Origin of the sequence: Pseudarthrobacter sp. NCCP-2145 (genome assembly GCF_023708005.1) — a bacterium.
GTDB lineage: Bacteria > Actinomycetota > Actinomycetes > Actinomycetales > Micrococcaceae > Arthrobacter > Arthrobacter oxydans.
Genome location: NZ_BRCG01000007.1, coordinates 56,290 through 167,367, shown reverse-complemented (window position 1 = coordinate 167,367; position 111,078 = coordinate 56,290). Strand labels below are relative to the sequence as shown.

At 64.5% G+C, this 111,078-nt stretch carries 120 protein-coding genes, 3 tRNA genes and 1 pseudogene (1 of these 124 only partly in view); 49 read left to right on the top strand and 75 right to left on the bottom strand.

The genetic code is table 11. The features are described from left to right. Window positions 1-326 precede the first annotated feature (326 nt). The 19 genes from NFU08_RS08495 (at window position 327) to NFU08_RS08405 (ending at window position 16,064) form a co-directional block, all read left to right on the top strand. Complete coding sequence (locus tag NFU08_RS08495) at window positions 327-788, top strand: prepilin peptidase (RefSeq protein WP_309296835.1); 462 nt, start codon at window positions 327-329, stop codon at window positions 786-788. A gap of 280 nt (window positions 789-1,068) precedes the next feature. Beyond that, window positions 1,069-1,269, top strand: coding sequence for a Flp family type IVb pilin (locus NFU08_RS08490; protein WP_174176660.1), 201 nt, complete (start codon window positions 1,069-1,071; stop codon window positions 1,267-1,269). 80 nt (window positions 1,270-1,349) lie between these two features. Beyond that, the gene (locus NFU08_RS08485; protein ID WP_174176662.1) at window positions 1,350-1,748 is read left to right on the top strand and encodes a TadE/TadG family type IV pilus assembly protein; all 399 of its coding nucleotides are present in this window, start codon (window positions 1,350-1,352) and stop codon (window positions 1,746-1,748) included. After that, entirely contained in the window at window positions 1,736-2,704 is a 969-nt protein-coding gene (locus NFU08_RS08480) for a Tad domain-containing protein (RefSeq protein ID WP_174176664.1), read from the top strand. The genes NFU08_RS08485 and NFU08_RS08480 overlap by 13 nt, the downstream gene beginning before the upstream one ends. A gap of 22 nt (window positions 2,705-2,726) precedes the next feature. Next, window positions 2,727-3,509 (top strand): Flp pilus assembly protein CpaB, encoded by a 783-nt coding sequence (locus tag NFU08_RS08475; RefSeq protein WP_174176666.1) that lies wholly within the window; start codon window positions 2,727-2,729, stop codon window positions 3,507-3,509. Next, a complete protein-coding gene (locus NFU08_RS08470) occupies window positions 3,506-4,705 on the top strand; it encodes an AAA family ATPase (RefSeq protein ID WP_174176669.1) in 1,200 nt (399 codons plus the stop codon). The genes NFU08_RS08475 and NFU08_RS08470 overlap by 4 nt, the downstream gene beginning before the upstream one ends. After that, window positions 4,702-6,159 (top strand): CpaF family protein, encoded by a 1,458-nt coding sequence (locus NFU08_RS08465; protein ID WP_251422195.1) that lies wholly within the window; start codon window positions 4,702-4,704, stop codon window positions 6,157-6,159. The genes NFU08_RS08470 and NFU08_RS08465 overlap by 4 nt, the downstream gene beginning before the upstream one ends. Then, window positions 6,159-7,112 carry a type II secretion system F family protein gene (locus NFU08_RS08460; RefSeq protein ID WP_251422192.1) on the top strand — a complete coding sequence of 318 codons (954 nt, stop codon included), beginning with the start codon at window positions 6,159-6,161 and terminating at the stop codon, window positions 7,110-7,112. Before NFU08_RS08465 ends, NFU08_RS08460 begins: the two co-directional genes overlap by 1 nt. A gap of 10 nt (window positions 7,113-7,122) precedes the next feature. Then, window positions 7,123-7,995, top strand: a complete 873-nt coding sequence (locus tag NFU08_RS08455; RefSeq protein WP_174176683.1) for a type II secretion system F family protein — start codon at window positions 7,123-7,125, stop codon at window positions 7,993-7,995. A gap of 8 nt (window positions 7,996-8,003) precedes the next feature. After that, the gene (locus NFU08_RS08450) at window positions 8,004-8,216 is read left to right on the top strand and encodes a Flp family type IVb pilin (RefSeq protein WP_174176685.1); all 213 of its coding nucleotides are present in this window, start codon (window positions 8,004-8,006) and stop codon (window positions 8,214-8,216) included. A gap of 262 nt (window positions 8,217-8,478) precedes the next feature. Further along, window positions 8,479-8,697, top strand: coding sequence for a Flp family type IVb pilin (locus NFU08_RS08445; RefSeq protein WP_174176687.1), 219 nt, complete (start codon window positions 8,479-8,481; stop codon window positions 8,695-8,697). 95 nt (window positions 8,698-8,792) lie between these two features. Beyond that, complete coding sequence (locus NFU08_RS08440; RefSeq protein WP_251422189.1) at window positions 8,793-9,167, top strand: TadE/TadG family type IV pilus assembly protein; 375 nt, start codon at window positions 8,793-8,795, stop codon at window positions 9,165-9,167. Continuing rightward, window positions 9,155-10,192 carry a TadE/TadG family type IV pilus assembly protein gene (locus tag NFU08_RS08435; RefSeq protein WP_251422186.1) on the top strand — a complete coding sequence of 346 codons (1,038 nt, stop codon included), beginning with the start codon at window positions 9,155-9,157 and terminating at the stop codon, window positions 10,190-10,192. The genes NFU08_RS08440 and NFU08_RS08435 overlap by 13 nt, the downstream gene beginning before the upstream one ends. Before the next feature lie 29 nt (window positions 10,193-10,221). After that, entirely contained in the window at window positions 10,222-10,959 is a 738-nt protein-coding gene (locus tag NFU08_RS08430; protein ID WP_251422183.1) for a Flp pilus assembly protein CpaB, read from the top strand. Beyond that, window positions 10,956-12,152: an AAA family ATPase gene (locus NFU08_RS08425; RefSeq protein ID WP_251422180.1), complete on the top strand. Its 1,197-nt coding sequence runs from the start codon at window positions 10,956-10,958 to the stop codon at window positions 12,150-12,152. Before NFU08_RS08430 ends, NFU08_RS08425 begins: the two co-directional genes overlap by 4 nt. Continuing rightward, window positions 12,152-13,672: a CpaF family protein gene (locus tag NFU08_RS08420; RefSeq protein WP_251422177.1), complete on the top strand. Its 1,521-nt coding sequence runs from the start codon at window positions 12,152-12,154 to the stop codon at window positions 13,670-13,672. The genes NFU08_RS08425 and NFU08_RS08420 overlap by 1 nt, the downstream gene beginning before the upstream one ends. A gap of 8 nt (window positions 13,673-13,680) precedes the next feature. Further along, window positions 13,681-14,613 (top strand): type II secretion system F family protein, encoded by a 933-nt coding sequence (locus tag NFU08_RS08415; RefSeq protein ID WP_251422253.1) that lies wholly within the window; start codon window positions 13,681-13,683, stop codon window positions 14,611-14,613. Between the two features lie 7 nt (window positions 14,614-14,620). After that, window positions 14,621-15,505, top strand: a complete 885-nt coding sequence (locus tag NFU08_RS08410) for a type II secretion system F family protein (RefSeq protein WP_251422174.1) — start codon at window positions 14,621-14,623, stop codon at window positions 15,503-15,505. 94 nt (window positions 15,506-15,599) lie between these two features. Further along, window positions 15,600-16,064, top strand: a complete 465-nt coding sequence (locus NFU08_RS08405) for an Hpt domain-containing protein (RefSeq protein WP_251422171.1) — start codon at window positions 15,600-15,602, stop codon at window positions 16,062-16,064. Window positions 16,065-16,070: 6 nt separating this feature from the next. Here the strand turns inward: NFU08_RS08405 and NFU08_RS08400 are convergent, their stop codons facing one another. Next, complete coding sequence (locus NFU08_RS08400; protein ID WP_251422167.1) at window positions 16,071-16,859, bottom strand: response regulator transcription factor; 789 nt, start codon at window positions 16,857-16,859, stop codon at window positions 16,071-16,073. Between the two features lie 253 nt (window positions 16,860-17,112). On the opposite strand from NFU08_RS08400, the gene NFU08_RS08395 reads away from it, so the two are divergent. Then, on the top strand, window positions 17,113-18,780 hold the full coding sequence (locus NFU08_RS08395; protein ID WP_251422164.1) for a cell wall metabolism sensor histidine kinase WalK: 1,668 nt from the start codon (window positions 17,113-17,115) through the stop codon (window positions 18,778-18,780). Here NFU08_RS08395 and NFU08_RS08390 read toward each other — a convergent pair. The 8 genes from NFU08_RS08390 to NFU08_RS08355 all read right to left on the bottom strand — a co-directional run bounded on the left by NFU08_RS08390 (window position 18,777) and on the right by NFU08_RS08355 (window position 24,153). Next, window positions 18,777-19,670, bottom strand: a complete 894-nt coding sequence (locus NFU08_RS08390) for a tRNA pseudouridine(38-40) synthase TruA (RefSeq protein WP_251422161.1) — start codon at window positions 19,668-19,670, stop codon at window positions 18,777-18,779. The two genes, NFU08_RS08395 and NFU08_RS08390, sit on opposite strands and share 4 nt — an antisense overlap. 32 nt (window positions 19,671-19,702) lie before the next feature. Beyond that, window positions 19,703-20,299: a 50S ribosomal protein L17 gene (gene rplQ, locus NFU08_RS08385; protein ID WP_251422158.1), complete on the bottom strand. Its 597-nt coding sequence runs from the start codon at window positions 20,297-20,299 to the stop codon at window positions 19,703-19,705. Window positions 20,300-20,370: 71 nt separating this feature from the next. Further along, entirely contained in the window at window positions 20,371-21,381 is a 1,011-nt protein-coding gene (locus NFU08_RS08380) for a DNA-directed RNA polymerase subunit alpha (RefSeq protein WP_013601812.1), read from the bottom strand. Between the two features lie 131 nt (window positions 21,382-21,512). Next, the gene (gene rpsK, locus NFU08_RS08375) at window positions 21,513-21,914 is read right to left on the bottom strand and encodes a 30S ribosomal protein S11 (RefSeq protein ID WP_018760435.1); all 402 of its coding nucleotides are present in this window, start codon (window positions 21,912-21,914) and stop codon (window positions 21,513-21,515) included. 54 nt (window positions 21,915-21,968) lie between these two features. After that, window positions 21,969-22,343 (bottom strand): 30S ribosomal protein S13, encoded by a 375-nt coding sequence (rpsM, locus tag NFU08_RS08370; RefSeq protein WP_003803743.1) that lies wholly within the window; start codon window positions 22,341-22,343, stop codon window positions 21,969-21,971. Window positions 22,344-22,526: 183 nt separating this feature from the next. After that, the gene (gene rpmJ / locus NFU08_RS08365; protein WP_009358722.1) at window positions 22,527-22,640 is read right to left on the bottom strand and encodes a 50S ribosomal protein L36; all 114 of its coding nucleotides are present in this window, start codon (window positions 22,638-22,640) and stop codon (window positions 22,527-22,529) included. 70 nt (window positions 22,641-22,710) lie between these two features. Beyond that, entirely contained in the window at window positions 22,711-22,932 is a 222-nt protein-coding gene (gene infA / locus NFU08_RS08360) for a translation initiation factor IF-1 (protein ID WP_009358723.1), read from the bottom strand. Between the two features lie 171 nt (window positions 22,933-23,103). Then, window positions 23,104-24,153, bottom strand: coding sequence for a P1 family peptidase (locus tag NFU08_RS08355; RefSeq protein ID WP_251422156.1), 1,050 nt, complete (start codon window positions 24,151-24,153; stop codon window positions 23,104-23,106). 239 nt (window positions 24,154-24,392) lie between these two features. On the opposite strand from NFU08_RS08355, the gene NFU08_RS08350 reads away from it, so the two are divergent. From NFU08_RS08350 to NFU08_RS08340, 3 genes are all read left to right on the top strand, one after another. Further along, window positions 24,393-25,349: a carbohydrate ABC transporter permease gene (locus NFU08_RS08350; protein WP_251422152.1), complete on the top strand. Its 957-nt coding sequence runs from the start codon at window positions 24,393-24,395 to the stop codon at window positions 25,347-25,349. Next, window positions 25,346-26,266 carry a carbohydrate ABC transporter permease gene (locus NFU08_RS08345; protein ID WP_174176720.1) on the top strand — a complete coding sequence of 307 codons (921 nt, stop codon included), beginning with the start codon at window positions 25,346-25,348 and terminating at the stop codon, window positions 26,264-26,266. Before NFU08_RS08350 ends, NFU08_RS08345 begins: the two co-directional genes overlap by 4 nt. A gap of 73 nt (window positions 26,267-26,339) precedes the next feature. Further along, on the top strand, window positions 26,340-27,683 hold the full coding sequence (locus NFU08_RS08340; protein WP_251422149.1) for an ABC transporter substrate-binding protein: 1,344 nt from the start codon (window positions 26,340-26,342) through the stop codon (window positions 27,681-27,683). Window positions 27,684-27,791: 108 nt separating this feature from the next. On the opposite strand, the gene map is transcribed toward NFU08_RS08340, so the two are convergent. From map to rpsJ, 23 genes are all read right to left on the bottom strand, one after another. Next, window positions 27,792-28,619, bottom strand: a complete 828-nt coding sequence (map, locus tag NFU08_RS08335) for a type I methionyl aminopeptidase (RefSeq protein ID WP_251422146.1) — start codon at window positions 28,617-28,619, stop codon at window positions 27,792-27,794. A 70-nt stretch (window positions 28,620-28,689) separates the two neighbouring features. Beyond that, window positions 28,690-29,259: an adenylate kinase gene (locus NFU08_RS08330; RefSeq protein WP_251422250.1), complete on the bottom strand. Its 570-nt coding sequence runs from the start codon at window positions 29,257-29,259 to the stop codon at window positions 28,690-28,692. 5 nt (window positions 29,260-29,264) lie between these two features. Further along, window positions 29,265-30,575: a preprotein translocase subunit SecY gene (gene secY / locus NFU08_RS08325; protein ID WP_174176726.1), complete on the bottom strand. Its 1,311-nt coding sequence runs from the start codon at window positions 30,573-30,575 to the stop codon at window positions 29,265-29,267. A 214-nt stretch (window positions 30,576-30,789) separates the two neighbouring features. Next, window positions 30,790-31,278 carry a 50S ribosomal protein L15 gene (rplO, locus tag NFU08_RS08320; RefSeq protein ID WP_174176728.1) on the bottom strand — a complete coding sequence of 163 codons (489 nt, stop codon included), beginning with the start codon at window positions 31,276-31,278 and terminating at the stop codon, window positions 30,790-30,792. Beyond that, window positions 31,279-31,485: a 50S ribosomal protein L30 gene (gene rpmD / locus NFU08_RS08315; RefSeq protein ID WP_174176730.1), complete on the bottom strand. Its 207-nt coding sequence runs from the start codon at window positions 31,483-31,485 to the stop codon at window positions 31,279-31,281. A gap of 2 nt (window positions 31,486-31,487) precedes the next feature. After that, window positions 31,488-32,210, bottom strand: coding sequence for a 30S ribosomal protein S5 (rpsE, locus tag NFU08_RS08310; RefSeq protein ID WP_174176732.1), 723 nt, complete (start codon window positions 32,208-32,210; stop codon window positions 31,488-31,490). Then, window positions 32,207-32,590 carry a 50S ribosomal protein L18 gene (rplR, locus tag NFU08_RS08305; protein ID WP_079596676.1) on the bottom strand — a complete coding sequence of 128 codons (384 nt, stop codon included), beginning with the start codon at window positions 32,588-32,590 and terminating at the stop codon, window positions 32,207-32,209. The genes rpsE and rplR overlap by 4 nt, the downstream gene beginning before the upstream one ends. A gap of 2 nt (window positions 32,591-32,592) precedes the next feature. Beyond that, the gene (gene rplF, locus NFU08_RS08300) at window positions 32,593-33,129 is read right to left on the bottom strand and encodes a 50S ribosomal protein L6 (RefSeq protein ID WP_104184331.1); all 537 of its coding nucleotides are present in this window, start codon (window positions 33,127-33,129) and stop codon (window positions 32,593-32,595) included. 18 nt (window positions 33,130-33,147) lie between these two features. Continuing rightward, window positions 33,148-33,546, bottom strand: coding sequence for a 30S ribosomal protein S8 (gene rpsH, locus NFU08_RS08295; protein ID WP_041652213.1), 399 nt, complete (start codon window positions 33,544-33,546; stop codon window positions 33,148-33,150). 94 nt (window positions 33,547-33,640) lie between these two features. Next, window positions 33,641-34,222: a 50S ribosomal protein L5 gene (rplE, locus tag NFU08_RS08290; protein ID WP_102975105.1), complete on the bottom strand. Its 582-nt coding sequence runs from the start codon at window positions 34,220-34,222 to the stop codon at window positions 33,641-33,643. Continuing rightward, a complete protein-coding gene (gene rplX / locus NFU08_RS08285) occupies window positions 34,222-34,584 on the bottom strand; it encodes a 50S ribosomal protein L24 (protein ID WP_102975106.1) in 363 nt (120 codons plus the stop codon). The genes rplE and rplX overlap by 1 nt, the downstream gene beginning before the upstream one ends. Before the next feature lie 3 nt (window positions 34,585-34,587). Beyond that, window positions 34,588-34,956, bottom strand: coding sequence for a 50S ribosomal protein L14 (gene rplN, locus NFU08_RS08280; protein ID WP_009358299.1), 369 nt, complete (start codon window positions 34,954-34,956; stop codon window positions 34,588-34,590). A gap of 667 nt (window positions 34,957-35,623) precedes the next feature. After that, window positions 35,624-35,929: a 30S ribosomal protein S17 gene (rpsQ, locus tag NFU08_RS08275; RefSeq protein ID WP_013601827.1), complete on the bottom strand. Its 306-nt coding sequence runs from the start codon at window positions 35,927-35,929 to the stop codon at window positions 35,624-35,626. Then, a complete protein-coding gene (gene rpmC, locus NFU08_RS20835; protein WP_066277868.1) occupies window positions 35,926-36,270 on the bottom strand; it encodes a 50S ribosomal protein L29 in 345 nt (114 codons plus the stop codon). The genes rpsQ and rpmC overlap by 4 nt, the downstream gene beginning before the upstream one ends. A 2-nt stretch (window positions 36,271-36,272) precedes the next feature. Beyond that, on the bottom strand, window positions 36,273-36,689 hold the full coding sequence (gene rplP, locus NFU08_RS08265) for a 50S ribosomal protein L16 (protein ID WP_013601829.1): 417 nt from the start codon (window positions 36,687-36,689) through the stop codon (window positions 36,273-36,275). Beyond that, window positions 36,690-37,523, bottom strand: coding sequence for a 30S ribosomal protein S3 (gene rpsC, locus NFU08_RS08260; RefSeq protein ID WP_013601830.1), 834 nt, complete (start codon window positions 37,521-37,523; stop codon window positions 36,690-36,692). It abuts the gene before it with no gap. Beyond that, a complete protein-coding gene (gene rplV / locus NFU08_RS08255) occupies window positions 37,524-37,889 on the bottom strand; it encodes a 50S ribosomal protein L22 (RefSeq protein WP_009358304.1) in 366 nt (121 codons plus the stop codon). 38 nt (window positions 37,890-37,927) lie between these two features. Next, window positions 37,928-38,209 (bottom strand): 30S ribosomal protein S19, encoded by a 282-nt coding sequence (rpsS, locus tag NFU08_RS08250; RefSeq protein WP_003803803.1) that lies wholly within the window; start codon window positions 38,207-38,209, stop codon window positions 37,928-37,930. 12 nt (window positions 38,210-38,221) lie between these two features. Next, complete coding sequence (rplB, locus tag NFU08_RS08245; RefSeq protein WP_066277871.1) at window positions 38,222-39,061, bottom strand: 50S ribosomal protein L2; 840 nt, start codon at window positions 39,059-39,061, stop codon at window positions 38,222-38,224. 29 nt (window positions 39,062-39,090) lie between these two features. Beyond that, entirely contained in the window at window positions 39,091-39,396 is a 306-nt protein-coding gene (gene rplW / locus NFU08_RS08240) for a 50S ribosomal protein L23 (protein ID WP_102975110.1), read from the bottom strand. Further along, complete coding sequence (gene rplD / locus NFU08_RS08235) at window positions 39,393-40,016, bottom strand: 50S ribosomal protein L4 (RefSeq protein ID WP_174176734.1); 624 nt, start codon at window positions 40,014-40,016, stop codon at window positions 39,393-39,395. Before rplD ends, rplW begins: the two co-directional genes overlap by 4 nt. A gap of 4 nt (window positions 40,017-40,020) precedes the next feature. Continuing rightward, window positions 40,021-40,671, bottom strand: coding sequence for a 50S ribosomal protein L3 (gene rplC, locus NFU08_RS08230; RefSeq protein ID WP_251422143.1), 651 nt, complete (start codon window positions 40,669-40,671; stop codon window positions 40,021-40,023). A 17-nt stretch (window positions 40,672-40,688) separates the two neighbouring features. After that, window positions 40,689-40,997 carry a 30S ribosomal protein S10 gene (rpsJ, locus tag NFU08_RS08225; RefSeq protein ID WP_003803825.1) on the bottom strand — a complete coding sequence of 103 codons (309 nt, stop codon included), beginning with the start codon at window positions 40,995-40,997 and terminating at the stop codon, window positions 40,689-40,691. Window positions 40,998-41,408: 411 nt separating this feature from the next. Between rpsJ and NFU08_RS08220 the strand changes: the two genes are divergently transcribed. After that, window positions 41,409-42,845, top strand: a complete 1,437-nt coding sequence (locus NFU08_RS08220) for a GH1 family beta-glucosidase (protein WP_174176736.1) — start codon at window positions 41,409-41,411, stop codon at window positions 42,843-42,845. Window positions 42,846-42,875: 30 nt separating this feature from the next. Here the strand turns inward: NFU08_RS08220 and NFU08_RS20830 are convergent, their stop codons facing one another. From NFU08_RS20830 to NFU08_RS08185, 8 genes are all read right to left on the bottom strand, one after another. After that, the gene (locus NFU08_RS20830) at window positions 42,876-43,001 is read right to left on the bottom strand and encodes a protein BatD (RefSeq protein WP_146072886.1); all 126 of its coding nucleotides are present in this window, start codon (window positions 42,999-43,001) and stop codon (window positions 42,876-42,878) included. A gap of 101 nt (window positions 43,002-43,102) precedes the next feature. Beyond that, entirely contained in the window at window positions 43,103-44,293 is a 1,191-nt protein-coding gene (gene tuf / locus NFU08_RS08215) for an elongation factor Tu (protein WP_056334246.1), read from the bottom strand. Between the two features lie 261 nt (window positions 44,294-44,554). Continuing rightward, on the bottom strand, window positions 44,555-46,669 hold the full coding sequence (gene fusA, locus NFU08_RS08210) for an elongation factor G (RefSeq protein ID WP_174176738.1): 2,115 nt from the start codon (window positions 46,667-46,669) through the stop codon (window positions 44,555-44,557). A gap of 68 nt (window positions 46,670-46,737) precedes the next feature. Continuing rightward, window positions 46,738-47,208 carry a 30S ribosomal protein S7 gene (rpsG, locus tag NFU08_RS08205; protein WP_026531948.1) on the bottom strand — a complete coding sequence of 157 codons (471 nt, stop codon included), beginning with the start codon at window positions 47,206-47,208 and terminating at the stop codon, window positions 46,738-46,740. 1 nt (window position 47,209) lies between these two features. Further along, window positions 47,210-47,584, bottom strand: coding sequence for a 30S ribosomal protein S12 (rpsL, locus tag NFU08_RS08200; RefSeq protein ID WP_009358312.1), 375 nt, complete (start codon window positions 47,582-47,584; stop codon window positions 47,210-47,212). A gap of 383 nt (window positions 47,585-47,967) precedes the next feature. After that, entirely contained in the window at window positions 47,968-51,867 is a 3,900-nt protein-coding gene (locus NFU08_RS08195; protein WP_174176741.1) for a DNA-directed RNA polymerase subunit beta', read from the bottom strand. A gap of 117 nt (window positions 51,868-51,984) precedes the next feature. Further along, window positions 51,985-55,494 carry a DNA-directed RNA polymerase subunit beta gene (rpoB, locus tag NFU08_RS08190; RefSeq protein WP_079596667.1) on the bottom strand — a complete coding sequence of 1,170 codons (3,510 nt, stop codon included), beginning with the start codon at window positions 55,492-55,494 and terminating at the stop codon, window positions 51,985-51,987. A gap of 293 nt (window positions 55,495-55,787) precedes the next feature. Continuing rightward, complete coding sequence (locus NFU08_RS08185; RefSeq protein WP_251422140.1) at window positions 55,788-56,261, bottom strand: hypothetical protein; 474 nt, start codon at window positions 56,259-56,261, stop codon at window positions 55,788-55,790. 263 nt (window positions 56,262-56,524) lie between these two features. On the opposite strand from NFU08_RS08185, the gene NFU08_RS08180 reads away from it, so the two are divergent. Then, window positions 56,525-57,724 carry an acetyl-CoA C-acetyltransferase gene (locus tag NFU08_RS08180; protein WP_251422137.1) on the top strand — a complete coding sequence of 400 codons (1,200 nt, stop codon included), beginning with the start codon at window positions 56,525-56,527 and terminating at the stop codon, window positions 57,722-57,724. Beyond that, entirely contained in the window at window positions 57,724-58,221 is a 498-nt protein-coding gene (locus NFU08_RS08175) for an aminoacyl-tRNA deacylase (RefSeq protein ID WP_251422134.1), read from the top strand. The genes NFU08_RS08180 and NFU08_RS08175 overlap by 1 nt, the downstream gene beginning before the upstream one ends. Before the next feature lie 76 nt (window positions 58,222-58,297). On the opposite strand, the gene rplL is transcribed toward NFU08_RS08175, so the two are convergent. The 9 genes from rplL to NFU08_RS08130 all read right to left on the bottom strand — a co-directional run bounded on the left by rplL (window position 58,298) and on the right by NFU08_RS08130 (window position 64,826). Continuing rightward, complete coding sequence (gene rplL, locus NFU08_RS08170; RefSeq protein ID WP_066277893.1) at window positions 58,298-58,672, bottom strand: 50S ribosomal protein L7/L12; 375 nt, start codon at window positions 58,670-58,672, stop codon at window positions 58,298-58,300. A 77-nt stretch (window positions 58,673-58,749) separates the two neighbouring features. Beyond that, complete coding sequence (gene rplJ, locus NFU08_RS08165) at window positions 58,750-59,334, bottom strand: 50S ribosomal protein L10 (protein ID WP_104184342.1); 585 nt, start codon at window positions 59,332-59,334, stop codon at window positions 58,750-58,752. Window positions 59,335-59,630: 296 nt separating this feature from the next. Then, entirely contained in the window at window positions 59,631-60,749 is a 1,119-nt protein-coding gene (locus tag NFU08_RS08160) for a GNAT family N-acetyltransferase (RefSeq protein WP_251422131.1), read from the bottom strand. Window positions 60,750-60,756: 7 nt separating this feature from the next. Next, window positions 60,757-61,890, bottom strand: a complete 1,134-nt coding sequence (locus NFU08_RS08155) for a GNAT family N-acetyltransferase (protein WP_251422129.1) — start codon at window positions 61,888-61,890, stop codon at window positions 60,757-60,759. Between the two features lie 127 nt (window positions 61,891-62,017). Continuing rightward, window positions 62,018-62,725 (bottom strand): 50S ribosomal protein L1, encoded by a 708-nt coding sequence (gene rplA / locus NFU08_RS08150; RefSeq protein WP_066277900.1) that lies wholly within the window; start codon window positions 62,723-62,725, stop codon window positions 62,018-62,020. 185 nt (window positions 62,726-62,910) lie between these two features. Beyond that, complete coding sequence (gene rplK / locus NFU08_RS08145; protein WP_251422127.1) at window positions 62,911-63,342, bottom strand: 50S ribosomal protein L11; 432 nt, start codon at window positions 63,340-63,342, stop codon at window positions 62,911-62,913. A 128-nt stretch (window positions 63,343-63,470) separates the two neighbouring features. Continuing rightward, window positions 63,471-64,274 (bottom strand): transcription termination/antitermination protein NusG, encoded by an 804-nt coding sequence (nusG, locus tag NFU08_RS08140; protein ID WP_174176753.1) that lies wholly within the window; start codon window positions 64,272-64,274, stop codon window positions 63,471-63,473. A 113-nt stretch (window positions 64,275-64,387) separates the two neighbouring features. Then, a complete protein-coding gene (secE, locus tag NFU08_RS08135; RefSeq protein ID WP_104184345.1) occupies window positions 64,388-64,672 on the bottom strand; it encodes a preprotein translocase subunit SecE in 285 nt (94 codons plus the stop codon). An 81-nt stretch (window positions 64,673-64,753) separates the two neighbouring features. Beyond that, window positions 64,754-64,826 (bottom strand) — tRNA-Trp (locus NFU08_RS08130). Between the two features lie 278 nt (window positions 64,827-65,104). Here NFU08_RS08130 and NFU08_RS08125 point away from each other — a divergent pair. Then, the gene (locus tag NFU08_RS08125; protein ID WP_174176755.1) at window positions 65,105-66,322 is read left to right on the top strand and encodes a pyridoxal phosphate-dependent aminotransferase; all 1,218 of its coding nucleotides are present in this window, start codon (window positions 65,105-65,107) and stop codon (window positions 66,320-66,322) included. 151 nt (window positions 66,323-66,473) lie between these two features. Here NFU08_RS08125 and NFU08_RS08120 read toward each other — a convergent pair whose 3' ends face one another. Together NFU08_RS08120 and NFU08_RS08115 are read right to left on the bottom strand one after the other, a co-directional pair. Beyond that, complete coding sequence (locus tag NFU08_RS08120) at window positions 66,474-67,157, bottom strand: response regulator transcription factor (RefSeq protein ID WP_174176757.1); 684 nt, start codon at window positions 67,155-67,157, stop codon at window positions 66,474-66,476. Further along, a complete protein-coding gene (locus tag NFU08_RS08115; RefSeq protein ID WP_174176759.1) occupies window positions 67,154-68,584 on the bottom strand; it encodes an ATP-binding protein in 1,431 nt (476 codons plus the stop codon). Before NFU08_RS08115 ends, NFU08_RS08120 begins: the two co-directional genes overlap by 4 nt. 124 nt (window positions 68,585-68,708) lie before the next feature. On the opposite strand from NFU08_RS08115, the gene NFU08_RS08110 reads away from it, so the two are divergent. The 5 genes from NFU08_RS08110 to NFU08_RS08090 all read left to right on the top strand — a co-directional run bounded on the left by NFU08_RS08110 (window position 68,709) and on the right by NFU08_RS08090 (window position 72,870). After that, the gene (locus tag NFU08_RS08110) at window positions 68,709-70,349 is read left to right on the top strand and encodes a PspC domain-containing protein (RefSeq protein ID WP_251422124.1); all 1,641 of its coding nucleotides are present in this window, start codon (window positions 68,709-68,711) and stop codon (window positions 70,347-70,349) included. A 1-nt stretch (window position 70,350) separates the two neighbouring features. After that, window positions 70,351-70,635, top strand: coding sequence for a hypothetical protein (locus NFU08_RS08105; RefSeq protein ID WP_217432282.1), 285 nt, complete (start codon window positions 70,351-70,353; stop codon window positions 70,633-70,635). 3 nt (window positions 70,636-70,638) lie between these two features. After that, on the top strand, window positions 70,639-70,896 hold the full coding sequence (locus tag NFU08_RS08100) for a PspC domain-containing protein (RefSeq protein WP_174176763.1): 258 nt from the start codon (window positions 70,639-70,641) through the stop codon (window positions 70,894-70,896). 151 nt (window positions 70,897-71,047) lie between these two features. After that, window positions 71,048-72,073 (top strand): ATP-dependent 6-phosphofructokinase, encoded by a 1,026-nt coding sequence (locus NFU08_RS08095; RefSeq protein WP_104184350.1) that lies wholly within the window; start codon window positions 71,048-71,050, stop codon window positions 72,071-72,073. An 80-nt stretch (window positions 72,074-72,153) separates the two neighbouring features. Beyond that, on the top strand, window positions 72,154-72,870 hold the full coding sequence (locus NFU08_RS08090) for a GNAT family N-acetyltransferase (protein WP_251422121.1): 717 nt from the start codon (window positions 72,154-72,156) through the stop codon (window positions 72,868-72,870). Here NFU08_RS08090 and NFU08_RS08085 read toward each other — a convergent pair. The 5 genes and pseudogenes from NFU08_RS08085 to NFU08_RS08065 form a co-directional block, all read right to left on the bottom strand. Beyond that, window positions 72,832-74,343 carry a DHA2 family efflux MFS transporter permease subunit gene (locus NFU08_RS08085; protein WP_251422118.1) on the bottom strand — a complete coding sequence of 504 codons (1,512 nt, stop codon included), beginning with the start codon at window positions 74,341-74,343 and terminating at the stop codon, window positions 72,832-72,834. The two genes, NFU08_RS08090 and NFU08_RS08085, sit on opposite strands and share 39 nt — an antisense overlap. Window positions 74,344-74,403: 60 nt before the next feature. Next, window positions 74,404-74,807 (bottom strand): annotated as a pseudogene (locus NFU08_RS08080) (ankyrin repeat domain-containing protein). Further along, a complete protein-coding gene (locus NFU08_RS08075) occupies window positions 74,804-75,889 on the bottom strand; it encodes a folate-binding protein YgfZ (RefSeq protein WP_251422115.1) in 1,086 nt (361 codons plus the stop codon). The pseudogene NFU08_RS08080 and the gene NFU08_RS08075 overlap by 4 nt, the downstream one beginning before the upstream one ends. 98 nt (window positions 75,890-75,987) lie before the next feature. After that, window positions 75,988-76,596 (bottom strand): FABP family protein, encoded by a 609-nt coding sequence (locus tag NFU08_RS08070; RefSeq protein ID WP_104998656.1) that lies wholly within the window; start codon window positions 76,594-76,596, stop codon window positions 75,988-75,990. 173 nt (window positions 76,597-76,769) lie between these two features. Then, window positions 76,770-77,537: a permease gene (locus NFU08_RS08065; protein WP_174176773.1), complete on the bottom strand. Its 768-nt coding sequence runs from the start codon at window positions 77,535-77,537 to the stop codon at window positions 76,770-76,772. A gap of 339 nt (window positions 77,538-77,876) precedes the next feature. On the opposite strand from NFU08_RS08065, the gene NFU08_RS08060 reads away from it, so the two are divergent. The 13 genes from NFU08_RS08060 to asd all read left to right on the top strand — a co-directional run bounded on the left by NFU08_RS08060 (window position 77,877) and on the right by asd (window position 90,197). Next, entirely contained in the window at window positions 77,877-78,575 is a 699-nt protein-coding gene (locus NFU08_RS08060) for a response regulator transcription factor (protein ID WP_066277942.1), read from the top strand. Window positions 78,576-78,608: 33 nt separating this feature from the next. Continuing rightward, complete coding sequence (gene mshD, locus NFU08_RS08055; RefSeq protein ID WP_251422113.1) at window positions 78,609-79,580, top strand: mycothiol synthase; 972 nt, start codon at window positions 78,609-78,611, stop codon at window positions 79,578-79,580. Between the two features lie 131 nt (window positions 79,581-79,711). Then, complete coding sequence (locus tag NFU08_RS08050; RefSeq protein WP_251422110.1) at window positions 79,712-81,961, top strand: RNA degradosome polyphosphate kinase; 2,250 nt, start codon at window positions 79,712-79,714, stop codon at window positions 81,959-81,961. An 11-nt stretch (window positions 81,962-81,972) separates the two neighbouring features. Next, a complete protein-coding gene (locus NFU08_RS08045) occupies window positions 81,973-82,941 on the top strand; it encodes an NUDIX hydrolase (protein ID WP_251422107.1) in 969 nt (322 codons plus the stop codon). Between the two features lie 96 nt (window positions 82,942-83,037). Continuing rightward, a complete protein-coding gene (locus NFU08_RS08040) occupies window positions 83,038-84,669 on the top strand; it encodes a hypothetical protein (protein ID WP_251422104.1) in 1,632 nt (543 codons plus the stop codon). Next, window positions 84,666-85,064 (top strand): GntR family transcriptional regulator, encoded by a 399-nt coding sequence (locus tag NFU08_RS08035; protein ID WP_251422101.1) that lies wholly within the window; start codon window positions 84,666-84,668, stop codon window positions 85,062-85,064. The genes NFU08_RS08040 and NFU08_RS08035 overlap by 4 nt, the downstream gene beginning before the upstream one ends. 44 nt (window positions 85,065-85,108) lie before the next feature. After that, window positions 85,109-85,912, top strand: a complete 804-nt coding sequence (locus tag NFU08_RS08030; RefSeq protein WP_251422098.1) for a thymidylate synthase — start codon at window positions 85,109-85,111, stop codon at window positions 85,910-85,912. Then, window positions 85,909-86,493, top strand: coding sequence for a dihydrofolate reductase (locus NFU08_RS08025; RefSeq protein WP_251422096.1), 585 nt, complete (start codon window positions 85,909-85,911; stop codon window positions 86,491-86,493). The genes NFU08_RS08030 and NFU08_RS08025 overlap by 4 nt, the downstream gene beginning before the upstream one ends. A gap of 2 nt (window positions 86,494-86,495) precedes the next feature. Continuing rightward, window positions 86,496-86,714 (top strand): NF038396 family protein, encoded by a 219-nt coding sequence (locus NFU08_RS08020; RefSeq protein ID WP_174176788.1) that lies wholly within the window; start codon window positions 86,496-86,498, stop codon window positions 86,712-86,714. Between the two features lie 106 nt (window positions 86,715-86,820). Beyond that, window positions 86,821-87,801, top strand: a complete 981-nt coding sequence (locus NFU08_RS08015; RefSeq protein ID WP_174176790.1) for a WXG100 family type VII secretion target — start codon at window positions 86,821-86,823, stop codon at window positions 87,799-87,801. Between the two features lie 19 nt (window positions 87,802-87,820). Further along, window positions 87,821-88,483 carry a hypothetical protein gene (locus NFU08_RS08010; protein ID WP_251422093.1) on the top strand — a complete coding sequence of 221 codons (663 nt, stop codon included), beginning with the start codon at window positions 87,821-87,823 and terminating at the stop codon, window positions 88,481-88,483. A 34-nt stretch (window positions 88,484-88,517) separates the two neighbouring features. Beyond that, a complete protein-coding gene (locus tag NFU08_RS08005; protein WP_251422090.1) occupies window positions 88,518-88,919 on the top strand; it encodes a hypothetical protein in 402 nt (133 codons plus the stop codon). Between the two features lie 135 nt (window positions 88,920-89,054). Next, window positions 89,055-90,197 (top strand): aspartate-semialdehyde dehydrogenase, encoded by a 1,143-nt coding sequence (gene asd / locus NFU08_RS08000; protein ID WP_251422087.1) that lies wholly within the window; start codon window positions 89,055-89,057, stop codon window positions 90,195-90,197. A 196-nt stretch (window positions 90,198-90,393) separates the two neighbouring features. Here the strand turns inward: asd and NFU08_RS07995 are convergent, their stop codons facing one another. Next, on the bottom strand, window positions 90,394-91,503 hold the full coding sequence (locus NFU08_RS07995; protein ID WP_251422084.1) for a winged helix DNA-binding domain-containing protein: 1,110 nt from the start codon (window positions 91,501-91,503) through the stop codon (window positions 90,394-90,396). Between the two features lie 56 nt (window positions 91,504-91,559). Here NFU08_RS07995 and NFU08_RS07990 point away from each other — a divergent pair, with 56 nt between their 5' ends. Further along, on the top strand, window positions 91,560-92,057 hold the full coding sequence (locus tag NFU08_RS07990; protein WP_251422081.1) for a hypothetical protein: 498 nt from the start codon (window positions 91,560-91,562) through the stop codon (window positions 92,055-92,057). Here NFU08_RS07990 and NFU08_RS07985 read toward each other — a convergent pair. From NFU08_RS07985 to NFU08_RS07975, 3 genes are read right to left on the bottom strand one after another with little or no spacing between them, the layout of a single operon-like run. Next, window positions 92,038-93,105, bottom strand: a complete 1,068-nt coding sequence (locus NFU08_RS07985; RefSeq protein ID WP_251422078.1) for a UDP-N-acetylmuramate dehydrogenase — start codon at window positions 93,103-93,105, stop codon at window positions 92,038-92,040. The genes NFU08_RS07990 and NFU08_RS07985 overlap by 20 nt on opposite strands. A gap of 40 nt (window positions 93,106-93,145) precedes the next feature. Beyond that, window positions 93,146-93,583, bottom strand: coding sequence for a MaoC family dehydratase (locus NFU08_RS07980; RefSeq protein WP_251422076.1), 438 nt, complete (start codon window positions 93,581-93,583; stop codon window positions 93,146-93,148). A 2-nt stretch (window positions 93,584-93,585) separates the two neighbouring features. Further along, window positions 93,586-94,047, bottom strand: coding sequence for a MaoC family dehydratase N-terminal domain-containing protein (locus tag NFU08_RS07975; RefSeq protein ID WP_174176802.1), 462 nt, complete (start codon window positions 94,045-94,047; stop codon window positions 93,586-93,588). 139 nt (window positions 94,048-94,186) lie between these two features. Here NFU08_RS07975 and NFU08_RS07970 point away from each other — a divergent pair, with 139 nt between their 5' ends. Both NFU08_RS07970 and NFU08_RS07965 read left to right on the top strand, forming a co-directional pair. Then, window positions 94,187-94,567, top strand: coding sequence for a metalloregulator ArsR/SmtB family transcription factor (locus NFU08_RS07970; protein ID WP_251422073.1), 381 nt, complete (start codon window positions 94,187-94,189; stop codon window positions 94,565-94,567). A gap of 8 nt (window positions 94,568-94,575) precedes the next feature. Then, window positions 94,576-96,237, top strand: a complete 1,662-nt coding sequence (locus NFU08_RS07965) for a SulP family inorganic anion transporter (RefSeq protein WP_251422070.1) — start codon at window positions 94,576-94,578, stop codon at window positions 96,235-96,237. Here NFU08_RS07965 and NFU08_RS07960 read toward each other — a convergent pair. From NFU08_RS07960 to NFU08_RS07920, 9 genes are all read right to left on the bottom strand, one after another. Then, window positions 96,225-96,449, bottom strand: coding sequence for a DUF3188 domain-containing protein (locus NFU08_RS07960; RefSeq protein WP_174176805.1), 225 nt, complete (start codon window positions 96,447-96,449; stop codon window positions 96,225-96,227). The genes NFU08_RS07965 and NFU08_RS07960 overlap by 13 nt on opposite strands. 47 nt (window positions 96,450-96,496) lie before the next feature. After that, window positions 96,497-97,441 (bottom strand): DUF2797 domain-containing protein, encoded by a 945-nt coding sequence (locus tag NFU08_RS07955; protein WP_174176806.1) that lies wholly within the window; start codon window positions 97,439-97,441, stop codon window positions 96,497-96,499. Window positions 97,442-97,469: 28 nt separating this feature from the next. Further along, a complete protein-coding gene (locus tag NFU08_RS07950) occupies window positions 97,470-98,333 on the bottom strand; it encodes a CoA ester lyase (RefSeq protein ID WP_066278004.1) in 864 nt (287 codons plus the stop codon). Window positions 98,334-98,500: 167 nt separating this feature from the next. Next, window positions 98,501-99,442, bottom strand: coding sequence for an aldo/keto reductase family oxidoreductase (locus NFU08_RS07945; protein WP_174176808.1), 942 nt, complete (start codon window positions 99,440-99,442; stop codon window positions 98,501-98,503). A gap of 34 nt (window positions 99,443-99,476) precedes the next feature. Then, window positions 99,477-101,189 (bottom strand): glycoside hydrolase family 13 protein, encoded by a 1,713-nt coding sequence (locus NFU08_RS07940; protein ID WP_174176809.1) that lies wholly within the window; start codon window positions 101,187-101,189, stop codon window positions 99,477-99,479. A gap of 101 nt (window positions 101,190-101,290) precedes the next feature. Beyond that, window positions 101,291-102,970 carry a glycoside hydrolase family 13 protein gene (locus NFU08_RS07935; RefSeq protein WP_251422067.1) on the bottom strand — a complete coding sequence of 560 codons (1,680 nt, stop codon included), beginning with the start codon at window positions 102,968-102,970 and terminating at the stop codon, window positions 101,291-101,293. 50 nt (window positions 102,971-103,020) lie between these two features. Further along, window positions 103,021-103,932, bottom strand: a complete 912-nt coding sequence (locus tag NFU08_RS07930; RefSeq protein WP_174176813.1) for a carbohydrate ABC transporter permease — start codon at window positions 103,930-103,932, stop codon at window positions 103,021-103,023. Next, window positions 103,932-104,843 (bottom strand): carbohydrate ABC transporter permease, encoded by a 912-nt coding sequence (locus NFU08_RS07925; protein ID WP_251422064.1) that lies wholly within the window; start codon window positions 104,841-104,843, stop codon window positions 103,932-103,934. The genes NFU08_RS07930 and NFU08_RS07925 overlap by 1 nt, the downstream gene beginning before the upstream one ends. A 23-nt stretch (window positions 104,844-104,866) precedes the next feature. After that, window positions 104,867-106,138 carry an ABC transporter substrate-binding protein gene (locus NFU08_RS07920; protein ID WP_251422061.1) on the bottom strand — a complete coding sequence of 424 codons (1,272 nt, stop codon included), beginning with the start codon at window positions 106,136-106,138 and terminating at the stop codon, window positions 104,867-104,869. A gap of 220 nt (window positions 106,139-106,358) precedes the next feature. On the opposite strand from NFU08_RS07920, the gene NFU08_RS07915 reads away from it, so the two are divergent. Then, complete coding sequence (locus NFU08_RS07915; RefSeq protein ID WP_251422058.1) at window positions 106,359-107,585, top strand: ROK family protein; 1,227 nt, start codon at window positions 106,359-106,361, stop codon at window positions 107,583-107,585. A gap of 11 nt (window positions 107,586-107,596) precedes the next feature. Here NFU08_RS07915 and NFU08_RS07910 read toward each other — a convergent pair whose 3' ends face one another. From NFU08_RS07910 to NFU08_RS07885, 6 genes are all read right to left on the bottom strand, one after another. Beyond that, window positions 107,597-108,253, bottom strand: a complete 657-nt coding sequence (locus NFU08_RS07910; protein WP_251422054.1) for an SDR family oxidoreductase — start codon at window positions 108,251-108,253, stop codon at window positions 107,597-107,599. Window positions 108,254-108,326: 73 nt separating this feature from the next. Next, window positions 108,327-108,884 (bottom strand): dihydrofolate reductase family protein, encoded by a 558-nt coding sequence (locus tag NFU08_RS07905; RefSeq protein ID WP_174176828.1) that lies wholly within the window; start codon window positions 108,882-108,884, stop codon window positions 108,327-108,329. Window positions 108,885-108,913: 29 nt separating this feature from the next. Further along, the gene (locus tag NFU08_RS07900) at window positions 108,914-110,194 is read right to left on the bottom strand and encodes a YjiH family protein (protein ID WP_251422050.1); all 1,281 of its coding nucleotides are present in this window, start codon (window positions 110,192-110,194) and stop codon (window positions 108,914-108,916) included. A gap of 234 nt (window positions 110,195-110,428) precedes the next feature. Continuing rightward, a tRNA-Met gene (locus tag NFU08_RS07895) sits at window positions 110,429-110,502 on the bottom strand. Between the two features lie 61 nt (window positions 110,503-110,563). Beyond that, window positions 110,564-110,635: transfer RNA gene (locus tag NFU08_RS07890), tRNA-Thr, on the bottom strand. A 314-nt stretch (window positions 110,636-110,949) separates the two neighbouring features. Beyond that, window positions 110,950-111,078: the 3' portion of a DEAD/DEAH box helicase gene (locus NFU08_RS07885; RefSeq protein ID WP_174176833.1), read on the bottom strand. Its footprint extends 2,019 nt past the window's final position; the window shows 129 of its 2,148 coding nt (coding positions 2,020-2,148); its start codon lies beyond the right edge, outside the window; it ends in the stop codon at window positions 110,950-110,952.

Sequence of the window (111,078 nt, the reverse complement as noted above, 5' to 3'; positions counted from 1 at the left end):
CACCATCGGAATAGGACACGCACAACGACTCCCAAGATTAGCGTGTTAAGGGCTTCAGGGTCAAAATGGGGGAGCCGGAGGTTGCCCAAGTGCCTGCCGGCCTGACGGACGCAGGGGGTCGCGTGGTTGCATCAGGAATGGACGGTTCCGCCGGGTTGCTCCTGGTCGTCTCAGCCACCCTCTTAGGTCTGGCCTTATCTCCTCTTACCGAAAGCGCTATTGCACGGCGGCTTCCGCGGCTGGGCTGTCGTAATACCGCACCCATAAGGATTACGACGGCGGTACTTACCGGCATTCTGTGCGGCGCCTTTACTTGGCGGCTAGGAATGGATCTTTCTCTCCCCGCATTTATTTTTCTGGCGGTCATCGGCGTTCAGCTGTCGCGGATCGATATCGCGCTGCATCTGCTGCCCAACCCGCTCGTACTCATACTTCTCGCCGGCGGCTTCTTTCTCTTGCTAATGCCAGGGCTGCTTAACCTGCAGGCCGATAACCTGCTTCGCTCGGTACTAGGAGCCCTGATTTTGTTTGCCGGTTACCTTATCCTGGGCCTTATCTCCCCCGGCGCCATCGGAATGGGCGACGTAAAGCTCGCTGCACCAGTGGGCCTGTACCTCGGGTACCTAGGCTGGGGCCAACTGCTGTACGGCGGTCTCCTCTGCTTCATCTTTAACGGCCTTGTTACAGTCGCAGTCCTGAGCAAAAAAGGCCGGAAAGAAGCCACGGAAGTAGCTCACGGGCCCTCCATGCTCGGCGCCTTGGCGGGCACCTTGCTCTTCCTCCGGTAACCGGGCTCTGGGAACCTTTAGGCTTTGCCCCTCCTCACAAACACCGCCCTCCAAGTAGCGGACCCATGTACTCGCATACCTGCCTGAGTACTGTCGCCCACTTTCGAGTACGTACTTTTGGCGCACCTTGAAAAAGTCGAGTACCACTACGCATTGTTGCCCTCACCCCCCGAATGACAATCTCTTATTAGCGAAGTCCAGCCGCTAGGGAATTATGGGGGCAGCTGGAAATTCGTTGAAATCAAACAAATCCAATTTCACCGAATTTAAGGAAATTACAATGACTTCTCTCATGGTCTCAATGACTGCTTTCATCGCCGGTATCAAGGAGCGCTTCGAATCCGAGAAGGGCGCAACTGCGACGGAGTACTCACTGCTGGTAGGACTTATTGCCCTTGTCCTTGTCGCCGGCGTCGGATTCTTCGGCGGAGAGCTGGACAAGTGGTTCAGCACCCTGGGCACCACGGTCGGCACCTGGTAGTCCAAAAGTTCACGGTGTGCCGCGCCATATTGCGCGGCACACCGTACTCATCTCAGCCGAAATTAGTCCAAGGGGTTCCTTTGAAACGCAGGCACAGCAGTCCGCCGGATGAAGAACGAGGTGCGGTGGCCGTCGAATTCGCTCTCATTGCTCCGATCCTCCTCGCTTTGATCATCGCCATCGTTGAGTTCGCAAACGCCTACAACATTCAAGTGTCGGTGACGCAAGCGTCTCGCGAGGCAGCCAGGACTATGGCCATCACGAAGGACTCAGCGCAAGCAACGGCTGCCGGCAAAGCCGGTGCTCCTTCGATTAACACCGGCCTGCTGACGTTCGACTATTCCGCGGCAGGTTGCCCTGCCACCACGCCCGCTCCAAACGCGACTGTCACCGTGACTTACACCGGTACCTCGCTCACGGGGTTTTTCGGGTCCTCATTGACCCTGACAGGTAAAGGAGCCATGCAATGCGGTGGCTAACTTCAAAATATAAGTTTCCTGAGCCAGATGAACAGGGCGCCGCGGGAGTGACAGTTGCTGTCATGATGGTGGTGCTCATTGGAGTTGGTGCCGTAGCCGTCGATGTTGGCCAGATATATGCGGAACGGGCGCAACTTCAGAATGGCGCCGACGCCGGGGCGCTGGCTGTCGCAGAGAGTTGTGACCCCGGGCCTTGCACAACTTCGCTGGCTGGCCCTTTGGCCAACGCCAACTCCAACGACGGTCTAAGTGATGCCACAGTCGACCTTAGTGTCGCCGGGCAGGTGACTGTAACTACGTCAACCAAAAGCGGGTCCTCTAGCTTCCTGACAAAGATGTTTGCCAGTGCCCTCAACGCGGGGCCCGTGACGGTCGGAGCGACCTCAACGGCTGCTTGGGGTTCGCCAGGATCCGGTCCCGCAGCTCTGCCGCTGACCTTCGCGCCGTGTCAGTTCGACGTAGACGGAGCCATCCACACAATCCTCACGCACGGCAGCGAAAGCTGTGTGAGCGACAGTCCTTCGGGAGCGCCAATCCCGGGCGGCTTCGAATGGCTCATCCCGGATTCCGGCGAATGCGAGGCAACCGTGCATCCGGATGACACGACGACAGCCGGTGTTGTAGATCCGTACGCAATATCAAAAACGGGCCTAAGTTTCCCATCGGAATGCAAGGACCTCATACCTACGTACCTGAACCAGGTAATCCTGTTTCCTGTCTTCTCATCCGTCGTAGGAACGGGCGCTAACGCGAAGTATTACATCAAAGGCTATGCAGCCTTCCTGCTCTTGGGCTACAGCTTTCCTGGATCAACTGGGGGCGATCAAACGGGCCTCGGGGGAACGAACCGCGGAGTTCGGGGAAAGTTTGTCAGCTGGGTCGCCGATCCGGCGTTATACGGCGGTGGCGGTTATTCCGGCGGAGGCGCCGAACTGCCACCACACCTCGTGAAGTAGAAATCCACAAAAGGGGAAAGTTATGAAAGCACGCCTACTGGGAGGCATCGCCGCATTGGTTGTCGCAATCATAGGCACTGTCCTTCTCTTCAACTACGTGCAAGGGGCCGATCGCCGGGCTCTTGCCAACACAGAAACGGACGACGTCCTAGTGGTAAAGCAGGAGGTGGCGGCTGGCACTCCGGCCAGCCAACTCGGCCAGTACCTCATCACGAAGACTGTTCCGCGGACAGCGGTGGCCGAAGGCGTTGTTGACGACCTGGGATCTCTTGGCTCGAAAGTAACGGCCGTTGCCCTGCAGCCTGGAGAACAACTGCTCAACAGCCGCATGGTGGACGCAAACGCGTTCCTGGGACCCGCCCGGGTGGAGGTTCCCGAAGGACTACAGGAAATCACAGTTCGCCTCAGCATCGACCGGGTCGTTGGCGGCAAGATACAAGCCGGCGACACAGTGGGGGTCTTCATTTCGCTCGGCGACGCTGGCGGAGCTGAAGCGGAGGGTGGCAGCGGGACTCAGCTGACTTTCCACAAAGTCCTTGTGACGGCGGTCCAGTTCAGCTCAGGCCAGGCAGCGCAGACCCAGGGGGAGGCGACGCAAGCCAGCTCGCAGGGCGCCCTCAATGCAGACAGCCAGGCTAAGCAGACTTCAAGCGACTCCTACCTGATCACATTCGCCAGGAACGCCGTTGATGCTGAAAAACTGGTGTACGCCGCGGAATTCGGGAAGATCTACCTCTCGAAAGAGCCGGCGAGCGCCACCGAGGGCACCAGCGGAGTCGTCAACCAGACAAAGGTATTCCGATGAGCCGCTTCATTTTGATCTCACCCTCCGTAGATTATGAACGCAAAGTTCGGGCTTCCGTAGCCCCCTTGAGTGGATCGCTTCAGTACTTCCAGGCGGCTTACCTGCCCGAATCCCCGGAGGACATCCTTCGGCAGCAAGCCGGCGAACCGCCCGAGGTCCTGATCCTTGGCCCCGGGCTGCCCCAGGATGAGGCACTGAAGTTCGCAGCCATCTTGGACCTGCAGTACCCCGAAATTAGCATTGTTTTGGCTGCGGACGACGACGGCGAGCTGGCACTGAACGCCATGCGTTCCGGCATCCGGGATCTCCTTCCGCCCTCGGCCGACATGGACCAGGTGAGGGCGTTGGTGGAACGCGCAAGCCTTGCTGCGGCTGGTCGTCGACGCGGACTGAGTCCCAACACGGCGGAACGTCCCACTACCGAGGGAGGCCGGGTTATCGCCGTCATGTCGCCCAAGGGTGGCGTTGGCAAAACAACGATCGCCAGCAACCTTGCCATCGGTCTGGGACAAATCGCTCCCATGAGCGTCGTTGTGGTGGATCTGGATCTCCAGTTCGGTGACATCGGCAGTGGTCTCATGTTGGAGCCCGACTTCACTATTACGGACGCAGTTGTTGGCGCGGCGAGCCAAGATGCCATGGTCCTCAAGACTTACCTGACGCTGCACGCCGGCAACATCTACGTCCTCTGTGCCCCCCGCAACCCCATTGATATGGACAGGATTAGCGGCGAACACATCAGTCACCTCTTGCGCCAGCTCCGCGCCGAATTCCAGTACGTAGTGGTGGATACGGCTCCAGGGCTTGGTGAACACGTCCTCGCAACCCTGGAACAAGCAACAGATGCTGTTTGGGTTTGCGGCATGGACATTCCGAGCATTCGGGGTTTGCGAACGGGGTTCCAGATTCTTTCGGAGCTTGACCTGCTCCCAGATCACCGACACGTGATCCTCAACATGGCCGATCGCAAGACCGGCCTCACGGTTCAGGACGTAGAAGCGACAATCGGTGCTCCGGTAGACATAGTCCTTCCCCGTTCCAGGAATGTCCCCTTCTCCACTAACAAAGGCGTTCCCCTACTGCAGGACGGGAGTAGGGACCCGGCAGCGAAAGGCCTCAGGCAGCTGGTGGAGCGCTTCAAACCGAACTGGGAGGCTCCACGCAAGAAGCTGCACAGAAGGGCGGTAGTCCAGTGACTCTCTCACATCGATTCGCGAAGTTGCGCGGCGACGAAGTCGGCGGCCTTGAGGTGCCGGCCTCTTCCCCATCACAGCCACAGCCAGCTACACTCGGCGCCATCCAGCAGGCGCAGGCGACGCAGCAGGCTCAGGCCCCCGCTGTGATGGAGGTGACCACCGGAAACGCCAGCGAAGCCTTGTCGGGTTTGAAAGAGCGTGCCAGCCAAGCACTGTACGAACGGCTGGGATCGCGAATCACCGACTCCTCCTTGGACGAAACAGAGCTTCACCAGTTCGTCAAAGACGAACTGAAAGCCGTCGTCGATGAAGAGCAGGTCCCCCTGTCACAGGGCGAGCGCCAGCGGCTAACCCGGGAAATCATCGACGATGTCTTGGGCCATGGGCCGATGCAGCGTTATCTGGACGACCCTACAGTCACGGAAATCATGGTCAATCGGGCTGACCAAATCTATGTGGAGCGTAACGGCCACTTGTTCCTCACGGATACCAAGTTCAGTTCCGAAGAGGCGCTGCGGCGAGTGATCGAACGCATCGTGACGCGCATCGGCCGGCGGATCGACGAGTCGTCGCCGCTCGTGGACGCCCGCCTGCCAGATGGTTCACGCGTGAACGCCATCATTCCGCCCCTGGCCGTCAATGGCGCGTCCCTCACCATCCGAAAATTTGGCAGGGAGGCGCTGACTGTTCAAAAGCTGATCAGCTTTGGCAGCTTGTCCCCTGAGATGGCAGAGCTCTTGCAGGCATGCGTCCTCGCCAAGATGAACATCATCGTGTCAGGCGGTACGGGTACCGGAAAGACGACGATGCTGAACGTTCTCTCATCCTTCATTCCGGCCACGGACCGCATCGTCACCATTGAGGACGCGGTTGAACTGCAACTCCAACAGGACCACGTCGTCAGGTTGGAGAGCCGGCCGGCAAACATCGAAGGCAAGGGCGAAGTTTCCATCCGTGATTTGGTGCGCAACTCTCTTCGCATGAGGCCAGACCGGATCGTTGTTGGTGAAGTCCGCGGTGGTGAGTCTTTGGACATGCTCCAGGCAATGAATACGGGCCACGATGGCTCGATCTCAACCGTCCACGCGAACTCCCCCAGGGATGCAGTGGCCCGGTTGGAGACCTTGGTCCTCATGGCGGGTATGGACCTTCCGCTTCGAGCCATCCGGGAGCAGATCGCATCAGCCGTAAACCTCATCGTGCATATTTCGCGGCTTCGTGACGGATCCCGGCGGGTAACGCACATCACGGAGGTCCAGGGAATGGAGGGAGACATCGTCACGCTTCAGGACGCCTTTGTCTTCGACTACTCGGCCGGCATAGATGCCAACGGACGTTTCCTGGGGAAGCCGATTCCCACGGGGGTGCGGCCACGCTTCACGGACCGTTTTGAGGAGCTCGGCATTAAGATCTCTCCCGCTGTATTCGGCGCTCAAGCGGTCAGGGGACGGTGATGGAAGCTCCCGAAGCCCCAATGCTGATGTTCTTAGTGGGCGTGCTGATGATCCTTACTGCGATGACAGTTCTGTTCGTCGTCGTCCTCAAGCCCGGAAACGCGATCCCCCTCTCGCGGCGTCGGCCGGACGTCGTCTCCGCCAGCTCAAGGCTGACCGTCCTAACCGATTCGGCGGTGGGGGCAATTAACAAGCAGCTGAAGGGAAAAAACGACTTCCTGGTAAGCCGGGAGAAACTCGAGCGGGCAGGCCTCAAAACCCAACCCGCCGACTTCCTGCTCATGATGGGTGCAGGCACGGTCGCTGGCAGCGTCTTCGGATTCCTTTTGGGTGGGCTGTTCTTCGCGATTCTGATGATCGCAGTCGTACCTGCCGGCATGATGGCTTACCTTTCCGTATTGACCTCGCGCCGCAAGAGCAAGTTCGACGAGCAACTCCCCGACACACTGCAAATGCTGACGGGGAGCATGCGGGCAGGGCACAGCCTCATGCGGGCAATTGATGCTTCGGCTCGGGAGACGGATGCTCCAATGTCCGAGGAGCTTAGCCGAATCGTCAACGAAACCAGGATCGGGCGGGACCTTCGGGAGTCCATGATCGACGTCTCCGCACGTACGGGCAGTGAGGACTTTGCATGGATCTCCCAGGCCATCGAGATACATCGGGAAGTGGGCGGTGACCTTGCTGAAGTGCTTGACCACGTGGGTGAGACCATCCGGGATCGGAATCAGATCAGACGCCAGGTCAAAGCCCTCAGCGCAGAAGGAAAGATGTCGGCGGCGGTTCTCATGGGACTCCCGGTGGTGCTTTTCTTCGCTCTGATCCTGATCAACGCGCAGTACGCCAAGACGTTCACTAGCACGGTCCCAGGATTCCTCATGCTTGGCGCCGCAGCTGTGATGCTTACAGCCGGCGGCCTCTGGCTCAGCCGCTTGATCAAACCGAAGTACTAGGAGGGTCGACATGTCACCCATGGCGCTTGGGGCAATTCTGGCCATAATTCTGCCCATCACGTACCTGGTATGGTCCGTCGCGGCAACTGACAGGGTTGCCTTGCGAAACATCCAAGCCAATCTTGGTCAGCGCGCAAGGAATGCGGCGCCGCAGAACCTCGCGGCAGAGTTCGGCGCTATTGCACGCAAAGCCACGCCAGTAGGCTACGTTGCCTGGCTCGACAAGCAGCTGGCGGCCGTAGGCCGACCAAAAGATTGGCCGCTGGAGCGGCTACTGATTGTGAAGCCAACGCTGGCGCTCGGCGCCGGCGTCCTTGGGCTCCTCAACTTCCTCGCCTCACCGGCACCCGCACGCTTTGCAGTTCTTGTCGCGGCGCTGGCGTTCGGGTACTTCGCACCGGACCTACTGGTACGCACCAATGCTGAGAAGCGGAGGGCGAAAATTCGCCAGGAGCTGCCGAATACCCTGGACCAGATGCTGATCTCGGTGCAGGCGGGCCTGGGATTCGAGGCTGCGATGGCCCGCACCGCCCAAAATGGCAGCGGACCGCTGGCGGATGAGATGACCCGCACTTTGCAGGATATGCAGGTGGGACGTTCCCGCAAGGAGGCCTACCTGGCAATGTCTGATCGCGTCGACGTACCCGACCTTCGTTCCTTCATTCGGGCCATTGTCCAAGCCGATGCGTACGGCATTGCCATCGCAAAGGTATTGAAGGTTCAGGCCCACGAGATGAGGCTTAAGCGCCGGCAACGGGCCGAGGAACACGCGATGAAGATTCCAGTGAAGATCCTCTTTCCTCTTATCTTCTTTATTTTTCCGACCCTCTTCATCATCCTGCTGGGGCCGGCCGTCATGAACATCGTCGCCGCCTTTTCCTAGGAGGAATTATGAATCGTCTGACTGTGATCGTGCTCCGGGTGGCCGCGTGGTTCACCCGCCTGAGCGACCAGGAACGCGGCGCCACCGCGACGGAGTACAGCATCCTCACTGGGTTCATAGCAATGGTGATTGTCGCCGGTGTGGGTCTGTTCGGGACCTCACTCAACTTGTTTTTCGGCTTCCTCACCACTGGCGTGAAGACTGCTCTCGGTATCCCATAGTCTTCCCGCCGCAGCGCCGCCAGGCGCCCCACATACCGGACCCCCTCGGCACCCAGAACCGAGGGGGTCCGCTTGTGTGTTCACGGACTTGAGAAATCCAGCGTTAGCGCAGCAAGGACCCAGCAAAAACGCAGGAGAAATACACCGTGTAAAGCCTTTGCGCAGGATGCTTCAAGATCCGGGATTAGTGGCAGATCTGCTTGCTAACTTCGTTTCAGTGCTGGTGCAGGGCCAGCCATCCCCGTCTCGCTCAGGAGTACAAATGCTTTCTCTCATCGCTACCCTTCAGACCCTCGGTTTCAACCTCAAGAACCGACTCAACGAAGAAAAGGGTGCCACCGCCGTTGAATACGGCATCATGGTCGGCCTCATCGCAGTCGTCATCATCGTTGCTGTCAGCACCCTGGGCGGCACCCTCGACGGCTTCTTCGACTCCGTCAACAATGAGCTCGCCCCTGCCGCCCCGGTTGTAGGCGGCTAAATCTTTCGACCCCGGTTCCGGCCCCCCATATCGGAACCGCACCGCCTCAAAGAAGCAGGCACAGAACACGAGTCATCCTAGAGGAGGTGCAGCAGGTGTCACACGATTCGGAACGCGGTGCAGCCGCCGTCGAATTCGCGATCCTGCTGCCCCTCCTCTTGATGCTTGTCCTGGGCACCATCGAATTCGGCCGCGCCTACAACGCCCAGATCACCCTCACCAACGCAGCCCGCGACGGCGTCCGGGTCATGGCCATTGGCAACGATCCGGCTGGAGCCAAGACCGCCGCCCAGAACGCGGCAGCATCCGTCAGCAGCACCATCCCCACCTCGGACATCACGCTCAGCACCAGCGCGTGCAGCACGGGCGCCCAGGTGACCCTCACCATCAAGTACAAACTCTCCACCATCACCGGCATTGCCGGCCCCTTCCCGATGACCGGCAAAGGGGTCATGCTGTGCGGCGGCTGACCCAGGACAAAGCGAACGAAAATGGCGCCATCAGCGTCATCGTCGCCATCCTCATGGTGACCCTCCTCGGCTTCGTGGCCATCGCCGTGGACGTCGGGGTGATCTACTCGGAGCGTGCACAGCTCCAGAATGGGGCCGACGCCTCCGCTATTGCCCTGGCGCAGAAGTGCGCACGGAATGCAGCGGATCCGGTGTGTTCCACGACGTCCACCCTCGCCACCAGCCTGGCCAACCAGAACGCGCTGGACGGCATGAGCAAAGTGCACACCATCGAGCTCGACACAACCGCACGGAAAGTCAGCGTCACCACCTCCGCCAAGGAACCAGGCGGCACTGACAACTCCGTCTCCCTCTTCTTCGCGGACGTCCTCGGCGTTCCCACCAAAGAAGTGGGTGCCCGGGCATCGGCCATCTGGGGAAGCCCCAAGGCCGGCCGCACCGCTTTCCCCCTGGCATTCTCCATCTGCCAGGTCAAGGACAACATCGGCGGCAGCCTCCAGCTCCTCCAGGAACACGGAAAGAACGCCAACGCCGACTGCAACTACGGCCCGTCCGGGGCGGCAGTGCAGGGCGGCTTCGGCTGGCTGGTCCAGGACGCCGGAAAGTGCGGCGGCACCATCGACCTCGCCGTCAGCGAGGGCGGCAGCGACCCCGGCAACAATGCGCCGGGCAACTGCGCTACCGAACTCAACCGCTGGGCCAGTGACATCACCGCCGGCCGGGACGTCATCGTGCTCCTACCGGTGTTCAACAAGGTCACCGGGACCGGCGCCGGCGCCATCTACGGGCTTGTCTCCTTCGCCGCTTTCAAAGTCACCGGCTGGAAATTCAGCGGCGGCACCGGCCTACCGTACGAATTCCGAAGTGAAAGATCCACGACGACGGGCGTCACCACCGCCACCGAATGTAAAGGTGAGTGCCGCGGCGTCATCGGCAGCTTCGTCAAGTACGTCTCCCTCGCCGACGGCTACACCCTAGGACCCGTGGACGAATACGGCGCCACCATCGCCCGCCCCACCCTCTAGCCACCACCCCAAATATTCAGGAGCTGAAAGTGAAGTCTCGCCTGCTCGCCGGAACGGCCGCGGTTGCCCTGGCGCTCGTGGGAGCCCTCCTCATCATCTTCTACGCGAACGGCGCCGACCAGCGCGCCCTCGCCTCCACCGAACCCGTGGACGTCCTGGTGGTCAAGACCGCCATTCCGGCAGGCACCCCGGTCAACGACATGGCCGCTTCCCTGGTCATCGAGAAGGTCCCGGCAGCAGGAAAATCCGACAGCGCCCTCAGCACCCTGGACGGAAAAGCCAACACCGTCAGCGCAGTGGACCTCGTCCCAGGCGAACAGCTCCTGGACGAGCGGCTCGTTGCCCCGGCCGACCTCAAAGAACAGGGCGCTGTTGAGGTCCCCGCCGGACTTCAGGAAGTCTCCTTCCAGCTGGAGCCGCAGCGGGTCGTCGGCGGACGGATCAACGTCGGAGACCATGTAGGCATCTCGTTGAACTTCGACAACGGCGCCTACAAAGCCAGAGCGGAGGACGCCACCACGCAGCTCACCCTCCGCAAAGTCCTCGTCACCGGTGTCCAAGGGGCGGCGAGCGCCGAGACTGCCGAAGGCGAAGAGAACACAGCCCTCCCCGAAGGCTCCCTCATGCTGACCGTGGCCGTCAGCGACGTCGACGCCGCCAAGATCATCTTCACGTCAATCAACGGCAGCCTCTGGCTCACCAAGGAACCCCTGGACGCCCAGGACAACGGACCCCGGATCGAACGCAAGGAAGTGGTATACAAGTGAGCCGGTTCGTCCTCCTCTCCCCCAGCGGCGAGTTCGACCAGAAGCTGCGCGCCGCCGTCGCCCATGGCCTCCGCGGCTCCGTCCAGACCATCGCCTCGGACATCCTCCCCGCGGGCCCCGCCGAACTGTTCGCGCTCCTCAACCAGGAGCAGCCCGAAGTCCTGATCATCGGCCCGGATGTCCCCTACGAGGAGGCCCTGCGGTTCGCCAAGGTCTTCGACGTCCAGCTCCCCGGCCTCAGCCTGGTGCTGGTCAGCGACATCGACCCGTCGTTCCTGGTCCACGCCATGCGCGCCGGCATCAGGGACATCCTCAGCCCGCAGGCGGACGCCGCCGAGATCCGTGTGCTGCTGGAGCGCGCCTGCCAGTCGTTCGCCACCCGGCACCGGAGCCCCGAAACACAGGCGGCGGACAACGGCGGCAAGGGCCTGGTCATCGGCGTCTTCTCGCCCAAGGGCGGCGTCGGCAAAACCACACTCGCCACGAACATCGCCATCGGCCTGGGCCAGATCGCCCCCATGAGCGTGGTCATCGTGGACCTGGACCTGCAGTTCGGCGACGTCGCCTCCGGCCTCTACCTCAACCCCGAACACACGGTCACGGACGCCGTCACCCCCGCCGCAGCCCAGGACTCCCTGGTCCTCAAGGCCTTCCTCACGGTGCACCCCGCCGGGATCTACGCCCTGTGCGCGCCGCCGAACCCGGTGGACGCGGACCACATCACGCCGGAGCAGGTCACCCGACTGCTGGAACAGCTTGCCCAGGAATTCCAGTACGTCGTCCTGGACACGGCCCCCGGCATGCCCGAAATCGGCCTCGCCGCCATGGAACAGTGCACCGACGTCGTGTGGGTCAGCGCCATGGACATCCCCAGCCTCCGCGGCCTGCGTTCGGGCCTCGAGGTGCTCCGCCAGCTGGAGATCATGCCCGAATCCCGGCACGTGGTCCTGAACATGGCCGACGCCAAGGCCGGCCTCAACGTCCGGGATGTCGAGTCCACCATCGGCGCCCCGGTGGACGTCAGCGTTCCCCGGTCCCGCGCCGTGGCCCTGTCCACCAACCGTGGCATCCCCGTCCTCCAGGAATCCAAAAAGGACCCCGCCGTCAAAAGTCTCCGCCAGCTGGTGGAGCGCTTTAACCCGGCGTGGCGTACCCAGACCCAGCGGAAGCTGCACCGAAGGGTGGTCATCTGATGAAACTCTCCGAACGGATCAGCGCGGTCCAGGACCGCAACCAGTCCGCCGGCAGCAGCGTTGCCGTGCTCGAGCCCCCGCGTCCCGCGGCTGCCCCGGCCAGAACCCGGGAGGGCGAGCCGCGGCACCTGCCCGCCGCTCCCGCCGTCGTGGTTCCAACGTCCGACGCCGGTGCCTCCCCTGTGCCTTCAGTTCCCTCAGTGCCCAAGGCACAGTCCGTGGATGTGTTCGCCGCCATGAAGCACCGGGCGGCTACCGCGCTTTTTGAGCGGATGGGCGCGCGCTTCAACGACGCAACGGCCACAGAGCACGAGCTGCGGAGCACGGCCAAGGAGGAACTGAGCCGGATCATCGACGCCGAACAGGTTCCGCTGACGCCCGAGGAACGCACCCGGCTTGTCCAGGATATTTCGGACGACGTCCTGGGCTTCGGGCCCCTCCAACGCCTGCTGGACGATCCCGCCGTCACCGAGATCATGGTCAACCGGATGGACCAGATCTACGTTGAACGCAAGGGCAAGCTGACCCTGACGGAGTCCCGCTTCAGCTCGGAGGACCACCTGCGCAAGGTCATCGAGCGGATCGTCTCCAAGGTGGGCCGCCGCATCGACGAGTCCTCCCCGCTGGTGGACGCCCGCCTCGAGGACGGCTCACGCGTCAACGCGGTCATCCCTCCGCTGGCCGTGGGCGGCTCCTCACTGACCATCCGTAAATTCAGCAAGGTCCCCCTCACTGTCCGCAACCTGATCGACTTCGGCACCCTCACCCCCGAGATGGCCGAGTTGCTCAACGCCTGCGTCAAGGCCAAGCTCAACATCATCGTTTCGGGCGGTACCGGCACCGGCAAGACCACCCTCCTGAACGTCCTGTCCTCCTTCCTGCCCGCGGACGAACGGATCGTGACCATCGAGGACGCCGTGGAACTGCAGATCCAGCAGCAGCACGTGGTCCGGCTCGAAAGCCGCCCGCCGAACACCGAGGGCAAGGGCGAAGTGACCATCCGCGAACTGCTGCGGAACTCGCTGCGCATGCGCCCGGACCGGATTGTGGTGGGCGAGGTCCGCGGCGGGGAATCGCTGGACATGCTCCAGGCCATGAACACCGGCCACGACGGCTCCCTCTCAACGGTCCACTCCAACTCGCCCCGGGACGCGGTGGCCAGGCTCGAAACCCTGGTGCTGATGGCCGGCATGGACCTGCCGCTGCGCGCCATCCGCGAACAGATCGCCTCCGCCGTCAACCTCATCGTCCAGATCTCCCGGCTCCGTGACGGCTCCCGTCGCATCACCCACGTCACCGAAGTCCAGGGCATGGAAGGGGACATCGTCACCCTCCAGGACGCCTTCGTCTTCGACTACTCCGCCGGAGTGGACGCCCACGGCCGCTTCCTCGGCAAGCCCGTGGCCACCGGCATCCGGCCCCGGTTCATCGACCGGTTCGAGGACCTGGGCATCCACGTCTCCCCCGGCGTCTTCGCCGGACCCCAGGCGGCGGCGGGCCAGAACCACGGCGGACGGTGACGGACGCCATGATCCTTGCTGCCGGAACCGCCGTCCTCCTCACAGCCGTGGCCCTGTTCGGCGCCGCGGTGCTGCTGCCAAGCGCGCCGGACGTGCCGCTGGACCGCCGTCGTCCCTTTGATCCCGAACCTCCCTCTTCCCTGACGCGTTTGGCGCTCTCCGCCGTCCGGTCCTTCGAGCGGCTCCTCGCCGGCCGGAACATCCCCCTCTTTGCACGGCCCGAGCTTGAAAACGCCGGGCTCCGGCTCAGCCAGGCCGAGTTCTTCCTGCTGGTGGGAATCGGCGCAGGCGTAGGGATGCTGGTGGGCACCGTCGCCGTGGGACCCCTGGTGGGGCTCCTCCTGGCACTGCTGGCACCGATGGCCGGCAAACTCGTCCTGGGATTCCTTGCCGGAAAAAGGCGGGCCACCTTCGACGGCCAGCTGGGCGACACCCTCCAGCTGCTGTCCGGCGGCCTCCGCGCCGGGCACAGCATCCTGCGCGCCATCGATGCTGCGGCGGCAGAATCACAGAAGCCAACGTCGGAGGAAATGCGGCGCGTGATCACGGAGACCAGCCTGGGCAGGGACCTGCTGGCCGCCCTCAACGACACCGCGGACCGGATGAAGAACGAGGATTTCGTCTGGATCTCCCAGGCCATCCAGATCAACCGCGAGGTGGGCGGCAACCTGGCCGACGTCCTGGACCAGGTTAACGAAACCATCCGGGAGCGCGCCGAAATCAAGGGCCACATCAAAGCCCTGGCGGCCGAGGGCAAGTTCTCCGCCTACATCCTCATCGCCATGCCGTTCGGCATTGTGGCCATGCTGCTTGCTGTGAGCCCGAACTACATGAACTCCATGTTCACCCATCCCCTGGGCTGGGCCATGATCGGGGCTTCGTTTGTGCTCATGACCATCGGTGCGCTGTGGATGCGCAAGATCATCGACCTGAAGTTCTGAGGACGCCATGAACCTGACAGTTCTCCTCTCCATCCTGCTGGTCTGCGTCCCCCTGGCCGGGCTGGCATGGTCCGTCCTGACGGTGGACAAGCAGGGCCGCCTGGCAGCCACCGAGCTCCTGGCCCGCGGCGCCGCGCCGGTCACGGTCGCAGCCACCGGCAAACCCGGAATGCTTGAAGGCGTCGGCCGGCTCCTCACTCCCCCCGCGTATGTCGCCTTCCTTGACCGGCTGCTTGCCCTCGCCGGCCGGCCGGCCTCGATGCCGCTGGGCAAGGTCCTCGGCTCCAAGCTGGCGATAGGCCTGGCGGGCATCACGGTGGGCATCTACCTGACGGCTATCGGGAGCACACCGCTGATGAAGCTCTGCGGCCTCTTTGTCCTGTTCCTGGGCTACTTCATCCCGGACCTCCTGCTCTACAGCAAGGGGCAGGAACGCCAGAAGGTCATGCAGCTGGAACTGGCCAACACCCTGGACCAGATGCTGATTTCCGTGGAAGCGGGACTCGGCTTCGAAGGCGCCATGGCCCGTGCAGGGGAAAACGGCAAGGGGCCGCTGGCTGAAGAACTGGTCCGGACCCTGCAGGACATGCAGGTGGGCCGCAGCCGGCGTGAGTCCTATACCGCCCTGGCCGAACGGACCAGCATTCCGGAGCTGCGCAGCTTTGTGCAGGCCGTGGTCCAGGCGGACACCTACGGCATTGCCATCAGCCGGGTGCTGCGGGTGCAGGCCAAGGTGATGCGGGTAAAGCGGCGCCAGCGGGCCGAGGAGAAGGCGATGAAACTCCCGGTGATGATCCTGTTTCCGCTGCTTTTCTTCATATTCCCGGTTCTCTTTATCGCCATTCTTGGACCGGCCGTCATTAATACCGTGGTGACTTTCAGCGGACAGTAAAGCCAACGCAGTCCCGGCTGAAAGATCGCTCAAGGTTTCCACAGGATCCCCCGAAATAGGACAACGGAAGAATTTCAGGAAGTAGCCTTGAACAATGCACAGTCAAGATCCCGGCACCAGCCGCGAGGCCGCCGCTGCGGGCTCCCTGCAGCCAGGGATCTCTTCAGCCGCCGGGACTGCACGGCCACAGGAAGCGGCCGGTCTCTTGCCGCTCGTTGACGCAGCCGTCCTTGAAGAGCTGGAGGACGAGCTGGCCGGCTCCGGCCTCGCCCAGCGGTTCGCCCGCGACTACGCCGCCATGTGGGACCAGCGCTACGCCCGGCTGGCTGCGGCGGTGGACGGACAGGACAGAGCCTCCGCCCTGGACGCCGTCATCAGCCTCAAGATCACGTCCGCCATGGTGGGCGGCCTGCGGCTGGCGAAACTCGCGGAACTGCTGGAGTCCGTGATCCGCCTGGGCGACTTCGGCCAGGGCCGGGCGCTCATGGAACGCGTGGCCCAGGACGGCGGGCAGACGGTCACCGAACTCCAGGCCACCTACATCCTGGAAAACGACTGACCCCGCCTAGTCCTCGAACGGCCTGCTGGGGGCCAGCCGGTAGCCCACGCCGCGGACCGTCTGGAGCCAGCGCGGGGACAGCTGGTCCTCCTTGAGCTTGCGCCGCAGGTTGCCCACATGGACTTCGACGGCGCGCTCGTCCGCTTCGCTGATGTACGTGTCATGCTCGTAGAACTCGCCGCGCACAGCCCGCACCAGGTCAGCCCGGGTGCACACCGCCCCGCCGCCCCTTAGCAGCACGTGGAGCAGGTCGAATTCGCTGCGGGTCAGCCCGAGCGGTTCGCCTTTGATCTCCACTGTCCGGGTGCGGTGGTTCAGAGTCAGGCCGTTATGCTGCAGGACGGCCGAATCGTGGCTGCCCGGCGCTGCGGCCGCCGTGGCAGGCGCTCCCCATGCCGGCGCGGGCCTCTGGCCGTTGATCTCATGCCTCGGCCGCCGCATCATGGCGGCCACCCGCGCCCGCAGCTCCCTGGGCCGGAAGGGTTTGGCGATGTAGTCGTCAGCTCCGGCGTTAAGCGCAGACAAGAGGTCCGGCTCCTCTGTCCGGCCGGTCAGCATCACCACGTAGGCGTTGCTGAAGTGGCGGATCCGCCGCAACACTTCAAACCCGTCAATGTCCGGAAGCCCGATATCCAGCGTGACGACATTGGCCTGCTTGCTGCGGACCACTTCCACGCCGGCACGTCCGTCCACCGCTGTATGCACTTCGAATCCTGCCTGGGTCAGCACTCCCTCAAGGAGGTTGCGTACGTCGGCATCGTCTTCAATTACTACAGCCACACCAAGTTCATCCATTGATATCCCTGTGCCAGGCGGACATGGCCCCCCATCAGCCCAGCGCCAATGCCATACCCGCTCCAACCATTTATACGCTACTAGTAAGCCCAGCTGATCACATCCTTTTCAGCAGTCAATCTGGAAAGTCAATTACTATGACAAGACATGTGGATTATGCGACGAAAGGACGTGCCAAAGAGTGGCCAGCAGGAATTCGAGCGCACGCGCGGACCGGCTGACCGGTCCAGGCCGCGGGACCCGAATCCAACCAGTGGCTGAGCACCTGTTCCAGCGCGGATCTGCCCGCTTCTTCCGTGGCCTCGGACCAAGGGCGCAGGTGGCCCTGTGCCAACTGCCGCTGACGTTGATCGTGGCGGCGCTGGCCGTGGCCACTCCCTTCGCCTGGCCAACCCTGCTGCACAGCCCCGTCTACCTGTCCGGCATCCTCCTTCACGGCGCCCTGTTCCTCGGCTGCCTCCTGGTGCCCTGGGAGCGCCTGGCCCACCGGCCCTACCTGCTGGTCCCGATCCTGGATTTCCTGGCCATCGGGCTGCTCCGGAACGGAGCCGCTCCCCTGCTCCCGGGACTGGCAGTCCTGGCGGTCTTCCCGGTGATCTGGCTCTCGGCCTCGGGCATGCTGGCCCGGAGCAGCCTGGTCCTGAGTTTCTTCGGCACCATGCTCATCATGGTCCCGTCACTGGCCGGCCGTTTCCCCGCTCTGACCGCCTCAGACATCACCACCGTGATCCTCTTCCCCCTCATGATGCTGTCCGTCTCCCTCGCCATCCGCTTCGCCAGCGTGCACCTTCGGCTCCAGCAGCAGGAACTGGCGCAGAAGGACAGGGAACTGCGGACGCTGCTGCACGAAAGCCGGGAGCGGGAAAAGCTTCTCCAGACGGTCCTGGACGCCACAGACGTGGGCATTGCCGCCGTCGACCGTTCCGGGCAGCTGCTGGTATCCAACAACCGGCAGCGGCATTTCCGCCAGGCAACGGGCGCGGACGACGCCCTGCCGGGACAGGGCCACCAACTGATCTTCGGGCAGGACCGGCGCACCCTGCTGCCGCCCGGGAAACGCCCGATCAGCCGGGCCATCGCCGGGGAGTCCTTCGCGGACTACCTGGTCTGGGCCGGAGAGGGAGCGGACCAGCGCGCCGTGTCCACGGCCGCCAGGCCCCTGGTGGGCGAGGACGGCAGCTTCAACGGCGCGGTAGTGGTGTACACCGACGTCACCGGCTGGGTGGAGGCGCTGGCCGCCAACCAGGAGCTCGTCTCGAATGTGTCCCACGAGTTCAAGACGCCACTCAACTCCATCATCGGCAACATAGACCTCGTGCTGGACGACGACGGCGCCCTGCCGACGCAGGTGGCCCACCGCCTGCGGGTGGTCCAGCGGAACGCGGAACGGCTGCTGGCCCTCGTGGCGGACCTGACGGCGTCGGCGTCGACTGCCCTGAATGTGCATCCGAAAAGGACGGACCTCGCCAGCCTGGTGGAGACGAGCCTGGGGTCGGCGCAGGCGCAGGCAGAGCGGGCCCACATCCGGCTCAGCGCGGACGTGCCCTCGCCCCTGTGGGCCTACGCGGATCCGCTCCGGATAGGCCAGGCGCTGGACAACCTGGTGTCCAACGCCATCAAGTACTCCCCCGACGGCGGCACGGTGAGCATCAGCGCCCGCGCGGGCAAGGACTGGGTCCAGCTCAGCGTCAGCGATACCGGAATGGGAATGTCCCGGGAGGACAGCGCCAGGGTGTTCAAACGCTTCTTCCGCACGGAATCCGCCCAGCGCGCTTCAATCTCGGGGGCCGGGCTGGGACTTTCCATCACCAAGATGATCGTGGAGGGGCACGGCGGCACCATCAGCTGCGAGAGCGGCCAGGGAAAGGGCAGCACGTTCACGGTCACCCTGCCCGCGGACGGCCCTCCGCCGTCGTTCTAGTGTTCGCGCAGCGCCCTGGTCAGCTCTGCCCGGGCCAGCAATTCGTCGTCGGACGGGTAGGCGACCTCCTCCAGCACCAGCGGGTGCGGCGCGGCGAGGACCGACTTAGCGTCCCGCTTTTTCGCCAGGAGCCGCTCGTGCAGCCAGCAGGGTTCCTCGACGCCCTCCCCCACGTACAGCGCAGACCCGATCAGGGCCCGGACCATGTTGTGGCAGAACGCGTCGGCCTGCACCGTGGCAACAATGACGCCGTCCTCCCCCCGCGCAAACTCAAAACGCTGCAGCTCACGGATGGTGGTGGCGCCCTCCCGGGGCTTGCAGAAGGACAGGAAGTTCTGGAGCCCCAGCAGCTTGGACGCGCCCTCGTTGAGCAGCACAACGTCCAGCGGGTTCTTGTGCCAAAGGGTGAAGTAGCGTTCCAGCGGATCCCACAGGGCGGGCCCGTCCGCAATGCGGTAGCTGTACCGGCGCCAGAGGGCGGAGAAGCGGGCGTCAAAGCCCGCGGGCGCCAGCGAAATCCGGTGCACCTCAACGGCGCCTGTCAGGTCGCCGAGGATCCGGCTCAAGGCACCCCGGACACGGCGCAGCATGGCGACGGCGGGATCGAGTTCGTGCCCCCGCGGCAGTCCCTGCCACTCGGCTTCCGTCAGGTCCAGGTGGACCACCTGCCCGCGGGCGTGAACGCCGGCGTCCGTGCGCCCGGCCACGGTCACGCGGACAGGGCGCCGGACCAGCAGGTGCAGGGCTTCCTCCAGGACGCCCTGGACGGTCCTCCGGCCCGGCTGCAGCGCCCACCCGCTGAAGGGGCCGCCGTCGTACGACACATCAAGCCGGACACGCAAAAACCCGCCGCCCCCCAATACGGGGGCCGCGGGTTTTTGGTCGTTCATAGACCCAAGTCTATGCGAAGAACATCAGCGAATTACTTCGCGTCCTTTTCCTCGGCTGCGGGAGCCTCGGGTGCTTCCTCGGCGGCCGGAGCCTCTTCGGTTGCAGCTTCTTCAGCGGCAGGTGCCTCAGCAGCTTCTTCAGCGGCGGGAGCCTCAGCGGCCTCAGCCTCGGGAGCCTCTTCTGCAACGGGAGCAGCAGCGGCTTCCTTCTTGTCGGCGTCGCGCTTCGCAGCGGAAGTAGCCTCGGCTACAACGGCCTGCTTGGCGGAAACCGGCTCAAGAACCAGCTCGATGACAGCCATGGGAGCGCTGTCGCCCTTGCGGTTGCCGATCTTGGTGATGCGGGTGTAGCCGCCGTCGCGGTTCTCCACTGCCTGGGCGATGTCGGTGAACAGCTCGTGGACGACGCCCTTGTTGCTGATCAGGCCGAGGACCCGGCGGCGGGAAGCGAGGTCGCCACGCTTGGCGAAGGTGACCAGGCGCTCTGCGTACGGCTTCAGGCGCTTGGCCTTGGTCACCGTGGTGGTGATCCGCTTGTGCTCGAACAGGGATGCTGCCAGGTTCGCGAGCATGAGGCGCTCGTGAGCCGGGCCGCCTCCGAGGCGCGGACCCTTAGTGGGGGTAGGCATAATTGTTTCTCCTCAAATGGAAGCCGTGGGCTGTGCACACCATGGTGCCTGCCCGCCGGCCAAGGTCTGGTTTAGAGTTCGTCGTCGCCGAAGGCGGCGTCGTCCTCTTCGATTGCTGCGGCGCGTGCTGCGAGGTCAAAACCGGGAGGCGAGTCCTTGAGGGACAGGCCCAGTTCAACCAGCTTTGCCTTGACCTCGTCAATGGACTTGGCACCGAAGTTGCGGATGTCCATCAGGTCAGCCTCGGAGCGGGCAACGAGTTCACCCACGGTGTGGATGCCCTCACGCTTGAGGCAGTTGTAGGAACGGACGGTGAGGTCCAGATCCTCGATCGGCAGTGCCATGTCGGCTGCCAGGGCAGCGTCGGTGGGCGACGGGCCGATCTCGATACCTTCAGCTGCGGTGTTCAGCTCACGGGCCAGACCGAACAGTTCCACCAGGGTGGTGCCTGCGGAAGCGACGGCATCGCGCGGGGCGATGGCCTGCTTGGTCTCGACGTCGACAATCAGCTTGTCGAAGTCGGTGCGCTGCTCAACACGGGTTGCTTCCACGCGGAAAGTAACCTTCAGCACCGGCGAGTAGATGGAGTCGACCGGGATACGGCCGATCTCTGCGTCGCCGGACTTGTTCTGAGCTGCCGAAACGTAGCCGCGGCCGCGCTCGATGGTCAGTTCGAGTTCGAACTTGCCCTTCGAGTTCAGCGTGGCGATGTGCAGATCCGGGTTGTGGAATTCGACGCCGGCCGGCGGAGCGATGTCCGCGGCGGTGACGACTCCGGGTCCCTGCTTGCGCAGGTACGCAACAACCGGCTCATCGTGCTCGGAGGAAACCGAGAGGCTCTTGATGTTCAGGATGATCTCAGTGACATCTTCCTTGACACCCGGAACCGTGGTGAACTCGTGCAGCACGCCATCGATCCGGATGCTGGTTACAGCAGCACCGGGGATGGAGGAGAGCAGGGTACGGCGGAGGGAGTTTCCGAGGGTGTAGCCGAAGCCCGGTTCCAGCGGTTCAATGATGAAACGCGAACGGTTTTCGGAGACTACCTCTTCGGAGAGGGTGGGGCGCTGTGCAATGAGCACTTAGGTTTCCTTTCGGCGAGCATCCGCTATATGACGCAACACAGGTGGTGGAAATTCGGTCTGAAGACTTAACGCGCTGGGCTTGCCCGGACCATCAGCGGTCCGGGCAAGCTCATGCGGCGTCGGAAGCCTTAGACGCGGCGGCGCTTCGGCGGGCGGCAGCCGTTGTGCGCAGCGGGGGTGACGTCCTGGATGGAGCCAACCTCGAGGCCTGCGGCCTGCAGCGAACGGATCGCGGTCTCGCGTCCGGAACCCGGTCCCTTGACGAAAACGTCAACCTTGCGCATGCCGTGCTCCTGGGCACGCTTGGCAGCAGCTTCGGCAGCCATCTGGGCTGCGAACGGGGTGGACTTACGCGAGCCCTTGAAGCCAACCTCACCTGAGGAAGCCCAAGAGATAACAGCGCCGCTCGGATCCGTGATGGAAACGATGGTGTTGTTGAACGTGCTCTTGATGTGCGCCTGGCCAAGCGCGATATTCTTCTTGTCCTTCTTACGCGGCTTGCGAACCGCGCCACGAGTCTTCGGGGGCATTATTTCTCCTACAGAAAGTTATTGGGGAAAAGTCCGTTAATCCCGAGCGGGATTTTAACGGGCCTTCTTCTTGCCGGCGACGGTGCGCTTCGGGCCCTTGCGGGTACGGGCGTTGGTCTTCGTACGCTGTCCGCGTACGGGCAGGCCCTTGCGGTGGCGCAGGCCTTCGTAGCTGCCGATTTCAACCTTGCGGCGGATATCTGCTGCTACTTCGCGGCGAAGGTCACCCTCAACCTTGTAGTTGCCTTCAATGTAGTCACGCAGCTCAACCAGCTGTGCATCAGTCAGGTCCTTGACGCGAACGTCGGCGCTGATGCCAGTGGCAGCCAGGGTTTCGTGTGCACGGGTCTTGCCCACGCCGTAGATGTAAGTAAGCGCAATTTCCAGCCGCTTTTCGCGGGGAATGTCTACGCCAGCGAGACGAGCCATAGTGGCAGTACTCCTTGAATAAACCGGAGGTCGTAGGCAGTACACCCGCACGTTCCGTGCGGCCCCAGCCTCCGACCGGGGGTTAGCTGTCCGGACTCTTTCGAGCTAAATGTTCCAGATCAGCTTGTGCTGCCTTTATTTACTTGCGTGGGTTAGCAACCCAGGATTTCCCGATGAAGGGAATTAGCCCTGGCGCTGCTTGTGGCGCGGGTTCTCGCAGATCACCATGACCCGGCCATTACGGCGGATCACTTTGCACTTTTCGCAGATCTGCTTGACGCTCGGCTTGACCTTCATGGCATTCCTTTGCGTGTAACAGTTGGTCAACTGGAGCGGCAGCCAGCTCGCACTGGAGCCGCCCAGCAATTTACTTGTAGCGGTAGACGATACGACCACGGGTGAGGTCGTACGGGCTCAGCTCCACCACTACGCGGTCCTCAGGGAGGATTCGGATGTAGTGCTGACGCATCTTTCCAGAGATGTGTGCCAGAACGATGTGCTTGTTGGTGAGCTCAACGCGAAACATCGCGTTAGGCAGCGCCTCGGTCACAACGCCTTCGATCTCAATGACCCCGTCCTTCTTGGCCATACCCTCCGCTAACTGTTGTTGCCGCAGCCCCGCCGGATTGCACCGGACATGGCCACGAACGTTTTGGTTGGATCGATTGCCGGTTCCAGACCCAAAAGGGCGTGGCAGTCCAGACAACCAACAAGCAACACTACTCTGTATCGCTGAAAAAGTTAAATCGGCAATGGTAACCTACCGGGCGCCAAACACACCATAATCACCGGCCGGAGTGCTGACGGCTTCCGCGCTGGCCACGCCGTCAAGGATGGCCGAACGTACGACGTCGGCTGCCGCACTCTGGAGGGTAATAAGGCTGACCTGCCGGGCGGCTTCGTCCGAGCGGTCGAGTGCCACGGCTCCGGTTGCAAGGCAAAATACGGTGTCCCCGTCAGCCAGGGTGTGGCTGGGATTCAGGGCCCTCGCAATACCAGCATGTGATGCAGCTGCAGTCCGCTTGCACTCGGCCACATCAAGGACAGCATTGGTAGCCACCACAACAAGGGTGGTATTGAGGGGTGGCGGGGCCGCACCCCCTGAAGGGGAATCGGGAACCCGGAAGCGCGCGTCTAAGGTGGGCCCACGCGAGCCGGGTTCCCTGGCCGAGCTTGCGAGGTTAGGGGGCTCGTGGGGCGGAACGACCGAGCGCGCGGAGGGTTCGCGATTTCCCGGCGGAGTCAATGGCAGTCCGAGAGCATTGACGACTGCGATCGCCCCTACCACCACGCCGTTCTCCAGCGTCACAGAGGCAGTCCCGACGCCGCCCTTGTACGTGCGGGCCATGACGGCGCCGGTGCCGGCACCCACGTTGCCGCGTCCGACGTCGTGCCCTTCCGTTTGCGCCGCAGCGGCGGCGGTTGCCGCGTACCCCATGTCCGCCGTCGGACGTGCCGAGAAGTCCCCGCCCCTGCCGAGGTCGAAGATTGCGGCTGCCGGCACGATAGGAACCACTCCCCCGGGCACGGCGAACCCGCGGCCGTTCTCCTCGCACCAGCGCTGGGCACCGGCGGCGGAGGCAAGGCCGTAGGCGCTGCCCCCGGTGAGGACAACGGCGTCCACGGCGCTCACGAGCGTGGTGGGATCCAAGGCATCTGTTTCATGGGTGGCAGGTCCGCCGCCCTGGACATCCACGGACCCGCAGGTCCCCGGTGGCGGCAGGACAACCGTGACGCCAGTCAGCCAGCCGTCACCGGACTTCTGCTGGTGCCCCACCCGGACTCCCGGCACGTCAGTGATTGCTCCCATGGCACCCATTCTGCCCTTTTGACCAGCAAACGGATGAATACGGGCGGGTCCCTGCCTTTCAAACAAACTTTGTGCAAGACTGCAGGCAACACAGCGTTAACGGGCAACGAAGCCTCGGATAACAGTCCTTTGGCGAGGACACTTGCGGCTTTCTGCCTACTGACCATGTGGTGAAGTAATGGCTAGACTCCCCCGACCACGGCCGGCCACGAGCAGGCACGAATCCCGTGAGAGACCGCATGACCCGTCAACTCGCACCCCATCCGTCCACCAAGCCCACGAAGCCCGGACCGGCCGCCGCCCCAAAACGCCGGCGCTGGACGCAGAGAACCCGGCGGGACTTCTTCGTGTTCCTTGCCCTCGCTCTGCCCAACCTGGTGCTGATCGCCGTCTTCACGTACCGGCCACTGGTCAGCAACATCTACTACTCCACGCTGGACTGGACCCTGGGGTCACCGTCAGCCACGGTGGTGGGCATCAACAACTACGTCACCTTCTTCACCAGCGACGACGCCTCCAAGGTACTGGGCACCACGGCGATCTTCACGGTGGTCACCGTGGGTGGATCCATGATTTTGGGACTGCTCATCGCCCTGGCGCTGAATGCGAAAGTCCGGGGAACCACGTTCGCCCGCTCGGCGGTGTTCGCCCCCTACGTCCTGTCCGGCGTCGGCGTGGGCCTGGTGTGGCTCTTCATCTTCGATCCCGGCTACGGCGTCCTGGCCTGGCTGCTCCGGGGCTTCGGCCAGCAGAGCCCGCAGTGGATCAACGACCCCCAGCTTTCCCTGGTCATGGTCATCCTGGTGTACGTCTGGAAAAACCTGGGGTACTGCGCAGTGGTGTACCTGGCAGGGCTCCAGTCCCTGCCGCAGGATGTCATGGAGGCAGCCTCCCTTGACGGCGCCAACGGATTCCGGCGGTTCATCACCATGTCCCTGCCGCTCCTGTCCCCCACCACGTTCTTCCTGCTGATCACCAGCTTGCTCAGTTCACTGCAGGCCTTTGACCTGATCAGGATCATGACGCCGCTGGGAACCGGCACCAGCACCCTGATCTACGAGGCCTACCTCCAGGCCTTCGGCGCCTTCAACCGGGCCGGCTATTCCGCGGCCATCTCGGTGATCCTGTTCGCGATCCTCCTGGTGATCACCGTGTTCCAACTGCGGTTTGTGGAACGGAAGGTGCACTACTCGTGAGCTCCCTGTCACCGGTCAACCCGGACCCCACGGCCCCGCCCACGCAGGCCCCGGACCCCGTGATCCCGCGGGACCGTCCATTCTCCCGGCGGAACCTGGTGCAGGCCGTCCTGGGCGGGTACGTCCCCCTGATCCTGGCAACCCTGGTGGTGTTCCTGCCGCTGCTGTGGATGGTGCTCAGCTCGTTCAAGCAGCCCGGTGAAATCATCACCATGGATCTGGAGATCCTGCCGGAAGGCCTCAACCTGCAGAACTACCAGATCGCCATGACAACCGTGCCCTTCGGCCAGTTCTTCCTTAACAGCGCCATCGTCACGGCCGCGGGCGCCAGCGTCAAGGTGGTCCTTGCCATCCTTACGGCCTATGCCCTGGTGTTCGTCCGGTTCCCGTTCAAGAACGTCATTTTCATGCTCATCCTGGTGGCTCTGATGGTGCCGCCCCAGGTGTCCATCCTGCCCAACTACATCCTGATTTCGGGGATGGGCGGGAAAAACACCCTGTGGGGCATCATCCTCCCGGGCCTCGGAACGGCCTTCGGCACCTTCCTCCTGCGGCAGCACTTCCTCACCCTGCCCAACTCCATCCTCGAGTCCGCGGAAATCGATGGCGCAGGCCACTGGCGACGGCTGTGGCGCATCGTGGTTCCCATCTCCGTTCCCTCTATCGCCACGGTGGCGCTGGTGACCATCGTCAGCGAGTGGAACGAGTACATCTGGCCGCTGATCATCACGGACCGTCCCGACACCATGACCCTGCCGGTGGGCCTGACGCTGCTCCAGAATTCCGAGAGCAACGCCTCCGGTTGGGGCATCCTCATGGCCGGCGCCGTCCTGGTGATCGTCCCCATCCTGATCGTCTTCGCAGCCCTCCAGCGTTACATCGTCGCCGGGCTCACCCAGGGCAGCGTCACCGGGTAAGCCCGTGCCGCCGTCGTTCATCACAGAAGAAGCACCCAACTCCTCAATGTGGTATCCAACGAAAGGACCTGCAATGACACAGCACCTCGATCGGAGGCACTTCCTGGGACTCGCCGGGGTCACGGCGTCGGCCGCTGCCCTGGCAGCCTGCGGCGGCCCGTCAACGAGCGGCACCCCCGTGGCGAGCGAAGCGGCGGAACTCGACTTCAGTGGAGTGAAGCCGGCCGCGAAAATCGACTTCTGGTCCAACCACCCCGGCAAGTCGCAGGACGTCGAAAAGGCCATTATCGAAAAGTTCCACGCCAAGTTCCCGGACATCCGGGTCAACCTGGTGACGGCCGGCGCGAACTACGAGGAAATCGCGCAGAAGTTCCAGACCTCGCAGGCGGCCAAATCAGGCCTCCCGGGCGTTGTGGTCCTCTCCGATGTGTGGTGGTTCCGCTACTTCACCAACGGCAGCATCATCCCGGTGGACGCCCTCGTGAAGCAGCTGGACATCAAGCTGGACGATTTCCGGAAGTCACTCGTGGACGACTACAAGTACAACGACAAGCAATGGGCCCTGCCCTACGGGCGCTCAACTCCCCTGTTCTACTACAACAAGGACCACTTCCAGGCCGCCGGGTTGCCGGACCGGGCACCCAAGACCTGGCAGGAGTTTGGCGAATGGGCGCCCAAGCTGAAGGCCAGCTCAGGCGCGCAGTACGCCTATATCTACCCGGCGTTGGCGGGCTACGCGGGCTGGACCCTGCAAAACAACCTGTGGGGCTGGGGCGGCTCCTGGTCCAAGGAGTGGGAGATCACCTGCGATTCGCCCGAATCCATTGAGGCGCTGCAGTGGGCCCAGGACTCGATCTACAAGAACGGCTGGGCCGGCGTCTCCTCCAAGGAAGCTGCCGACGACTTCTCCGCCGGGCTGACCTCGTCCACGATCTCCTCCACCGGGTCCCTCCTGGGCGTGCTGAAGTCCGCACCGTTCAACGTGGGTGTGGGCTTCCTGCCCGGCGGACCGAAGGCCGAGACCAACGTCTGCCCCACCGGCGGCGCCGGCCTGGGCATCCCCAGCGGCATCACCAAGGAGGAGCAGCTGGCGGCCGGCACGTTCCTGAAGTTCATGACCGAGCCGGAAAACAGCGCAGCCTTCTCGGCTGCCACCGGCTACATGCCCACCCGCGAGTCGGCGGACATGAAAGCGGTCCTGGCCCAGACCCCACAGATCCAGACCGCCGTGGACCAGCTGGCCGTGACGCGGGTCCAGGACAATGCCCGGGTGTTCCTCCCGGGCGCCGACCAGGAACTGGCCAAGGCCGCCGCGGCCATCCTCACCCAGCAGGCGGACGTGAAGTCCACCATGACCAGCCTGAAGAAAACGCTGGAGGGCATCTACGAAAAGGACGTCAAGCCGAAGCTCGGCTGAGTGTCTCCTTAAGGAAGAAGCGCCGGCTGCCGTTGTGGGGATGACAACGGCAGCCGGCGCTTCTGCGTGGGCTGGCAGTCCACGGACTGGAGGTCCGTGGGCCCGGGGCTACGGGACGGGTACGGGCGTCACGCCCAGCGGCACCAGGTGCTCCGCGCCGCCGTCGGGCGCTGACAGCACCCAGATGCCCTTCTCGTGGACCGCAACGGAGTGCTCCCACTGGCAGGACCGCTTGCCGTCGGTGGTGACCACGGTCCAGTCGTCTTCCAGGACCGCGGTTTCGATGCCCCCGCGGACCAGCATGGGCTCGATCGCCAAGCACAGTCCCGGCTTGATCTTGGGGCCGCGGTGGGTGGTGCGGTAGTTCAGCACGTCGGGGGCCATATGCATTTCGGAACCGATGCCGTGGCCCACATAGTCCTCGAGGATCCCGAGCGGTTTGCCGGGAACGGACGAGACGTAGTCGTCGATTGCAGCCCCGATGTCGCCCACGTGCTTTCCGGTGGCCAGCGCGGCAATGCCGTGCCACATCGCCGCGCGCGTCACGTCCGAGAGGCGCTGGTCCTCCGGGTCGGCCGTGCCTACGATGACGGTCCTCGCTGAATCGGAGTGCCAGCCGTCCACGATCGCGCCGCCGTCAATCGAGATGATGTCCCCGTCGTTGAGGACCCGGCTGCCCGGGATGCCGTGGACCACTTCCTCGTTGACCGAGGTGCAGATGGTGGCCGGAAAGCCGTGGTAGCCAAGGAAGTTGGACTTTGCGCCCGCTTCGTTCAGGACAGCGGCGAAGACGTCGTCGAGGTGCTTGGTGGTGGCTCCGGGCACTGCGGCGGCGACGGCTGCGTCCAGTGCACGGCTCAGGACCAGTCCTGCCTCGTGCATGGTGCGCATCTGGGCGTTGGTCTTGTATTCGATACGGGGCTGGCCAAAGGCCATGGTGTTTCCTTTCAAATGGCTGAGGCTCCTCCCGTCTACCGGGAGGAGCCTCGGAAAAGCTGTGCCTGGGTCAGGCTGCCTGGGCAGCCTTGATGGCTTCCATGACGCGGTCGGTGACCTCGTCGATGGGGCCGATGCCATCCACCTGGGTGAGGATGCCGCGTTCGGCGTACTTCGCCACCACGGCTTCGGTCTGCTCGTGGTAGAGGTCAAGGCGGTGGCGGATGACGGCTTCGTTGTCGTCGCTCCGGCCCGTTTCCTTGGCCCGGCCGAGCAGGCGGTGGACCAGTTCCTCATCGTCGGCAGTGAGCTGCAGGACGACGTCGAGCTTTTCCTCACCCTTGGCGAGGATCTCGTCCAGGTAGTCCACCTGGGCGGTGGTGCGGGGGTAGCCGTCCAGCAGGAAGCCGGTTTCGACGTCGGACTCGCTGAGCCGGTCCCGCACCATCTTGTTGGTGACGCTGTCCGGAACGAAGTCGCCGTTGTCCATGTACTTCTTGGCCTCGATGCCAAGCGGCGTCTCGCCCTTCACGTTGGCGCGGAAGATGTCGCCGGTGGAGATCGCCACAACGCCGAGGCGCTCTGAAATCCGCTCCGCCTGCGTTCCTTTTCCGGAACCGGGAGGTCCAATAATCAGCATTCTCGTCATCGCAAAAGCCCTTCGTAGTGACGTTGTTGTAGCTGCGCATCAATCTGCTTGACGGTCTCCAGGCCAACGCCCACCATGATCAGGATCGAGGTGCCACCGAACGGGAAGTTCTGGTTTGCGTTGATCAGCACCAGTGCAACCAGCGGGATCAGCGCCACGAAGCCCAGGTACAGGGCTCCGGGGAGGGTGATCCTGGAGAGCACGTACTGCAGATAGTCAGCGGTCGGCTTGCCCGCGCGGATACCCGGGATGAAGCCGCCGTACTTCTTCATGTTGTCCGAGACCTCTTCAGGGTTGAAGGTGATCGCGACATAGAAGTAGGTAAAGAACACGATCATGGCAAAGTACAGCACCATATAGATCGGCTGGTCGCCGCGGACCAGGTTGTTGTTGATCCATTCGACCCACGGCTGGAGCTGCTCGCCCTGCCTGGGCTGGTTGAACTGCGCAATCAGGCCCGGGAGGTAGAGCATTGAGGAAGCGAAGATCACCGGGATAACACCGGCCATGTTCACCTTGATGGGGATGTAGGTGCTGGTGCCGCCCACGGTGCGGCGGCCAATCATCCGCTTGGCGTACTGCACCGGAACCCTGCGCTGCGACTGCTCAACGAAGACAACCAGTGCCACGGTGAGCAGGCCGACCGCGAGGACAATGAAGAAGGTTCCGGGACCCTGCGAGCTCCAGATGGCGCCCAGGGAGGTGGGGAACGTGGCGGCGATGGACGTGAAGATGAGCAGGGACATACCGTTGCCCACGCCCTTCTCCGTCACGAGCTCGCCCATCCACATGATCAAGCCGGTGCCGGCCGTCAGGGTGATGATGAGCAGGATGGTGGTGATAACGCTGCTGTCAGGAATGATCGGCAGGTTACAGCCCGGCAGCAGCTGCCCGGAACGGGCAAGCGATACCAGGGTGGTGGCGTTGAGCAGGCCCAGTGCAATGGTGAGGTAGCGGGTGTACTGGGTCAGTTTGGACTGCCCCGAAGCGCCCTCTTCGTAGAGCTGCTGGAACCGGGGAATGACCACCCGGAGCAGCTGGACGATGATGCTGGCCGTGATGTACGGCATGATGCCCAGCGCGAAGATGGACACCTGGAGCAACGCGCCGCCGCTGAACAGGTTAACGAGCTGGTACAGCCCCTCTGCCGTCTGACCGTTCTGCAAGCATTGCTGGACATTCTGGTAGTTCACACCAGGCGAGGGAATGAAAGCACCCAAGCGGAAAATGGTGATGATTCCCAGCGTGAACAACAACTTGCGTCGCAGATCAGGCGTGCGAAAGGCCCGGCCAAATGCGCTAAGCAAGCGTCCTCCTGTGGTGTGAATAAGAGTGGTGTGATGGGGATCTATAAATCCCGACAACCGAGTCTAACGGGTGTATGCGCCCTGCGAACAATCCGCGGTGGCGCCGCTGCGCCGGATGGCGGCGAAAAAACGGCGGGCGGATGGAAAAACTCCCGGTCCCGGGGCGGTAGCCCCAGGACCGGGAGTTCAACAACGGGCTTGGCGCCCACCGGCTCTAGAGAGCGGTGGTGCTTCCGCCTGCTGCGGCAATCTTCTCAGCGGCGCTGGCCGAGAATGCGTGGGCGGTGACGTCTACCTTGACGGTGATGTCGCCGGTGCCCAGCACCTTGACGGGCTGGTTCTTGCGAACGGCACCCTTTTCGACCAGGTTCTCCACGGTGACTGCGCCACCTTCGGGGAACAGCTCGTTGAGCTTGTCCAGGTTTACAACCTGGAACTCAACCCGGAACGGGTTCTTGAAGCCGCGCAGCTTCGGCAGGCGCATGTGCAGCGGCAGCTGGCCGCCGGCAAAGCCAGCCTTGATCTGGTAGCGGGCTGCAGTACCCTTCGTGCCACGGCCAGCGGTCTTACCCTTGGATGCTTCACCACGACCAACACGGGTCTTGGCGGTCTTGGCACCCGGGGCGGGACGCAGGTGGTGAACCTTCAGGGCGTTCTGCTTCTCAGCAGCCTGTGCCTTGTCAGCAGTTTTCTTCTCTGCCATTTACTTCGCCTCCTCTACCTTTACCAGGTGCGGAACCGTGTTGAGCATTCCCACGGTCACGGCATCAGCGGTGCGGACAACGGTCTGTCCGATACGCTTCAGGCCGAGGGACCGCAGGGTGTCGCGCTGGTTCTGCTTGCCGCCAATGGCGGACTTGATCTGAGTGATCTCCAACTGGACGTCGGAGGGAACCAGGTTCTTAGCCATAACTAGGCACCTGCCTTCGGGTTCAGGAGTGCCTTCACCAGAGCCGCCGGAGCGATCTCGTCGAGGGGCAGGCCGCGGCGTGCTGCCACTGCTGCCGGCTCTTCGAGGCGCTTCAGGGCATCAACGGTCGCGTGAACGATGTTGATGGCGTTCGAGGAACCGAGCGACTTGGAGAGGATGTCGTGGATGCCCACGCACTCCAGTACTGCACGGACCGGGCCACCGGCGATAACACCGGTACCGGCGGATGCCGGACGCAGCATTACGACGCCGGCAGCAGCCTCACCCTGAACGCGGTGCGGGATGGTGCTGCCAACGCGGGGAACGCGGAAGAAGGACTTCTTAGCTTCTTCAACGCCCTTCGCGATTGCGGCAGGAACTTCCTTAGCCTTGCCGTAGCCAACGCCGACCATGCCGTTACCGTCACCGACGACGACCAGGGCGGTGAAGCTGAAGCGACGACCACCCTTGACCACCTTGGAAACGCGGTTGATGGTGACGACGCGCTCTACGAACTGGCTCTTCTCGGCTTCACGGCCGCCGTCGCGGCCGCCACGGCCACCACGGTCGCCGCGGCCCTGGCCACGGTCGCCACGCTCGCCGCGACGAGCGCCGCCACGGCGGTCGTCGGCAGCTGCGGGGGCAGTGGTCTCAGCGGCAGCTGTGGCTTCAGTAGCCTTCTGATCTGCAGACACAGTGTCCTTTTCCTTGTTTGCTTCCGTCACAGTGACAGCCCACCTTCACGTGCACCGTCAGCGACGGCGGCGATCCGGCCGTGGTACTTGTTACCACCGCGGTCGAAGACAACGGCTTCGATACCGGCAGCCTTGGCACGCTCGGCAACCAGTTCGCCAACGCGCTTGGCCTTGGCGGTCTTGTCACCGTCGAATGCACGAAGGTCGGCTTCCAGAGTGGAGGCGCTCGCTACGGTCAGGCCCTTGGTGTCATCGACAACCTGGACGAATACGTGGCGTGCGGAACGGTTGACGACCAGACGCGGACGTACAGCCGTACCGGAGATGCGCTTACGGATACGAAGCTGGCGGCGGCTGCGCGAAGCAGACTTGCTCTTGTTCGTACGCTTCTTGTTAATTGAGATGGCCATGGTTACTTACCAGCCTTTCCGACCTTGCGGCGGATGACTTCGCCGGCGTAACGGATGCCCTTGCCCTTGTAGGGGTCCGGCTTCCGCAGCTTGCGAATGTTGGCAGCAACCTCGCCGACCTGCTGCTTGTTGATACCTGAAACAGAGAGCTTGGTCGGGGTCTCAACTGCAAAGGTGATGCCGTCCGGGGCGGTGACGCTGACCGGGTGGCTGTAACCAAGAGCGAACTCCAGGTCGGATCCCTTGGCCTGAACGCGGTAACCGGTACCGACGATTTCAAGCTTCTTCTCGTAGCCCTTGGTGACGCCCTCGATCATGTTGGAGATCAGGGTGCGGGTCAGGCCGTGGAGTGAACGGGAGGCGCGCTCGTCGTTCGGGCGGGCGACAGTCAGGGTGTCTGCATCCAGGGTGACCTCGATCGGGCTGGCCACAGTGTGGTTCAGCTCGCCCTTGGTGCCCTTGACGCTGACGACAGAGCCGTCAACCTTGACCTCAACGCCGGCAGGAACGGTGATGGGGAGACGTCCAATACGTGACATTATTCTCTTCCTTTCCCGTTACCAGACGTACGCGAGGACTTCGCCGCCCACGCCCTTCTTGCCGGCCTGCTTATCAGTCAGGAGGCCGGAAGAGGTGGACAGGATTGCGACACCCAGGCCACCGAGCACGTGCGGCAGGTTGGTGGACTTTGCGTAAACACGCAGGCCCGGCTTGGAGATACGGCGAACACCAGCGATTGAACGCTCGCGGTTCGGTCCGAACTTGAGCTCGATGGTCAGCTTCTTGCCAACCTCAGCGTCCTCTTCCTTCCAGCCGGCAATGAAGCCTTCAGCCTTGAGGATGTCGGCAACGCGTGCCTTGAGCTTGCTGTACGGCATGGTCACGGTGTCGTGGTATGCCGAGTTTGCATTGCGCAGACGCGTAAGCATGTCTGCGACAGGATCTGTCATTGTCATGGTGGGCTCGTGCCCTTCCTCGTAACGGTTTCCGCGGTGCTGCTTTCCTGACCGGAGTCAGAAGCCATGCCGCCGGACCTTTTACGTAGTTAGATTAGTCTTCGGCCTTGAACGGGAAACCAAGCGCCTTGAGCAGCGCGCGGCCTTCGTCATCGGTCTTGGCAGTGGTAACAACCGTGATGTCCATACCGCGGACGCGGTCGATCTTGTCCTGGTCGATTTCGTGGAACATAACCTGCTCGGTCAGACCGAAGGTGTAGTTGCCGTTGCCATCGAACTGCTTGCCGGAGAGTCCGCGGAAGTCGCGGATACGGGGCAGTGCCAGGGTGACAAGACGATCCAGGAATTCCCACATGCGGTCGCCACGCAGGGTAGCGTGTGCACCGATGGGCATGCCTTCGCGCAGCTTGAACTGTGCGATCGACTTGCGGGCCTTGGTTACCTGCGGCTTCTGGCCGGTGATCTGGGTGAGGTCGCGGACAGCGCCGTCGATCAGCTTGGAGTCCTTGGCGGCGTCTCCAACACCCATGTTCACAACGACCTTCACGAGGCGGGGAACCTGGTTGACGTTCTGGTACTTGAATTCCTCAATGAGCGTGCTCTTGATGGATTCTGCGTACTTGGTCTTCAGACGAGGAACGATCTTCGTTGCCGGAGTCTCGAGAGTCTCAGTCATTAGATGTCCTTCCCTGAGCTCTTGGCCACGCGGATGCGGACTTCGCGCTGCTTGCCGTTACGCTCAACGGTTTCAGTGCGGAAGCCAACGCGGGTGGGCTTCTTGGTGGACGGGTCAACCAGGGCCACGTTGGAGATGTGGATCGGGGCTTCAACAACCTCGATGCCACCGGTCTTGGTGCCGCGCTGCGACTGACCGACCTTCGTGTGCTTGGTTACGCGGTTGACGCCTTCAACCAACACGCGGTTGGTGTCGGTGAACACGCGCAGGACCTTGCCCTGCTTGCCGCGGTCGCCGCCGCGCTCAGCCTTGGCACCAGTGATGACCTGAACGAGGTCACCCTTCTTGATCTTAGAAGCCATGGACTAGAGCACCTCCGGAGCCAGAGAAACGATCTTCATGAACTTCTTGTCACGGAGTTCACGACCAACCGGTCCGAAGATACGGGTACCGCGGGGGTCACCGTCGCCCTTCAGGATCACAGCTGCGTTCTCGTCAAACTTGATGTAGGAACCATCCGCACGGCGGCGTTCCTTCTTGGTACGGACGATGACTGCCTTGACAACATCGCCCTTCTTTACGTTGCCGCCCGGGATTGCATCCTTGACGGTGGCGACAATGACGTCACCGATGCCTGCGTAGCGACGGCCAGATCCACCGAGAACGCGAATGGTAAGGATTTCCTTAGCACCCGTGTTGTCGGCGACCTTGAGTCGCGACTCCTGCTGAATCACTATTTACTCCTTGCGTCGCGCCGGTTCTCAGACCGAAAATCTTCCTACGGAATGAGCCTTGCGGAACGGTTGATCGGGGTGTCTCTTGACCTGCCTGGATTTTGCCAGACCAGGCCTAAACTCCCGTGCCAGAAGCAGTTGCTCCCATCCGGTCCAGGACCAGTCCTGGGCGCAAGGGGGCACTATGCCGGGGCACGCTTGTTTACGAGGTTGATGACGGCGCACGAAAGGCGCCATACAAACTCAATATCCTAGCACAGTTCGGGCCAGTCCCCATATCACCGGCGGCGCTCCCCCGCAACACCGCCAGCCCCCTCTCACTCCCTGCACCTTTTGGGCAAACCATCTCTCACTCCCGCTGGCCGCTCGCAGGAGAGTGAAAGAGCGTTCAGGAAAAGCCGACGGTAGGTGAGAGAGCGATCGGGAAATGCCGACGTTAAGTGAGAGAGCGTCGGGGGGCGGACGACGGCGTCACGCACGGCAGCCTTTCGGCGCACCACAGGGGACGCTCCCCCGCAAAGAAGCGGCGCCGCCGTCGTGCGCTCCCCGGAAAAGTGCCCGGCGTGACGGCCCCAGGACGGCACCCCGACGAAGCACTCCCCCGGTTAACGCGGAAACCCCCGCTCCCAAAGGGAACAGGGGTTTCCGGATACCGAAGCAGCAGGTGCTACTTGGCCTTCTCGAGGATTTCCACGAGCCGCCAGTTCTTGGTGGCGGACAGCGGGCGGGTCTCAGCGATGACAACCAGGTCGCCGATGCCGGCGGTGTTGTTCTCATCGTGTGCCTTGACCTTGGAGGTACGGCGGATGACCTTGCCGTACAGGGCGTGCTTCACGCGGTCCTCAACCTGGACAACGATGGTCTTTTCCATCTTGTCAGAGACCACGTAGCCGCGACGCGTCTTGCGGTAACCGCGCTGCTCAGCCGTGGCTGCGGTAGCAGTTTCCGTCACGTTCTCGTCCTTTTCACTCACTTGGCATCCTCCTCGGTCTCAACCGTTTCAGCCTTGGGGGCCTCAGCCTTGGGGGCCTTCTTGGTTGCTGCCTTCTTGGACTTCTTTTCTTCCTTGGCTTCCACAACCGGTGCGGCAACCTCGGCACGAATGCCCAGCTCGCGCTCACGGAGAACGGTGTAGATGCGGGCGATGTCCTTCTTTACCGCGCGCAGCCGACCGTGGTTCTCCAGCTGTCCGGTGGCGGACTGGAAACGCAGGTTGAACAGCTCTTCCTTGGCCTTGCGGAGTTCTTCAACGAGACGCTCGTTGTCGAAACCGTCCAGCTGTGCGGGAGCCAGATCCTTGGATCCTACTGCCATTTCTATTCACCACCTTCGCGACGCAGAATGCGTGCCTTCAACGGGAGCTTGTGGATTGCCAGGCGCAGTGCCTCGCGGGCTACCGATTCCTCGACACCGGAGATCTCGAAGAGAACCCGGCCCGGCTTGACGTTTGCGACCCACCATTCCGGTGAACCCTTACCGGAACCCATGCGGGTTTCGGCAGGCTTCTTGGTCAGGGGACGGTCCGGGTAGATGTTGATCCAGACCTTACCGCCACGCTTGATGTGGCGGGTCATCGCAATACGGGCAGACTCGATCTGACGGTTGGTGACGTATGCCGGGCTCAGGGCCTGGATGCCGTACTCACCGAAGGAGACCTTGGTGCCGCCCGTAGCAGCGCCGGAACGACCCGGGTGGTGCTGCTTACGGTGCTTGACTCGACGTGGGATAAGCATTTAAGCCTGTCCTCCTTCTACAGCTGCAGCAGGTGCAGCCTCAGCTGCCGGAGCCTCTGCAGCAGGAGCTGCGTCGGCGGCCGGGCGGTCGTTACGACGGCGGCGGTCACCACGGTCAGCGCCACCCGGGCGGCCCGGACGGTCGCCGGAGCGTCCGCGGGACGGGGCGGAAGCGGCCTGCTGGGCCAGTTCCTTGGCGGTGACGTCACCCTTGTAGATCCAGACCTTCACACCGATGCGGCCGAAGGTGGTCTTGGCTTCGTAGAAGCCGTAGTCGATGTTCGCACGGAGGGTGTGCAGGGGCACACGGCCTTCGCGGTAGAACTCCGAGCGGGACATTTCAGCGCCACCCAGTCGACCCGAGCAGGCGATACGGATGCCCTTGGCACCTGCACGCTGCGCGGACTGCATGGCCTTCTTCATCGCACGGCGGAATGCCACACGTGAAGTCAGCTGCTCAGCAACGCCCTGGGCAACAAGCTGTGCCTCCATCTCGGGGTTCTTGACCTCGAGGATGTTCAGCTGGACCTGCTTGCCGGTGAGCTTTTCGAGCTCGCCGCGGATGCGGTCTGCTTCTGCTCCGCGGCGGCCGATGACGATGCCGGGACGGGCCGTGTGGATGTCCACGCGGACGCGGTCACGGGTGCGCTCGATCTCAACCTTGGCGATACCGGCGCGCTCCATGCCCGTGGACATGAGCTGGCGGATGCGGATGTCTTCGCGAACGAAGTCCTTGTACCGCTGGCCGGCCTTGGTGCTGTCAGCGAACCAGTGCGATACGTGATCGGTGGTGATGCCGAGTCGGAACCCGTGCGGGTTTACTTTCTGTCCCACTTAGCGAGCCTCCTCTTTCTCCGGGGTAGCGACTACCACGGTGATGTGGCTGGTGCGCTTCTTGATCTGAAATGCGCGACCCTGGGCACGCGGCTGGAACCGCTTCATGGTCGGGCCTTCATCAACAAACGCTTCGCTGATGATGAGGTCACCTTCGTCAAACGCAACGCCGTCACGGTCCGCGAGGACCCGGGCGTTGGAGATTGCCGACTGTACTACCTTGAATACCGGCTCTGAAGCTGCCTGGGGGGCAAACTTCAGAATTGCCAGAGCCTCATTCGCTTGCAATCCACGAACAAGGTTGACGACGCGCCGGGCCTTCATAGGCGTTACGCGGATGTGGCGCGCAATTGCCTTGGCTTCCATTGCTTTCCTTCTCTCGTCTTTGACGTAAGTGCAGGCGCCTAGCGGCGCTTGCCCTTACGGTCGTCCTTGACATGGCCGCGGAATGTCCGCGTGGGAGCGAATTCGCCGAGCTTGTGCCCGACCATCGACTCAGTGACAAACACCGGGATGTGCTTGCGTCCGTCGTGTACGGCGATCGTGTGTCCGAGCATGTCGGGGATGATCATCGAACGGCGGGACCAGGTCTTGATGACGTTCTTGGTGCCCTTTTCGTTTTCCCTGGCTACCTTCACAAAGAGGTGCTGGTCGACGAAAGGACCTTTTTTCAGGCTGCGTGGCATGTGTCCAGGCTCCTATCGCTTGTTCTTGCCAGTACGACGGCGACGAACAATAAGCTTGTCGCTCTCTTTGTTGGGGCGGCGGGTGCGGCCTTCCCGCTGACCGTTGGGGTTGACGGGGTTACGTCCACCGGACGTCTTACCCTCACCACCACCGTGCGGGTGGTCAACCGGGTTCATGGCGACACCACGGACGGTCGGGCGGACGCCCTTCCAGCGCATGCGGCCGGCCTTGCCCCAGTTGATGTTCGACTGCTCGGCGTTGCCGACCTCGCCGACGGTTGCGCGGCAGCGCACGTCAACGTTGCGGATTTCGCCGGAAGGCAGACGCAGCTGGGCGAAACGGCCTTCCTTTGCAACGAGCTGGATCGATGCGCCGGCGGAGCGGCCCATCTTGGCGCCGCCACCCGGACGCAGTTCAACTGCGTGGATAACGGTACCCACGGGGATGTTACGCAGGGGCAGGTTGTTGCCAGGCTTGATGTCAGCGTTGGCGCCGGCCTCTACGAAGTCACCCTGGGACAGCTTGTTCGGGGCGATGATGTAACGCTTGGTGCCATCAACGTAGTGCAGGAGGGCGATGCGAGCCGTACGGTTCGGATCGTACTCAATTTCAGCAACGCGGGCGTCCACGCCGTCCTTGTCGTGACGACGGAAGTCGATCAGACGGTACTGGCGCTTGTGTCCGCCACCCTTGTGACGGGTGGTGATCTTACCGGTGTTGTTACGGCCGCCCTTTTTGGGCAGCGGACGTACCAACGACTTTTCCGGCGTCGACCGCGTGATTTCGGTGAAGTCCGCTACGCTCGAGCCACGACGGCCCGGGGTAGTCGGCTTGTATTTACGGATTCCCATAATTTATTTCCTCGTTAAAGTGGTCTCCGCTACGAGAGCGGACCGCCGAAGATGTCGATGGTGCCTTCTTTGAGGGTGACAATCGCACGCTTGGTGTTCTTGCGGGTACCCCATCCGAATTTGGTGCGCTTGCGCTTACCGGCACGGTTGATGGTGTTGATCGAGTCGACCTTGACGGAGAAGATTTTCTCCACGGCCAGCTTGATCTCGGTCTTGTTCGAACGGGGGTCCACCAGGAAGGTGTACTTGCCCTCGTCGATCAGGCCGTAGCTCTTTTCCGACACGACGGGTGCAAGCACGACGTCGCGGGGATCCTTGATGGTGGCTGCACTCACTTGGCATCCTCCTCATTCTTTGCCACTGCCTTGCCGGCAACGAATGCGTCGTAGGCAGCCTTGGTGAAGACAACGTCATCGGAGACGAGAACGTCGTAGGTGTTCAGCTGGTCTGCGTACAGAACGTGAACACCGGCGAGGTTGCGCACGGACAGTGCGGCAACATCGTTGGCGCGCTCGATGACGACCAGCAGGTTCTTGCGGTCGGAAACACCGCGCAGCGCTGCAAGTGCAGCCTTGGCGGAGGGCTTGGTGCCTTCTACCAGCTCGGCGACGACGTGGATACGGCCGTTGCGTGCCCGGTCAGACAGTGCACCGCGGAGGGCGGCAGCAATCATCTTCTTGGGGGTGCGCTGGCTGTAGTCACGCGGGGTGGGACCGTGGACAATGCCACCGCCGGTCATGTGCGGAGCACGGATGGAACCCTGACGGGCGCGGCCGGTGCCCTTCTGCTTGAACGGCTTGCGTCCTGCACCGGAAACTTCAGCGCGGGTCTTGGTCTTGTGGGTACCCTGGCGAGCAGCAGCGAGCTGGGCAACGACAACCTGGTGCAGCAGCGGCACGTTGGTCTGAACGTCGAAGATCTCTGCAGGCAGGTCAACCTGGACAGTGTTAGCCATTGAACTAGGCTCCCTTCACGGCGGTGCGTACGAGGACGACCTGGCCGCGGGCGCCGGGGACGGCACCCTTGATAAGGAGCAGCGACTTCTCGACGTCAACCCCGTGGACCGTGAGGTTCAGCGTGGTGTGACGAACGGCGCCCATGCGGCCGGCCATTTTCATGCCCTTGAAGACGCGGCTCGGGGTGGATGCGCCACCGATTGAACCGGGCTTACGGTGGTTCTTGTGGGCACCGTGGGAAGCTCCAACGCCGTGGAAGCCGTGACGCTTCATAACACCGGCGAAGCCCTTACCCTTGGTGGTGCCGATGACGTCGATCTTCTGGCCGGCTTCGAAGACCTCTACGGAGAGCTCCTGGCCCAGCTCGTACTCAGCAGCATCTGCGGTACGGAGTTCGACGACGTGGCGGCGAGGCGTGACGCCTGCCTTTTCAAAGTGACCAGCCAACGGCTTGGTGACCTTGCGGGGATCGATCTGGCCGTAGCCGATCTGAACGGCGACGTAGCCATCAGCTTCTGCGTTGCGCAGCTGGGTGATGACGTTCGAATCTGCCTGGACCACAGTGACGGGGATGAGCTTGTTGTTCTCGTCCCAGACCTGGGTCATGCCGAGCTTCGTGCCCAGCAGGCCCTTTACGTTACGGGTTGCGGTCATAGTCTCTCAGCACCTCCCTACAGCTTGATTTCGATGTTCACGTCAGCCGGCAGGTCGAGACGCATGAGCGAGTCAACAGCCTTCGGCGTGGGATCGATGATGTCGATAAGACGCTTGTGCGTGCGCATTTCAAAGTGCTCGCGGCTGTCCTTGTACTTGTGCGGAGAGCGGATCACGCAGTACACGTTCTTCTCCGTCGGCAGCGGCACGGGGCCCACTACCGTTGCGCCTGCGCGCGTGACCGTCTCAACGATCTTCCGTGCTGAAACGTCAATGACCTCGTGGTCGTATGACTTCAGCCGGATGCGGATTTTTTGTCCCGCCATGTCGCCTGACTCTCTTTCAGTCTGTGCTTCCCCTGGTTAGGGCTGCCCTGTTCATTTCTCGTTGTATGGCTGCCGAAGCATTTGAAGTCGTAACTACCACCCGCCGCACAAACTGAATCCGGATGAATCCGGGTTCCTCACCTTGCCGGCGCAACCGACCCCCGCGGTCGGGCGTGTCGCGCTTTTCACGCATACAAATCCGCTATCCATGGGGAGTGGGTTATGTTTGGTCTTCCACTTGGACCCTGACACCCGGCATTATCCGGATCGGGACACGAAGAAGCGCTTGAACAACTCATCTAGTATGCCGGAATTTATGACCAGAAGCGAATCCGTCCCGTCAGGAGCGTCCTGCCCGGTGCCCCTGGCAGGAACATTGCCCACGGACATTTCCGAATGGATGATAGGGGAATGACTCTGGAAAGCACTGAATCGGCGACCCAACTGGCGAACCGCATGCCGCCGTCGTTCACCCTGGGGGTTGCGGCAGCGGCCTTCCAGATTGAGGGTGCACTGACCGACGGCGGCCGCGGCCCCTCTGGCTGGGACGCCTTCGCCGAGAAGCCCGGGGCCATTATGGACGGTCACTCCCCCGCCGTGGCGTGCGACCACTACAACAGGTTGCCGGAGGACGTTGCGCTGCTCCAGGACCTTGGCGTGGACTCCTACCGGTTTTCGCTGTCCTGGCCGCGGATCCAGCCCGACGGGCGGGGGGCGTTCAACAAGGAGGGCCTGGACTTTTACGACCGGCTGCTCGATCAGCTCCTCGCTGCCGGGGTCTCCCCCATGGCCACTCTCTACCATTGGGACACGCCGCTGCCGCTGGAACACCGCGGCGGCTGGCTGAACCGCGAGACCGCCGAACGCTTTGGGGACTACGCCAGTGCGGCCGGCGAGCGTTTCGGGGACCGCGTGGCGCAGTGGGTCACGCTGAATGAACCGGTATCCGTGACACTGAACGGCTATGCCCTCGGCGTCCACGCCCCCGGCCATGCGCTGATGTTCGATGCCCTCCCCTCCATCCACCACCAGTTGCTGGCCCACGGGCTGGGTGCGCAGGCCCTGCGCGCTGCCGGGGTGTCAGGCGGCATCGGCGTCACCAACCTCCATGCCCCCGTCCGGCCGGCAAGCCGAAAGATCGGCGACCGGCTGGTGGCGCACCTCTACGACCTGCTCATGAACAGGATCTACGCGGATCCAGTGCTCCTGGGCCGCTACCCTTCGCTCCCCCTGTACGCCAAACCCTGGCTTCGGTCCATCGGGAAAATTTCCGACGCCGACCTGCGCACCATCCACCAGCCCCTGGACTTCTACGGCCTCAACTACTACTTCCCGGTGAAGGTGGCGCTCGGCAAGGGGTCGGCGTCCATACCCGCGGACGTGCATAAAGCGGTGGCAAGGCTGCCGTTCCATGAGGTGGGCTATCCGGAATACAGCAGCACCGGGTTCGGGTGGCCGGTGGCCCCGGACCATCTGGGCGTCCTGCTGAAGGAACTTCACGACCGCTACGGCGATGCCCTCCCCCCGGTATACATCACCGAGGGCGGTGCCAGCTTCCCGGAACCGGACACCGTCTCGGGAACTTTGGCGGACGAGGAACGGGTAACGTACCTGGCGACGCACCTGGGCGCTGCCCTCGACGCAACAGCCCCCGGCGGGATCGCCGCCGGCGTGGACCTGCGCGGCTACTATGTGTGGACCCTGATGGACAACTTCGAATGGGCGGCAGGCTACTCCCAAAGATTCGGGTTGGTCCATGTCGACTTTGAGACGCAGGAAAGAACCCCAAAAAAGTCCTTCTACTGGTACCAGGCACTCAGCCGGGCACGGAAAGCCAAGGGCGCGTAGCCGAGGTGTCCCTGCCTGCCGCGGTAGCGGCTAAAGGTTCTTGTTTGCCCGGTTGATCCGCTTGGCGCGGTCAATTTCGTTGCGGAAGTGCTTCTTGGCCCAGAACACGCCGGCGACGACGGCAACTGCGATGATCAGAAAAATAAGCCAGCCCATGATGAACTCCTTTCGGTCCAGCAACAGTATCAGGGACGCGTTAACCAAAAAGAACAGCCCCGCTGCAATAGCAGCGGGGCTGTTCTTCAGTTCACCAATAATTACTTGATGATCTTGGTAACGCGTCCTGAACCAACGGTGCGGCCGCCTTCGCGGATTGCGAAGCCGAGGCCCTCTTCCATTGCGATCGGCTGGATGAGCGCAACGGTCATCTCAGTGTTGTCGCCAGGCATAACCATTTCCGTGCCCTCGGGCAGGGTGATAACGCCGGTTACGTCCGTGGTACGGAAGTAGAACTGCGGGCGGTAGTTGGAGTAGAACGGGTTGTGACGTCCGCCTTCGTCCTTGGAGAGGATGTAGACGTTGGCCTCGAAGTCGGTGTGCGGGGTGATGGAACCCGGCTTGACGACAACCTGGCCACGCTCGACATCGTCGCGCTTCAGACCGCGGAGCAGGAGGCCACAGTTCTCGCCGGCCCATGCTTCGTCGAGCTGCTTGTGGAACATCTCGATACCGGTAACCGTGGTCTTCTGGACCGGGCGGATGCCGACGATCTCGACCTCGGAGTTGATGGCGAGGGTTCCACGCTCGGCGCGGCCCGTAACAACGGTGCCACGGCCGGTGATGGTGAAGACGTCCTCGATCGGCATCAGGAACGGCTTGTCGCGGTCGCGTACGGGGTCCGGAACGGACTCGTCAACAGCGGCCATCAGGTCCTCAACGGACTTGACCCACTCGGGGTCGCCTTCCAGGGCCTTGAGGCCGGAAACGCGAACCACGGGTGCTTCGTCACCATCGAAGCCCTGCGAGCTCAGGAGCTCACGAACTTCCATTTCAACGAGGTCCAGCAGTTCCTCATCGTCAACCATGTCGGCCTTGTTCAGCGCGACCAGCAGGTAGGGAACACCAACCTGGCGGGCGAGCAGAACGTGCTCGCGGGTCTGAGCCATGGGGCCGTCAGTAGCGGCGACCACGAGGATAGCGCCGTCCATCTGGGCAGCACCGGTGATCATGTTCTTGATGTAGTCAGCGTGACCCGGGGCGTCTACGTGTGCGTAGTGGCGCTTTTCGGTCTGGTACTCCACGTGGGAGATGTTGATGGTAATGCCACGCTGACGCTCTTCGGGAGCAGAGTCGATCGACGCGAAGTCGCGCTTCTCGTTGAGATCCGGGTACTTGTCGTACAGCACCTTGGAAATGGCGGCCGTCAACGTCGTCTTACCGTGGTCAACGTGACCAATGGTGCCGATGTTAACGTGCGGCTTAGTCCGCTCGAACTTTGCCTTTGCCACAGGTTCCTCCTAGAACGTTTTCAAATGACATACCCTTCAGCCGCGCTTGTCGCGGCGGAAACTCAGGTAAGTCTACTTGGGGGGCTTTGGATTGGTGAAATTGCAGATTCAGGAACTAATACTAGTCCCTCGAGCCTGTTCGTGCAGATGGCCGGAACCGGCTTGGCCGGACGAATCCGACCGGCCCCGGCCACCTGCACCGGCTGTGCTTTCCTGGATCGAAAAGCGCACCCGAGGTTGTTCGCTGCGAAAGTCCGGGGACTATTCGCCGCGGGTCTTCTGGATGATCTCGTCGGCAACTGCCTTCGGGACCTCGGCGTAGCTGTTGAACGTCATGGAGTACACAGCGCGGCCCTGGGTCTTGGAGCGCAGGTCACCGATGTAGCCGAACATGCCGGACAGCGGAACGTGCGCACGGATGACCTTGACGCCCTGTGCATCTTCCATGGACTGCATCTGGCCACGGCGGGAGTTGAGGTCACCGATAACTTCACCCATGTATTCCTCAGGGGTGCGGACCTCGACATCCATCAGCGGTTCGAGCAGAACCGGGTTCGCCTTGCGTGCGGCTTCCTTGAAAGCCATACGGCCGGCGATCTTGAACGCCATTTCCGAGGAGTCAACATCGTGGTAGGCGCCGTCAACCAGCGTCGCCTTGATGCCGACAACCGGGTAACCGGCCAGGACGCCGTCGTTCAGCGCATCCTGGATACCAGCGTCAACCGACGGGATGTACTCGCGGGGAACGCGGCCACCGGTGACCTTGTTCTCGAACTCGTACAGCTCGCCATCGGCCGTGTCCAGCGGCTCGATCGCAATCTGGATCTTTGCGAACTGGCCCGAACCACCGGTCTGCTTCTTGTGCGTGTAGTCGTGGCGTTCGACGGCGCGCTTGATGGTTTCGCGGTAAGCAACCTGGGGCTTGCCCACGTTTGCTTCGACCTTGAATTCGCGGCGCATGCGGTCCACCAGGATGTCCAGGTGGAGCTCGCCCATGCCGGCGATGATGGTCTGGCCGGTGTCTTCGTTGAGGGACACCTGGAAGGTGGGGTCCTCAGCGGAGAGCTTCTGGATGGCGGTGGAGAGCTTCTCCTGGTCACCCTTGGTGTTCGGCTCGATGGCAACCGAGATCACGGGCTCCGGGAAGCTCATGGACTCGAGGACGATCTGGTTGGCTGAGTCGCACAGGGTGTCGCCCGTGGTGGTGTCCTTCAGTCCGATGGCTGCGTAGATGTGGCCGGCGGTAGCGCCTTCAACAGGCATTTCCTTGTTGGCGTGCATCTGGAACAGCTTGCCGATGCGCTCCTTCTTGCCCTTGGTGGAGTTGACCACCTGGGCGCCTGCTTCCACGTGACCGGAGTACACGCGGATGAAGGTGAGCTGGCCGAAGAACGGGTGCGCAGCAATCTTGAAGGCCAGTGCGGAGAACGGCTCTTCGGAGGACGGCTTGCGGGTCAGTTCCTTCTCTTCGTCGCGAGGATCGTGGCCGACCATCGGGGGGACGTCGAGCGGGTTCGGCAGGTAGTCGACGACTGCATCGAGCATCGGCTGAACGCCACGGTTCTTGAACGCGGAGCCGCAGAAGATCGGGTAGAGCTCGGAGTTGATCGTCATCTTGCGGATGCCGGCCTTGAGCTCGTCGATCGAGATCTCTTCGCCTTCGAGGTACTTCTCCATGAGTTCCTCGGAGGACTCTGCAACGGTCTCAACGAGCGTTGCGCGGTACTCCTCGGCCTTTTCCTGGAGGTCGGCCGGGATCTCGCGGATCTCGTACTTGGCACCCATGGTCACGTCGCCCTTGGCGTCGCCGGGCCATACGAGGGCACGCATGTAGAGCAGGTCCACGACGCCGATGAAGTCGTTCTCGGCACCGATCGGCAGCTGCATGACGAGCGGCTTGGCGCCCAGGCGGCTGATGATGGTGTCTACGGTGAAGTAGAAGTCAGCGCCCAGCTTGTCCATCTTGTTGACGAAGCAGATACGCGGGACGTTGTACTTGTCAGCCTGGCGCCAGACGGTCTCGGACTGAGGCTCAACGCCTTCCTTGCCATCGAAGACGGCGACGGCACCGTCGAGGACGCGCAGGGAGCGCTCAACCTCAACGGTGAAGTCAACGTGGCCGGGGGTGTCGATGATGTTGATCTGGTTGTTTTCCCAGAAGCAGGTCACGGCGGCAGACGTGATGGTGATGCCGCGTTCCTTTTCCTGTTCCATCCAGTCAGTGGTCGAAGCGCCGTCGTGCGTTTCGCCGATCTTGTGGTTCACACCCGTGTAGAAGAGGATGCGCTCGGTGGTGGTGGTCTTGCCGGCATCAATGTGGGCCATGATGCCGATGTTGCGGACCTTACTAAGGTCGGTAAGCACGTCCTGTGCCACGGGGTCTCCTTTTGGGATTGACTACGCGTTCGCCGCCGGCTCGGTTGAGCCGGCGGCGCCCGGGAGTATTACCAGCGGTAGTGTGCGAAGGCCTTGTTGGACTCGGCCATCTTGTGGGTGTCTTCGCGACGCTTCACAGCGGCACCGAGACCGTTGGATGCATCCAGGATTTCGTTCTGGAGGCGCTCGGTCATCGTCTTCTCGCGGCGGGCCTTTGAGTAGCCAACCAGCCAGCGCAGTGCGAGGGCGGTGGAGCGGCCCGGCTTGACCTCAACCGGAACCTGGTAGGTGGCGCCACCGACGCGGCGTGAGCGGACCTCAAGGGAAGGCTTGACGTTGTCCATGGCCTTCTTGAGGGCTGCTACGGGGTCGCCGCCGGACTTGGCGCGGGCGCCTTCGAGGGCACCGTAGACGATGCGCTCTGCCGTGGACTTCTTGCCGTCAACGAGCACCTTGTTGATGAGCTGGGTAACCAGCGGGGAGCCGTAAACGGGATCTAGTACGAGCGGCCGCTTGGGGGCCGGACCCTTGCGAGGCATATTACTTCTTCTCCATCTTTGCGCCGTAGCGGCTGCGTGCCTGCTTACGGTTCTTGACACCCTGGGTATCGAGGGCGCCACGGACGATCTTGTAGCGGACACCCGGAAGGTCCTTCACACGACCACCGCGGACGAGCACAATGGAGTGCTCCTGCAGGTTGTGGCCAACACCGGGGATGTAGGCGGTTACTTCCACGCCGCCGTTGAGGCGTACACGTGCCACCTTACGCAGAGCCGAGTTCGGCTTCTTCGGGGTGGTGGTGTAGACGCGGGTGCAAACACCGCGGCGCATGGGGCTGCCCTTAAGCGCGGGAGCCTTGGTCTTTGAGACCTTAGGCGTGCGGCCCTTGCGGACCAGCTGGTTAATCGTAGGCACTCTCGTGTTCTCCGTTTTATCCGGAGTGGCCGCTTCCGGCCACTCTCCTTTGCGTTGCCCCGCCGCCTGGGCCTTGAAGAAGATCTCCAAGGCGGCGAAGGCGAAGCCTTAATAGTCGGATCGCATACGCAGGGAATGACCTGACTTGCGTCTTCAACGGTCCCTAGGCATGCAAAAATGTGGCATACGTTGCACAAGAACCCTGCAAACCGGAAACGTCGCTCTGGTTCAGCCCTAAGGCTGGTACCGGCGCACTCATCCACTGCCACAATAACAATTGGTAACAAGTCTAGCATGGACGGGCTCCACGCCTTAATCGGCGGTTTAAACGGGGATGGTCCCCCACCTTGCGGTGAAGGACCATCCCATGGCTGCAACTGCCTTTAGCGGAAGTCGTTGCCCAGGTCGTAGTCATCCAGCGGGATGGCGTGGAACTCGGGAGCTCCATCCCCACCCAGGGTGTCGTACGAGAAGTCACTGAACGCGCTGGGGCCGGTGAACAGGTTGGCCTTTGCTTCCTCAGTGGGCTCGACGGTGACCTCGGTGTAGCGCGGGAGGCCCGTGCCGGCCGGGATCAGCTTACCGATGATGACGTTCTCCTTGAGGCCGAGCAGCGGGTCGCTCTTGCCTTCCATGGCCGCCTGCGTCAGGACGCGGGTGGTCTCCTGGAAGGAAGCTGCGGACAGCCAGGACTCGGTTGCCAGGGACGCCTTGGTGATGCCCATGAGCTCGGGACGTCCGGAAGCCGGAGTCTTGCCCTCGGACACAACGCGGCGGTTGGCATCCTCGAAACGGCTGCGCTCGGCGAGCTCGCCGGGCAGCAGGTCCGATTCACCGGACTCGATGACCGTGACACGGCGCAGCATCTGGCGGACGATAACCTCGACGTGCTTGTCGTGGATACCGATGCCCTGGCTGCGGTACACGCCCTGGACTTCGTCCACCAGGAACTTCTGTGCCGCACGCGGACCCATGATGCGCAGGACCTGCTTGGGATCCACCGGGCCGTTGATCAGCTTCTGGCCGACGGTGACGTGGTCGCCATCCTCGATCAGCAGGCGTGAACGGCGCAGCACCGGGTAGGCGATCTCTTCGGTTCCGTCATCGGGAGTGATGACCAGGCGCATCTGGCGCTCGGACTCTTCGATGGTGATGCGGCCGGCTGCTTCAGCAATCGGTGCGACACCCTTCGGAGTACGGGCTTCGAAGAGCTCCTGGATACGGGGCAGACCCTGGGTGATGTCGTCGCCACCGCTGGCGGAGACGGCACCACCGGTGTGGAACGTACGCATGGTCAGCTGGGTACCGGGCTCACCGATGGACTGTGCGGCGATGATGCCGACGGCCTCGCCGATGTCCACGGTCTTGCCGGTGGCCAGTGAACGGCCGTAGCACAGTGCGCAGGTTCCAACGCTGGACTCACAAGTGAGTACGGAGCGGACCTTGACCTCGGTGATGCCTGCCTTGAACAGCTCATCGATCACCACGTCACCGCAGTCAGTGCCGGCGGCTGCGAGGACCTTGCCCTCGGAGTCCACGACGTCGACGGCGAGCGTACGTGCGTAGGCACTGTTCTCGACGTTCTCGTCCAGAACCAGCTCACCGTTGGAGTCGGCGACGGCGATGGGCGTGACCAGGCCACGCTCGGTGCCGCAGTCCTCTTCGCGGACGATGACATCCTGGGAGACGTCCACCAGGCGGCGGGTCAGGTAACCCGAGTTGGCGGTACGCAGTGCGGTGTCAGCCAGACCCTTACGGGCACCGTGCGTGGCGATGAAGTATTCCAGAACCGACAGGCCCTCGCGGTAGGAGGACTTGATGGGACGGGGAATAATTTCACCCTTCGGGTTGGCCACCAGGCCACGGATACCCGCGATCTGGCGGACCTGCATCCAGTTACCACGTGCACCGGAGGACACCATGCGGTTGATGGTGTTCATCGGGGACAGGCTGTCGCGCATTGCCTGGGCGATCTCGTTGGTTGCCTTGTTCCAGATCTCGATCAGTTCCTGGCGGCGCTCGTCGTCGTCGATCAGGCCCTTGTCGTACTGGCCCTGGATCTTGGCGGCGCGCTCCTCGTAGCCGGCGAGGATCTCCGGCTTGGCGGCCGGCACCTCGATGTCCGAGATAGCAACGGTGACGCCTGAACGGGTGGCCCAGTAGAAACCGGCATCCTTCAGGTTGTCCAGAGTTGCCGCGGTGACCACCTTCGGGTAGCGCTCGGCGAGGTCGTTGACGATGCGGGACAGTTCGCCCTTGTCGGCAACGGCTTCAACCCAGGGGTAGTCCTCAGGCAGGGTCTCGTTGAAGAGGACCTGGCCCAGGGAGGTCTGGACAAGTGCGGGCTGGCCCTGCTCCCAGCCTTCCGGAGCTTCCCAGCCTGCGTACGGCACGAAGCCTTCGAGGCGGATCTTGACCTGCGAGTTCAGGTGCAGCTCGCGGGCATCGAACGCCATGATGGCTTCCGACACAGAACCGAAGATGCGGCCTTCGCCAGCCGAACCCTTGCGCTTGGTGGTCAGGTGGTAGAGGCCGATGATCATATCCTGCGAGGGCAGGGTGACCGGACGTCCGTCAGAGGGCTTCAGGATGTTGTTGGAGGACAGCATCAGGATGCGGGCTTCAGCCTGGGCCTCGGGGCTCAGCGGCAGGTGGACTGCCATCTGGTCGCCGTCGAAGTCAGCGTTGAAGGCGCCACAAACCAGCGGGTGGAGCTGGATGGCCTTGCCTTCAACAAGCTGCGGCTCGAACGCCTGGATGCCGAGGCGGTGCAGGGTAGGTGCACGGTTGAGCAGCACCGGGTGTTCGGTGATGATCTCTTCCAGCACGTCCCAGACCTGCGGACGGTAGCGCTCGACCATGCGCTTGGCCGACTTGATGTTCTGGGCATGGTTGAGGTCAACCAGGCGCTTCATCACGAACGGCTTGAAGAGCTCCAGGGCCATCTGCTTGGGCAGGCCGCACTGGTGCAGCTTCAGCTGCGGGCCGACGACAATGACCGAACGGCCGGAGTAGTCGACGCGCTTGCCGAGGAGGTTCTGGCGGAAACGGCCCTGCTTGCCCTTGAGCATGTCGCTCAGGGACTTCAGCGGACGGTTGCCCGGTCCGGTGACCGGACGGCCGCGGCGGCCGTTGTCGAAGAGGCTGTCAACAGCTTCCTGAAGCATGCGCTTCTCGTTGTTGACGATGATCTCCGGAGCACCCAGGTCAAGCAGGCGCTTGAGGCGGTTGTTGCGGTTGATCACGCGGCGGTACAGGTCGTTGAGGTCGGAGGTCGCGAAGCGGCCACCGTCCAGCTGGACCATGGGGCGCAGTTCCGGCGGGATCACCGGGACGGCGTCGAGGACCATGCCAAGCGGGCTGTTGTTGGTGGTCAGGAACGCGTTGACCACCTTGAGGCGCTTGAGGGCGCGGGTCTTGCGCTGGCCCTTGCCGTTGGCAATGATGTCGCGCAGCAGGTCGGACTCGGCCTGCATGTCGAAGCTTTCAAGGCGCTTCTTGATGGCTTCGGCACCCATGGAGCCTTCGAAGTACATGCCGTAGCGGTCGCGCAGCTCGCGGTACAGTCCTTCGTCACCTTCGAGGTCGGCGACCTTCAGGTTCTTGAAGCGGTCCCAGACCTGCTCGAGGCGCTCGATGTCGGCATCGGCGCGCTTGCGCACGTTGGCCATCTGGCGGTCGGCGGAGTCGCGTGCCTTCTTCTTGTCGGCAGCCTTGGCGCCTTCGCCCTCGAGGCGGGCAATCTCGCCTTCGAGGTCGCGGGCGATCGCCGCGATGTCGGAGTCGCGGTTGTCGATCAGCTGCTTCTTCTCGATGTCGTGCTCAACCTGCAGGTTGGGCAGTTCCTCGTGGCGGGCGGCTTCGTCAACGCTGGTGATCATGTAGGCAGCGAAGTAGATGACCTTTTCGAGGTCCTTCGGTGCCAGGTCGAGGAGGTAGCCCAGACGGGAGGGAACACCCTTGAAGTACCAGATGTGCGTGACGGGTGCGGCCAGCTCGATGTGGCCCATGCGTTCGCGGCGGACCTTTGCGCGGGTGACTTCGACGCCACAACGCTCACAGATGATGCCCTTGAAGCGCACGCGCTTGTACTTGCCGCAGTAGCATTCCCAGTCCCGGGACGGGCCGAAGATCTTCTCGCAGAAGAGTCCGTCCTTCTCGGGCTTGAGTGTGCGGTAGTTGATGGTTTCCGGCTTCTTAACCTCGCCGTAAGACCAGCCACGGATGTCTTCCGCGGTGGCGAGGCCGATCTGCATGAGGCCGAAGGAGGATTCGCTGGACATATGGTCCCTGTTCTCTCTTGTTCTCTAAATTCTGAAGTCTTGGGTGCGGGATGAGGGAAGGGGCTACCGGGAAAGGACAGCGCGGCGGGCCGCTTGCCTCTCCCGGTAAACCTCCTTCTAGACCTCTTCTACGGAACTGGGCTCTGCACGAGACAGATCGATGCCCAGTTCTTCCGCAGCCGTGAAGACTGCGTCATCAGAGTCACGCATTTCAATTGTGGTTCCGTCCGTGGAAAGAACTTCCACGTTCAGGCACAGCGACTGCATTTCCTTGATCAAGACCTTGAAGGACTCGGGAACGCCCGGCTCCGGGATGTTCTCGCCCTTGACGATGGCTTCGTAGACCTTCACGCGGCCATGGATGTCATCAGACTTGATGGTGAGGAGTTCCTGGAGCGTGTAGGCGGCGCCGTAGGCTTCGAGCGCCCACACTTCCATTTCACCGAAGCGCTGGCCACCGAACTGGGCCTTACCACCCAGCGGCTGCTGCGTGATCATGGAGTACGGGCCGGTGGAGCGGGCGTGGATCTTGTCGTCCACCAGGTGGTGGAGCTTCAGGATGTACATGTAGCCGACCGAGATCGGATCCGGGAACGGCTCGCCGGAGCGGCCGTCGAACAGGCGGGTCTTGCCGGAGGAGTTGATTAGGCGTTCGCCGTCGCGGGTCACGTTGGTGGAGTCCAGCAGGCCCGTGATTTCCTCTTCGCGGGCACCATCGAACACCGGCGTTGCAACAGTGGTCTGGCCACTTTCGCGCGGCAGGTTCGGCAGCTGCTTGACCCACTCGGGCTCGCCTTCGATCTTCCAGCCGGTCTTGGCCACCCAGCCGAGGTGCGTTTCGAGCACCTGGCCCACGTTCATGCGGCCCGGGACACCCAGCGGGTTCAGGACGATATCAACGGGGGTGCCGTCGGCAAGGAAGGGCATGTCCTCAACGGGGAGGATCTTGGAGATAACACCCTTGTTGCCGTGGCGGCCGGCGAGCTTGTCGCCGTCGGTGATCTTGCGCTTGGCAGCGACGTAGACGCGGACCAGCTGGTTCACGCCCGGGGGCAGTTCGTCGTCGTTGTCGCGGTCGAAGACGCGCACGCCGATGACGGTACCGGACTCGCCGTGGGGAACCTTCAGTGAGGTGTCGCGGACTTCGCGGGACTTCTCACCGAAGATGGCGCGCAGCAGGCGCTCTTCCGGGGTCAGCTCGGTTTCACCCTTCGGGGTGACCTTTCCGACCAGGATGTCCCCTGCTTCAACCTCGGCACCGATGTGGATGATGCCGCGCTCGTCCAGGCCTGCCAGGACTTCCTCGGACACGTTGGGGATGTCACGGGTGATTTCCTCGGCACCAAGCTTGGTGTCGCGGGCATCGATCTCGTGCTCCTCGATGTGGATGGAGGAAAGAACGTCCTCGGCAACGATGCGCTGCGAGAGGATGATGGCGTCCTCGAAGTTGTGGCCTTCCCATGACATGAATGCCACGAGCAGGTTCTTGCCGAGGGCGAGCTCGCCCTGGTCCGTTGCCGGGCCGTCGGCGATGATGCCGCCAACTTCCAGGCGCTGGCCTTCGTTCACCAGGACACGGTGGTTGTAGCAGTTGCCCTGGTTGGAGCGGGCGAACTTGTTGATGCGGTAGTTGGTCTCCGTGCCGTCGTCGTTGAGCATGATGACGAGCTCGGCGGAAACCTCGGTGACCACACCGGCCTTCTTGGCGATGACAACGTCACCGGCGTCGACGGCTGCGGCGCGCTCCATGCCGGTGCCCACGAAGGGGGCCTCGGAACGGACCAGCGGCACGGCCTGGCGCTGCATGTTGGCACCCATGAGTGCGCGGTTTGCGTCGTCGTGCTCCAGGAACGGGATCAGGGCGGTGGCCACGGACACCATCTGGCGCGGGGAAACGTCCATGAACTCGACGTCCTCGGCGGGAACGAGGACGGGCTCGCCTCCACCACCGCGGGCACGGACCAGGACGGTCTCTTCGGCGAACTTCTTGTTCTCGTCCAGCGGCGCGTTGGCCTGGGCGATCAGGACCTCAGCCTCGTCGTCGGCCGTCAGGTACTGGACGTCGTCGGAAACGACGCCGTTCTTGACCAGGCGGTACGGCGTCTCGATGAAGCCGAACGGGTTGATGCGTCCGTAGGATGCCAGCGAACCGATCAGGCCAATGTTCGGGCCTTCAGGGGTTTCGATGGGGCACATACGTCCGTAGTGGGACGGGTGCACGTCACGGACTTCCATGCCGGCGCGGTCACGGGACAGACCACCCGGGCCAAGGGCCGACAGGCGGCGCTTGTGGGTCAAACCCGAGAGCGGGTTGTTCTGGTCCATGAACTGGGACAGCTGGGACGTTCCGAAGAACTCCTTGATGGCCGCAACCACGGGGCGGATGTTGATCAGGGTCTGCGGCGTGATGGCCTCGACGTCCTGGGTGGTCATACGCTCGCGGACAACGCGCTCCATGCGGGACAGGCCGGTGCGGACCTGGTTCTCGATGAGCTCGCCGACGGCGCGGATCCGGCGGTTGCCGAAGTGGTCGATGTCGTCGATTTCGACGCGCAGGTCCACTTCCTGGCCGTCACGGGTGCCCTTGATGGTCTTCTCGCCGGCGTGCAGCGCAACGAGGAACTTGATCATGGCAACGATGTCTTCAACATGCAGGACCGATGCTTCCTTGTCGCCAAGGGAGCGGTCGATGCCAAGCTTGCGGTTGATCTTGTAGCGGCCAACCTTGGCCAGATCGTAGCGCTTGGAGTTGAAGTACAGGTTGTCCAGCAGGGACTGGGCAGCCTCGACGGTGGGCGGCTCGCCCGGGCGCAGCTTCCGGTAGATGTCCAGCAACGCGTCTTCGCGCGTCTCGGTGGCGTCCTTCTCCAGCGTTGCGCGCATGGAGTCGTACTGGCCGAACTCTTCGAGAATCTGGCCTTCGGTCCAGCCGAGGGCCTTCAGGAGGACCGTGACGGACTGCTTGCGCTTGCGGTCGAGGCGGACGCCGACCTGGTCGCGCTTGTCGATTTCGAGTTCGAACCAGGCACCGCGGGACGGGATGATCTTCGCGGTGAAGATGTCCTTGTCGCTGGTCTTGTCGGCGGCACGCTCAAAGTAGGCGCCCGGGGAGCGGACCAGTTGGGAGACGACGACACGCTCGGTGCCGTTGACCACGAAGGTGCCCTTCTCGGTCATCAGCGGGAAGTCGCCCATGAACACGGTCTGCTGCTTGATTTCGCCCGTGTTGTTGTTCATGAACTCGGCCTTGACGTACAGCGGAGCGGAGTACGTAGCGTCCCGGTCCTTGCACTCGGCCATGGTGTACTTGGGGTCAGCGAACTCCGGATCAGAGAAGCTCAGGGACATGGTGCCCTGGAAGTCCTCGATCGGGGAGATCTCTTCGAAGATGTCCGACAGGCCGGACGTGGTGGCGACGCTGAGATCGTTTTCTTCGACAGCCTTCGCTACGCGTGCCTGCCAGCGTTCGTTGCCGACCAGCCAGTCAAAGCTGTCCGTCTGCAGGGCAAGCAGATTCGGAACGTCAAGAGGTTCGTGAATCTTTGCGAATGAGAGCCGGCGAGTGGCACCATCAGTGCTGTCGGCAGTGTTAGCGGTTTCGTTATTAGAGGTGCTCGAGGCGACCAAGAGGGATCCTTCCACAGACCTTCAGGCGTTTTCAGATCTCCCCCGCTGTGCACCCTGCGGAATGCTCCGCAGTGCTACCATCCGGTTCCGCTATATGACCCGGGGCCCGCGCTGACCATGCTGTGACGCGGTTGACGGCACGTTGATTGTCAGCTGCCAGGCAAAGCCCACCGCTATATGAAGGCTGAAGGTAAACAGGGAAGACGCAAATATCTACGATACGGCAAAACAGCCTACGTGTCTACCCCATGTCCGGCCGGAATGCAAGCACCGGTTTTCGCGCCTCCTCGGTACTACAGCCGCAGCGTGACCCCCGCGTCCGTGCAGGTCCCGGCGTTGGCGAAGACGGCGTCCCGGACAGCGTCCTCTGACTCCTGCGCCGCCCCACTGCCGGATCCGGCGGAACCCGAGCGGTCAATCGCCAGCAGGCTCAGCGACGCGAACAGGCCGCGAAGATCGCCGGACACCGTGCCCTTCGCTTCTTCGGCCTGCAGGTAGACGTCCTCATAGCCCTCGGAATCGTCCGAAGGAACGGCCGCGTAGCGTTCAAAGAGGGAGTTGAAGAGCTCGCATGCCGCCTTGGTGCCCTGTGCAGGGGACGACGACGGCGTCCCGGCGCTGCCGCCGACGGCGGCGCTGGTACGGGCGGGGCCTGGCTCCGGCTGGGATGCGGGCGCGGAGGCGGCGTCGTTGTCGGGCACCGACACGGAACAGGCGGTGAGCGCCGCGAGGGACGCTGCTGCCGCCGTGGCGAGTAGTTTTTTCACGCTGCTGCTCCAACCGTCCCGGGGCAGGGACCCGCTGTTTCCCCTGCACAAGTGTCCGCGGTCCACCCTACGCACGCCGCCGCCGTCGTGCACGTTCAAGGGATGGGGACCTCTCCCCGCCCGGAAGCTGCAGTGGACCGTGGCCGCAGCGCGCTGCCCAGGGACGGAATGCCCATGCGGTACCGGGCGTTTGAATACTTAGGTGACCAGGGTCACGATAGCCTTGGTGGCTTACACCGGAAAACGGATCGGAAGAGATAACCATGGGCAACTCCCTTGACAACACTGACGTTGTCATCCTCGCAGCAGCGCGCACCCCGCAGGGCCGGATCAATGGGCAGCTGGCAAGCTTCACCGCCGTGGAACTGGGTTCCCGCGCCATCAAGGCCGCGCTGGACGCAAGCGGCGTGGATGCCGGCGACGTGGAAGCCGTCATGATGGGCCAGGTGCTGCAGGCCGGTGCCGGCCAGAACCCCGCCCGGCAAAGTTCAATCGGTGCCGGCATCGGCTGGGACGTCCCTGCCGTGACAATCAACAAAGTATGCCTGTCAGGACTGACCGCGGTGATCGACGCCGCCCGGATGATCAGGAGCGGCGAGGCGGCAGTGGTGGTGGCCGGCGGCCAGGAATCCATGACCCGGGCCCCGCACCTGCTGCCCGGCTCGAGGCAGGGCTGGACCTACGGTTCAATCCAGGCCCTGGACGCTGCCGCGCATGATGGCCTGACAGACGCTTTCGACGGGCAGTCCATGGGTTTGTCCACCGAGACCCGCAACCTTGCCCTGGGCATTGACCGCACATCGCAGGACAACGTGGCCGCCCAGTCCCACCAGCGGGCCGCGCTGGCCGCCAAGAATGGAACGTTCGACGACGAAATCGTTCCGGTCAGCGTCAAGCAGCGCAAGGGCGATCCGCTCGTGGTCTCCGTTGACGAGGGCGTCCGACCCAACACCTCCGTGGATTCGCTCGCCGGGCTGCGCGCAGCTTTCGTGACCGACGGGACCATCACCGCCGGTAACTCCTCTCCCCTGTCGGACGGGGCCGCAGCCCTGGTGCTGGCCTCCCGCGGCTATGCCGAGGAACACGGCCTGGAATACCTGGCCGTCGTCGGGAAACCCGGGCAGGTTGCCGGACCGGACAACTCGTTGCACTCCCAGCCATCCAATGCCATCCGGAATGCCCTGGGACGGGCAGGCTGGACCACAGCCGACCTGGACTTCATTGAGATCAACGAAGCCTTCGGGTCCGTGGCCGTCCAGTCGCTCAAGGACCTGGACTACCCGCTTGAGAAGTGCAATATCCACGGCGGCGCCATTGCCCTGGGCCACCCCATCGGGGCCTCGGGCGCACGGCTGGCCGTCCATGCTGCGCATGAGCTGAAGCGCCGCGGAACGGGTAAAGCCGCCGTGTCGCTGTGCGGCGGCGGCGGGCAGGGCGAAGCGCTCCTGCTCTACCGCGACTGATGGCCGGCCCGGTCATGAACGGGGCGGACGGCGCCGGACACGGACGGTTCCTGGCCGACGCCTCCGCCCGCGGGCTGGCGGTGGACATCGTGGAAAGGCCGGCCGCCAGGAGCCTCGAAGAGGCAGCCGGCATTCTGGGAATCAGCCCCGCTGACATCGTCAAATCGCTGGTGGTCAAGCACAAAAACGGTACCTTCCTGTTTGCGCTGATCCCCGGCGACCGCCAGATCTCCTGGCCCAAGCTGCGGGCCCTGGTGGGCGTCAACAAGCTGTCGCTGCCGCCCGCGGACACGGCCCTGGAGGCGACCGGGTACGAGCGCGGCACCATTACGCCGCTGGGCAGCTCCACCAGCTGGCCGGTCTACGCGGACGCCACTATCACCGGGCGCCGGATCTCGATGGGTGCGGGCGCCCACGGCTACAGCGCCTTCGTGGACGCGGACGCCCTGACCGCAGCACTGGACGCTGTTGTAGCCGATATCTCCGACCCCGTTTAAAGCAGGAAGCACCGCATTAAAGCAGGAAGCCCCGCCCACAAACGTGGACGGGGCTTCCTGAGGAAAAAGCGCGTTACTACTTGAGGGTAACGGTTGCGCCTGCAGCCTCGAGCTGCTCCTTGGCCTTCTCGGCAGCTTCCTTGGTTGCACCTTCGAGGACAGCCTTGGGAGCGCTGTCAACCAGGTCCTTGGCTTCCTTGAGGCCCAGGGAAGTGATGGCGCGAACTTCCTTGATCACTGCGATCTTCTTGTCGCCGGCAGCTTCGAGGACGACGTCGAAGTCGGTCTTCTCTTCAACCTCTTCAGCAGCAGCGCCGGCGGGGCCAGCAACAGCAACAGCAGCAGCGGTAACTTCGAAGGTCTCTTCGAAGAGCTTGACGAACTCGGAGAGCTCGATGATGGTCAGTTCCTTGAAAGCTTCAATGAGCTCTTCGTTGGTGAGCTTCGCCATGGTAGGCGTCCTTCCTGTTGTGGTGTTCAGCGGCACGCAGCCGTGCTTTACACCGGAGTCTTGTGAGGTAAAGAGAGTTAGTTCTCTTCAGCTGCGGGAGCTTCGGCTGCAGGAGCCTCTGCTTCTGCGGCGGGAGCTTCTTCAGCGGCGGGCGCCTCGGCAGCTGCCGGTGCACCGTTCTCTTCTTCAAGCTTGAGGCGCAGTGCGTCAATGATGCGTGCAGCGGCGGCAGCAGGGGCCTTGAGGACGCCTGCAACCTTGGCGAGCTGCAGCTCGCGGGACTCGAGAGCTGCCAGTGCGGCAACCTCGCTGGCGTTCAGTGCCTTGCCCTCGAAGTAACCGGTCTTGATGACCAGCTGCTTGTTGGTCTTGGCAAAATCCGTCAGGCTCTTGGCAGCGGCAACTGCGTCACCCTTGATGAACGCGATCGCAGTGGGGCCGGCAAGCTGGCCGTCGAATGCTTCGACACCGGCTTCCTTGGCTGCAATGGCGGTCAGGGTGTTCTTGACGACCGTGAACTTGGTGTCCTGGCCGAGAGAAACACGCAGCTGCTTGAGCTGTGCAACGGTGAGCCCACGGTATTCGGTCAGGACAGCGGCGTTCGATTCCTTGAAATCGTTAGTGATCTCAGCTACTGCTGAAACCTTGGTAGGCGTTGCCATAACCCTCCTTCCGGGGATAGTGCCGGTATTCGACGGTCCCCGCTCAAGAGAGCTAAAACTAAAAACGCCCCGCGCAGATGCACGGGGCTTGGCTCAACACGGCTGTACCGTGGAGCTTTGCTTCGTTCACCTGCGCCGGCCGCCCTGCGTTGAGGGTCCTTCGTCCGGAAACCCACTTCTATCCCCCGTGCAGAACTGCAGAGTTGAGCCATGCTCAGGGGAGTGGATTTCCAACAACCGACGGTCTTTGGTCATCCCAGTCTAAGGGAGGTCCCGCCGCTCCGCCAAATCGGCAGTCAGCTGTTGCTGGTGCGAAGGTGCGGAAGCTCCTTCTGCCAGATTCCCGTCACGCCCGCGGTCCGGAATCCCAATTGCTGGTTGACGGTCAGGAGGTATCGGTTTTCCGGCGCATTCCAGGTGTAGATGACCCGGGCATCCGGAAACTGCTCCGTCAGCCGTTCCATGTTCGCCACCTTGATCAGGAGTCCCAGCTTGTTGCCGCGGTGCTCCTGCAGGACGAGGGTATCGTCCTGGAAAACCACGTCAGCGCGGTGGGCCAGCACCGTGATGGTGGTCAGGCCCACCAGCGCCCCGCTGGCGAGATGCTCGACGGCGGTGACCACCGTCCGCCGGCCCTGCGCAATGGCAACGTCTTCGGCCTCCCGGAGGATGGCGCCGTCGAACACCATGTCCTGCTCAACCGGCACCTGGAGCGACGGGTCGACGTCGGCGCCTGCCTGGTTTTCCAGGACGGCGACGGCCTCCAGCCAGCGGTCAGGGCACCGGTCCGTCCAATGGTGCAGCCGGTACCGGCCGTTGTTGGCTTCCTCCGCTTCGGCCTGCAGGTCGGCCACCAGCTTCGAGTCCAGCGGCAGCAGGCAGGAACTGAACTGCTCAATGTGCTGCAGGGTGTATCCGGTGCGTTGGGCGAACTCCACCTCGCGGCTCTCCAACGGCACGAAGCCCTGCCCCGATCCGGGGACCAGCTGGGCACGTTCGAATTCGTGCAGGGAAGCCCCGGGATGGTTGGTGTCCACCAGGATCATGGTGCGGCCTTCATTGCGGGCCAGCTGCTCGGCGGCCTGGAGCAGCTTCCTCCCGACGCCCTGGCGCTGGAACTCGGGCAGGATGTCCAGGGTGAACTCCGCCAGGTCCAGGTTGTCCGTGAGGGGAAGGGCGATGTCAACGGTGCCGACGATCTCACCGTCGACCTTGGCGACCAGGATCAACTGCCGCTCATAGGGATCCGCGAACTCAAGCAGCTTTTCCAGGGGGCCGTAGGCGAGGTCGTCGCTACCCCAGGTCTGCATGCGGACTTTGCGTCCCACTTCGACGGCGGCAAGGAAGTCCGCAGCGTCCGGCGCCTCGAGTGAATCAGGGATCCAGAGCTGCTCGATCTTCACGTCTTTTGCCATAGGCGCATCATCCCAGCCGTTTCTGCCACTCACCTTCATAACCAGCCGGCCTGAATCCAAGGGCAATATTTATGGCCAGCATATGTTGGTTTTCACTGGCGTTCCACGTCAACACAGAACGCGCCGACGGCCATCTGCCCTGGGCACGCCGTAGATTCGCCACCTTGATAAGCGTGCCGAGGCGGCGGCCGCGGTGTTTGGCCGTGACCAGGGTGTCCTGCTGGGCAATGGAGGCCGGCACACCGGGCCGCCAGTTGAGGACCGTGTAGGCGACCAGCTCCCCCGTGGCGCTGTGCAGTGCGGCGGTCACCGCGGACTGGACGCCGCCGCGGGCCATCGTTTGCTCCTCCTCCCGCACCCTCGCTGCATCCCAGTCCTCGCCCTCCCAGTCCATCCCGGCAATGGGAACGTCCGTGCTCATCCGGGCTTTGAGAACCGCGTAGGCCCGAACCAGGTCTTCGGGGCAGGTGTCGTCCCAGCCCGTGATGATGTAGCCGCCTGCCCCCGCTGCTGCCTCCGACTCCAGCCGGTCCAGCAGTTCCGGCGCAAGGGGAAGGTCCAGCCGGCTGGACCGTTCCACCTGTTCCAGCTCGTAGCCGGAACCTGCGGCGAAGGCTACAGCAGGTTCAGTGGCCGGCAGGCCCCCGGCACCGGATTTTGCGGGGAGCAAGGGGTTCCCGTCCGCCGCGGCCAGCGGAACCTCGTGGTATCCGTAGAGGGAGGTCCGGCCCCGTTCCCTGGCTATCGACTCAGCGTGCAACAGCAGCATCCTGCCCAGCCCCCGGCGCCGGTGGACGGGCGCAATCAGGACGTCGATGCCGGCGGTGTGGGTGTTCTCGCGGAGCGGCAGTTCCACCGAGCACATGCCAACGGTCTCCCCCTTCAGCCTCGCCAGGAAGAGCTGCCGCTCCTCGTACTCGTTGCCCTGCCAGAACTCGGCAGCTTCCTGGAGAGTGGGACAGCGGTCCAGGTTGCCCCACAGCGCGAGCTCGTGCTCCACCCGCAGGGCATGGCATTCCCTGAGATCTGCTGTGGGTCCTGCAGAAGCGGCATTCATGCCGGGTTCCGGAAGCACCTTAACGGCAGTGATAACGGGTGCAGTGGGGGTCCCTGGGAAGGTGTCCGACTCCGGGTCAGCCATTCCTACAGCTTAGGCACAAGGTACCGGCGGCGGGATAGTTCCGCAGCTTAAACAAAACCGCCCGGCACAGGTGCCGGGCGGTTTGTTGCGGCGGACGGGTTCCGCTGCAGGAGCTTCAGACGAGGAATTAGGCCTCGGTCAGAACCTTGGTGACGTTCGGGTCGACTGAGATGCCGGGACCGAAGGTGGTGGCAACCGTGGCCTTCTGGATGTAGCGGCCCTTGGAAGCGGACGGCTTCAGGCGAAGCACCTCTTCCAGCGCAGCTGCGTAGTTCTCGGCCAGCTTGACGGCGTCGAAGGAGACCTTGCCGATGATGAAGTGCAGGTTGGAGTGCTTGTCGACGCGGAAGTCGATCTTTCCACCCTTGATGTCGTTGACGGCCTTGGTGACGTCGGGGGTCACGGTGCCCGTCTTCGGGTTCGGCATCAGGTTACGCGGGCCCAGGACCTTACCGAGGCGGCCAACCTTGCCCATGAGGTCAGGGGTGGCGACGGCGGCGTCGAAGTCGGTCCAGCCGGCTGCGATCTTTTCGATCAGGTCGTCGGAACCAACGAAGTCGGCGCCGGCGGCGATTGCTGCCTCAGCCTTGTCACCGGTGGCGAACACGAGGACGCGGGAAACCTTACCGGTGCCGTGGGGCAGGTTGACGGTGCCGCGGACCATCTGGTCAGCCTTGCGGGGGTCGACGCCGAGGCGGAATGCAACCTCAACAGTGGCGTCGAACTTGGACGGGTTGGTGTCCTTGGCGAGGGTTACTGCCTCGAACGGCGCGTAGAACTTCTCCGCGTCGATCTTGGCGGCTGCTGCCTCATATGCTTTGCTGCGCTTTGCCATGCTGCTTATTTCTCCTTGTGCAGTTGTGGTCTGCGGACCGCGCTGGGCCCTGCCACAGTTGGTGGGCGGGCTCGTTATCCGTGCCCGTTTCCCAACATTTCAGTTTTGGTGGTGCCGGTGTCCCGGCGGTGCCGCCCGTCGTCGTGCCCTTTTTGCGGGACACAACACCGAAGCGGCGGAAGCGGCTAGCTTTCGACAGTGATGCCCATGGAGCGGGCGGTGCCGGCGATGATCTTCGCTGCGCCTTCGAGGCTGGTGGCGTTGAGGTCTTCCATCTTGGTGGAGGCGATCTCGTTGACCTGTGCCTGGGTCAGCTTGGCAACCTTGACGGTGTGCGGGGTTGCTGAACCCTTGGCGACGCCTGCAGCCTTCTTGATGAGCTCTGCAGCCGGCGGGGTCTTGGTGATGAACGTGAAGGAACGGTCCTCGTAGACCGTGATTTCCACGGGGATGACGTTTCCGCGCTGGGCTTCCGTCGCAGCGTTGTACGCCTTGCAGAATTCCATGATGTTGACACCGTGCTGGCCAAGCGCAGGACCGATCGGCGGGGCCGGGTTAGCGGCACCTGCCTGGATCTGCAGCTTGATGAGGCCGGTGACCTTCTTCTTGGGAGCCAATGTAGGGTCCTTCTCTCAATAACGTCCTGGGGCACAGGAGCGTGCCTCAGGTTTGTGGCCGCCATGGCAAGGCGGCCGGCCGTTCCGGTGCTGCTAAGCGGGCAGCCCCGGGACGAATTCTTGGGTGATCAGATCTTGGTGACCTGGTTGAACGCCAGGGTAACCGGCGTTTCGCGCTCGAAGATGGATACGAGCACCACGAGGGTCTGGGATTCGACCTTGATCTCGGAAATGGTGGCGGGAAGGGTCTCGAACGGGCCTTCCTTGACGATGACGGACTCGCCAACCTCGAAGTCAACGTCCACGGGGGCCTGGTTCTGCTTGTTGACCGGCTTGCCCTTCTCAGCCTGCTCTTCCTCGAAGACGGGAGCAAGCATGGAGAAGACCTCGTCCAGGCGAAGCGGCACGGGGTTGTGGGCGTTGCCCACGAAGCCGGTGACACCCGGGGTGTGGCGGACGGCGCCCCACGAGGCGTCCGTGAGGTCCATGCGGACCAGCACGTAGCCGGGGATCCGGACGCGGTTGATGACCTTGCGCTGAGCATTCTTGATCTCAACGACTTCTTCCATGGGCACCTGGATCTCGAAGATGTAATCTTCCATGTCCAGGGTCTGGATGCGGGTTTCCAGGTTGGCCTTCACGCGGTTTTCGTAACCGGCGTAGGAGTGGATGACGTACCAGTCACCTTCCTGGCGGCGCAGCTTGGCCTTGAACTCCTCGGCGGGGTCAACGTCTGCTTTGGCGGCGGCAGCGGCGAGGGCGTCAGTGGACTCCTCTTCGGAGCCGGCGTCTGCCTCGGCGTCAAAGTCGGAACCGGCGTCCTCGGATTCGGGCGCGGAGGAATCAACCTCAGACTCGTCACCGGCTTCTGCCGTGACGTCCGCGGACTCTTCCAGCTCAGTCTCGGTTACCTCGAGCTCCTGCTCAGACACTTGGTCTCCTGCTTCCTCATTGCCTAACATGCCTATTTAAATGGCTCAATTCCGCACACCGGCGTTCCGTCCGGGAATCCCGGAGGAACACGCGGCCTGCGGACCGTGCAGCGTTAGCTGTCCGTGGTGCCGGTCCCGCCGAAGACCCAGCCGACGGCGGTTCCAAAACCGATGTCCAGCAGGCTGACGATGACCATCATGATGCCCACGAACACCAGCACCACGAGCGTGTAATTGATCAGTTCCTTGCGGGTGGGTGCAACAACCTTCTTCAGTTCGCCGATGATCTGGCGGACGAAGAGTGCAATGCGGGCGAAGAAGTTTGCCTTGGCGTCCTTCTTAGCTGGGCGGCCCTTGGAGCTGCTGGCAGCTGTTTCGGTCACCTGGTCCTCGCTCATCTTTGCAATGTTGGATTACCCGGCCCTGAACAGAACCATGGTTGCTGCGCTTGCCCCGGATTTTCGCCCGGGGCGCTTGCGCAGGGCAGACAGGACTCGAACCTGCAACCTGCGGTTTTGGAGACCGCTGCGCTACCAATTGCGCCACTACCCTATGGAGTGAATTCCACCCTCTGACAACGAGCCTCCAGTCTGAGCTGGGGCGCACGTCATCATCCGTGTTTCAACACCGGTGAACCAGTCTACGCAACAACTTCGTGTTCGTCGAACCGGCCCATTTCCGGCCCCCGCCTGACGGCCTGCCTGACATGTGACCGGGACACAGTCACAAATCAAAACCGGCAACCCGGAGGGTCCGGTGAACAGCATAGAGTAGAACTCGTCGAATCCCACATTCCAGCCCCCAGGCTGCAAGCGAAGAACGGACCTGCCATGTCTGCCGCCCGCGTTTCCCAGCGCATTTCCGCAATTGCCGAATCCGCAACCCTCGCCGTTGACGCCAAGGCGAAGGCGCTGAAGGCAGCGGGCCGGCCGGTTATTGGGTTCGGTGCGGGCGAACCGGACTTCCCCACTCCGGACTACATCGTCCAGGCCGCCATCGAAGCTGCCGGCCAGCCGAAGTACCACCGCTACTCCCCTGCCGGCGGATTGCCGGAGCTGAAGAAGGCCATCGCCGACAAGACGCTGCGCGACTCCGGCTATGCAGTGGACGCCGCCCAGGTCCTGGTGACCAACGGCGGCAAGCAGGCCGTGTACAACACCTTCGCCACCCTGGTTGATCCGGGAGATGAGGTTATTGTCCCCACCCCGTTCTGGACTACCTACCCGGAGGCTATCCGCCTGGCCGGCGGTGTCCCCGTGGAGGTGTTTGCGGGTCCTGAGCAGGACTACCTGGTCACTGTTGAACAGCTCGAAGCAGCCCTTACGGACAGGACGAAAATCCTGTTGTTCGTGTCGCCGTCCAACCCCACTGGCTCTGTCTACTCGCCGGAGCAGGTGGCGGAGATCGGCAAGTGGGCAGCGTCCAAGGGCCTTTGGGTGGTCACGGACGAGATCTACGAGCACCTGACCTACGACGGCGTCCCCTTCACTTCGATCGCCACCGCGGCGCCGGAACTGGGCGACAAAGTGGTGATCCTGAACGGCGTTGCCAAAACCTATGCCATGACCGGCTGGCGGGTGGGCTGGATGATCGGTCCGGCCGACGTCATCAAGGCCGCCACCAACCTGCAGTCGCATGCCACCTCCAACGTCTCCAACATCATGCAGATCGCCGCCCTCGCCGCGGTTTCCGGCCCGCTGACGGCTGTTGATGAGATGAAGGTGGCATTCGACCGCCGCCGCAAGGCGATCGTTGCGGGCCTGAACGCCATCGACGGCGTGGAATGCCCGACGCCGAAGGGCGCCTTCTACGTCTACGCCGATGTCCGTGGGCTGCTGGGCAAAGAGTTTCCCACCGCCTCCGGCACCGCAACCCCGCAGACCTCTGCCGAGCTCGCAGCGCTGATCCTGGACGAGGTTGAAGTGGCCGTGGTTCCGGGTGAGGCCTTTGGTCCTTCCGGCTACCTGCGCCTTTCCTACGCCCTCGGCGACGAGGACCTGGCCACCGGCGTGCAGCGGCTGCAGGACTTCCTGGGCAAGGCCCAGTAGGACGCTCTCTCTCACTTAACGCAGGAATTCCCTAAACGCTCTATCACTCCCTTCCCGGTGAGTGATAGAGCGTTTGGCGTTAAGGCGCATCAAGTGAGAGAGCGTTTGGCGTTAAGGCGCATCAAGTGAGAGAGCGTTTGGGGACGTGGGATTAGAGGAGGCGGCGCTCTGCGGCCCACTTGGTCAGCTCGTGGCGGCTGGAGAGCTGCAGCTTCCGCAGTACCGCTGATACGTGGGTTTCCACCGTCTTGATGCTGATGAAGAGCTCCTTGGCCACTTCCTTGTAGCTGTAGCCGCGGGCGATGAGGCGCATGACCTCGAGTTCCCGCGCGGACAGCCTGTCCAGTTCGTCGTCGGCGATGTCCGCGGGGGCGGTACCAAAAGCGTCCAGGACAAAGCCTGCAAGCCGGGGCGAGAAGACCGCGTCACCGCCGGCAACCCGGTACACGGCGTCAGTGATTTCCGCCCCCGAGATGGTCTTGGTGACGTAGCCGCGTGCTCCCGCCCGGATTACCGCCACAACGTCCTCGGCCGCGTCCGAGACGCTGAGGGCAAGGAACTTGGTGGCAGGGAGCAGGGCTGCGGAACCGGCGATAACCTCACGGCCCCCGCCGCCCAGGCCTCCGGGCAGGTGGACGTCCAGCAGCACCACGTCCGGGCGCTGCTGTGCTATGACGGCGATGGCCTGTTCCACCGTGGCTGCCTCGCCCACCACCTGGATGCTGGGGTCCAGGTCCGCTTTCAGGCCCGAGCGGAAGATCGCGTGGTCGTCGACAATGACCACCCTGGCGGACCTGGCGGCCGGATCCGAACCCGGTCCCTGCGTTGTGTTCATGGCTTGCCTTCCGTGCTGTCCTGCGGGGCGGCGGGAAAGCCCAGCCGCACCTCCGTGCCTTCGCTGCTGCTGGTGATTGCCGCTGTACCGCCGTGGCGGTTCATGCGGCCGATGATGGATTCCCTGACCCCGAGCCTGTCCTCCGGCACATGCTGCAGGTCGAAGCCGGGGCCGCGGTCCTTGATAAACACCTCGGCACGGCCGCCGGATGCCTCCAGGTAGACCGAAACGGTCCCGCCGCCGTGGCGGGAGGCATTGAGCATGGCCTCCCGGCTGGCCTGGATCAGCGCTTCATGGCCCTCCGTGACGGCAGTGTCCCCCACGCAGACCACCTCGACGGCGTTGCCCAGCAGGTCCTCCACTTCGGCTGCCACGGCCTTGATCCGGTCCGACAGGTGCCCGGCGTCCTTGCCGGGATCCGCAAAAAGCCAGCCCCGCAGCTCGCGTTCCTGGGCACGGGCCAGCCGGACGACGTCGTGCTCGCTGGCCGCCCGACGCTGGATCAGGGCCAGCGTCTGCAGCACCGAGTCATGCAGGTGGGCGGCAATCTCGGCCCGTTCGGTCTCCCGGATCCTGCCGGCCCGCTCCGCCTCCAGGTCGCGCCAGAACTTCAGCGCCCATGGCAGCAGGACCAGCACCACCCCGCCGAGGACAGCCACCGAGGCCAGCAGCGCCAGCCAGGTCTGCTCCCAGGAACCGGAGCCGGACACCATCACCAGGACGCCGGCCACCACCAGCGCCAGCCCTGCCGCGAGCCGGGCCCAGCCCCCTGCCTGGTCCGCCTTGGTTTTGTCCACGAGCCCGGCCCGCCGGGTCTCATCCAGCTGCATCCAGGCAATGGAGGCGCCGCCGAGCACTGCCGCAGCGGGTATCAGGGTTCCCAGTGGCACATCCACGCCCAGCAGTTGGGCGATCAGGATGCCCGCCACGAGCAGCAGCCCGGTTCCGAGCAGGATTTCCTTGCCGTAGCGCATCTCCCGGAACCGGAACCAGGGCGGCCGGACGGGCTCGGACGCGGACGCTGCGGCTTCCCCCAGGGCGGGGTATCCGAGGCCGCGTGGAGAGGCATTATCCGTCCGTGGGCCGCCGTCGGGCCTGCTGGGCGGCGCGATCCCGTCAATGCCGCCACCCGCCGGGGCCGCTGCCCAGGGAACTGCGGCCGGCACGGTCTCCCGGCTGACAGCCGGTGCAATGGGCGACGACGGCCGGCGCGCCTGGCGCCGGGCGCTTTCGTCAGCCGTGGGGACCATGATCCACAACCAGGCATAGAAGACGACGCCGGCACCGCCGGCCAGCGACGCAAGGACCATTGCCACCCGCACGTGGACCACGGGCACGCCCAGGTGTGCGGCCAGGCCGGAGCACACGCCTGCGATGAAGCGGTCGCTGCGGCGGACCAGCGGGAGGCGGGCGGGCACGGTTGTCATGGATCAATCCAAGCACGGATCAGGGTTCCCGGGCCCGCAATCCGGCCGGATCCGGGGTCCTCTCAGGGACCATTCAGGGTGTCCCCCAGTAGAGCCGAAGCGCCGCAGGCGGAAGGATCGAAGCATGAACTCGCAAACCTCCACCCCTGATGACGGCCACCCGACGGAGCCCCTCCCCAAACGGGACAACGAAAACCCCACCGAGCCCCTCCCGCCGGCTGGCTCCCAGTCCGTGCCTTCCCCCTCACCTGTTCCCCCGCCGGCGTCGGGTCCGGCCCCGGAGCAGGAACCGGAGCACGACGACGGGGACGGCTCCTCTCACCGGTCCATGCGGGATGACGCGGCGTACGACGGCGCCGGTGCGGCCTATGCCGGGCAGCCTGCCGGAGCGTACCCGGGCCAGGGCAGCTCCGGCCCGGGCAGCGCAAGCCCGGGCGCCGGCAGGTACCCGTATGCCGGTGCACCCACCCAGCAGACCGACTTCTTCGGCTGGGTGCGCAGCCACGGCATCACCCGCGGCCAGGACCGCTGGATCGGCGGCGTCTCCAGCGGCATCGCCCGGCGCCTGGGTATCGACCCGCTGATCGTCCGGGGCGTCTTCATCGTGATGACCCTTTTCGCGGGCATTGGTGTACTTTTCTACGGCCTGGCATGGGCCTTCCTGCCAGAGCCCGATGGAAGGATCCATGTCCAGGAAGCCGGCGCCGGACGGTGGACCAGCGGCATGACCGGTTCCCTGATCGCCGTAATCCTCGGCTTCAGCGGACTGGGCGGCGACTTCTGGGGCTGGAGCAACCACGGTTTCGGCGCCTTCCTCTGGACCCTCTTCTGGGTTGGCGGCGCCATCTACCTGATCTACTACCTCGCGCAGCGCAACAAAGCAGCGGTGGGCACACCGGCGGGCGCAGCCGCACCCGGCGCCACCTCCTACCCGGGCACCCCATACCCCGGTACCACCACGCACTCTGCCGCAGCCTCGGCGGCAACGGCGCCCCTGTACCCGGACGTTGCAGGGACCGGCCCGTTTACCGGCAGCCCCTACGGCGCCGGCGGCTCCGGAAACGGCGGATGGGACAACAAAGGCGCGGGCAGCACCTGGCAGCCGCAGGGTCCTCCGCCGGCACCCAAGGCGCGCCCCGCAGGCCCCGGGGCCCCCGCCGTCGCCATCGCTGCCGGCAGCGCACTGATCGTCGGCGCGGGGCTGAAAGCCCTGGACGTCACCAACATCATCGACCTCGGTGACTCCACGAACGCCATCGCCTGGGCCAGCGCGGCGGCGGTCCTGGGCCTCGGGATCCTCATTCTGGGCTTCCGCGGCCGCACTTCGGGCATCCTGTCGTTCTTTGCGGTGGCAGCCCTCATCACGGGAGGAATCTTCAATGTGGTGGGCAACAACGGCGAGCGCGTCCGGTTCCAGGAAGTTGACTGGGCCCCCACGAGCATCCAGCAGGCAAGCGAAGGGCTGAACATCACGGCGGGACGCGGAACCGTTGACCTCACCGGGCTCGCCCTGGACGCCCCCCTTGAGTCCGAGGTGCTTGTCCCACTGGACTTCACCGCCAGCAACGTCACGGTGGTGATCCCTGACTCCGTGCCCGTGGACATCCGGGCCGATATGACCCTGGGGAACCTCGCGGAAGGCGGAAGCCAGCGCGGCGGGACAACCACACGCGAAAGCAGCTACAACACCGACAAGCCCGGCAGCCACCTCGTCATCGAGATCGACGGCACCGTCAGCAACGTCACCATCGAGGAAGGTAATTGACATGAGCAGCCAGACACCGGCGCCGGACCCCTACATTCCGGGGAGCTCCGCGGCGGCACGCACCGACTCCGCCCCTCCCTCCGGGGCGCGGGTGGGAACCATCGTATGGGGCCTGATCGTGGTTGCCCTCGCAGCCCTCATCATCATCGCCCAGCTCGGAATCGTCACCCTCAATGGGACCTACGTCCTGATCGGCCTCATGATCGGAGCGGGTGCGGCCCTCGTGGTCGGAGGACTCCTCTCCGCCAGGAAAAGTGACAACGGCACCACAACACGGAAGTCTTGAACCATGGATAAATTCTTCAGCATCGTCAGGGGCCTGGGCCTGAAACGCGGACCCCAGCGCATCCTGGGGGGCGTCCTGGGAGGGATTGCGGCAAAACTCAACGTGGATGTGGCCTACGTCCGCATTGCCTTCCTCCTCTTTGCCCTCCTCCCCGGCCCCGCCTTCGTTTTCTACCTCGTGGCCTGGGCTGTCCTGCCGGACCAGCGGAACGTCATCCCGCTGCAGTCGTTCCTCGACAGGCGGTCACTGAACCGCCCGTGATACACCGCCACACAGGGCCCCGCTCCTCCACCTTGGAGCGGGGCCCTTCGTGTAACCAGTTTGTGTCGTACCGCACATACCGCACTAGACTCTATGTGAGCTCAGCGTGGCGCTCTGCCTGTAAACCCTCTCCCCAGGATTTGAGCGAGACATGAAAATTGGAATCCTTACCAGCGGTGGCGACTGCCCCGGACTGAATGCGGTGATCCGCGGAGCAGTCCTCAAGGGAATTGCCATCCACGGCCACGAGTTCGTCGGTTTCCTCGACGGCTGGCGCGGCGTTGTTGAGGGCGACATCATCGACATCCCCCGGACCATGGTCCGCGGCATTGCCAAGCAGGGCGGCACCATCCTGGGTACCTCCCGCACCAACCCGTTCGAAAACGGCGGCGGCCCCGAGGTCATCAAGGCCCACATGGAGCGCCTGGGCATCGATGCCATCATTGCGATCGGCGGTGAGGGCACGCTGGCAGCGGCCAAGCGGCTTACCGACGCCGGCCTGAAGATCGTCGGTGTTCCCAAGACTGTTGACAACGACCTCGACGCCACCGACTACACCTTCGGTTTCGACACCGCCGTGCAGATCGCCACCGAGGCCATCGACCGGCTCCGGACCACCGGGGAGTCGCACCACCGGTGCATGATTGCCGAAGTCATGGGCCGGCACGTCGGGTGGATCGCCCTGCACGCCGGTATGGCTGCAGGTGCCCACGCCATCCTCATTCCGGAACAGAAAGTCAGCATCGAGCAGATCACCGAGTGGGTGAACGAGGCCCATGCCCGTGGCCGTGCGCCTCTGGTGGTCGTGGCTGAGGGGTTCGTTCCCGAGCACATGGAAACCCCGCATTCCGAGCGCGGCCTGGATACCTTCGGCCGGCCCCGCCTGGGCGGCATCGCGGACCAGCTGGCCCCTGAGCTTGAAGCGCGGACCGGCATTGAAACCCGTGCCACCATCCTGGGCCACATCCAGCGCGGCGGCGTGCCGTCCGCTTTCGACCGTGTCCTGGCCACCCGGCTGGGCATGGCGGCCATCGACTCGGTGGTCGAGGGCTACTGGGGCACCATGGTGGCGCTCAAGGGAACGGACATCGAGCACGTGGGCTTCCAGGAAGCCCTGGGCAAGCTGAAGACCGTCCCGCAGAACCGCTACGACGAAGCTGCCGTCCTGTTCGGCTGAGCCATCCGGCATACCTGAAGAGTGGCTGCGGCCGATGTGTCCTGCCCAACGGGACCGGTTGCCCGCCCTAGGCTGGGAGCATGACACTCGACCCCGGTTCGGCCGCCATCATCCAGCTTGCGTGGGCCCGGCGCCTGGGGCTGGATGATGACGCCTTCAGCTCCGCCCTGGCCTCCGGGGAACGCATAGTCCGTGCCGACGAGTCGGCGCGGACCGTCGAGTTCGTCCGGCTGTTCGGCAGCTCGGCGCTGGTGGGTCCCCAGTGGGTCATCGACACCGCGGCGGGCATCCCCGACGAGGAAATGGCGCAGCACGTCACCCTGCTGACCCTCACCAGGTCGCACGGCGGGCACGGGCTGGGGGCAGCCGCACTCTTTTTTGCGGACGACCTGCCCCTCAGGCAGCCGCCGGAGGAAATGACCGTCTCGCACGGCAACGCCGAGGCGATCGAGCTTGAGGGCCGGTGCCCGCCCGACGACGTCAACGAAGTGGGCCTTTCAGACCTGGAGAACCGTTACACGATCGTCCATGAACTGGAGGGGCGCCGGGTGCCCCTGGCCTGCGGAGCCTACTCGGAGTGGGAAGGGCTGCTGGCGCATCTTGGCGTGCTGGTGGACCCTGAATGGCGCCGGCGCGGACTGGGCTCCCTGGCAGCCTCGATTGCCGCCCACGAGGCCCTCGCGGCGGGCCTGACCCTCCAGTGGAGGACGGACGTCAGCAATACAGGTTCCCTGGCGCTGGCCCGGAAGCTCGGCTTGTCAGCCGGCGGAATCCAGACCAGCGTCCACCTTGGCTGACCCCGGCACGCCCCAGCCCTGAACCGGCTGCGGCTTGGCGAAGAACAGCGCCACGGCCGCGCCTACCAGGATGACCCCGGCAGGCAGCAGGATGGACTGGCCCATCGCCGTCGAAAATCCGCCGTGAAGGGCCTCGGGGAGGCCTCCCGACAGGGCCATTCCCTCGCCCGCTCCCCCGCCGGGGCCACCGGCCGGAAGCTCCGCGGCCAGCCGGGCCTGGATCAGCACCGCAATGGCGGCGCTGCCCAGCACGGCGCCAATCTGCCGCGTGGTGTTGTACACGCCGGACCCGGCCCCGGCCTGGCGCGGGGGAAGGTTGCGGGTGGCGGTAGTGCTGAGCGGAGCCCAGATGCCTGCGTTCGCAAATCCCAGGACGGCGCTGGGCAGGAGGAACAGCAGGATGGGGGTGTCCGGCTGCATCAGGGCCGAGTTCCATACAAGGGCAACGGCCATCAGCACCAGGCCCGCTGCGGTAATGAACTTCGGGTTGACCCTGTCGATGACCTTCCCCACCACCGGCGCCAGTCCGCCCGAGATCAGGGCCATGGGCACCATCATCAGCGCGGACTGGGTGGGCGTGAGGCCGCGGACCAGCTGGTAGTAGAAGATGAGCGGCAGGCTGAACGCGGTCACGGTGAAGCCGACGGTGGTGATTCCGATGTTGGCCAGAGAGAAGTTACGGTCCCGGAAGAGGGCCAGGGGCAGCAGCGGCTCGCCTTTGTTGAACCGCTGCCAGACCACAAAAAGTGCCAGCACGGCAAGGCCTGCGATGATGAGCCCCCACACCGACACGGGCCCGGCGATGGTGCCCCAGTTGTAGATTTCGCCTTCCTGGATGCCGAACACCAGGAGGAAAAGTCCGACGGCGCTCAGCACCACGCCGGGGATGTCGAACCGGTGCGGGTGGGTGCTGAGGGCCGGTACGTTGCGCAGGGCGAGGATAAAACCGGCAACGCCGATGGGGACATTAATGAAGAAGATCCATTCCCAGCCGAGACTGTCCACCAGGACCCCGCCCAGGATGGGGCCCACGAGGGTGGCCATGCCGGCGGTGGCACCCCAGATGGCCATGGCCGCGCCCCGCCGGTCCGGCGGAAAAATGCGGGTGATGACCGCCATGGTCTGCGGCGTCATCATGGCGGCGCCGAGCCCCTGCAGCACGCGGGCCGCGATGAGTGTCTCCACGTCGCCGGACAGCCCGCACCACAGCGACGCCAGGGTGAAGACCACCAGGCCTGAGAGGTACAGCTTCTTCGGGCCGAAGCGGTCGCCCAGCCTGCCCGTAATGAGCAGCGGGACCGCATAGGCCAAAAGGTAGGCGCTGGTAACCCAGATGACCGAGTTGATGTCCGCGTCCAGGCCCTCCATGATCCGCGGGTTCGCCACGGACACGATGGTGGTGTCGATCAGGATCATAAAGAACCCGATCACCAGGGACCACAGGGCCGGCCAGGGTTTTGCTACGTTTTCCACGGTCATCCTTCGTCAGGTGGTTACTGCCGGGCGGGACCGGGGTGAACGGCTGGGTCCCGCCTAGGCCAGGAGGTCCAGGATCTCCTGGCGGGCGAACATTTGGGCGGCGGCGCGGGCCGACGGCGCTCCGGCATCGGGGTCGGCGCCGGCATCCAGCAGGACCCTGGCCACATCGGTGTAGCCCTTGAACGCCGCTCCCGCGAGCGGAGTCTGGCCGCGGTCGTTGGCGGTGCCGGGCTCGGCGCCGTGTTCCAGGATGAGCTGCACGGTTTCCGCGTGGCCATGGTAAGCGGCCAGCATGAGGAGGGAATCCCCTGCCGAATTGGTCAGGGTGGCGGGAGCGCCCGCGTCCAGGTAGGCACGGAGCAGCGCCGTGTCCCCCTCCCTGGCAGCCTGGAAGAGCGTGTGCGCCAAAGCCAGCGTTCGTCGTCGGGCCCTGGGCCGGGCTGAACGTTGTCCGTCATGGTCGTGGCCCCCTAAGGAATCCGGTCTGGCGCCCCACCACCTGGCCGGCGTCGGGGGCAACGATGAGCTCCTGGGCGGCAGGGTATGGCTCGTCGCCGTCCAGGACCGTCAGTATTTCATCCGCGGCGACCGAACGTTTTATGACTGCCAGCGCAACCGGGCCCATCTCGTAATGCTGGGCCACGGACGTCACCGTCCCCACTTTGCGTTCCCCCGCCAGGACCGGGCTGCCGGCCTCCGGCAGGGTGTGCTGGGATCCGTCAAGCTGGAGGAACACGAGGCGGCGCGGCGGGTGGCCGAGGTTGTGCACCCGCGCTATGGTTTCCTGGCCCTTGTAGCAGCCCTTGGCCAGGTGCACCGCGGTCCGGAGCAGGTCAAGTTCGTGCGGGATGGTCTTGTCGTCCGTTTCCGCCCCGATCCGGGGACGCCAGGCTGCCACGCGCAGCGCTTCGGCGGCAAGGACGCCCGCCAGGGGACGCCCCGCGACCGTCTTCTCCAGGTCATCAGCCGGAACGAGGTATTCGAACCACGGGCGGTCGAGCCCGGGGTGGCTGGCCTCCGGGATGGTCGCATAGGAGTAGCCCCCGGCCCCCACGTGCGGCCACGGGTCCTGCCAGGCCAGCAGGCCGGACCATTCCGGGACAGCTTTCGTGCTGCCGACAACGGCCCAGTCCGCGGAAACATCGGCAATGTCCACCCGCAGCATGAACTTCATCCTGTTGAGGAACCCGGCGAGGGGTGCGGCCTCGGCAGCTTCGACGATCAGCCACGTTGTGGCGCCGTCGTCAATGACCCGCGCGTCGAAATCAATCCTGCCCTGCACGCTCAGGAGGAGGAGTTCACTGGCTTCATTCGGCTGCAGGCCGGCGACCTGCTGCGAGGAAAGGGTGTTGAGCCAGCTCAGGCGGTCCGGGCCGGTTACCGTGACAACGCCGCGGTGGGACAGGTCGACGACGGCGGTTCCGGCCGCGAGGGCGCGCTGCTCGCGCAGGGGCTCACCGTAGTGGGCGGCAACGCCGGCGTCCGCGCCGGCCGCCTCAACGGCGCCAGGGCGCGACAGCAGGGGGCTGGGAGTAGTCATATGTAGTAGAAGTCCTTGGGGCTCGGCGGTATTCCGGATTTTCAGGCCGGAGTGGATCCGGGCCGCCTGCGTCTTTCATGCCGAAGGACCGGGAGGAGTCAGGAAACCTTTTTCAGGAAGGCCGAGGCATGCGCTTCCAGGCCTTTGCCTTCCTTGCCGCCAACAGCAACATCCCAGCGCCACAGGAGGTTGCCGTCCACCAGGCCGAAGATACGGGTGGCGGCGCTGTAGTCCTTGGAATGGCTCCCCCGCATCACCATATCCGTGGTGAGCTGGATCTGCGGGCCTTTGATCTGCCCGTAGTAGAGCTCGGAAATGCCTCCGGGGTGGGAGATGGACACCGAGATGTCGAAGCCGCCCTCGCTGTTGCGCAGGGCCTCCACCTCGTCCGCACTCTTGAGCGCCGGAACGATGTCCGCGGGGATCAGGCCGGGGCCGCCGTCGGCATCAAGCTGTTTGCGCTCCAGCGCCCAAAAGCCTGTCTCGACGGTGAGCGGCCGCAGGCGCGTGCCGTCGTCGTCCGTCAGCCAGCTTTCCGCACGGTACTGAAGGTACGGCAGGCCGTTGTGCGTGAAGGACACGTGCTGCAGGAAGTGCTCCGAGTCCTCGTCACCGCTGCCAAGGCGGCCGCGGCCCTCCCACTCACCAATGAGCCAGGAAAGCGGAACGAGTTCTGGAGTCAGGTCTGTTGGAATCTCAATGGGCACAGCGACTACCTCTGGAAATCGGCTAGCTCCGGAAAAAGGCGTCTACTTCTGGCCCTTGAAGAGGCGGTAGACCACGAATCCGGCAAACCAGGCCATGGCGAGGCTGGCGATGCCGAGCAGGACAAGGAAGAAGATTTCAAATGCAAGTACGGACATAATGCCATCCTAACGCGTTAGTAGATGAGGAGTTTGTCTATGAAGTAGGCAAGGGAACCCACCGCCGAGACAGGGGCAAGGCCCATGCTAAGCGCAGCGGGGACGTTCAGGGGCGCACCCCGCAGGGTGGCCAGCCGCCGGAAGCTCGCCAGCACAGCGCCCACCACCACGCCGAAGATGGCGGCCGGGAGGACGGCGATGTCCGAGAGCACCAGCCCGGCGAGCGGTCCCGCAAGGCCAGCCATCACAATGCCCAGGGGCGCCACAACGCTGTCCGGCCAGCGGATCAGGCCTGCCAGCAGCGCAACTGCGGCGCTGATGGCCGCCACCAGGAGCATCTCCCGGACGCCGTTGAACCGTGCCCCGGCTATCCAGCCGGAACCCAGGCAGGCGAGAAGAACCCCTGCGCAGCAGCCCAAGGTGGATTCCAGGCGCTGGGCCTGGCCTGTTCCGCGGAGCAGCTGCACGATGAAGACGGCCATCATGCCCAGGGCAATGAACGCCGGGGTCCAGTCCAGGTAGCCGGGGGCAGGGGCCAGGCCGGCAGCAACCGCTGCCCCGGCCCCTGGCACGGCAATCACGGCGGCCAGGGTCTTCTTGGCGGGAATCCGAAGGAAGTGCGGCCACCCGATGCCGACGGCGGCGGCCATGGCAACAGCAACGGCCACGAGGACTTCACGGGAGGTGTAGACGCCCGCGATGATTGCAGCGAGGCCGGCCATCCCCACGACGCCGATAGTCCATGAGCCCAACGACCGCGCCGGTGCCTGCAGCTCCGCGGTCATGCGGAGCCCGGCCTGGATTTAGTTTCTGCACTCACTGCGCTGCAATCCCATCCTGGCGTCGACCTGGAAGGGCGGGGCCGCCCTTCGCGGAGGGCGTCGGGGCCCTGGCTCAATCCTGCCTTATATGAACGGGATATGTCGCAAAACGTCCCTTTATCCGGGCCGGATCCGTGGCTCCGGACAGGCCTGCGGGTATACTCAAAGCTCAGCTAAGCTCACTGCTGAGGTGGCAGGCCGGCCCTTTTCCGCTGGCCATGCGCCGGAGGCAGGAAGCCAGTACCGGCCGGTGAAAACCCGGTTCAGTCGCCCAATGATGCGCGGACGGCCCATGGAGGAACAATGTCGCACATCCTGCTCTTGACGAACAGCACTGGCTCTTCGGTGGACATCCTGCCTGCCCTGGAACTGCTGAACCACCGGGTCCACATCCTTCCCGCCGAGCCCACTGCCCTGCTGGAGACCGATCCGTGCGACATCGTGCTGCTGGATGCCCGGAAAGACCTGGTGGGCGCCCGTTCGCTCACCCAGCTGCTCAAAGCCACCGGCCTCAGCGCTCCCCTGGTCCTGATCCTGACCGAGGGCGGTATGGCGGCCGTTTCCTCCGCCTGGGCCGTGGATGACATCGTGCTCGATTCGGCAGGCCCCGCCGAGGTGGAGGCCCGCATCAGGCTGTCCGTTGCCCGGGCCGTCCCGGACCATGAGGACGCGCCGACGGAGATCCGCGCAGCCGGCGTCGTCATCGACGAGGCAAGCTACACCGCCCGTGTGAACGGCGCACCGCTGAACCTGACCTTCAAGGAATTCGAGCTGCTGAAGTACCTGGCGCAGCACCCCGGCCGCGTCTTCACCCGGCAGCAGCTGCTCACCGAGGTGTGGGGCTATGACTACTACGGAGGCACCCGCACCGTGGACGTCCACGTCAGGCGCCTGCGGGCGAAGCTCGGCGCCGACCATGAGAACCTCATCAGCACCGTGCGCAACGTGGGCTACCGCCTTACCCTGGTGCGGCAGCAGGAAGACGAGCTTACCGAGGCCTGAGCGCCCTTGCGGCATCCCGTATAGCCTTGCCTCATGACTCCAGCGCATCCTGAAAAGTGGCCCGTCCATACAGAACGGGGCGCGGTTGACCAGCAACTCCTGAAGGACTGCCGGAACCTCCTGGCCGCGGCGGAGGAATCCGACGGCAACCCCTCCATTTCGGAGCAGACCCTGGTGACCTTGCGCACCGGCGGATCGGCCGGGCAGTCCCCCCTGACCCTGGCCCTGTACGCCCCGGACGAGGACTCCGACCCCGCCACCGGCCAGGACCTGGCCGGATTCGCCGTGGTGGTGGAGGAGCCCGACGGCACCGGCGTGCTGGAGATCGCTGTCCATCCCAGCTACCGGAACCAGGGCGTGGCTGAACGCCTGGTGGGTGCGCTCAAGGGCAGCCGCGGGCTGGAGGGGCTGAAGGCGTGGTCCCACGGCAACCATGAGGCCGCCGCGGACCTGGCTGCCCGGTATGGGTTCGGCCCGGTCCGCGAACTGTGGAAGATGAGGATGACGACGGCGGGGGCGGACCTTCCCGGGGCCGTCCTGCCGGAGGGCGTGTCCCTCCGGACCTTCGTGCCCGGCCAGGATGAGGACGCCTGGCTGGCGGTGAACCGGGCCGCTTTTGCGCACCACCCTGAACAGGGAAGCCTCACCCGGGCCGACCTCGAAGCCCGAATGGCCGAGGACTGGTTCGACCCCTCGGGTTTCCTCCTGGCCGAGGACGGCCAGAGCCGGCTGCTGGGCTTCCACTGGACCAAGGTCCATCCGAAGCACGGCCCGCACCCGGCCATCGGCGAGGTCTACGCAGTGGGCGTGGCGCCGGAAGCGCAGGGCATCGGACTGGGCAAGGCCCTGACGGTTGCCGGCATCCGGTACCTCCAGGACCTGGGGCTGCACGCGGTCATGTTGTACACCGACGCGGAGAACACGGCTGCTGTTGCGCTGTACCGGAGCCTGGGCTTCACCCGCTGGGACATGGACGTCATGTACGGACAGGTGGCAACTGTTTAGTCCAGCAGGGTGACATACGGGTTCCCGGGCGGGAAATGCACGGCCTTCAGCGCACCGATTGCTTGTAAGGTTGAAGCAGTAACCGCGCAGGCCGGAAGCGCCAGCATCAACCGCCAGGTAAAGGAGATGCCATGAACCCGGAACCTTCCGGAGCAGTCACGTCCCAGGACGTCGCAGTGCCGGTCCGCGCCCGCTTCGGCTCCTCGGAAGTTCCCGCCTCGCGCGCCACCCAGGACCGCATCGACATCCCGGAGTTTGCGCCGAACCTGCAGCCGGAGGGCGACATCCGCCCCGACCGGTTCCTGGACCGCGAACTGAGCTGGCTCAGCTTCAACTCCCGTGTCCTGGAACTGGCGGAGGACCCCACGCTGCACCTGCTGGAGCGCGTCAGCTTCCTGTCGATCTTTGCTTCGAACCTGGACGAGTTCTTCATGGTCCGGGTGGCAGGCCTGAAACGGCGCATCGCCACCGGCCTCGCAGTTCCCTCCCCCGCAGGCCTGAGCCCTGTTGAGGTGCTGGAGAGGATCAGCGGCGAAGCACACCGGCTCCAGCAGCGTCATGCGCAGGTCTGGGCCGAGCAGATCCGTCCGGCGCTGGCCTACGAACACATCCACCTCATGCACTGGGACGAGCTGGACGACGCTGCGCAGGAACAGCTGAGCGTGATCTTCCGCGAGAAGGTGTTCCCCATCCTCACGCCCCTGGCGGTGGACCCGGCGCACCCCTTCCCCTACATTTCCGGCCTCTCGCTGAACCTTGCCGTGGTGGTGCGCAACCCTGTGAGCGACAAGGAGCTCTTTGCCCGCGTCAAGGTGCCGGACCAGCTGCCGCGCCTGATGTCCATAGACGGTCCGCGCGCCGGCGCGGTGGCCGGACGCGTGGCGCGCTTTATTGCGCTTGAGGAAGTCATCGCGGTCCACTTGGACAAGCTGTTCCCCGGGATGGAAGTCCTGGAGCACCACAGCTTCCGCGTCACCCGGAACGAGGACGTGGAGGTGGAAGAGGACGACGCCGAAAACCTCCTCCAAGCCCTCGAGAAGGAACTCCTGCGCCGCCGTTTCGGCCCGCCCGTCCGGCTTGAGGTCACCAACGACATCAACCCGAACATCCGCGCGCTGCTGATCCGCGAGCTCGGCGTCGAGGAATCCGAGGTCTATTCCGTCCCGGCCCCCCTGGACCTCAGGGGACTCTCCGTGATGGCCGGCATCGACCGCGCCGACCTTCACTACCCAAAGCACGTTCCGCACACGTCGCGGTACCTGAACGAGTCTGAGACGTCCAAGGCCGCCAACGTGTTCGCCGCCATGCGCCGCCGGGACATCCTGCTCCACCATCCCTATGACTCGTTTTCCACGTCGGTCCAGGCGTTCCTGGAACAGGCCGCCGCCGATCCCAAGGTGCAGGCCATCAAGCAGACCCTGTACCGCACCTCCGGCGACTCCCCCATCGTCGACGCCCTTATCGACGCAGCCGAGGCCGGCAAGCAGGTCCTGGCCCTGGTGGAGATCAAGGCCCGGTTCGACGAGCAGGCGAACATCTCCTGGGCCCGGAAGCTGGAACAGGCCGGCGTGCACGTGGTGTACGGCATTGTTGGCCTCAAGACGCACTGCAAGCTCTCGCTCGTGGTGCGCCAGGAGGTTGACGGGCTGCGGCGGTACTGCCACATCGGCACCGGTAACTACCATCCCCGCACCGCCCGCTACTACGAGGACCTGGGCCTCCTGACCGCCAACGAGCAGGTGGGCGAGGACCTGTCCAAGCTCTTCAACCAGCTCTCCGGTTACGCCCCCAAGTCCACGTTCAAGAGACTGCTGGTGGCTCCGCGTTCCGTCCGTTCAGGGCTGATCGACCGGATTGAGACCGAAATCCGCAATGCCCGCGCGGGAATCCCCGGCCGTGTGCAGATCAAGGTCAACTCCATGGTGGATGAGGCCATCATCGATTCCCTCTACCGCGCGTCGCAGGCGGGAGTAAAGGTTGACGTGGTGGTCCGGGGTATCTGCTCGCTACGCCCCGGGGTGCCCGGGCTCAGCGACAACATTACCGTCCGGTCCATCCTGGGCAGGTTCCTGGAGCACTCCCGGGTGTTCGCCTTCGCCAACAGTGGGGATCCCGTGGTGTACATCGGCTCGGCGGACATGATGCACCGCAACCTTGACCGCAGGGTGGAGGCCCTGGTCCAGCTGTCCAGCACCGACGACATCACCTACGTCCTTGACCTGCTGCGGCGCTACATGGCCCCGGAAACCTCCAGCTGGCACCTGGACAATGAGGGCGTCTGGACCCGGCACCACCTCGCCGACGACGGCAAACCCCTTGAGGATGTCCAGTCCTGGCTGCTGGCATCGCGCCCCCGGCAGCGCAGCCTGAGCCGGCGTTAAGGGCTCCTGTTTTGTCGAGCGATGCACTCGTAGCAGACCAGACAGACCACCCGGGGGAACCAGTAGCCGTTACGGCTGCCGGCGCCGTGCCGTGGCGCGTGGTCAAGGACAAGCTTGAGGTCCTGCTGATCCACCGGCCGCGCTACGACGACTGGTCCTGGCCCAAGGGCAAGATCGACGACGGCGAAACCATCCCCGAGTGCGCGGTCCGGGAGGTCCAGGAGGAAATCGGCCTCACCGCCCAGCTGGGCATTCCGCTGCCGCCCATCCACTACCACGTGGCATCCGGCCTCAAAGTGGTCTATTACTGGGCTGTCAAAGCCAACGGGGCGAGGCTGCTGCCCGACGGCAAGGAGGTGGACAGCGTCATGTGGTGTGCCCCCGAAAAGGCTGCTGCGCTGCTGTCCAACCCCTCCGACGTCGTGCCGTTGCAGTACCTGGAGGAGGCCCACAGGCGCGGGCACCTGGACACGTGGCCGCTCCTGGTGCTTCGCCATGCCAAGGCAAAGCCGCGCTCGTCCTGGAGCAAGGCGGAAGGGGAGCGGCCGCTGGCCGCCACGGGCACACGGCAGGCGCAGGCGGTGAGCCGGCTCCTGCACGCCTGGAAGCCGCTTCGGGTAGTGACCAGCCCGTGGCTGCGGTGCGCCGCAACGGTCGCACCCTACGCCAAGGTGGTTGGTGCCAAGGTGAAGCTCGCGGACGCGCTGACCGAGCACCGGCATGCCCGCAGCCCGAAGAAAACGGCCGCTGTCGTTGAAGCCCTGTTCGACAAGCAGCGTGCGGTGGCGGTCTGCACGCACCGCCCGGCACTGCCCACCGTGTTCGGGCAGCTCGCTGAGCACATGCCGCAGCACCTGCGTGCACTCCTGCCGGCGAAGGAGCCCTACCTGTCCCCCGGCGAACTGGTGGTGTGCCATGTGGCTCCCGGCGGTAAGCGGCGGATCGTGGCGGTGGAGCAGTTCAAGCCGTTTGACGACTAGCCAATAAGGGGACACCCCCAGGAGCGGCGCTGCGCTTGACCCCCAGGGCTTTGTATCAAAGACTTAGTACATTGATGCACACTTCTGGGGGATGACGTGCCGTTTACCGATGCAGCTCTTTTCAGCAATGTTCCGCCCATGGCCGTGGTGTGGCCCTTCCTGCTGGCGGCCGGCAGCTACCTCCTGCTTCGGTGGGTCATCTGGGGACCCGGCAGCGGGTCCGCTGCCACTGCCTCCCAGCACGCACTCTGGGTGGGGATCATGGGATGGCTGGCCAGTTCCCTCCAACCGGCCGGAAACGCCGGCATCCTGCACGCTAATCCGGACTCCCAGCCACTCATCAGCAGCGCAGCGATCGTGCCCGCCCTGGCCTGGCCGGTTCTCGGGTGCCTTGCCGTGCACGCCATCGGCCAGCTGAGTTATCCCGGCCCACGGCTCCCGCGGCGCCAGGCGGACCTGGAAGTGCGGCGTGTCCGCGACTTCCTGCCCCGGCCACTCGCCTGGACCGTCCTTGCGGTGTTTGCAGGGACCGCCCTGCAGATCGGCTGGATGGCGACGCTTCCCGGCTACGATCCGGTCCCCTACAGCTCCCGCCCCGACCCCGTCCACACCTATGTGACGTATGGCGGCGACGGCCGGGTCCCCGGCATCGAACTGGCTTCCTACCTCGGCCCTGCCCTCCTTGTCCTGGCAGTGGGAACCTGGCTGGTGCTGGTGCTGATCACGCGGCGCCGCCAGCTGGAGGCGCTGGACACCGGGGAAAACAACCTCCTCAGGACCATTGCCATGAACAGGTTGCTGCGGACCGTGGCCACCATAGCCTCGGGCCTGGCGGCCATTGCGGGCAACCACGCAGCGAGGCCCGACCCTTCCCTTGTTGCCGGCGGGTGGATCAACGCGGCCGGCGCGGTAAACCTCGCAATCCTGCTTGCCATGTGGCGGTGGGCGCCGCCCAGGCTCCCCGCGGTCCGGGCAGACCGCAGCGGGCTTAAACCCCGTGAGCCGGCAGCGGCTTCCCACCCCGCCGCCCGGCTTTCCATGTCCCTCGGCGCAGCCCTGGGGCTTGCCGCTTTCATCCCGGCCCTGGTGGCTGTGGTCATTCCAGCGGCCGTGACGGGGCATCCCGCCCTTGTGGTGGCGATGGCGGCAGCGCCCGTCCTGCTGGTCACGGCCGCAGGGGAACTGCTGATCCAGCGCAACTACGGAACCCCCCAAGCGCCGCGGGAGTGGCCGCGGCAGCCGGTCAGCCCGGCCCTGCTCACCACCGGCATCGCAGCCCTCACCGTCCTGGCCGCAGCCGTGGTGGTGACTGCCTCCGTCCAACCGGAACTTGGCATCCTGCCGACGTGGGCTCCCACCCTGTGGGCGTGTGCTGCAGTGGCGCTCCTCGCAGTTGTCCCCCTGGCGGCCGCGAAAGGCCGGAAGGGCATTCCGACGGCGGTCCCCGGGCTGGACGCCGCGCTCCGCGCCATCACCGTGCACAGGGTGGTCCGGACGCTCGCGGCCTGTTTCACGGTGCAGGCCGGCGTGCTGCTGCTGTCAGCGGGGCCGGACATACGCCGGGGACTCGACCTGGAACCTGCCTCCTGGGCCTGGGCCTGGGACGCGGCCCCCTTCACCGCCGGGCTGTTGTGCACCGCGGGGATCGTCATTGCCGTGATTCCCGTGCGCAGCTTCGCCCGCACCCCCGCCTCCCACCGCAACCCTGCCAGGGAACCGGCCACATGAGTGCCGGGATTACCGTGGACCTGCGCTCCGCAACCCCTCCCTACGAACAGATACGCTCGCAAATCAGCTCCCTGATCGCGTTGGGTGCTCTCGCCCCCGGGAGCCGCCTGCCTACGGTTCGAAGCCTCGCGGCCGACCTTGGCATCGCAGCGGGCACCGTTGCCCGGGCCTACAAGGAACTGGAGGCTGCCGGGCTGGTGGATTCCCGGCGGCGGGGCGGGACAGTCGTCGCCGCCCCGGCCACCGGCAGGCCGGGCGGCCGGGGAACTGTGCCCGTCCCCGCAGCGGTGCAGGCCGCCGTCGACCATTACATCGCCGCCGGCCGGGCAGCCCACCTGAGCGACGAAGTCCTGCTGGATGTGTTGCGCGGCAAGCTGGGAAAGGGCGCAACGTAATGCAAACACGCAGCCGCCCGGTGATGTCCCAGTAGACTTGAGCCGTGAGCATCCCAACGCCTTATGAAGACCTCCTGCGCGATGTCCTGGCCTCCGGCACGCACAAATCGGACCGCACGGGCACCGGAACCACCAGCGTTTTTGGACGCCAGATCCGCTTTGACCTGGCCAAGGGTTTCCCGCTAATCACCACCAAGCGGGTCCACTTCAAGTCCGTGGCCGTGGAGCTCCTGTGGTTCCTGCGCGGTGAGACCAACGTGAAGTGGATGCAGGACCAGGGCGTCACCATCTGGAACGAGTGGGCCGACGCCGACGGCGACCTCGGGCCGGTCTACGGCGTCCAGTGGCGCAGCTGGCCCACCCCGGATGGCGGCCACATAGACCAGATCGCGGAGCTGATCGAGAACCTCAGGTCCAACCCGGACTCGCGCCGGCACGTGGTGTCCGCTTGGAATGTCTCCGAACTGCAGGACATGGCACTGCCCCCGTGCCACGCCTTCTTCCAGTTCTACGTGGCGGACGGCAAGCTCTCCTGCCAGCTGTACCAGCGCTCCGCGGACATGTTCCTGGGCGTGCCGTTCAACATTGCTTCCTACGCACTGCTCACTTGCATGGTGGCGCAGCAGGTGGGCCTGGAGCCCGGCGAGTTCATCTGGACCGGCGGGGACGTCCACATCTACGAAAACCACATGGACCAGGTCCTCAAGCAGCTGGAACGCGAGCCCTACGAGTACCCGCAGCTGAAAATCACCAGCAAGCCCGGCTCGATCTTCGACTACACGCTCGAGGACTTCGAGGTGGTGGGCTACCGGCACCACCCCACGATCAAGGCTCCGATCGCCGTATGAGCACCGAAAACTTCACGGATCCCCAGTCCTTCACCGAAGAACTTGCCGCCTCGATCACCGGGGTGGGCCTCATTTGGGCGCAGACCCCGGACGGCGTCATCGGCAAGGACGGGGACATGCCCTGGCACCTTCCCGAGGACCTCAGGCACTTCACCCGGCTGACCACCGGGCACCCGGTCATCATGGGCCGGAAGACCTGGCTGTCCTTCCCGGACAAGTATCGGCCCCTGCCGGGACGCACCAACATCGTCATTACCCGGCAGAAAAGCTGGGCCGACACACCTGAGGCGGAGGGCGCCGTCGTGGTTCCTTCCCTGGACGACGCACTGCTGGAATCGCAGTTCGTGGACGGCGGCGACACTGTCTGGATCCTGGGCGGCGGCGAGATTTTCCGCCAGTCAACGGAGCTGGCCAACGTCGCGGTGGTCACCACCATCGATGTGGAGGCCGACGGCGACACATTCGCCCCCGAGCTTGGCACCAGTTGGGAGGCGGCCGCCTCCGTCCCTCCGGACGGCTGGCTGACAGCAGGGAACGGCACGCGCTACAGATTCACCAAATGGTCAAGGACTGAGGGCTAGGAATGTTGAAGAAACCGGAAACCCTCTTTGTGCTGGGCTACATGCTGCTCCCGCTCCTGGCCCTCCTATCCGCAATCGTTGGGCTCACCATGATCCTGGGCGGCAACAAGATCGCAGGAGCCATCGTGCTGGTGGTGGTTACGCAGGTGTTCGCGTTCGGCGCCTTCTTCGCGCTGCGTGCACGCAGGGCCGCCGTGCTGGAGGACTCCGACCGCAGGTAGCGCCTGCGACGATGGGGAGACCACCCCATCGCGCGCGTCCCGGGTTTGTTACTAGGCTGGGCCTGCAGCGTCAGGGACCGCTGTTCAAAAGATTGGGGGATGCCTGGTGGCAGGAAATTTATGGGGCGCCGATGTTGACCAGCTGCGCACGCTGGCACGGCAGTTCAGCAAGACGGCTGACCTGCTGCTGCAGCAGTCCACGCAGCTGAGCGGCCAGATCAACAACACCCCGGCCTGGAAGGGCCAGGATGCCGAGCACTTCCGTTCGGACTGGAACGGCAGCCACCGGGCACTCCTGCAGAAGACTGCGGCGCGTCTAAAGCAGGAATCAAAGCTCCTGCTCACCAATGCCGAGGAACAGGACAAGGCGAGCAGCACCGGCGGGGCCGGCGGGCCTGGCGGGACCGGCGGATCCGGGGGGCAAAGCACGGGCGTGCCGGGCAGCGTTGGAGGCCCGGGCACAGGCCGCCCCGGAGCAGAAAATCCGTGGGGACCGGACTGGCTCGCGGACCCTGATTCCCCGTTCCGCGACGGCTGGGACATCTATGGCCTCACCAAGGCGTTCCCGAACCTCCGCGCGGGCCTCTTCGACATCGCCGCCATGCTGCACAAGTCCCGCATCTCTGATTTCCTTGATCCGGCAGCATGGCGGGCCTTCCAGAACTCCAACGAGTTCAGCAAATTCTTCAACATGTCCAACAGCCTGTTCGAAGGCAAGTTCCACGAGGTCCTGGACCTCGCCGAGGGCTCCAACGCCTTCAAGTACCTCGACGGGTTCAGCAAGGGTTTGGGCGTTGTGGGCGTTGGTTTGGACAGCCTGGACGCCTTCAACAACTTCCAGGAAGGCGATTACGGCTCCGCCGCCTACTCCACCACCAAGGCCCTGTTGGGCGCCGGTTCGTTCCTTCCGCCGCCGGCCGGCACTGCGTGCATGGTAGCCAGCGGCGCCCTTGCCCTCTACGACAACGTCCCCATCGTCCATGATTCCGTGAACTACGTCGGGGATAAGATCGCCGATGGGGCCGAGGCAGTTGGCGGCGCGATCAGTGACGGCGTGGACGCCGTCGGCGACTTTTTTGGCTTCTGAGAACTGAGGAGAACAACCAGTGACTGAAACAACCACAGCCAGGTCCTCAAGCGCCGGCCAAGGGGTTCCGGACGCGATCGGTTTTGGCTTCGCCGAGCTCCTCGTGCTCCTGAACCTGCGGCGCGGACCGGCCACCGAAGCCTCTGCCAAGGCACTCCGGCTGGAAGGCGAACTCGACGACGCCTCCCTCCTTTCGGCGGGAGCGTCCTCCCTGGTGGCCCGCGGTGCAGCCACGGTGGGTGCGGACAGGGAGCTTTCCGTGGAGGGCCCGGTGGCAGCAGTCACCCATGCCTTGACGGAGGCGGAGAAGCTGGTGCAGATCAATCTGCTCACGCCCGGTTCCGTGGACAACGTCCTGTCCGTCGAGTCACCCGAATACCGGATCCTGCTGCAGCCGCGGGCCTACCTCAGCTGGTTCGCGATGGCGCAACGGCCGGACACCACACCGGCAGAAGCCAACTTCTTTATTGTGCGCAAGCATCTGGAAGACAACCCCGACGGCGGAGCCACCATCCGCCTGCTCGACAGTTCCGACGGCAAGCAACTGCTGGTCAAACGCAGCGAAAAGGGCTGGACCGTGGGCTACGGCCATCTTGATGCCCCTTCCGAACCCATCCAGGAATTTCCGGGCCTCACCGACAACCAGGTGTTGGACCACATCCGATCGATCCGACAGGACTAGCATGCAGAACGGCAATCCGGGCAATACTCCGGGCATGGCACCCACACCCGACGATCAGGTCCGTACCTTTCATGAGCAGGCCCTGGCGCGCGGGGAAAAGCGCGTGCTGCTCCGTACGGTGGATGGCGCGCTCCACAGCTATGCGAAGGACGAACTCGGCGTGGTCACCGCCAGCTCCCACCCGCAGGTGCGGTCCGCAGGAGGGTTCCTCGTGATGGCCGTGTTCTTCGCTACCCTGGCGGTTTTCTCGATCATGCTGGTGGCCGGCCCCACAAGCAGGGGCCAGGATCCCCTGTGGGGAGCCTTGATCCTCACAGCCGCCGGGGCCGCCGGCGTCCTCTACGCGGCACGGATGGCGGGGGTTGCCGCCAAGGCCAAACGGCTGAGGGTGGAACGGGGAATACCGGAACCCACAGCCAGGCAGTTCGACCGGTAACGGGCAGCCTGCCGCCCGCAACGGCCTGCAGGCAGTGAGCCGCGTGCCGTCGTCGTACGTTCAGACCCCCGCAGCCGCCCTCCGACGTGACGTAACCGACTGCGCGCTGCCGGAACGGAAGTCTAAACTGTACGAATGACTACAGCAGCTACCCCTTCCGTCGGCCTGGTCGGATGGCGCGGCATGGTCGGTTCCGTCCTCATGCAGCGCATGCAGGATGAGGGCGACTTCGCCAACATCAACCCGGTGTTCTTCTCCACCTCCAACGCGGGAGGTGCCGCGCCGTCTTTCGCTGGAACAGCAGGAGGCAGCGCCGGCAAGCTCGAGGACGCGTTCGACGTCGATACCCTGGCGAAGCTGCCCATTATCGTTACCGCCCAGGGCGGGGACTACACCAAGCGCGTGCACACCGAGCTTCGCAGCCGCGGCTGGGACGGCCTCTGGATCGACGCCGCCTCCACCCTGCGCATGAACGACGACTCCATCATTGTGCTGGACCCCATTAACAGGGACGTCATCGACAAGGGCCTGGTCAACGGGACCAAGGACTTCATCGGCGGCAACTGCACCGTCTCCTGCATGCTCATGGGCCTCGGCGGCCTGTTCAAGAACAACCTCGTGGAGTGGGGCACCTCCATGACCTACCAGGCGGCCTCCGGCGGCGGGGCACGGCACATGCGCGAGCTGCTCAGCCAGTTCGGCACGCTCAACGCCGAGGTCAGCACGGAACTGGACGATCCGGCGTCGGCCATCCTTGACATCGACCGCAAGGTCCTGGCCCACCAGCGCACCGACATCGACGCCACCCAGTTCGGCGTTCCGCTGGCCGGGTCGCTGATCCCCTGGATCGACGCGGACCTGGGCAACGGGCAGTCCAAGGAGGAATGGAAGGCCGGAGTCGAAACCAACAAGATCCTGGGCACCTCCGAGGACAACCACGTGGTCATGGACGGCCTCTGCGTCCGGATCGGTGCAATGCGGTCCCACTCCCAGGCCCTGACGCTCAAGCTGCGCGAGGACCTCCCGGTCGCCGAGATCGAGAAGCTCCTGGCCGAGGACAACAAGTGGGCCAAAGTGGTCCCCAACACCAAGGAAGCGTCCATGGCGGACCTGACCCCGGTGGCGGCCTCCGGCACGCTGGACATCCCCGTGGGCCGCATCCGCAAGATGGAGATGGGTCCGGAGTACATCAGCGCCTTCACCGTAGGCGACCAGCTCCTCTGGGGCGCTGCCGAGCCGCTGCGCCGCATGCTCAACATCGCCACCGGGAACCTGTAACCCGTTTCGGCAGCGCTTCCGCGGCCCTGCCCCGCTCGAACGGTCCTGCCCAGCCGTTCGTGCGGGGCAGGGCCGTTCTGCGTGGCCCGGACGCTCTCTCATTTGATGCGGGTTAATCCGGGACGCTCTCTCACTTGAGCAGCGAAAGTGAAAGAGCGTTCGTGAAGAACCGACATTAAGTGAGAGAGCGTCCCTGTCAGCTCTCCAGGAAGCTGAGGTAGCGCTTGGCTGCCCGGGCGAAGGCGGCCTGCGCGGCGGGGCCAAGGCGCCTGGTGTGGTCGAAAAGTTCGGGCACGACGGCGGCATCCCGGCTGGTGCCGCCCCGCGCCCAGGTGCCGATCACTTCTCCCCCGACCACCAGGGTCTTCTTGAAAACGCCGTTCCCGCCGGGCACGATGCTGTCGGAGTACTCCGGGGGCAGGACGGCTGTCCGGTCCTTGTATCCCAGCAGGAACTCATCAAAGCCGGGCAGCAGCAGGACGGACCGCGCTCCCGGACCCCCGGCCTCCAGCAGGGCGGCGGCCCCGGGTGACATCCAATGCACAGCATCCCCGAACTGCCGTTCCACCAGCTGCCCGCGGACCGGTTCAAACGCCGCCCGCACCTCCGTCAGCGGCAGCTGCGTCCACCACGCGAAATCCGCCAGGGTTGCCGGCCCGTGGCTGCGGAAGTACCGCAACGCGAACTCCCCCAGGGCCTCCTGCCGCTCCGGATTCCGCGACACCGGGATCCAGTCATCGAAGGCCACCAGCAGCTGTTGGTTCTTGGCCAGCGGCCCCTGCACCAGCCACGCGTGCCGGCACAGTGTCCCCAGGAGGTGGATGCCCCGCTGTCCCTGCGTCGGCTGCCCGGCGGCGTCGAACACCCGGAACAGTCCGGCACGACTGGCGGGACCGCCGGCGGCGATGTGTTCCAGCGCAATATCCCGGCACTTCTCAACGTCAGCCCAGGTGATGCCCAGCTCCCGGTGGCGGGCCGCGATGCTTTTGGTGAGCCGTTCAGCCGTGAGGTCCAGCATCCACCGCAGGTCCTCGGGGGCCACGAGATGCAGTGTGCCGCGCATGGGCCACGACCGGACCACGGCACCGGTGTCCAGGGCGGACCGGACATCGCTGAGGCCGCATCCCGGGACCCGCACGCCCACGGCCCACATGGCGGCCTGCAGGTCCTGGGCCTGCATCGCCGTCATCCATCGCACGGCGTCCGCAACCGAGCCGACGCCGTCAGCGCCACCCGCAAGCCTTTGGGAGGCAAGCCGCAGCCTGCCCACGATCCTGCCGTCGGGACGGCCCATGCCAGCAGCCATGGCCCTATCTTAGGCCGCGCCACCGCCCGCCCGTCACGGACCGCTAGGGTAGGAGCATGACTTTGGGGAGTTTGTGGCAGTTGCTCGCGCTTAAAACGAGGTGGTGGATGGCCGGCGGCACGGTCTGCGTCCTGGCAGGATCCGGCCTGGGGCTGCTCCAGTTCTCCACCTTCCTCGGAGACGGCCGGTCCGATCCCCTGCTGCTGCTCCCCTCACTCGTCCTGAGCCTCGGCGGCGGCTATGCGGTACTTTTCCCGGGCATCAGCGTCAGCCGCCAGGGCGTCAGGCTGTACCGGGACTGGCGGCACCACCCGCCCGCGGCGAAGGTCCTCTGGGTCCTGTCCCTCGCCGTCGCCCTCGGCGGACTGGTGGCCTGCATCCTGTCAGGCCTCGCAAATCCGCTGTTGCCGGGCCAGCTGGTGTGGCTTTTCACGGGAATCTACCTGGTGCTCGCCGGCTGGTCGTCCGCCCTGCTGGGCCAGGCGGCGGTGGTCCGGGCCAACGCCCCAGGCGTGGCGGGCGATCCTGCCGGTGCTACAGCTCCAGGCCGATAAGCAGCGGTTCCGGGTGCAGCTGGATGCCAAAGCGCTGTTCGACGCCGTCACGCACCTCGCGCGCCACGGCCACCACGTCCTGGGCGGTGGCTGAGCCGCGGTTGGTGATGGCGAGCGTGTGCTTGGTGGACAGGGAGGCCCGTCCGCCGCTGACGCTCCCCGGTTCCAGCCCGAACCCCTTGGCAAAGCCGGCCTGGTCGATCAGCCACGCGGCGGACAGCTTTACCAGCCCGTCCTGCCCTGCAGGGTACCGGGGCGCGCCTTCGGGGAGGGCGGCCGCCACCTCGGCCGGAACGATGGGGTTGGTGAAGAAGGAGCCCGTGGAGTACGTGTCCCGGTCCTGCGGGTCCCACACCATACCCTTGGAGGCACGCAGCCGGAGCACCTCGCGGCGCACATCGTTCGAGTACGCGCGCTTGCCCACCTCGACGCCAAGGGCACGGGCAAGTTCCGCGTAACGGATCGGCGCGCTCATCCGGCCCAGGGGCAGCTGGAACTCCACGGTCAGCACTACGTACCGGGGTGAGCCGTTGACGGTGGTCTGCTTGAGGATGGAGTCCCGGTAGCCGAACTGCAGCTCCGAGTTCGTGAAGGTCTTTACCGCGTTCCGTTCCCGGTCCCACGTGCGCACTGCCGCGATGGTCTGGGACACGTCGGCACCGTAGGCACCCACGTTCTGCACCGGCGTCGCACCCGTTGACCCGGGAATGCCGGCCAGGGCCTCAACCCCGGACCAGGCGTGGCGGACCGCGTGCTCCACCAGCTTGTCCCAGTTGTGCCCGGCCTGCACCACCACTGCCACGCCGCCGCAGGAGTCCTCCGCGTTGACGGTGAACCCCTGCGAGGCGACCTGGACCACGGTTCCGGGGAACCCGTCGTCGGAAATCAGCAGGTTGGAGCCGCCGGCGATGATCAGCAGCTGCTCCCCCGCGGCGTCCGCGGCACGGACGGCGTCGATGATCTCAGCTTCGGTTCCGGCCTTGATGAACTTGTGGGCAGGGCCCCCGACGGCGGCCGTGGTCAGCTCTGAGAGCAGGGTGGAAGTCACCTGTCCACCCTATCGGGAAAGTGTTCCCGCCTCCCCCGGGCTAAGCCAGTTTGACGACCGCCTGGGCCTTCATCAGGACCTTTTGGCCGGCGGCTGTGACGGTGAGGTCCACCCGCGCGGTGTTCGCCTCGGCATCGAGCTTTCCAATGATGCCGCTGACCTCGATGGTGGCGCCAGCGTCGGGCGTGCCCGTGGTGTCGGTGACCAGGACGGGCTTGGTGAACCTCGTCTGGAAGTCGACGACGGCGGCCGGGTCGCCCGCCCAGTCGGTCACCAGCTGGACGGCGGAGCCCATGGTGAACATGCCGTGGGCGATGACGCCGGGCAGTTCCACACTGGTGGCAAAGGCCTCGTTCCAGTGGATGGGGTTGAAGTCACCGGAGGCACCGGCGTACTTGACCAAATCGGTGCGCGTGACTTCGATGGTGCCGCTTCCGATCTCCTGGCCGGCGCTGAGTTCGTGGATGCTGAGGCTCATGGTTACTGTCCCTCTCCGCGGACCAGGATGGACGACGACGTGGTGGTGACGGGTTCGCGGGAATCATCCGCGCCGAGAGCGAAGATTTCCGACCGGGTGGTGATCATCGCACCACCACCCATGGCCCGGACACCGTCCACGTGGAGCTCCGCGACGAGGCGGTCTCCGGCGAAAATCGGCCGGTGGTGGGTGAAGCGCTGGTCCGCGTGGACCACGCGGGAGAAGTCGATGCCGGCTTCCGGATCCTCGATGAGCTGGGCGTCGGCACGCTGGGCGACGATGATGGCGAAGGTCGGTGGAGCCACCAGGTCGCCGTGGCCCAGGGCCCTGGCAGCATCGACGTCGAAGTGCGCGGGATGGGTGGCCTTCACGGCGCGGGCGAACTCGCGGATCTTCTCACGGCCAACGTCGTACACCTCTGCGGCAGGGTAGCTTCGGCCCTGCAGGTCCGGATTGATAGTCATGGCCTCAAGCCTATCGTTGCCGCACCCGGCAGGGGCTTGCATGACGTTGATATGATGATTTCATCAATCCATCAATTCAACAGCCATCCGACATCTGCAACCGGCCAGCTGCCATCACTGTCACGTTGAGGAGCTTCCCATGCTGCCTTCCGCCCAGGCTCCGCTGTACGAGATCAAGGCCAACCTCTTCAAGGGGCTGGCGCACCCTGCAAGGATCCGCATCCTTGAGCTGCTGGCAGCGGCGCCACAGGAAACCGCCGCGGTGAGTTACCTCCTGGCGGAGACCGGGCTTGAAGCCTCGCACCTCTCCCAGCACCTGGCCACGCTGCGCAAGCACAAGGTGGTGACCTCTGTGCGTACCGCCAACGCTGTAACCTACCGGTTGGCGCACCCCGGGATTGCCCAGCTGCTTGCCATCGCGCGGACGTTCCTCCTGGACACCCTTGCCGATTCAAACGAACAGCTCCGGCTGGCGCAGCAGCTGCCTGCAGAACACCTGACCGGCGGGGCCGCCCTGTGAAACCGGACGTGGGCACCGCCAGGCTGCACATCAGCCGGTTCCTGCCCTCGAAACTGGACTACGCGGGACTCGGAACATCGTGGCGGACCGACCTGCTGGCCGGCATCACGGTGGGCATTGTGGCCCTGCCGCTGGCCCTCGCGTTCGGCGTCAGCTCGGGAGTGGGCGCGGAGGCCGGGCTCATCACCGCGATCGTCGCCGGCCTGGTGGCAGCCGTGATGGGCGGATCACCCGTCCAGGTCTCCGGCCCCACGGGTGCCATGGTTGTGGTGCTGGCGCCCGTGGTGGCACTGCACGGCCCAGGCAGCGTGGCCCCGTTGTCACTGATGGCGGGGCTCCTGGTCTGTGTCCTGGGATTCAGCGGCCTGGGCCGGGCGGTCGCTTTCATCCCCTGGCCGGTGGTGGAAGGCTTCACCTTGGGGATCGCCGCCATTATCTTCCTCCAGCAGGTTCCGCCCGCCACCGGCACGTCCGCCGCCCCGGGACACAACACCCTCATCGCTGCAGTGGAAGCCGCATCCGCCGCAACCGTCCCGACTGCCCTGCTGACCCTCGCAGTCGTGGCGGGAGTCGCCGTCGTGATGGTCCTGGTGCAGAAGCTGCTCAGGGCACTGCCGGCCAGCCTGATCGCGGTGCTCCTCGCCACGGCGGCCGCCGAGCTGTTCCGGCTGGACATCCCCAGGATCGGTCCCCTGCCGCATGCCCTGCCCGCTCCCGCGGTTCCCGCCTTTGACCTGGATCTGCTGGGCAGCCTGGCAATGCCCGCGGTGGCCATCGCCTGCCTTGCGGCCATCGAGTCGTTGCTGTCCGCCCGGGTTGCGGCAGGAATGACCGGGCCGGACGGCAGGCCGAGTGGACCGTACAGCCCGGACCGGGAGCTGACGGGCCAGGGCCTGGCGTCAATCGCTGCGGGCCTCTTCGGCGGCATGCCCGCCACGGGGGCCATCGCGCGGACGGCCGTGAACGTCCGGTCCGGTGCCAAGACCCGGCTGGCCGCCGCTGTCCACGCCGTGGTCCTGCTGGCGATTGTCTACCTCGCCTCGGGCATGGTCAGCCGGATTCCGCTGGCAGCCCTCGGCGGGGTCCTGATGGTCACTGCCGTTCGGATGGTGTCCCGGCGGACCGTGGCGGCGATCCTCCGCTCCACCAGGTCCGACGCCGCCGTCTTCATCCTGACGGCAATTATCACGGTGGCGTTCGACCTGATCGTTGCCATCCAGATAGGGCTCGCGGCGGCAGCCCTCTTTGCCCTGCGCACGTTCGCCTCGCTGAGCAGCGTGCAGCGGGAGGAGATCCCCGGTCCGCGCGCCGAGGATGACGAGCACATCGCCGTCCTCCGGCTGGACGGGGCCATGTTCTTCGGCGCCGCCGAACGGATCCTGCAGGAGATCAGCCAGGTCAAGGATGTCCAGGTGGCCATCATCAGGCTTTCCCAGCTGCGGATGCTCGACGCCACGGGCGCGCATGCACTGGTGGAGGTGGTCTCCGCGCTGGAGCTCCGGGGCATCACCGTTTTACTCAAGGGCGTCCGGCCGGACCACCTGCAGCTGGTAACGAACGTGGGAGTGATCCGGTCCCTGCGGCACCACAAGCACCTCTTCGAGCACCTCGGGGACGCCGTGGAACACGCCCGCAGCCACGTTCGCCGGAACGCCGCCTACCGCTTGTAGCCCTTCCGGATCGCCTGCCCGCGGACCACAATCCCTGCAATGTGCAGGACCAGGCCCAGGCCGATCACCGGCAGGGATGCCGTGGCAAGGCCGGAATTGCCGCTGGTGTTGCCCACCAGGTTGAGGATGATTCCGACGGCGATCAGTCCCATCGCACTGAAAACCAGGACTTTATAGCGGGTTGGCGCGGTGGCCCAGAATTCGTTCAGCACCCGGACAGTCTACCGGGGGCCACGCCGCTGGTTGCAGAAACGCAGGCTCAGAACAACGCCTCCTGGACGGCCGGCACCTCGGAACTGTACTGTCCCAGTTCGATGCTGCGGCCCTTGAGCCGGCCGAGATCCACCACGAATTCCAGCCCGGTCCCATCGATGGCTGCCAGGGCGAAGCTGCCGCACAGTGAAGTAATGGTGAAGCCGTGGGAGCCGGCCGCGAGGGCGTGCGGATACAGGTGCCGGCGGCCCTCGGAGCAGAGCAGGCCGGCCAGCGCCGGCCTGCTCCAGTCCTCCTCCACCACGTGGAATCCTTCAGCGCCGGACCGGGAGACCACTCCGCGGGCGGAAGCGGCGAGGGCTGCGTTATGGCCCCTGAGCCAGCCTGCCGGGGCCGGGGAAGCCAGCGCCGCAGCCTTGGCTGCGGACCGGACCTGCTGCGGAAGCCCCGCCTCGCGCGTGACCAGGTCCTCGAGGATCCGCACCACGCGGCCGTCGGCGGCGTGGGCAACATAGCACGCCGCCACGGCTCCCTGCTCCGCGAGGCGTTGCCATTTGCGGAGCTCCGCGGCCGTGCCCACCTTGCTGGCGCCGTTGGCGAAGGTGGCGACGTAGAGCCAGTGCGGCTGCATCAGGTAGCTGCGCAGCCCGGGCGGGACCCGGCCGTCCCGGTGGAAGTCATGGATGAGCCGGGAGTCATCCACCACGAAACACCGCTCGCACTGGTGCCCCCGGACGGCGGGGGCCCGCCTGGCGCAGAGGACGTGGTCCCGGTGGGCGGGGCCGTGCACCACATGGTGGCCGAGGCAGTGTTTCCCCTCGGCGGCGAGCCGGAAGCCCAGGCGCGTCCCGGCGTCGAGCGTTACCTCGCGGAAGGTGCCGTCCGGCGCCTGAAGGCGGAGGTACGGGCCAGGACCGGCACTTCCGCCCGCTGCCGCCCCAGGAGCCGCAGGCCAAAAGACCCCGTGGACCAGATAACGGGTATCGGTCACGGGGTCTCCTGAAGTGAAAGCGTGTGGACTACAGCGCCGGCTGCACCCCAAAGGCTACCGCGAGCTTCATGATCTTTTCGGCGCGTCCCAGGCGGGGCAGGTCGGAGCCGTCACGGATGACGCGGCCGTTGGCCTCGAAGTCCGCCATGAAGTCCGTGGCCCAGGCGACGTCCGAGGGCGTGGGGCTGATGACCTCGTTGATGACGGGGGTCTGGTCAATGGCCAGGCAGAGCTTGCCAGTCATGCCCATCATCACGGTGATGCCGGTCTGCTCACGCAGGATGGGGTGGTTGGTGCCCACGGTGGGCCCGTCGATGGGGCCGGGAAGGTTGCCGACGCGGCTGGCTACGACGAGCTTGGCGCGGGGGTAGGCCATGGCCTCGGGCGTGGCTGCCATGCCTGTGTCGCGGCGGAAGTCGCCGGAACCGAACGCCAGGCGGAAGGCGCCCTGTGCCTTGGCGATGTTGTTTGCCTCCTCGATGCCCAGCGCGGACTCCACCAGCGGGATGACCGGCGTCTTGCCGTCCATGCGGTGGAAGCTCTCCGTCACCTGGTCTGCGGACTCGGTCTTGGCCAGCATGACACCCAGGAGCCCCGGCGTGCCGCGGAGGCCCGCCAGGTCATCAGCCCAGAAGCGGCTGGTGGCATCGTTAATGCGGACCCAGGCTTTGCCGCCGGCGGTCAGCCAGTCAACCACGTTGTTCCGTGCGTGGTCCTTCTGCGACGGGTCCACGGCATCTTCAATATCCAGGATGATCGAGTCAGCTCGCGACACCGCGGACTGGTCGAACAGCTCTGTCTTCATGGCATTGACCAGAAGCCAGGAACGGGCGATTTCTGCTGGGATATTGCGTTCCGGCCTTACGGTCTCGGTGGCGATGGTAGACGTCATGTATCTACCGTATCCGCCCCGCAACCCCGACGCCGAAGAAAATGGCCTGCTTGTGGGGATCAATACGAACTAAACCCCAAATGACCGGAAGTTGCGGGAAAGCAGGTAGCAGCAGGTGTCGTTTTGAGCGCTCAAAACGACACCTGCTGCTACCTAGTTGGGGTGGGTCAGGGGATGTTGCTGCCCCGTGCCGTCACCCAGAGCCCGTACCAGTCAGCCCGGGTCATCTCCCGGGCCACGCGGGCAGCGTCGGCACACGCACGGATCCGTTCCGGGTTGACCGTCCCGATCACCGGCGCGATACCCGCCGGATGCTTCATCAGCCATCCCAGCAGGACGGCTTCTCCGGTGCTGCCGTACTCCCCCGCCAGCCGGGCCACGAGCTCAGCGGTGGCGGCATCTGCTGACGCGAGACTTTCCGGTTCCGCCCCGGTGTACAGGCCGCGCGCCAGCGAACCGTAGGCCTGCAGCGTGATGGAGTTGCGCACGCAGTACTCAAGGGTGCCGTGCGGGAAGCTGTAGTCCAGGTGCTCGGCGTGGTTGACCAGCACCTGGCTCTCCAGCCAGGCCCGCTTGAGCAGGCTCATCTCCAGCTGGTTCGCCACCACCGGGGTGTCCAGCCGGTCCTGCAGCGCCTCGATCTGCGCCGCGGACATGTTGGACACGCCCAGCTGCCGGACCTTGCCTTCTGCCATCAGCTGCCCGACGGCGGCGGCCACCTCCGCCGGATCCGCCAACGGGTCCGGCCGGTGGAGCAGGAGGATGTCCACATAGTCCGTCCGCAGCCGCTGCAGGCTGCCGTTGACCCGTTCCAGGATGGCATCCCGGCTGAGGTCGTAGTGCGTCTGCAGCCCGCGCTCGTTCAGCCGGATGCCGCATTTGGTCTGCAGCCTGATCCGGCCGCGCAGCCCCGGTTCAGCTGCCAGAACCTCACCAAACACGGCCTCAGACTTGCCGCTGCGGTAGATGTCCGCGTGGTCGAAGAGGGTGATCCCGGCATCCAGCGCGGCCTCGACGGCTGCCGCGGCCTGGTCCACATGTTCAGTCCCGTGCGGCTCGCCGGACCAGCTGCCGCCCAGGCCCATGCAGCCATAAATGAGTTCCTGCATCAGGCAGGCCGTCCGTCCGGGACGGGTGCAGGCATCAGCGCAGCCATGCTGTGGTGTTGCCGGGCAGCTTGCCGTCTTCCAGCGGTGCGCTGCTGACAAGGACGGTCCCCTCGGGGAGGTCGACGGCGGTGTCCCCGAAGTTGGTCACGGACTGCCAGCCGCCCGGACGGCGGAAGTGCAGGATCTCAGGGTTGGCGTTCTCCACCCATTCCAGGTCCTCATCCGCCTGGAGCTCGTGGCGCAGCTTCAGGGCGGTGCGGTACAGCTCGAGGGTGGAGCCTTCGGTGCCGTCCTGCGCCTCCACGGCGTACTTGCTGAACCAGTCCGGCTGCGGCAGGTGCGCGCCGCCGTCGCCAAATCCGAAGGAGGTGCCTTCCACCTTCCAGGGCAGGGGCACGCGGCAGCCGTCCCGGCCGATCTCCACTCCCCTGTTCCGGAAGAAGGAGGGGTCCTGGCGTTCGGATTCGGGAATCTCCGCCACTTCCTGCAGGCCCAGCTCTTCACCCTGGTACAGGTAGGCGGAGCCCGGAACCGCCAGCATCAGGAGGGTTGCGGCGCGGGCACGGCGTTCACCGAGCTCCACGTCCAGCTGTTCCTTGGGGCCGCCGGCAAGCAGCCACTCCTTGCCGTCCTGGCCCTTGGCGCCCGCCTTGCTCTTGGAGACCTGCGGCAGGCCGTAGCGGGTGGCGTGCCGGACAACGTCGTGGTTGGAAAACACCCAGGTGGAGGAGGCACCGGTTGCGGTGGCCTCGGCCAGGTTGCGGGTGATGATCTCGCGGAATTCGTCGGCGTCGAAATCGGCCTGCAGGAGGTCGAAGTTGAAGGCCTGGCCGAGCCCCTGCGGGCTTGCGTAGCGGGCGCGGCGGGTGGCGTGCACCCAGGCCTCGGCCACGGCGGTGCGCGGCGGGTTGTACTCGTTGAAGACCTCACGCCACTCGGCGTACACCTCGTGGACCTCGTCGCGGTCCCAGAAGGGGTGCGTGCCGTCGTCGAAACCGTCCACGCCGGTGTTGGCGGCGCTCAGTTCCAGCTTGGACAGCAGCGGCTCGGTGAGGTCCTTGGTGAGGGCGTGCGCCACGTCCACCCGGAAGCCGTCCACGCCGCGGTCGGACCAGAAGCGCAGGGTCTTGAGGAAGTCGTCGCGGACCTCGCGGTTGGACCAGTTCAGGTCCGGCTGCTCCTTGGCGAAAATGTGCATGTACCACTGCCCGGGGGTGCCGTCCGGCTCGGTGATGCGCTCCCAGGCGGGGCCGCCGAAGACGGAGTCCCAGTCCGACGGCGGGAACTCGCCGTTGGGGCCCTTGCCGTCACGGAAGATGTACCGGTCCCGGGCGGGCGAGCCCTTGGGCGAGGCCAGCGCTTCCTTGAACCACTCGTGGCGGTTCGAGGAGTGGTTGGGGACGATGTCCGCGATGAGCTTGATGCCGGCCCCGTGCAGCGCCTTGGCCATCTCGTCGAAGTCCTCGAGCGTGCCGAGCTTGGGATCGACGTCGCGGTAGTCATCCACGTCGTAGCCGCCGTCTGCGAGCGCCGAGGGGTAGAACGGGCTCAGCCACACGGCGTCGATACCCAGGGACTTCAGGTACGGGACCTTGGAGGTGATGCCCTTGAGGTCGCCAATGCCGTCGCCGTTGGAGTCGGCAAAACTGCGCGGGTAGATCTGGTAGACAGCGGCCTGGCGCCACCAGTTCGGATCGGACAGGCGGTCGGAATCGGACAGGGTTGCCAGGGTGGCGGTGGTGCTCACAACGCTCCTTTTATTTAGTATCTAAATTTTCTAGTGACCAGTATGTGCCGACCGGGCGGGGATGGTCAACAGCCCGCTGCCTGCTCCGGCAGGACGCTGGCTCAGGCCCTGAGCCAGGCGGTTGATTCTCCTGGAAGCCTGCCGGCCTCGATCCCGCTGCTGGAGATCAGGACCTCGCCGTCCGGAAGTTCGACGGCGGCAGGACCGAAGTTCGCCACGACGTGCCAGCCGCCCGGGCGCACGAAGTGCAGCACCTGGCCGTCTCCGCTGTGGTGCCATTCCAGGGTCTCCGCACCTTGCAGTTCACGGCGCAGCGCCAGCGCCTGGCGGTAGAACTGCAGGGTTGAGAGGTTGTCGGTTTCCTGGGTGCTGGCTGCGTAGCCGGCGAACCAGTCCGGCTGGGGCAGGTGGGCTCCCTTGGCACCGAAGCCGAAGGATGCTCCCGAGGGAGTCCAGGGCAAGGGCACGCGGCAGCCGTCGCGGCCCAGGCCGTCGTACTCCGCGCCCCGGAAGAATGACGGGTCCTGGCGCCGGTCAGCGGGGATGTCAGCCACCTCGTGCAGGCCCAGTTCCTCCCCCTGGTAAAGGTATGCGGAGCCGGGAAGGGCGAGCATGAGCAGCGTGGCGGCCCTGGCGCGGCGCAGGCCTCCTTCCACGTCCAGCGCTTCGCGGGGGCCGCCCGCTTTGACCCAGTCCACCCCCGGCTTCCCCGGCCGCCCGTTGAGCGGTTCGAGGCCGTAACGGGTGGCGTGGCGGGTGACGTCGTGGTTCGAAAATACCCACGTGGTGGTGGAGCCGGTGAGGCGTGCCTGTGCGAGGTTGTCGGTGATGATGGTGCGGAACTGGGTGGCGTTGAAGTCGGCCAGGAGCAGGTCGAAGCTGAAAGCCTGGCCCAGCCCTTCAGGGGAGGCGTACTTGGCGCGCCGTTCGGCGGTTTCCACCCAAGCCTCCGCCACGGCAAAGCGCGGCGGGTCATATTCGTTGAAGACCTTGCGCCACTCGGCGTAGATCTCATGGACTTCGTCGCGGTCCATGAGCGGGTGCGTCCCGGAGGTCCGGTCCATGCCCTCAAGTTCCTGCTTGCTCGGAAGGTCGGCGCTCAGGTCCTTGACGAGGAGGTTGGCCACGTCCACGCGGAAGCCGTCCACGCCCCGGTCGGCCCAGAAGCGCAACGTCCTGAGGAAGTCCGCACGGACCTCGGGGTTGTCCCAGTTCCAATCCGGCTGTTCGGGAGTGAAGGTGTGCAGATACCATTGCCCGTCCTTCACCTGCGACCACGCCGGGCCGCCGAACGCGGCTGTCCAGTCCGACGGCGGCAGCTCGCCATTTCCGCCCTTCCCGTCCCTGAAGTGGTACCGCTGCCGGGCCGCTGACCCCTTGGGCGAGGCCAGGGCTTCCCTGAACCAGGCGTGCCGGTTGGAGGAGTGGTTCGGGACAATGTCCACGATCACTTTGATACCGGCGGCGTGCAGGGCCGCGGCCATCCCGTCGAAATCTGCCAGGCTGCCGATTTTGGGATCGACGTCACGGTAGTCGTCCACGTCGTAGCCGCCGTCTGCGAGCGCCGAGGGGTAAAACGGGCTGAGCCACACGGCGTCGATCCCCAGGCTCTTCAAGTACGGCACCTTCGCGGTGATGCCGTTCAGGTCCCCAATACCGTCGCCGTTCGAATCGGCGAAGCTGCGCGGATAGATCTGGTACACCGAGGCCTGGCGCCACCAGGTGGTGGCGGCCGCGGGTCCGTTGTCGGCATGGTGAGTCAGGCTGTCGAGGATGGACAAGCGGTTTCCCCTTTCCGGGGGTTTGGTGATGGTTTACATGCTGGCTGCACTTAGCCCTTGACGGCTCCCTGCGTGACGCCGGCCATGACCCACCGCTGGGTAAAGAGGTAGGCCACGATGGCCGGTGCCATGGCCATCAGATAGGACGCAAAGGACACGTGGTAGTTGTTGCTGAACTGGGTCTGGAAAAGGTTCTGCCGGACCGGAAGGGTTTGCAGTGCCGGGTCGGAGATGATCAGGGAAGGCATCATGAAGTCGTTCCAGGCGTAAAGGAAGGCAAAAATTCCGACCGTGGCGCTCATCGGCGCCAGCAGGGGGAAGATCAGCTGCCAGAAGGTCTGCCAGGTGGTGGCGCCGTCAATGCGGGCGCTCTCTTCCAACTCGAGCGGGATGGACCGCAGGAACGCCGTGAACAGCAGCACACTGAAGCTCAACTGGAACATTGTGGCGAGCAGGATGACGCCCATCGGGTTGTCCAGGCCCAGGCGGCCGGTCAACTGGATTTGCGGCAGGGCAACGACCGGAAACGGGATGAACATCGCTGCGAGCAGGTAGTAGAAGGAGTACCGGAACAGCCTGCGTTCCCAGTTGCGCACAATCGCATACGAGGCGAATGCGGCCAGCACGATTGTTGCTGCGACCGTCCCGGCCGTGACCAGCAGCGACATCGCGGCGCCGACGGGGAAGTTCGTCAAAGTCCACGCCTGGACGAAGCCGTCGATGCTGAACGGTGCAGGGAAGGAGAAGGCGTTGCCGTCCACAGCCTGCCCCTGGGTTTTGAAAGCCATGGACACGGTCACGTAGAGCGGGAGCAGAACCGTGACGGCACAAAGGACCAGGATGATGGTCCCCGGCCAGTTCACCCGCTCGACCTTGATGCCTGGGCGTCGCCGTCCGCTCCCGGCGGGGACTGGTTCGGTGCGGTGGAGTTCCTCGGCGGTGAGGGTGGCTGGTGTGGTCATTAGAGTGTGTTCCGTCCGCGAGTCAGCGAAAGCTGCAGGAGAGAGATGAGGACAGCGACGACGAAGAAGATCGTGGCGTTGGCCATCTGGTAGGCGTAGTCGCCGCCGTTGAAGCCGGCGATGACGGTCATCGCGATGCTTCTTGTTGAGGTTCCCGGGCCGCCGTTCGTGAGGCCGACGATGATGTCGTACGCATTAAGGAAGCCCTTGAAGCCGAGGATGATGTTGATGACCACATAGCCGGCCACAAGCGGACCGGTGATCTTCAGGAGCTGCTGGAACTTGCTGGCGCCGTCGATCTCCGCGGCCTCATACACGTCCCCCGGGATTGAGACGAGACCGGCGATATAGATCAGCAGCGCCCCGGGCACGGCCTGCCAGGCGGTGACCACCACAATGGCGATCCATGCAAGGTCCGGGTTTGCCAGGAGGCTCGTCTCCAGCCAGGAGATGCCTGCCGCCGCGCCCGCAGAGGGCAGCGAGTTGGAGAACAGGAAATTGAAAACGTAGGCGATGATGATGCCGGAGACCACCATGGGGATAACAAAGATGGTTCGCAGCGCAGTCTTCATGCGGATCTGCGAGGTGAGCCCCACGGCGAGGAGGAAGGCGATCACGTTCACCACAAGCACGGTGACGATCGAGAAGCCGAAGGTGAACAGATAGCTCTGCAGGATGGCGGGATCGCTGAAAATTGCTATGTAGTTGGTCAGGCCTGCGAACTCCCAGTCACCGATTCCGATGGAGTCCGTGAAGCTGAAGAAGATGCCAACGAGGCCTGGAACCGTGATCGCCAGCGTAAAGAGTACAAGGCTTGGCAGGAGGAAGAAGTAGAAGATCGGTTCGACCCTCCGCCGGCTGCGGCTTTCGGGGCGTCCCTGCCCGCGTCTGGTTGCTGTGGTGGTGGACATGTGTCTGGCTCCCTTGTTCTGGGCTACTGGCGAAAGGCCAGGCGCGCCCAGTCTGCGTCGAGTGTGCGGAACGTGGCTGCAGGATCTGCGCCCAACACGAGCGCCTGGGTGTAGTTCATGATGGGGATGGTGCGGGGCACCAGCACCGACGGTCCCTGGTAGACAGAGCCCTTGTCGTAGTACTCCACCATCCCTTCGATACGCGGGTCCTGGGCTACGTCCGCATCGATGGTGGGCGTGAAGCCCAGCTGCGACTTGTTGTACGCCTCAATGATTTCCGGCTGGTAGAGATACTCCAGGAAGTCGCGCGCAGCCTCCTTGTGCTTGGATTCCTCCGGAATCCACGCCGCGAGATCGACGTTGACCCGCACGCGCAGGTCATCGGGGTTCTCCGTCATGGGCAGTGGAAAGGTTCCGAGCTGGAGATCGGGCGCAGTCTTGGCGATCTCGCTGAACGCCCACGGGCCCTGCAGGTACATGGCTGCCTTGCCCTGGGAAAACGCGAGGTTCCCGTCCCCGTAGCCGCGGCTCGCGGCGTCTTTGTTCACGTAGGTGCCCGCCAGTTTCAGCATCTTCTCGACAGGCTGTTCAAAGTCTTTTTGGAAGGATGCCGGCGAGTCGGGTCCGACGTCCGTGCCGGCTTCGGCAAGCTTTTCAAAGAAGTCGAGGGTGTCCAGCTGGCCGCCCACAGAGTAGTCAAACCATCCCTGGGCCACCGTCCAGTCGTCCTTCCACGTGGCGTAGAACGGCGTCACGCCCGCGGCTTTCAGCGCGTCGCACGCCGCGAGCAGCTCACTCCAGGTCCTGGGCACCTGGATGCCGTGAGCGGCGAAGATTTCCTTGTTGTAAATCACGGAGGACGCCATGACCGAGTACGGCAGGGCGCTTGTCCGGCCAGGATACGAGCCGTACTGGTCCATCAGTGGCTGCAGGTCCTTCCGGACCCGGGTGGCAGCTTGAGTTCCGGACAGGTCACTTAGCGCACCGCGCTGCACGAACCTAGCCGTTTCCATGTTAAAGTTCGCCAGCGCGATGTCCGGCGGGTTGCCCCGGACAAAGCTCGCTGAGACGACGTCGACCCCGGAAGTATCCAGGATGACCTCCGTACTGTCCTGCGAGGCGTTGTAGTCGGCTACCAGCTTGGTCATGAAGCCGATTGCTTCCCGCTTGCTGAACGTGAACCGGATGGTCTCCTTGCCCGAGTCTCCGGTGCAGCCTGAGAGGAGGCCGGCGAGTAGTGCCAGGCACAAGCCCAGCGCTGCGGTACGTAGTGTGCGCGTCGATTTCAAAGACACCCTCGTCCTTTCGTGGTGCGGCAGAACGCCGCGTGGCGGCGGGGACGGCTGAGACTTGCCGCAGAGTTTATATAGGGCGTAAATTTAGCTCCTATCGTTAGTATGCGGCGGCGTCGGGCACACCGTCAAGCACTGAGGGAAATGTTTCTTCGGCTATATTTATGACCTAAATTTAGAATCGCCTTCACGTCCCGTGACCAGGCAGGAATGGGAGCGCCCGATGAGGTCTGAGACTGCGCCGTCTACGCAACTGGTGCGGAGGGTCAACGCCAGCGCGATGCTCAAGGCAATGCGCGGGGCGGGCATCATGACAGGCACGGACCTCATGGCCGCCACCGGGCTTTCCCGGGCCACGGTGATCTCGATTTGCGATGAGCTGGTGCGGCTCGGATGGCTCCGTGAAATGGAAACCCAGCGGGGCGCCGAGGGATATATCAAAGGCAGGCCGGCGCGCAGGTTCGTTTTCGACGACCGCGCGGCCAGCGTCCTGGGCATCGATATCGGGGCCAACAAGATCACCACCATCGTCGCCGACATGGGGGGAAACGCCCTCGCCAGGGTAACCACGCCCTTCCGGGCGTTCAACGTAGGCGCTGACGAGCGCGCCGATGTCCTGGACCGGATCGCCGCGGAGGCCCTGGAGAAGGCGGGAGTGTCCGCGGACTCTGTCCTGGCTGTAACCGTTGGCGTCGCCGCCCCGGTGAGTCGCGACGGCGAAGTCCTCACGGTCCAGGAATTCTGGAAGTCGTTCGATGTCCGCCGGCTTGTCTCTGAGCGGCACGGCTGGCACGTGCTCCTGGAGAACGATGCCAACCTGGCGGCACTGGCTGAACGCTGGCGGGGAACGGCCCAGGGCGTCGACAACCTGGTCGTGATGCTCACGGGGGACCGTCTAGGCGCCGGCATCCTGGAATCGGGCCGTCTGCTGCACGGGCAGCTTGGCGGCTTTGGCGAGCTGGGATACCTGGACAATGTCGAAGGTGTCGGTGACACTCTCGGCATTGCGCATTATGTGTCGCTTTGGGGCCAGGAAGCGCTCGCCTCAGGCGCCGAGACGCAGCTGCGTGAGCTGTGCGGCAACGCCCCGGACAGCCTCACGGCCGGGATGGTGTTTGCCGCAGCCGGGAACGGCGACCACGCGGCGCAGGACGTCCTCAACCGGATGGCACAGCGCATGGCCCGTGTCATCGGTTCCGTCAGCACGCTGGCAAACCCGGAGCTCGTCGTCCTCGCAGGAGGCGTCGCGGCCTCTGCGCACGCGCTCATTCCCGCCATCGAGGAGCAGCTGCCGAAGTTCACATTCACTCCGCCCCGGGTGGAGGCATCCTCCCTTGGAGACGGCATCGTTTCCATCGGCGCTATCCGCCTGGCACTGGACTACGTCGAAGAGCACGCCCTGGACCTTTATCCCGCTTCTTTCAGGAAACCGGCCCAGCCCGTTTCCTGAAGCGGTCCAGGTTACGCCAGCGGCTCCAGGGCGGCGGCGATAGGCAGGCTGCCGTCGGAGAACCCAATGGTTTTGCCAGCGGTTTCCGGCATCTCCAGGACAGCCACGGCGACACTTGCAGTGTTGCTGCGGGAGGTTTCGCGGCTGCCCTCCGGAGACGGGTCGACGTCAATCAGGCCGCTCCCCGGCTTGTCAGTCAAGGCTCCGGGGCCCAGGATGGTCCACTCCAGGCCCGTGCTGCGCAGGTAGTCGTCGGCAGCGGCCTTGGCTTCGGCGTAGGCAAAGAAGCTGTTGCTTTCCGGCACGCCGTGGTTCTTGCCGGATCCGAGGTAGGAAACCATCACGTAGCGTGCCACGCCGGCTTCCGCTGCGGCATCCATGGACCGGATGGCGGCGTCCCGGTCCACCGCATAGGTGCGCGCCGGGTCCCCGCCGCCCGCGCCTGCGGACCAGACCACGGCGTCGTGGCCTTTCAGCGCAGCGGCGATCTCCGCCGTCGTCGCGTTTTCCACGTCAAGGACCGACGGCGTTGCGCCGGTTTCCGCAACGTCGCCGGCATGGTCCGGGTTGCGGATGAACGAGGTGACGCTGTGCCCCTCGTCCGTGAGGAGGCTGGACAGGTGCAGGGCCACTTTGCCGTGGCCGCCGATGATTGCGATTCGGGTCATGGCCCTATTCTGCTCCCCCGGCTCGCCGATGCCACGCCACCGGCGCGTCGGCGTCAGCCGGTATCAGCCGGTATCAGCCGCGGATGTGGTAGCGCAGGTACATAACGCCGTTTCCGAACCGCCGCTCGTCCAGGAGTTCGAGCCGGACGTTCAGGCCGTCCGGCAGGAAACGCAGGCCGCCTCCCACGGCCACCGGGTTGAGGAAGATCCGGCATTCGTCCACCAGCCCGGCCCGGAGCGCAGCCGCGGCAAGGGTGGCGCCACCCACGCCGATACTGCCCCTTGCATCCGCTTTTATGTCCCTGACCGTGGCGGGATCGAAGGAGCGCCGGACTGTCGTCCGCGGAGCGGATGGTTCTTCCAGGGTTTCCGAGAAGACAATCTTCTCCGCCGCCCGCCAGATCTGTCCGTAGTCCTGGATAACGGGAGGGTCGTCCGGCCCTCCCAACGTTTCCCACACGGACATGACCTCGTACATGCGCCGCCCCAGAAGGTAGGTTCCGGCGTCGCGCTCGAGATCGTTGACAAAGGCGTGGACCTCCTCATCGGGCGCACTCCAGTCGAAGTTGCCGTCGCTGTCCGCCAGGTAGCCGTCCAGTGAGGTGATGCCGGTGTAGATGAGGTCAGCCATGCGCCTATTCTGCCGCTCCCGCCGGGTTTTTAGGAGGGAAACAAAAGGAAGGCCAGGGGGGTCACAAGGATCAGCGTCAGGACAACCCGCTGGAACCAGATGACCACCAGCTTCCAGACCGGAATCGGGATGTCCGTGGCCATGATGCACGGGACCAGCGCGGAGAAGAAGATGATCCCTGATACGGACACCACACCCACAACAAACTTGACCACCGGGACCGCCTCCGCGGCGAGGAGCGCGGGAAGGAACATCTCTGCAACGCCAACGGCGCTGGCTTTGGCCACCAGCATGGGTTCCGGAAGTTGCAGCGCCCAGGTGAAGGGATAGAAGAGGAAGCCCAGCCAGTCGAACACGGGAGTGTAGGTGGCAAGGACCAGTCCCAGCAGGCCGATGGAGAGGATGGAGGGCAGAATGGCCATCGCCATCAGCACGCCGTCCCGGACGTTGGTCCACACGTTGACGGCGAGCGGGGGCGCTGCCTCCACAGTCCGCCGGGCCTCACGCCAGGCGACGGACAGCCGGCGCCCGGTAACGTCCTCCTCCGGCTGCGGGACGGCCTCGGGGTGGTACTCGTCCGGGATGCTGTTCAACGGCCAGATCCTGACGGTGATGGCGGTGACAACGAACGTGACCAGGAACGTGATCCAGAAGTAGGCCGTCCACTGGCCCATCAGGTCCAGTGTCTTTGCCACGATCACCATGAACGTGGCGGACACGGTGGAGAACCCGGTGGCAATGATGGCAGACTCGCGGGCGGTGTACTTGCCTTCCTTGTAGACCCGGTTGGTGATGAGCAGGCCCAAAGAGTAGCTGCCCACAAAGGAGGCGACGGCGTCGATCGCGGACCGCCCGGGGGTTCGCCAGATGGGGCGCATCACGCGCTGGACCATGACACCGATGAACTCCAGCAGGCCATAGCTGACCAGGAGCGCCAGGAACACCGCGCCGATGGGGACAAGCAGCCCTACGGGAATGACGAGCTTTTCAAACAGGAACGGCCCCATGCCCGGTTCAAACAACCATGCGGGCCCGACCTTGAAGACCATCATGAAGCCCACCACCATCCCCACCACTTTCAGCACGGAGAAGGCCACCTCCACCGCGGATCTTTTCCAGGTTCCTGCGATGAAGGGGTATGCGGCGCCGGCGATAATCACGGCCAGCGCGTAGTAGGGCAGGACCGGGGCGATGCCCGCCTGGAGGAATGAGACGATGTGGTCCAGCATGATGGTGTTCTTGCCGGCGATCGTCACCGGCACAAAGAACATGAATGCGCCGATGCCGCTGTACACAAACAGCTTCCACATGTGCCGCGAGGCTGTGCGCGGGGCTTGCGAGGTGATGGCCAAAGGTCTGTCTCCTGACTACAGCCAGCCCTGTCCGGACCGGCAATTTGTGGACAGAACCATCGCACCGTGAATCCCCGGCAGGAACAATGGACTGCACGCCAAAGCAGTCTTGGATAGGAGACTCGGTTCAGGACGGCCTCGGTTAAGCCAGGAAAGCCCCCGGAATCTCGGGGATTCCGGGGGCTTAGCCTGTAGCGGTGGGGAGGCTCGATCTCCCGACCTCACGATTATGAGTCGTGCGCTCTAACCAACTGAGCTACACCGCCACGAATGAGAAAAACCTGCGCCAAGCCGGTCAAAACCGCCTTGACACAGGCCCTCATCCAGAGCCCCCCACCGGAATCGATCCGGTGACCTCGTTCTTACCAAGAACGCGCTCTACCACTGAGCTAGGGGGGCAACGAGTAAATACTCTACCGGAAGATTTACCCACCAACAAATCGGCGTCCGGGCAGGCGGCGAGGGGCTGGAACAGGTGTGCGACGGGCGCCTTATCGGCCGAAAAATGCCGGAAAATCAGGGAAACGGGAACCCTGCGACCAGCGCAGGCTGGCCGGGCGGGACCCTTGTCCGCGGCCCCGCCGCGGGAATGTGTCGATCCCCACACTCCCCGCCGCCGTCCGCCGTCGGATTTTCACCTGCCGCACGCCTTAAAAGCCTGTGGGCCGGCTCGAAAGCCGGCCCACAGGCGCCTTGTCAGCTAACTGACGGATTTACCACTTGCCCTTGCGGTTGAAGTCCCGCTGGCCGCCCTCGTTGCCGTGGCGGGGCTTGCGGGAGCCGTCACCGTGGCCGCCGAAGCGCGAGTCGCTGGCCTGGCCGCGGTTGGCACCGCTGTCGGC

Excerpts from the sequence above, each read along its gene's own strand:
- map (WP_251422146.1), bottom strand. The coding sequence starts at position 28,619 with ATGGCCTTTGGCCAGCCCCGTATCGAATACAAGACCAACGCCCAGATG.
- NFU08_RS08075 (WP_251422115.1), bottom strand. The coding sequence starts at position 75,889 with ATGACTACTCCCAGCCCCCTGCTGTCGCGCCCTGGCGCCGTTGAGGCG.
- NFU08_RS08115 (WP_174176759.1), bottom strand. The coding sequence starts at position 68,584 with ATGACAACCGTGCCCGCCCGCCTCCCGCTGGTCCGCCGCAGCGACCGC.
- NFU08_RS07975 (WP_174176802.1), bottom strand. The coding sequence starts at position 94,047 with ATGACTATCAATCCGGACCTGCAGGGCCGAAGCTACCCTGCCGCAGAG.
- NFU08_RS08005 (WP_251422090.1), top strand. The coding sequence starts at position 88,518 with ATGGCACCCACACCCGACGATCAGGTCCGTACCTTTCATGAGCAGGCC.
- rpsH (WP_041652213.1), bottom strand. The coding sequence starts at position 33,546 with ATGACAATGACAGATCCTGTCGCAGACATGCTTACGCGTCTGCGCAAT.
- NFU08_RS08065 (WP_174176773.1), bottom strand. The coding sequence starts at position 77,537 with ATGACCGCGGAGCTGCAGGCACCGGCGCGGTCGTTGGGCTCATGGACT.
- NFU08_RS08445 (WP_174176687.1), top strand. The coding sequence starts at position 8,479 with ATGCTTTCTCTCATCGCTACCCTTCAGACCCTCGGTTTCAACCTCAAG.
- rpsG (WP_026531948.1), bottom strand. The coding sequence starts at position 47,208 with ATGCCTCGCAAGGGTCCGGCCCCCAAGCGGCCGCTCGTACTAGATCCC.
- NFU08_RS07950 (WP_066278004.1), bottom strand. The coding sequence starts at position 98,333 with ATGACGTCTACCATCGCCACCGAGACCGTAAGGCCGGAACGCAATATC.
- NFU08_RS08410 (WP_251422174.1), top strand. The coding sequence starts at position 14,621 with ATGAACCTGACAGTTCTCCTCTCCATCCTGCTGGTCTGCGTCCCCCTG.
- asd (WP_251422087.1), top strand. The coding sequence starts at position 89,055 with ATGACTACAGCAGCTACCCCTTCCGTCGGCCTGGTCGGATGGCGCGGC.
- rpmD (WP_174176730.1), bottom strand. The coding sequence starts at position 31,485 with ATGGCTAAGAACCTGGTTCCCTCCGACGTCCAGTTGGAGATCACTCAG.
- NFU08_RS08160 (WP_251422131.1), bottom strand. The coding sequence starts at position 60,749 with ATGGCAAAAGACGTGAAGATCGAGCAGCTCTGGATCCCTGATTCACTC.
- NFU08_RS07980 (WP_251422076.1), bottom strand. The coding sequence starts at position 93,583 with ATGAGCCTCAGCATCCACGAACTCAGCGCCGGCCAGGAGATCGGAAGC.
- NFU08_RS08450 (WP_174176685.1), top strand. The coding sequence starts at position 8,004 with ATGAATCGTCTGACTGTGATCGTGCTCCGGGTGGCCGCGTGGTTCACC.
- NFU08_RS07930 (WP_174176813.1), bottom strand. The coding sequence starts at position 103,932 with ATGACCACACCAGCCACCCTCACCGCCGAGGAACTCCACCGCACCGAA.
- NFU08_RS07900 (WP_251422050.1), bottom strand. The coding sequence starts at position 110,194 with ATGTGGAAGCTGTTTGTGTACAGCGGCATCGGCGCATTCATGTTCTTT.
- rplV (WP_009358304.1), bottom strand. The coding sequence starts at position 37,889 with ATGGAAGCCAAGGCAATTGCGCGCCACATCCGCGTAACGCCTATGAAG.
- NFU08_RS07905 (WP_174176828.1), bottom strand. The coding sequence starts at position 108,884 with ATGGCTGACCTCATCTACACCGGCATCACCTCACTGGACGGCTACCTG.
- NFU08_RS08195 (WP_174176741.1), bottom strand. The coding sequence starts at position 51,867 with ATGTCCAGCGAATCCTCCTTCGGCCTCATGCAGATCGGCCTCGCCACC.
- NFU08_RS08475 (WP_174176666.1), top strand. The coding sequence starts at position 2,727 with ATGAAAGCACGCCTACTGGGAGGCATCGCCGCATTGGTTGTCGCAATC.
- NFU08_RS08460 (WP_251422192.1), top strand. The coding sequence starts at position 6,159 with ATGGAAGCTCCCGAAGCCCCAATGCTGATGTTCTTAGTGGGCGTGCTG.
- NFU08_RS08175 (WP_251422134.1), top strand. The coding sequence starts at position 57,724 with ATGGCCGGCCCGGTCATGAACGGGGCGGACGGCGCCGGACACGGACGG.
- NFU08_RS08415 (WP_251422253.1), top strand. The coding sequence starts at position 13,681 with ATGATCCTTGCTGCCGGAACCGCCGTCCTCCTCACAGCCGTGGCCCTG.
- NFU08_RS07970 (WP_251422073.1), top strand. The coding sequence starts at position 94,187 with ATGCTGCCTTCCGCCCAGGCTCCGCTGTACGAGATCAAGGCCAACCTC.
- NFU08_RS07910 (WP_251422054.1), bottom strand. The coding sequence starts at position 108,253 with ATGACCCGAATCGCAATCATCGGCGGCCACGGCAAAGTGGCCCTGCAC.
- rplL (WP_066277893.1), bottom strand. The coding sequence starts at position 58,672 with ATGGCGAAGCTCACCAACGAAGAGCTCATTGAAGCTTTCAAGGAACTG.
- NFU08_RS08120 (WP_174176757.1), bottom strand. The coding sequence starts at position 67,157 with ATGAACACAACGCAGGGACCGGGTTCGGATCCGGCCGCCAGGTCCGCC.
- rpsM (WP_003803743.1), bottom strand. The coding sequence starts at position 22,343 with ATGGCTCGTCTCGCTGGCGTAGACATTCCCCGCGAAAAGCGGCTGGAA.
- NFU08_RS08105 (WP_217432282.1), top strand. The coding sequence starts at position 70,351 with ATGAGCAGCCAGACACCGGCGCCGGACCCCTACATTCCGGGGAGCTCC.
- NFU08_RS08390 (WP_251422161.1), bottom strand. The coding sequence starts at position 19,670 with ATGAACGACCAAAAACCCGCGGCCCCCGTATTGGGGGGCGGCGGGTTT.
- NFU08_RS07945 (WP_174176808.1), bottom strand. The coding sequence starts at position 99,442 with ATGCAGGAACTCATTTATGGCTGCATGGGCCTGGGCGGCAGCTGGTCC.
- NFU08_RS08180 (WP_251422137.1), top strand. The coding sequence starts at position 56,525 with ATGGGCAACTCCCTTGACAACACTGACGTTGTCATCCTCGCAGCAGCG.
- NFU08_RS20830 (WP_146072886.1), bottom strand. The coding sequence starts at position 43,001 with ATGGGCTGGCTTATTTTTCTGATCATCGCAGTTGCCGTCGTCGCCGGC.
- infA (WP_009358723.1), bottom strand. The coding sequence starts at position 22,932 with ATGGCCAAGAAGGACGGGGTCATTGAGATCGAAGGCGTTGTGACCGAG.
- secE (WP_104184345.1), bottom strand. The coding sequence starts at position 64,672 with ATGAGCGAGGACCAGGTGACCGAAACAGCTGCCAGCAGCTCCAAGGGC.
- rplE (WP_102975105.1), bottom strand. The coding sequence starts at position 34,222 with ATGACTGAGACTCTCGAGACTCCGGCAACGAAGATCGTTCCTCGTCTG.
- NFU08_RS08050 (WP_251422110.1), top strand. The coding sequence starts at position 79,712 with ATGAACCCGGAACCTTCCGGAGCAGTCACGTCCCAGGACGTCGCAGTG.
- mshD (WP_251422113.1), top strand. The coding sequence starts at position 78,609 with ATGACTCCAGCGCATCCTGAAAAGTGGCCCGTCCATACAGAACGGGGC.
- NFU08_RS08400 (WP_251422167.1), bottom strand. The coding sequence starts at position 16,859 with ATGGATGAACTTGGTGTGGCTGTAGTAATTGAAGACGATGCCGACGTA.
- rplF (WP_104184331.1), bottom strand. The coding sequence starts at position 33,129 with ATGTCACGTATTGGACGTCTCCCCATCACCGTTCCTGCCGGCGTTGAG.
- NFU08_RS08060 (WP_066277942.1), top strand. The coding sequence starts at position 77,877 with ATGTCGCACATCCTGCTCTTGACGAACAGCACTGGCTCTTCGGTGGAC.
- NFU08_RS08125 (WP_174176755.1), top strand. The coding sequence starts at position 65,105 with ATGTCTGCCGCCCGCGTTTCCCAGCGCATTTCCGCAATTGCCGAATCC.
- NFU08_RS08330 (WP_251422250.1), bottom strand. The coding sequence starts at position 29,259 with ATGCTGATTATTGGACCTCCCGGTTCCGGAAAAGGAACGCAGGCGGAG.
- NFU08_RS08035 (WP_251422101.1), top strand. The coding sequence starts at position 84,666 with ATGAGTGCCGGGATTACCGTGGACCTGCGCTCCGCAACCCCTCCCTAC.
- rpsJ (WP_003803825.1), bottom strand. The coding sequence starts at position 40,997 with ATGGCGGGACAAAAAATCCGCATCCGGCTGAAGTCATACGACCACGAG.
- rplX (WP_102975106.1), bottom strand. The coding sequence starts at position 34,584 with ATGGCTTCTAAGATCAAGAAGGGTGACCTCGTTCAGGTCATCACTGGT.
- rplQ (WP_251422158.1), bottom strand. The coding sequence starts at position 20,299 with ATGCCTACCCCCACTAAGGGTCCGCGCCTCGGAGGCGGCCCGGCTCAC.
- NFU08_RS08350 (WP_251422152.1), top strand. The coding sequence starts at position 24,393 with ATGACCCGTCAACTCGCACCCCATCCGTCCACCAAGCCCACGAAGCCC.
- NFU08_RS08495 (WP_309296835.1), top strand. The coding sequence starts at position 327 with ATGGATCTTTCTCTCCCCGCATTTATTTTTCTGGCGGTCATCGGCGTT.
- NFU08_RS08220 (WP_174176736.1), top strand. The coding sequence starts at position 41,409 with ATGACTCTGGAAAGCACTGAATCGGCGACCCAACTGGCGAACCGCATG.
- NFU08_RS08455 (WP_174176683.1), top strand. The coding sequence starts at position 7,123 with ATGTCACCCATGGCGCTTGGGGCAATTCTGGCCATAATTCTGCCCATC.
- rplB (WP_066277871.1), bottom strand. The coding sequence starts at position 39,061 with ATGGGAATCCGTAAATACAAGCCGACTACCCCGGGCCGTCGTGGCTCG.
- rpmJ (WP_009358722.1), bottom strand. The coding sequence starts at position 22,640 with ATGAAGGTCAAGCCGAGCGTCAAGCAGATCTGCGAAAAGTGCAAAGTG.
- rplP (WP_013601829.1), bottom strand. The coding sequence starts at position 36,689 with ATGCTTATCCCACGTCGAGTCAAGCACCGTAAGCAGCACCACCCGGGT.
- rpmC (WP_066277868.1), bottom strand. The coding sequence starts at position 36,270 with ATGGCAGTAGGATCCAAGGATCTGGCTCCCGCACAGCTGGACGGTTTC.
- NFU08_RS08110 (WP_251422124.1), top strand. The coding sequence starts at position 68,709 with ATGAACTCGCAAACCTCCACCCCTGATGACGGCCACCCGACGGAGCCC.
- rplC (WP_251422143.1), bottom strand. The coding sequence starts at position 40,671 with ATGACCGCAACCCGTAACGTAAAGGGCCTGCTGGGCACGAAGCTCGGC.
- NFU08_RS08340 (WP_251422149.1), top strand. The coding sequence starts at position 26,340 with ATGACACAGCACCTCGATCGGAGGCACTTCCTGGGACTCGCCGGGGTC.
- rplA (WP_066277900.1), bottom strand. The coding sequence starts at position 62,725 with ATGGCAAAGCGCAGCAAAGCATATGAGGCAGCAGCCGCCAAGATCGAC.
- NFU08_RS08355 (WP_251422156.1), bottom strand. The coding sequence starts at position 24,153 with ATGGGAGCAATCACTGACGTGCCGGGAGTCCGGGTGGGGCACCAGCAG.
- rplR (WP_079596676.1), bottom strand. The coding sequence starts at position 32,590 with ATGGCCATCTCAATTAACAAGAAGCGTACGAACAAGAGCAAGTCTGCT.
- NFU08_RS07990 (WP_251422081.1), top strand. The coding sequence starts at position 91,560 with ATGACTTTGGGGAGTTTGTGGCAGTTGCTCGCGCTTAAAACGAGGTGG.
- NFU08_RS07995 (WP_251422084.1), bottom strand. The coding sequence starts at position 91,503 with ATGGCTGCTGGCATGGGCCGTCCCGACGGCAGGATCGTGGGCAGGCTG.
- NFU08_RS08490 (WP_174176660.1), top strand. The coding sequence starts at position 1,069 with ATGACTTCTCTCATGGTCTCAATGACTGCTTTCATCGCCGGTATCAAG.
- NFU08_RS08095 (WP_104184350.1), top strand. The coding sequence starts at position 71,048 with ATGAAAATTGGAATCCTTACCAGCGGTGGCGACTGCCCCGGACTGAAT.
- rpsS (WP_003803803.1), bottom strand. The coding sequence starts at position 38,209 with ATGCCACGCAGCCTGAAAAAAGGTCCTTTCGTCGACCAGCACCTCTTT.
- NFU08_RS08090 (WP_251422121.1), top strand. The coding sequence starts at position 72,154 with ATGACACTCGACCCCGGTTCGGCCGCCATCATCCAGCTTGCGTGGGCC.
- rplJ (WP_104184342.1), bottom strand. The coding sequence starts at position 59,334 with ATGGCAACGCCTACCAAGGTTTCAGCAGTAGCTGAGATCACTAACGAT.
- rpsK (WP_018760435.1), bottom strand. The coding sequence starts at position 21,914 with ATGCCCCCGAAGACTCGTGGCGCGGTTCGCAAGCCGCGTAAGAAGGAC.
- NFU08_RS08480 (WP_174176664.1), top strand. The coding sequence starts at position 1,736 with ATGCGGTGGCTAACTTCAAAATATAAGTTTCCTGAGCCAGATGAACAG.
- NFU08_RS08470 (WP_174176669.1), top strand. The coding sequence starts at position 3,506 with ATGAGCCGCTTCATTTTGATCTCACCCTCCGTAGATTATGAACGCAAA.
- rplO (WP_174176728.1), bottom strand. The coding sequence starts at position 31,278 with ATGGCAGAGAAGAAAACTGCTGACAAGGCACAGGCTGCTGAGAAGCAG.
- NFU08_RS08155 (WP_251422129.1), bottom strand. The coding sequence starts at position 61,890 with ATGGCTGACCCGGAGTCGGACACCTTCCCAGGGACCCCCACTGCACCC.
- NFU08_RS08025 (WP_251422096.1), top strand. The coding sequence starts at position 85,909 with ATGAGCACCGAAAACTTCACGGATCCCCAGTCCTTCACCGAAGAACTT.
- NFU08_RS08420 (WP_251422177.1), top strand. The coding sequence starts at position 12,152 with ATGAAACTCTCCGAACGGATCAGCGCGGTCCAGGACCGCAACCAGTCC.
- NFU08_RS08020 (WP_174176788.1), top strand. The coding sequence starts at position 86,496 with ATGTTGAAGAAACCGGAAACCCTCTTTGTGCTGGGCTACATGCTGCTC.
- NFU08_RS07925 (WP_251422064.1), bottom strand. The coding sequence starts at position 104,843 with ATGTCCACCACCACAGCAACCAGACGCGGGCAGGGACGCCCCGAAAGC.
- rplD (WP_174176734.1), bottom strand. The coding sequence starts at position 40,016 with ATGGCTAACACTGTCCAGGTTGACCTGCCTGCAGAGATCTTCGACGTT.
- NFU08_RS08405 (WP_251422171.1), top strand. The coding sequence starts at position 15,600 with ATGCACAGTCAAGATCCCGGCACCAGCCGCGAGGCCGCCGCTGCGGGC.
- NFU08_RS08100 (WP_174176763.1), top strand. The coding sequence starts at position 70,639 with ATGGATAAATTCTTCAGCATCGTCAGGGGCCTGGGCCTGAAACGCGGA.
- NFU08_RS07915 (WP_251422058.1), top strand. The coding sequence starts at position 106,359 with ATGAGGTCTGAGACTGCGCCGTCTACGCAACTGGTGCGGAGGGTCAAC.